Annotated in this window: 105 protein-coding genes and 2 pseudogenes (2 of these 107 only partly in view); 66 read left to right on the forward strand and 41 right to left on the reverse strand. The window is 64.6% G+C overall.

From position 1 onward, the window contains the following. From AC5QPF_RS05945 to AC5QPF_RS05955, 3 genes are all read left to right on the forward strand, one after another. Positions 1-1,080, forward strand: the 3' portion of a protein-coding gene (locus tag AC5QPF_RS05945) for a phospholipase D-like domain-containing protein (RefSeq protein WP_494962430.1). The gene continues 78 nt to the left of window position 1, outside the view; the window shows 1,080 of its 1,158 coding nt (coding positions 79-1,158); the start codon falls outside the window, past its left edge; it ends in the stop codon at positions 1,078-1,080. A gap of 87 nt (positions 1,081-1,167) precedes the next feature. Continuing rightward, entirely contained in the window at positions 1,168-1,749 is a 582-nt protein-coding gene (locus AC5QPF_RS05950) for a DJ-1/PfpI/YhbO family deglycase/protease (protein WP_494962431.1), read from the forward strand. A 10-nt stretch (positions 1,750-1,759) separates the two neighbouring features. Next, the gene (locus AC5QPF_RS05955) at positions 1,760-2,059 is read left to right on the forward strand and encodes a ribbon-helix-helix domain-containing protein (protein ID WP_042123029.1); all 300 of its coding nucleotides are present in this window, start codon (positions 1,760-1,762) and stop codon (positions 2,057-2,059) included. A 65-nt stretch (positions 2,060-2,124) separates the two neighbouring features. Here the strand turns inward: AC5QPF_RS05955 and AC5QPF_RS05960 are convergent, their stop codons facing one another. Next, the gene (locus tag AC5QPF_RS05960; protein WP_494962432.1) at positions 2,125-3,648 is read right to left on the reverse strand and encodes a FumA C-terminus/TtdB family hydratase beta subunit; all 1,524 of its coding nucleotides are present in this window, start codon (positions 3,646-3,648) and stop codon (positions 2,125-2,127) included. A gap of 269 nt (positions 3,649-3,917) precedes the next feature. Between AC5QPF_RS05960 and AC5QPF_RS05965 the strand changes: the two genes are divergently transcribed. After that, positions 3,918-4,856: an iron-sulfur-binding ferredoxin reductase gene (locus tag AC5QPF_RS05965; protein ID WP_494962433.1), complete on the forward strand. Its 939-nt coding sequence runs from the start codon at positions 3,918-3,920 to the stop codon at positions 4,854-4,856. 91 nt (positions 4,857-4,947) lie between these two features. Here AC5QPF_RS05965 and pyk read toward each other — a convergent pair whose 3' ends face one another. Then, entirely contained in the window at positions 4,948-6,399 is a 1,452-nt protein-coding gene (gene pyk / locus AC5QPF_RS05970; RefSeq protein ID WP_494962434.1) for a pyruvate kinase, read from the reverse strand. Positions 6,400-6,601: 202 nt separating this feature from the next. Here pyk and AC5QPF_RS05975 point away from each other — a divergent pair, with 202 nt between their 5' ends. The 3 genes from AC5QPF_RS05975 to sbcB all read left to right on the forward strand — a co-directional run bounded on the left by AC5QPF_RS05975 (position 6,602) and on the right by sbcB (position 8,976). Beyond that, the gene (locus AC5QPF_RS05975; protein ID WP_494962435.1) at positions 6,602-6,988 is read left to right on the forward strand and encodes a tetratricopeptide repeat protein; all 387 of its coding nucleotides are present in this window, start codon (positions 6,602-6,604) and stop codon (positions 6,986-6,988) included. A gap of 147 nt (positions 6,989-7,135) precedes the next feature. Further along, positions 7,136-7,495: a PilZ domain-containing protein gene (locus AC5QPF_RS05980; RefSeq protein WP_494962436.1), complete on the forward strand. Its 360-nt coding sequence runs from the start codon at positions 7,136-7,138 to the stop codon at positions 7,493-7,495. 41 nt (positions 7,496-7,536) lie between these two features. Continuing rightward, positions 7,537-8,976, forward strand: coding sequence for an exodeoxyribonuclease I (gene sbcB, locus AC5QPF_RS05985; RefSeq protein ID WP_494962437.1), 1,440 nt, complete (start codon positions 7,537-7,539; stop codon positions 8,974-8,976). A gap of 57 nt (positions 8,977-9,033) precedes the next feature. Here sbcB and mvaT read toward each other — a convergent pair whose 3' ends face one another. Beyond that, on the reverse strand, positions 9,034-9,414 hold the full coding sequence (gene mvaT, locus AC5QPF_RS05990) for a histone-like nucleoid-structuring protein MvaT (protein WP_494962438.1): 381 nt from the start codon (positions 9,412-9,414) through the stop codon (positions 9,034-9,036). Between the two features lie 311 nt (positions 9,415-9,725). Here mvaT and purU point away from each other — a divergent pair, with 311 nt between their 5' ends. After that, on the forward strand, positions 9,726-10,577 hold the full coding sequence (purU, locus tag AC5QPF_RS05995) for a formyltetrahydrofolate deformylase (RefSeq protein WP_330073363.1): 852 nt from the start codon (positions 9,726-9,728) through the stop codon (positions 10,575-10,577). Positions 10,578-10,593: 16 nt separating this feature from the next. Then, positions 10,594-10,725 (forward strand): annotated as a pseudogene (locus AC5QPF_RS06000) (hypothetical protein); the annotation flags it as partial. Positions 10,726-10,734: 9 nt separating this feature from the next. Here AC5QPF_RS06000 and gpgF read toward each other — a convergent pair. The 5 genes and pseudogenes from gpgF to AC5QPF_RS06025 all read right to left on the reverse strand — a co-directional run. After that, entirely contained in the window at positions 10,735-11,724 is a 990-nt protein-coding gene (gene gpgF, locus AC5QPF_RS06005) for a glucosaminyl phosphatidylglycerol flippase (protein ID WP_494962439.1), read from the reverse strand. Beyond that, positions 11,721-12,494, reverse strand: a complete 774-nt coding sequence (gene gpgD / locus AC5QPF_RS06010; RefSeq protein WP_494962440.1) for an N-acetylglucosaminyl phosphatidylglycerol deacetylase — start codon at positions 12,492-12,494, stop codon at positions 11,721-11,723. The genes gpgF and gpgD overlap by 4 nt, the downstream gene beginning before the upstream one ends. Continuing rightward, positions 12,487-13,611 (reverse strand): N-acetylglucosaminyl phosphatidylglycerol synthase, encoded by a 1,125-nt coding sequence (gene gpgS, locus AC5QPF_RS06015; protein ID WP_494962441.1) that lies wholly within the window; start codon positions 13,609-13,611, stop codon positions 12,487-12,489. Before gpgS ends, gpgD begins: the two co-directional genes overlap by 8 nt. A gap of 193 nt (positions 13,612-13,804) precedes the next feature. Further along, positions 13,805-14,692 (reverse strand): methyl-accepting chemotaxis protein, encoded by an 888-nt coding sequence (locus AC5QPF_RS06020; RefSeq protein ID WP_494964130.1) that lies wholly within the window; start codon positions 14,690-14,692, stop codon positions 13,805-13,807. A gap of 15 nt (positions 14,693-14,707) precedes the next feature. Beyond that, positions 14,708-15,679: pseudogene (locus tag AC5QPF_RS06025) on the reverse strand (cache domain-containing protein); the annotation flags it as partial. Between the two features lie 171 nt (positions 15,680-15,850). Between AC5QPF_RS06025 and AC5QPF_RS06030 the strand changes: the two are divergent. Continuing rightward, a complete protein-coding gene (locus tag AC5QPF_RS06030) occupies positions 15,851-17,326 on the forward strand; it encodes a helicase HerA-like domain-containing protein (protein ID WP_494962442.1) in 1,476 nt (491 codons plus the stop codon). A gap of 163 nt (positions 17,327-17,489) precedes the next feature. Here the strand turns inward: AC5QPF_RS06030 and AC5QPF_RS06035 are convergent, their stop codons facing one another. Next, positions 17,490-18,962: an inorganic phosphate transporter gene (locus AC5QPF_RS06035; RefSeq protein ID WP_494962443.1), complete on the reverse strand. Its 1,473-nt coding sequence runs from the start codon at positions 18,960-18,962 to the stop codon at positions 17,490-17,492. A gap of 331 nt (positions 18,963-19,293) precedes the next feature. Beyond that, complete coding sequence (locus AC5QPF_RS06040) at positions 19,294-19,494, reverse strand: hypothetical protein (RefSeq protein ID WP_494962444.1); 201 nt, start codon at positions 19,492-19,494, stop codon at positions 19,294-19,296. Positions 19,495-20,033: 539 nt separating this feature from the next. Here AC5QPF_RS06040 and pcaR point away from each other — a divergent pair. The 9 genes from pcaR to pcaC all read left to right on the forward strand — a co-directional run bounded on the left by pcaR (position 20,034) and on the right by pcaC (position 29,663). Then, positions 20,034-20,909: a pca regulon transcriptional regulator PcaR gene (pcaR, locus tag AC5QPF_RS06045; RefSeq protein WP_494962445.1), complete on the forward strand. Its 876-nt coding sequence runs from the start codon at positions 20,034-20,036 to the stop codon at positions 20,907-20,909. 305 nt (positions 20,910-21,214) lie between these two features. Further along, positions 21,215-22,561 carry a 4-hydroxybenzoate transporter PcaK gene (pcaK, locus tag AC5QPF_RS06050; RefSeq protein WP_494962446.1) on the forward strand — a complete coding sequence of 449 codons (1,347 nt, stop codon included), beginning with the start codon at positions 21,215-21,217 and terminating at the stop codon, positions 22,559-22,561. 229 nt (positions 22,562-22,790) lie between these two features. Next, positions 22,791-23,651, forward strand: coding sequence for a CoA-transferase (locus AC5QPF_RS06055; protein WP_494962447.1), 861 nt, complete (start codon positions 22,791-22,793; stop codon positions 23,649-23,651). Further along, entirely contained in the window at positions 23,648-24,427 is a 780-nt protein-coding gene (locus AC5QPF_RS06060) for a CoA-transferase (RefSeq protein WP_494962448.1), read from the forward strand. The genes AC5QPF_RS06055 and AC5QPF_RS06060 overlap by 4 nt, the downstream gene beginning before the upstream one ends. Beyond that, positions 24,424-25,629, forward strand: a complete 1,206-nt coding sequence (pcaF, locus tag AC5QPF_RS06065) for a 3-oxoadipyl-CoA thiolase (protein ID WP_330073374.1) — start codon at positions 24,424-24,426, stop codon at positions 25,627-25,629. Before AC5QPF_RS06060 ends, pcaF begins: the two co-directional genes overlap by 4 nt. Positions 25,630-25,751: 122 nt before the next feature. Further along, complete coding sequence (locus AC5QPF_RS06070; RefSeq protein ID WP_494962449.1) at positions 25,752-27,041, forward strand: MFS family transporter; 1,290 nt, start codon at positions 25,752-25,754, stop codon at positions 27,039-27,041. Positions 27,042-27,088: 47 nt separating this feature from the next. Then, positions 27,089-28,453, forward strand: a complete 1,365-nt coding sequence (locus AC5QPF_RS06075; protein ID WP_494962450.1) for a 3-carboxy-cis,cis-muconate cycloisomerase — start codon at positions 27,089-27,091, stop codon at positions 28,451-28,453. 12 nt (positions 28,454-28,465) lie between these two features. Next, a complete protein-coding gene (pcaD, locus tag AC5QPF_RS06080; protein WP_494962451.1) occupies positions 28,466-29,257 on the forward strand; it encodes a 3-oxoadipate enol-lactonase in 792 nt (263 codons plus the stop codon). 13 nt (positions 29,258-29,270) lie between these two features. Further along, complete coding sequence (pcaC, locus tag AC5QPF_RS06085) at positions 29,271-29,663, forward strand: 4-carboxymuconolactone decarboxylase (protein ID WP_494962452.1); 393 nt, start codon at positions 29,271-29,273, stop codon at positions 29,661-29,663. A gap of 114 nt (positions 29,664-29,777) precedes the next feature. On the opposite strand, the gene AC5QPF_RS06090 is transcribed toward pcaC, so the two are convergent. After that, positions 29,778-30,302, reverse strand: coding sequence for an Mpo1-like protein (locus tag AC5QPF_RS06090; protein WP_494962453.1), 525 nt, complete (start codon positions 30,300-30,302; stop codon positions 29,778-29,780). A gap of 91 nt (positions 30,303-30,393) precedes the next feature. On the opposite strand from AC5QPF_RS06090, the gene AC5QPF_RS06095 reads away from it, so the two are divergent. Then, complete coding sequence (locus tag AC5QPF_RS06095; protein ID WP_494962454.1) at positions 30,394-31,086, forward strand: cyclic nucleotide-binding domain-containing protein; 693 nt, start codon at positions 30,394-30,396, stop codon at positions 31,084-31,086. Here AC5QPF_RS06095 and AC5QPF_RS06100 read toward each other — a convergent pair. From AC5QPF_RS06100 to AC5QPF_RS06120, 5 genes are all read right to left on the reverse strand, one after another. Beyond that, positions 30,989-31,969 carry a LysR substrate-binding domain-containing protein gene (locus AC5QPF_RS06100; protein ID WP_494962455.1) on the reverse strand — a complete coding sequence of 327 codons (981 nt, stop codon included), beginning with the start codon at positions 31,967-31,969 and terminating at the stop codon, positions 30,989-30,991. The genes AC5QPF_RS06095 and AC5QPF_RS06100 overlap by 98 nt on opposite strands. A 165-nt stretch (positions 31,970-32,134) precedes the next feature. Then, positions 32,135-33,388 (reverse strand): OprD family outer membrane porin, encoded by a 1,254-nt coding sequence (locus AC5QPF_RS06105; RefSeq protein ID WP_494962456.1) that lies wholly within the window; start codon positions 33,386-33,388, stop codon positions 32,135-32,137. Between the two features lie 313 nt (positions 33,389-33,701). After that, positions 33,702-35,159: an AdeC/AdeK/OprM family multidrug efflux complex outer membrane factor gene (gene adeC / locus AC5QPF_RS06110; protein WP_494962457.1), complete on the reverse strand. Its 1,458-nt coding sequence runs from the start codon at positions 35,157-35,159 to the stop codon at positions 33,702-33,704. Then, complete coding sequence (ttgB, locus tag AC5QPF_RS06115) at positions 35,156-38,308, reverse strand: multidrug efflux RND transporter permease subunit TtgB (protein WP_494962458.1); 3,153 nt, start codon at positions 38,306-38,308, stop codon at positions 35,156-35,158. The genes adeC and ttgB overlap by 4 nt, the downstream gene beginning before the upstream one ends. Before the next feature lie 3 nt (positions 38,309-38,311). Then, positions 38,312-39,463, reverse strand: coding sequence for an efflux RND transporter periplasmic adaptor subunit (locus tag AC5QPF_RS06120; RefSeq protein WP_494962459.1), 1,152 nt, complete (start codon positions 39,461-39,463; stop codon positions 38,312-38,314). Between the two features lie 256 nt (positions 39,464-39,719). Between AC5QPF_RS06120 and AC5QPF_RS06125 the strand changes: the two genes are divergently transcribed. Both AC5QPF_RS06125 and AC5QPF_RS06130 read left to right on the forward strand, forming a co-directional pair. Further along, a complete protein-coding gene (locus tag AC5QPF_RS06125) occupies positions 39,720-40,352 on the forward strand; it encodes a TetR family transcriptional regulator (RefSeq protein ID WP_494962460.1) in 633 nt (210 codons plus the stop codon). Between the two features lie 155 nt (positions 40,353-40,507). Continuing rightward, complete coding sequence (locus AC5QPF_RS06130) at positions 40,508-41,392, forward strand: EamA family transporter (RefSeq protein WP_494962461.1); 885 nt, start codon at positions 40,508-40,510, stop codon at positions 41,390-41,392. Here the strand turns inward: AC5QPF_RS06130 and AC5QPF_RS06135 are convergent, their stop codons facing one another. The 3 genes from AC5QPF_RS06135 to AC5QPF_RS06145 form a co-directional block, all read right to left on the reverse strand. Next, positions 41,393-42,793, reverse strand: coding sequence for an MFS transporter (locus tag AC5QPF_RS06135; RefSeq protein WP_494964131.1), 1,401 nt, complete (start codon positions 42,791-42,793; stop codon positions 41,393-41,395). It lies immediately after the preceding gene. Between the two features lie 157 nt (positions 42,794-42,950). Beyond that, positions 42,951-43,124 carry a hypothetical protein gene (locus tag AC5QPF_RS06140; protein WP_494962462.1) on the reverse strand — a complete coding sequence of 58 codons (174 nt, stop codon included), beginning with the start codon at positions 43,122-43,124 and terminating at the stop codon, positions 42,951-42,953. Between the two features lie 63 nt (positions 43,125-43,187). Then, the gene (locus AC5QPF_RS06145) at positions 43,188-44,096 is read right to left on the reverse strand and encodes a LysR substrate-binding domain-containing protein (RefSeq protein ID WP_494962463.1); all 909 of its coding nucleotides are present in this window, start codon (positions 44,094-44,096) and stop codon (positions 43,188-43,190) included. 102 nt (positions 44,097-44,198) lie between these two features. Here AC5QPF_RS06145 and AC5QPF_RS06150 point away from each other — a divergent pair, with 102 nt between their 5' ends. Next, on the forward strand, positions 44,199-45,083 hold the full coding sequence (locus AC5QPF_RS06150; RefSeq protein WP_494962464.1) for an MBL fold metallo-hydrolase: 885 nt from the start codon (positions 44,199-44,201) through the stop codon (positions 45,081-45,083). Positions 45,084-45,111: 28 nt separating this feature from the next. Then, positions 45,112-45,726, forward strand: coding sequence for an NAD(P)H-binding protein (locus AC5QPF_RS06155; protein WP_494962465.1), 615 nt, complete (start codon positions 45,112-45,114; stop codon positions 45,724-45,726). Positions 45,727-45,777: 51 nt separating this feature from the next. On the opposite strand, the gene AC5QPF_RS06160 is transcribed toward AC5QPF_RS06155, so the two are convergent. After that, complete coding sequence (locus AC5QPF_RS06160) at positions 45,778-46,653, reverse strand: LysR substrate-binding domain-containing protein (RefSeq protein ID WP_494962466.1); 876 nt, start codon at positions 46,651-46,653, stop codon at positions 45,778-45,780. Between the two features lie 116 nt (positions 46,654-46,769). Between AC5QPF_RS06160 and AC5QPF_RS06165 the strand changes: the two genes are divergently transcribed. Next, complete coding sequence (locus tag AC5QPF_RS06165) at positions 46,770-48,407, forward strand: 5-guanidino-2-oxopentanoate decarboxylase (RefSeq protein ID WP_494962467.1); 1,638 nt, start codon at positions 46,770-46,772, stop codon at positions 48,405-48,407. Here AC5QPF_RS06165 and AC5QPF_RS06170 read toward each other — a convergent pair. Next, positions 48,404-49,318, reverse strand: coding sequence for an AraC family transcriptional regulator N-terminal domain-containing protein (locus AC5QPF_RS06170; protein ID WP_494962468.1), 915 nt, complete (start codon positions 49,316-49,318; stop codon positions 48,404-48,406). The genes AC5QPF_RS06165 and AC5QPF_RS06170 overlap by 4 nt on opposite strands. A 307-nt stretch (positions 49,319-49,625) precedes the next feature. On the opposite strand from AC5QPF_RS06170, the gene AC5QPF_RS06175 reads away from it, so the two are divergent. Both AC5QPF_RS06175 and AC5QPF_RS06180 read left to right on the forward strand, forming a co-directional pair. Further along, positions 49,626-49,919 carry an antibiotic biosynthesis monooxygenase gene (locus tag AC5QPF_RS06175; RefSeq protein ID WP_494962469.1) on the forward strand — a complete coding sequence of 98 codons (294 nt, stop codon included), beginning with the start codon at positions 49,626-49,628 and terminating at the stop codon, positions 49,917-49,919. A 38-nt stretch (positions 49,920-49,957) separates the two neighbouring features. Further along, positions 49,958-50,188: a hypothetical protein gene (locus AC5QPF_RS06180; protein WP_494962470.1), complete on the forward strand. Its 231-nt coding sequence runs from the start codon at positions 49,958-49,960 to the stop codon at positions 50,186-50,188. On the opposite strand, the gene AC5QPF_RS06185 is transcribed toward AC5QPF_RS06180, so the two are convergent. Both AC5QPF_RS06185 and AC5QPF_RS06190 read right to left on the reverse strand, forming a co-directional pair. Beyond that, positions 50,189-50,794, reverse strand: coding sequence for a flavin reductase (locus AC5QPF_RS06185; RefSeq protein WP_494962471.1), 606 nt, complete (start codon positions 50,792-50,794; stop codon positions 50,189-50,191). A 112-nt stretch (positions 50,795-50,906) separates the two neighbouring features. Next, a complete protein-coding gene (locus tag AC5QPF_RS06190; protein ID WP_494962472.1) occupies positions 50,907-51,272 on the reverse strand; it encodes a hypothetical protein in 366 nt (121 codons plus the stop codon). A gap of 336 nt (positions 51,273-51,608) precedes the next feature. Between AC5QPF_RS06190 and AC5QPF_RS06195 the strand changes: the two genes are divergently transcribed. After that, positions 51,609-52,367 (forward strand): COG4705 family protein, encoded by a 759-nt coding sequence (locus AC5QPF_RS06195; protein ID WP_494962473.1) that lies wholly within the window; start codon positions 51,609-51,611, stop codon positions 52,365-52,367. A 102-nt stretch (positions 52,368-52,469) separates the two neighbouring features. On the opposite strand, the gene AC5QPF_RS06200 is transcribed toward AC5QPF_RS06195, so the two are convergent. The 4 genes from AC5QPF_RS06200 to bglX all read right to left on the reverse strand — a co-directional run bounded on the left by AC5QPF_RS06200 (position 52,470) and on the right by bglX (position 59,502). After that, positions 52,470-53,795 carry an MFS family transporter gene (locus AC5QPF_RS06200; protein ID WP_494962474.1) on the reverse strand — a complete coding sequence of 442 codons (1,326 nt, stop codon included), beginning with the start codon at positions 53,793-53,795 and terminating at the stop codon, positions 52,470-52,472. Between the two features lie 263 nt (positions 53,796-54,058). Then, complete coding sequence (locus tag AC5QPF_RS06205) at positions 54,059-55,393, reverse strand: sigma 54-interacting transcriptional regulator (protein WP_494962475.1); 1,335 nt, start codon at positions 55,391-55,393, stop codon at positions 54,059-54,061. Then, positions 55,387-57,144 carry an ATP-binding protein gene (locus AC5QPF_RS06210; protein ID WP_494962476.1) on the reverse strand — a complete coding sequence of 586 codons (1,758 nt, stop codon included), beginning with the start codon at positions 57,142-57,144 and terminating at the stop codon, positions 55,387-55,389. The genes AC5QPF_RS06205 and AC5QPF_RS06210 overlap by 7 nt, the downstream gene beginning before the upstream one ends. Positions 57,145-57,204: 60 nt before the next feature. Continuing rightward, positions 57,205-59,502 carry a beta-glucosidase BglX gene (bglX, locus tag AC5QPF_RS06215; RefSeq protein ID WP_494962477.1) on the reverse strand — a complete coding sequence of 766 codons (2,298 nt, stop codon included), beginning with the start codon at positions 59,500-59,502 and terminating at the stop codon, positions 57,205-57,207. 186 nt (positions 59,503-59,688) lie between these two features. Between bglX and AC5QPF_RS06220 the strand changes: the two genes are divergently transcribed. The 4 genes from AC5QPF_RS06220 to AC5QPF_RS06235 all read left to right on the forward strand — a co-directional run bounded on the left by AC5QPF_RS06220 (position 59,689) and on the right by AC5QPF_RS06235 (position 63,025). Further along, positions 59,689-60,285 (forward strand): LemA family protein, encoded by a 597-nt coding sequence (locus tag AC5QPF_RS06220; protein ID WP_494962478.1) that lies wholly within the window; start codon positions 59,689-59,691, stop codon positions 60,283-60,285. Next, the gene (locus AC5QPF_RS06225; protein WP_494962479.1) at positions 60,285-61,019 is read left to right on the forward strand and encodes a TPM domain-containing protein; all 735 of its coding nucleotides are present in this window, start codon (positions 60,285-60,287) and stop codon (positions 61,017-61,019) included. The genes AC5QPF_RS06220 and AC5QPF_RS06225 overlap by 1 nt, the downstream gene beginning before the upstream one ends. A gap of 116 nt (positions 61,020-61,135) precedes the next feature. Continuing rightward, on the forward strand, positions 61,136-61,753 hold the full coding sequence (locus AC5QPF_RS06230) for a TPM domain-containing protein (protein ID WP_494962480.1): 618 nt from the start codon (positions 61,136-61,138) through the stop codon (positions 61,751-61,753). A gap of 54 nt (positions 61,754-61,807) precedes the next feature. Then, on the forward strand, positions 61,808-63,025 hold the full coding sequence (locus AC5QPF_RS06235) for a methyltransferase (protein ID WP_494962481.1): 1,218 nt from the start codon (positions 61,808-61,810) through the stop codon (positions 63,023-63,025). A 37-nt stretch (positions 63,026-63,062) separates the two neighbouring features. Here the strand turns inward: AC5QPF_RS06235 and AC5QPF_RS06240 are convergent, their stop codons facing one another. The 5 genes from AC5QPF_RS06240 to AC5QPF_RS06260 all read right to left on the reverse strand — a co-directional run bounded on the left by AC5QPF_RS06240 (position 63,063) and on the right by AC5QPF_RS06260 (position 69,727). Beyond that, positions 63,063-63,893: a hypothetical protein gene (locus AC5QPF_RS06240; RefSeq protein WP_494962482.1), complete on the reverse strand. Its 831-nt coding sequence runs from the start codon at positions 63,891-63,893 to the stop codon at positions 63,063-63,065. A 517-nt stretch (positions 63,894-64,410) separates the two neighbouring features. Beyond that, the gene (locus AC5QPF_RS06245; RefSeq protein ID WP_494962483.1) at positions 64,411-66,966 is read right to left on the reverse strand and encodes a TonB-dependent hemoglobin/transferrin/lactoferrin family receptor; all 2,556 of its coding nucleotides are present in this window, start codon (positions 66,964-66,966) and stop codon (positions 64,411-64,413) included. Positions 66,967-67,115: 149 nt separating this feature from the next. Next, positions 67,116-68,069: a FecR domain-containing protein gene (locus AC5QPF_RS06250; protein WP_494962484.1), complete on the reverse strand. Its 954-nt coding sequence runs from the start codon at positions 68,067-68,069 to the stop codon at positions 67,116-67,118. Further along, positions 68,066-68,611 (reverse strand): sigma-70 family RNA polymerase sigma factor, encoded by a 546-nt coding sequence (locus AC5QPF_RS06255; protein ID WP_494962485.1) that lies wholly within the window; start codon positions 68,609-68,611, stop codon positions 68,066-68,068. Before AC5QPF_RS06255 ends, AC5QPF_RS06250 begins: the two co-directional genes overlap by 4 nt. Positions 68,612-68,704: 93 nt before the next feature. Next, a complete protein-coding gene (locus tag AC5QPF_RS06260; protein ID WP_494962486.1) occupies positions 68,705-69,727 on the reverse strand; it encodes a DUF4917 family protein in 1,023 nt (340 codons plus the stop codon). Between the two features lie 115 nt (positions 69,728-69,842). On the opposite strand from AC5QPF_RS06260, the gene AC5QPF_RS06265 reads away from it, so the two are divergent. Then, a complete protein-coding gene (locus AC5QPF_RS06265) occupies positions 69,843-70,910 on the forward strand; it encodes a glycerophosphodiester phosphodiesterase family protein (RefSeq protein WP_494962487.1) in 1,068 nt (355 codons plus the stop codon). A gap of 111 nt (positions 70,911-71,021) precedes the next feature. On the opposite strand, the gene AC5QPF_RS06270 is transcribed toward AC5QPF_RS06265, so the two are convergent. From AC5QPF_RS06270 to AC5QPF_RS06290, 5 genes are all read right to left on the reverse strand, one after another. Continuing rightward, complete coding sequence (locus tag AC5QPF_RS06270) at positions 71,022-72,752, reverse strand: sulfate permease (RefSeq protein WP_494962488.1); 1,731 nt, start codon at positions 72,750-72,752, stop codon at positions 71,022-71,024. A gap of 175 nt (positions 72,753-72,927) precedes the next feature. Further along, positions 72,928-73,872 (reverse strand): cation efflux transmembrane domain-containing protein, encoded by a 945-nt coding sequence (locus AC5QPF_RS06275; protein WP_494962489.1) that lies wholly within the window; start codon positions 73,870-73,872, stop codon positions 72,928-72,930. Between the two features lie 30 nt (positions 73,873-73,902). Beyond that, entirely contained in the window at positions 73,903-75,969 is a 2,067-nt protein-coding gene (locus tag AC5QPF_RS06280) for a methyl-accepting chemotaxis protein (protein WP_494962490.1), read from the reverse strand. Between the two features lie 65 nt (positions 75,970-76,034). Further along, a complete protein-coding gene (locus AC5QPF_RS06285) occupies positions 76,035-77,387 on the reverse strand; it encodes an amino acid permease (RefSeq protein ID WP_494962491.1) in 1,353 nt (450 codons plus the stop codon). Between the two features lie 389 nt (positions 77,388-77,776). Continuing rightward, positions 77,777-79,498 (reverse strand): amidohydrolase family protein, encoded by a 1,722-nt coding sequence (locus AC5QPF_RS06290; protein WP_494962492.1) that lies wholly within the window; start codon positions 79,496-79,498, stop codon positions 77,777-77,779. A gap of 212 nt (positions 79,499-79,710) precedes the next feature. Here AC5QPF_RS06290 and AC5QPF_RS06295 point away from each other — a divergent pair, with 212 nt between their 5' ends. The 3 genes from AC5QPF_RS06295 (at position 79,711) to AC5QPF_RS06305 (ending at position 83,283) form a co-directional block, all read left to right on the forward strand. Then, positions 79,711-80,625 carry a LysR substrate-binding domain-containing protein gene (locus AC5QPF_RS06295; RefSeq protein ID WP_494962493.1) on the forward strand — a complete coding sequence of 305 codons (915 nt, stop codon included), beginning with the start codon at positions 79,711-79,713 and terminating at the stop codon, positions 80,623-80,625. Positions 80,626-80,880: 255 nt separating this feature from the next. Then, on the forward strand, positions 80,881-81,951 hold the full coding sequence (locus tag AC5QPF_RS06300) for a C45 family autoproteolytic acyltransferase/hydrolase (protein WP_494962494.1): 1,071 nt from the start codon (positions 80,881-80,883) through the stop codon (positions 81,949-81,951). Between the two features lie 27 nt (positions 81,952-81,978). Beyond that, complete coding sequence (locus tag AC5QPF_RS06305) at positions 81,979-83,283, forward strand: MFS transporter (protein WP_494962495.1); 1,305 nt, start codon at positions 81,979-81,981, stop codon at positions 83,281-83,283. Positions 83,284-83,495: 212 nt separating this feature from the next. Here AC5QPF_RS06305 and AC5QPF_RS06310 read toward each other — a convergent pair whose 3' ends face one another. Continuing rightward, positions 83,496-84,200 (reverse strand): hypothetical protein, encoded by a 705-nt coding sequence (locus tag AC5QPF_RS06310; RefSeq protein WP_081770071.1) that lies wholly within the window; start codon positions 84,198-84,200, stop codon positions 83,496-83,498. Continuing rightward, positions 84,197-84,853, reverse strand: coding sequence for a DUF1889 family protein (locus AC5QPF_RS06315; RefSeq protein WP_024889638.1), 657 nt, complete (start codon positions 84,851-84,853; stop codon positions 84,197-84,199). The genes AC5QPF_RS06310 and AC5QPF_RS06315 overlap by 4 nt, the downstream gene beginning before the upstream one ends. A gap of 515 nt (positions 84,854-85,368) precedes the next feature. Between AC5QPF_RS06315 and AC5QPF_RS06320 the strand changes: the two genes are divergently transcribed. The 7 genes from AC5QPF_RS06320 to AC5QPF_RS06350 all read left to right on the forward strand — a co-directional run bounded on the left by AC5QPF_RS06320 (position 85,369) and on the right by AC5QPF_RS06350 (position 91,005). Continuing rightward, positions 85,369-86,130: a hypothetical protein gene (locus AC5QPF_RS06320; RefSeq protein ID WP_024889637.1), complete on the forward strand. Its 762-nt coding sequence runs from the start codon at positions 85,369-85,371 to the stop codon at positions 86,128-86,130. A gap of 110 nt (positions 86,131-86,240) precedes the next feature. Then, a complete protein-coding gene (locus tag AC5QPF_RS06325) occupies positions 86,241-86,459 on the forward strand; it encodes an AlpA family transcriptional regulator (RefSeq protein WP_024889636.1) in 219 nt (72 codons plus the stop codon). 40 nt (positions 86,460-86,499) lie between these two features. Further along, on the forward strand, positions 86,500-87,366 hold the full coding sequence (locus AC5QPF_RS06330) for a ParA family protein (RefSeq protein WP_024889635.1): 867 nt from the start codon (positions 86,500-86,502) through the stop codon (positions 87,364-87,366). Beyond that, positions 87,350-87,598 (forward strand): hypothetical protein, encoded by a 249-nt coding sequence (locus AC5QPF_RS06335; protein WP_024889634.1) that lies wholly within the window; start codon positions 87,350-87,352, stop codon positions 87,596-87,598. The genes AC5QPF_RS06330 and AC5QPF_RS06335 overlap by 17 nt, the downstream gene beginning before the upstream one ends. Beyond that, entirely contained in the window at positions 87,591-89,228 is a 1,638-nt protein-coding gene (locus AC5QPF_RS06340; RefSeq protein WP_032963678.1) for a ParB family protein, read from the forward strand. The genes AC5QPF_RS06335 and AC5QPF_RS06340 overlap by 8 nt, the downstream gene beginning before the upstream one ends. A gap of 19 nt (positions 89,229-89,247) precedes the next feature. After that, the gene (locus tag AC5QPF_RS06345; RefSeq protein ID WP_029578160.1) at positions 89,248-89,808 is read left to right on the forward strand and encodes a DUF2857 domain-containing protein; all 561 of its coding nucleotides are present in this window, start codon (positions 89,248-89,250) and stop codon (positions 89,806-89,808) included. Positions 89,809-89,811: 3 nt separating this feature from the next. Continuing rightward, positions 89,812-91,005: an STY4528 family pathogenicity island replication protein gene (locus AC5QPF_RS06350; RefSeq protein WP_134552249.1), complete on the forward strand. Its 1,194-nt coding sequence runs from the start codon at positions 89,812-89,814 to the stop codon at positions 91,003-91,005. A 51-nt stretch (positions 91,006-91,056) separates the two neighbouring features. Here the strand turns inward: AC5QPF_RS06350 and AC5QPF_RS06355 are convergent, their stop codons facing one another. Continuing rightward, positions 91,057-92,274, reverse strand: a complete 1,218-nt coding sequence (locus AC5QPF_RS06355; RefSeq protein ID WP_494962496.1) for a phospholipase D-like domain-containing protein — start codon at positions 92,272-92,274, stop codon at positions 91,057-91,059. A 237-nt stretch (positions 92,275-92,511) separates the two neighbouring features. Here AC5QPF_RS06355 and AC5QPF_RS06360 point away from each other — a divergent pair, with 237 nt between their 5' ends. The 16 genes from AC5QPF_RS06360 (at position 92,512) to AC5QPF_RS06435 (ending at position 107,160) form a co-directional block, all read left to right on the forward strand. Further along, positions 92,512-93,300: a PFL_4669 family integrating conjugative element protein gene (locus AC5QPF_RS06360; RefSeq protein WP_108080538.1), complete on the forward strand. Its 789-nt coding sequence runs from the start codon at positions 92,512-92,514 to the stop codon at positions 93,298-93,300. Then, a complete protein-coding gene (locus AC5QPF_RS06365) occupies positions 93,297-93,845 on the forward strand; it encodes a DUF3158 family protein (RefSeq protein ID WP_124136598.1) in 549 nt (182 codons plus the stop codon). The genes AC5QPF_RS06360 and AC5QPF_RS06365 overlap by 4 nt, the downstream gene beginning before the upstream one ends. Then, entirely contained in the window at positions 93,842-94,222 is a 381-nt protein-coding gene (locus AC5QPF_RS06370; protein WP_134553408.1) for a single-stranded DNA-binding protein, read from the forward strand. The genes AC5QPF_RS06365 and AC5QPF_RS06370 overlap by 4 nt, the downstream gene beginning before the upstream one ends. Positions 94,223-94,516: 294 nt before the next feature. Beyond that, positions 94,517-96,532 carry a DNA topoisomerase III gene (locus AC5QPF_RS06375; RefSeq protein WP_033874957.1) on the forward strand — a complete coding sequence of 672 codons (2,016 nt, stop codon included), beginning with the start codon at positions 94,517-94,519 and terminating at the stop codon, positions 96,530-96,532. Positions 96,533-97,313: 781 nt separating this feature from the next. Then, positions 97,314-97,550: a hypothetical protein gene (locus tag AC5QPF_RS06380; RefSeq protein ID WP_033872247.1), complete on the forward strand. Its 237-nt coding sequence runs from the start codon at positions 97,314-97,316 to the stop codon at positions 97,548-97,550. Between the two features lie 25 nt (positions 97,551-97,575). Further along, complete coding sequence (locus tag AC5QPF_RS06385; RefSeq protein WP_003141051.1) at positions 97,576-97,968, forward strand: hypothetical protein; 393 nt, start codon at positions 97,576-97,578, stop codon at positions 97,966-97,968. Positions 97,969-98,218: 250 nt separating this feature from the next. Continuing rightward, positions 98,219-98,935, forward strand: a complete 717-nt coding sequence (locus tag AC5QPF_RS06390; protein ID WP_494962497.1) for a DUF5983 family protein — start codon at positions 98,219-98,221, stop codon at positions 98,933-98,935. Positions 98,936-99,225: 290 nt separating this feature from the next. Beyond that, positions 99,226-100,023: a hypothetical protein gene (locus AC5QPF_RS06395; protein WP_024889626.1), complete on the forward strand. Its 798-nt coding sequence runs from the start codon at positions 99,226-99,228 to the stop codon at positions 100,021-100,023. Positions 100,024-100,089: 66 nt separating this feature from the next. Further along, a complete protein-coding gene (locus tag AC5QPF_RS06400) occupies positions 100,090-100,455 on the forward strand; it encodes a DUF3085 domain-containing protein (protein ID WP_024889625.1) in 366 nt (121 codons plus the stop codon). 344 nt (positions 100,456-100,799) lie between these two features. After that, complete coding sequence (locus tag AC5QPF_RS06405) at positions 100,800-101,351, forward strand: STY4534 family ICE replication protein (protein ID WP_003141036.1); 552 nt, start codon at positions 100,800-100,802, stop codon at positions 101,349-101,351. A 55-nt stretch (positions 101,352-101,406) separates the two neighbouring features. Next, a complete protein-coding gene (locus AC5QPF_RS06410) occupies positions 101,407-102,018 on the forward strand; it encodes a DUF3275 family protein (RefSeq protein WP_003141033.1) in 612 nt (203 codons plus the stop codon). 89 nt (positions 102,019-102,107) lie between these two features. Next, positions 102,108-102,473 carry a hypothetical protein gene (locus AC5QPF_RS06415; protein WP_494962498.1) on the forward strand — a complete coding sequence of 122 codons (366 nt, stop codon included), beginning with the start codon at positions 102,108-102,110 and terminating at the stop codon, positions 102,471-102,473. 84 nt (positions 102,474-102,557) lie between these two features. Beyond that, positions 102,558-103,208, forward strand: coding sequence for a hypothetical protein (locus tag AC5QPF_RS06420; protein ID WP_024889624.1), 651 nt, complete (start codon positions 102,558-102,560; stop codon positions 103,206-103,208). A 65-nt stretch (positions 103,209-103,273) separates the two neighbouring features. Beyond that, positions 103,274-104,383 carry a DUF6094 domain-containing protein gene (locus AC5QPF_RS06425; RefSeq protein WP_024889623.1) on the forward strand — a complete coding sequence of 370 codons (1,110 nt, stop codon included), beginning with the start codon at positions 103,274-103,276 and terminating at the stop codon, positions 104,381-104,383. Between the two features lie 101 nt (positions 104,384-104,484). Beyond that, positions 104,485-104,790 carry a hypothetical protein gene (locus AC5QPF_RS06430; protein WP_024889622.1) on the forward strand — a complete coding sequence of 102 codons (306 nt, stop codon included), beginning with the start codon at positions 104,485-104,487 and terminating at the stop codon, positions 104,788-104,790. Between the two features lie 99 nt (positions 104,791-104,889). Then, positions 104,890-107,160 carry a helicase-related protein gene (locus AC5QPF_RS06435; RefSeq protein ID WP_024889621.1) on the forward strand — a complete coding sequence of 757 codons (2,271 nt, stop codon included), beginning with the start codon at positions 104,890-104,892 and terminating at the stop codon, positions 107,158-107,160. Between the two features lie 93 nt (positions 107,161-107,253). On the opposite strand, the gene panE is transcribed toward AC5QPF_RS06435, so the two are convergent. Then, entirely contained in the window at positions 107,254-108,180 is a 927-nt protein-coding gene (gene panE, locus AC5QPF_RS06440; protein ID WP_024889620.1) for a 2-dehydropantoate 2-reductase, read from the reverse strand. A gap of 111 nt (positions 108,181-108,291) precedes the next feature. Here panE and AC5QPF_RS06445 point away from each other — a divergent pair, with 111 nt between their 5' ends. The 7 genes from AC5QPF_RS06445 to traD all read left to right on the forward strand — a co-directional run. Further along, the gene (locus AC5QPF_RS06445; protein WP_024889619.1) at positions 108,292-108,888 is read left to right on the forward strand and encodes a helix-turn-helix domain-containing protein; all 597 of its coding nucleotides are present in this window, start codon (positions 108,292-108,294) and stop codon (positions 108,886-108,888) included. A gap of 179 nt (positions 108,889-109,067) precedes the next feature. Further along, complete coding sequence (gene pilL2 / locus AC5QPF_RS06450) at positions 109,068-109,652, forward strand: PFGI-1 class ICE element type IV pilus protein PilL2 (RefSeq protein WP_494962499.1); 585 nt, start codon at positions 109,068-109,070, stop codon at positions 109,650-109,652. Further along, on the forward strand, positions 109,649-110,296 hold the full coding sequence (locus tag AC5QPF_RS06455; protein WP_227364586.1) for a hypothetical protein: 648 nt from the start codon (positions 109,649-109,651) through the stop codon (positions 110,294-110,296). Before pilL2 ends, AC5QPF_RS06455 begins: the two co-directional genes overlap by 4 nt. Positions 110,297-110,367: 71 nt before the next feature. Beyond that, positions 110,368-111,057, forward strand: coding sequence for a TIGR03759 family integrating conjugative element protein (locus AC5QPF_RS06460; RefSeq protein ID WP_408004949.1), 690 nt, complete (start codon positions 110,368-110,370; stop codon positions 111,055-111,057). Beyond that, the gene (locus AC5QPF_RS06465) at positions 111,042-111,620 is read left to right on the forward strand and encodes a lysozyme family protein (RefSeq protein WP_024889615.1); all 579 of its coding nucleotides are present in this window, start codon (positions 111,042-111,044) and stop codon (positions 111,618-111,620) included. Before AC5QPF_RS06460 ends, AC5QPF_RS06465 begins: the two co-directional genes overlap by 16 nt. Further along, complete coding sequence (locus tag AC5QPF_RS06470) at positions 111,617-112,168, forward strand: integrating conjugative element protein (protein WP_024889614.1); 552 nt, start codon at positions 111,617-111,619, stop codon at positions 112,166-112,168. The genes AC5QPF_RS06465 and AC5QPF_RS06470 overlap by 4 nt, the downstream gene beginning before the upstream one ends. A gap of 10 nt (positions 112,169-112,178) precedes the next feature. Beyond that, a protein-coding gene (gene traD / locus AC5QPF_RS06475) for a type IV conjugative transfer system coupling protein TraD (RefSeq protein WP_494962500.1) crosses the window boundary here: on the forward strand, positions 112,179-112,342 show its beginning. Its footprint extends 1,993 nt past the window's final position; the window shows 164 of its 2,157 coding nt (coding positions 1-164); the start codon lies at positions 112,179-112,181; the stop codon falls past the right edge of the window.

The raw sequence follows: 112,342 nt of genomic DNA on the forward strand, positions 1-112,342 counted from the left end.
ATGCTCACGGCCATTGCCCGCGCCGAGTTCCAGGTCGATTTGGAGCTTTACCTGGTGGAGGCGGGCGCTTGTGCCGAAGCGATGGTCCAGGCCCTGGTCAGCGCCGCCGAACGCGGCGTGCAGGTGCGCTGCCTGTTCGATGACTACGGTTCCCTGGCCTTCACCCTGAGCCTGCGCCAGCGCCTGCAGGCCGCCGGCGTGGAACTGCGTTGGTACAACCGCCTGCGCTGGCGTCGTGGTGTGCGCAATCTGTACCGTGACCATCGCAAAATCCTCCTGGTGGATCAGGTCGCAGCCTGGGTCGGCGGGACCGGGGTCACCGACGAGTTCTGGCACCCCGGCGAGAACGCCAGCGAATGGCACGAAATCATGGTGCAGATCCAGGGGCCGCTGGTGGCGGACTGGCAGATGCTCTTCGACCGGCAGTGGCGGGCCAACCCCCGCCGGGTGGCCTGGCGTCCGCCGACCCACTTCGGCCTGCCGCGCCTGCCACGTCTGCCGGTCAGCGGCGAGGGCCTGGGCCGGGTGGCCTACGCCGATGCCCGCCAGCACCGCGATATCCTGCAATCCCTGGTCCGTGCCCTGAACAGCGGCCAGCGCCGCATCTGGCTGGCGACCCCATACTTCCTGCCCACCTGGAAAGTTCGCCGCTCCCTGCGCCGCGCAGCCGCCCGGGGTGTCGATGTACGCCTGCTGCTCACTGGCCCGCGTACCGACCATCCTTCGGTGCGCTATGCCGGTCATCGCTATTACCCGCGCTTGCTGCGTGCCGGGGTGAAAATCTTCGAATTCCAGCCGTGTTTCCTGCACCTGAAGATGGTGCTGGTGGATGACTGGGTGAGCATCGGATCGTGCAACTTCGACCACTGGAACCTGCGTTTCAATCTCGAAGCCAATGTCGAAGCCATCGACCCGGGGCTGACCCTGGCGGTGAGCGAAAGCTTTGCCCGTGACTTCGCCGTGAGTACCGAGGTCAATCTCGACCATTGGCGCGCTCGCCCGTTGTGGCGACGGGTGCAGCAGCGGATCTGGGGCTGGCTCGACCGGTTGGTGGTGAACCTGCTGGACCGCCGTGACTGACGTAGTAGTGGCCTATTACCCTGGAGTGGTCGGCAAGGTCTAACGTGTCTGGGTAGCTTTTCCACTGCACACGAAGGAGATCGTGAAATGGCGGCCAAGAAGATTCTCATGCTGGTAGGTGACTACGTCGAAGACTACGAAGTGATGGTGCCGTTCCAGGCCCTGCAGATGGTCGGGCATGTGGTGCACGCGGTCTGTCCGGGCAAGCAGGCGGGGCAGTCGGTGCGCACCGCGATCCATGATTTCGAGGGTGACCAGACCTACAGCGAAAAGCCGGGGCACAACTTTGCCCTTAACTTCGATTTCGCCAAGGTCAAGGCCGAGGATTACGACGCGCTGGTGATTCCTGGCGGTCGCGCACCGGAGTACCTGCGCCTGAACGAGGAGGTCCTGGCTCTGGTGAAAGCCATCGACAAGGCCGGCAAGCCGATCGCTGCGGTCTGCCACGGTGCGCAACTGCTGGCGGCGGCGGGTGTGCTGGAAGGTCGCGAGTGCAGCGCCTATCCGGCCTGCGCGCCGGAAGTAAAGCTGGCCGGTGGTCGCTATGTCGACATCGAGGTGACCCAGGCCCATGTCCAGGGCAATCTCGCCAGCGCCCCGGCCTGGCCGGCCCATCCCGCCTGGCTGGCGGGGTTCCTTGGGTTGCTGGGTACCCGTATCACTTTGTGAAGGAGCCGCCATGTGCGAGTTGTATGTCAAGGCCGACCCGATCCTCTATGAATCGCGCAGCCGCTCGTTGCGCATTCGCGGGGTGGTGACCACGCTGCGCCTGGAAAACCAGTTCTGGGATGTGCTGCGGGAAATCGCCGAGGTCGATGGCATGACCACCAACCAGCTGATCACCAAGCTCTACGACGAGGTGATGGAATACCGCGGCGAGGTGGTGAACTTCGCTTCCTTCCTGCGCGTCAGTTGCATTCGCTACCTGAGTCAGCGCCGGGTGGCCGAGGCGGTGCCGTTGAAAGCCGTGGCGCGCTGAACAGGCAATAAAAAAGCGGCGGGGCAGGGCCCACGCCGCTTTTTCACCTCAGCAAGCCGGACGGCTTACTTCACTTCGACCGCCAGGCTCTCGGCAATCTTGCTCTGCCAGATCGCAGGACCGGTGATGTGTACCGACTCACCCTTGCTGTCCACCGCGACGGTGACCGGCATGTCCTTGACCTCGAACTCGTAGATCGCTTCCATGCCCAGTTCGGCGAAGGCCAGTACCTGGGATTTCTTGATCGCCTGGGCGACCAGGTAGGCAGCGCCACCCACGGCCATCAGGTACACGGCCTTGTTGTCCTTGATCGCGTCGATCGCGGTCGGGCCACGCTCGGACTTGCCGATCATGCCCAGCAGACCGGTCTGTTCGAGGATCTGACGGGTGAACTTGTCCATACGGGTGGCAGTGGTCGGACCGGCCGGGCCGACGACTTCCTCGCGCACCGGATCCACCGGGCCGACGTAGTAGATGAAGCGGCCTTTCAGGTCCACCGGCAGCTCTTCGCCACGGTTGAGCATCTCGACCATGCGCTTGTGCGCAGCGTCGCGGCCGGTGAGCATCTTGCCGTTGAGCAGGATGGTCTCGCCCGGTTTCCAGCTCTGCACGTCTTCCGGGGTCAGGGTGTCGAGGTCGACACGGCGGGCCGACGGACCGGCTTCCCAGACGATTTCCGGGTAGGCGTCCAGCGACGGCGCTTCCAGTTCGGCCGGGCCGGAGCCGTCCAGGACGAAGTGGGCGTGACGGGTGGCGGCGCAGTTCGGGATCATGCACACCGGCAGCGAGGCGGCGTGGGTCGGGTAGTCCATGATCTTCACGTCGAGCACGGTGGTCAGGCCGCCCAGGCCCTGGGCGCCGATGCCCAGCTGGTTGACCTTGTCGAACAGCTCCAGGCGCAGTTCCTCGATGCGGTTCTGCGGACCACGGGCTTTCAGTTCGTGGATGTCGATGGATTCCATCAACACTTCCTTGGCCATTACCGCCGCCTTCTCGGCGGTACCGCCGATGCCGATGCCGAGCATGCCTGGCGGGCACCAGCCGGCGCCCATGGTCGGGACAGTCTTCAGCACCCAGTCGACGATCGAGTCGGACGGGTTGAGCATGGCCATCTTCGACTTGTTCTCGGAGCCGCCGCCCTTGGCCGCCACGTCCACTTCCACGGTGTTGCCCGGGACGATGGAGTAGTGGATGACTGCCGGGGTGTTGTCCTTGGTGTTCTTGCGGGCACCGGCCGGGTCGGCCAGGATCGAGGCGCGCAGGACGTTGTCCGGCAGGTTGTAGGCGCGACGCACGCCTTCGTTGATCATGTCGTCGACGCTCATGGTGGCGCCGGCCCAGCTCACGTCCATGCCGACGCGGACGAACACGGTGACGATACCGGTGTCCTGGCAGATCGGGCGGTGGCCGGTAGCGCACATGCGCGAGTTGATCAGGATCTGGGCGATGGAGTCGCGCGCGGCGGGCGACTCTTCACGCAGGTAGGCCTCGTGCATCGCCTGGATGAAATCGACGGGGTGGTAGTACGAAATGAATTGCAGGGCATCGGCGACGCTCTGAATCAGGTCGTCTTGCTTGATCACGGTCATGCAGCGCGCTCCTCTTAAACACGGGAACATTCAATAAGGTATTCCGACGCGGACAGGCCGAGTTGTCGAAACGACCTTTCAGAAGCGCCGCGACAAAATGTCCGACGCAAAAAAGGCGCGGCAGTATAGCGCGCCTCGGCCATTGGTACACGCGCCAGTGGTCCAACCATGGTCGGTGATCGCCCGGCATCGTTTTTGCTGTTTGCCCTTGGCCTGTCCGACAGAACAGGCCTAGATTGGCGTACGAATGTTTTCTGGAGATGACCTCGATGCCCGAACTGCGTGTCGGCGACCAGCAGTGGTCGATCGCCCCCGGCAGCAACCTGCTCGATGCCCTGAATGCCGCTGGTTGTGGCGTGCCCTACAGCTGCAGGGCAGGGAGTTGCCATGCCTGCCTGGTGCGCTGTCTGGAAGGCGAGCCTTGCGATGAGCGCCCCGAGGCGTTGAGTGTTACGCAGCGTGAGCGTGGCTGGCGCCTGGCCTGTCAGTGTCGGGTCGAGGGGGACCTGCGCGTGGCGCTGTTCGATCCGCGTGCCGATGGCCAGCCGGCGCGGGTGGTGGCGGCGGACTGGTTGGGTGGCGAAGTGTTGCGTCTGCGCCTGCAGGCGTTGGACGGCTTGCGTTACCAGGTGGGGCAGCACCTGTTGCTGTGGAATGCGGAGGGCGTGGCGCGCCCGTATTCGCTGGCGAGCGTCCCGGGCGAGGATCCTTGGCTGGAGTTCCATATCGATTGCCGGCAGCCGGGCGCGTTCTGCACCCCGGTGCGGCAACTTGCCGTAGGCGCGGAGTTGCGCCTTGGCGAGCTGCGCGCCGGCGCCTTGCAGTACGATCCGGAGTGGCAGGACCGGCCACTCTGGTTGCTGGCGGCGGGCACCGGGCTGGCGCCGTTGTGGGGCATTTTGCGGGAGGCGTTGCGACAGGGGCATCGCGGGCCGATCAGGCTGCTGCATCTGGCGCGGGACGGTGCGGGGCATTATCTGGCGGATGAGTTGAGGGAGAGGGCGGTGCGCTATCCGCAGTTGCAGGTGGAGCTGGTGACGCCGGGTGAGCTGCCGGCAGCGCTGGCGGCGTTGCGGGTGCAGTCGCGGCAGACGGTGGCGCTGGTGTGCGGGGCGCCGGGGAGTGTCGAGGAGTTTTCGCGAAGGTTGTTTCTGGCGGGGGTGCCGCGCAACCAGGTGTATTCCGATCTTTTTGTGGGGCATGCCTGATTGGGAGCGCTTTGCGGCCCCGAGAACAGGCACCTCGATTCCACATGAAAACGCCCGGCTCATGGCCGGGCGTTTTTACTTGCAGCAGCAATCAGACCAGCGGATCACCGACATGCAGGATCTTCATGCCATTGGTGCCACCGATGGTGTGGTAGCTGTCGCCCTTGGTCAGGATGACCCAGTCGCCTTGCTCGACCACGCCGCGTTTGAGCAGCTCGTCGACCGCCGCCTGGCTGACCTGCTCCGGTGGCAGCGCCGCCGGATCGAACGGCACGGTGTAGACGCCGCGGAACAGGGCCACGCGAGCCTGGGTCTCGCGGTGCGGAGAGAAGGCGAAGATCGGGATCGAGGAACGGATCCGCGACATGATCAGCGGGGTGTAGCCACTTTCGGTCAGGGCGATGATCGCCTTCACGCCCGGGAAGTGGTTGGCCGTGTACATGGCGGCCAGCGCGATGCTCTCGTCGCAACGGCTGAACTGGGTGCCCATGCGGTGGCTGGAGGTCTTGCTGGTCGGGTGCTTTTCCGCGCCGAGACAGATCCGCGCCATGGCCTGCACCGCTTCCAGCGGGTAGGCACCGGCAGCACTTTCCGCCGACAGCATGACGGCGTCGGTGTAGTCCAGTACGGCGTTGGACACGTCGGATACTTCCGCGCGGGTCGGCATCGGGTTCTGGATCATCGACTCCATCATCTGGGTCGCGACGATCACCGCCTTGTTGTGGCGGCGGGCGTGCAGAATGATCTTCTTCTGGATGCCCACCAACTCGGCATCGCCGATTTCCACGCCGAGGTCGCCACGGGCAACCATCACCGCGTCACTGGCGCGGATCAGGCCGTCGAGGGTCTCGTCGTCGGCCACGGCTTCGGCACGCTCGATCTTGGACACCAGCCAGGCGGTGCCGCCGGCTTCGTCGCGCAGGCGACGGGCGTATTCCATGTCGGATGCGTCACGCGGGAAGGACACGGCCAGGTAGTCCAGGTCCATTTCCGCAGCCAGCTTGATGTCGGCCTTGTCTTTCTCGGTCAGGGCTGGAGCGGTCAGGCCGCCACCCTTGCGGTTGATGCCTTTGTGGTCGGACAGCGGGCCACCGATCAGCACCACGCAGTGCAGCGAATCATCGGTGGCGGTCTCGACGCGCATGACCACGCGGCCGTCGTCGAGCAGCAGTTCGTCACCGACGCCGCAGTCTTTGACCAGGTCGGGGTAGTCGATGCCGACGATTTCCTGGGTGCCAGCGGTCAGCGGGTGGGCGGTGGAGAAGGTGAAGCGGTCACCGACCTTGAGTTCGATACGCTTGTTGGTGAACTTGGCGATGCGGATCTTCGGACCCTGCAGGTCGCCCAGCAGTGCCACGTGGCGACCGTGGCGCGCGGCAATGTCACGGATCAGGCGGGCACGAGCCTTGTGCTCGTCCGGGGTGCCGTGGGAGAAGTTCAGGCGGGCGACATCCAGACCGGCGAGGATCAGTTGTTCGATCACTTCCGGTGAATTGCTGGCGGGGCCGAGGGTGGCAACGATTTTGGTACGGCGGATGGTCATGCACAGACTCCTGTAGTGAAGCGCTGCGAAAGGCTACCCCGGAAACAGGCTGTAGTCATTGTTCCTTTGCACTACCTTGGGAGGGGTGTGGCTGGCGGTTGAACGGTTTGGCGGAGTTTGTGAAGTGCTCGTGGTCAAACCCGGTATCGGCTATAGATTTGTCGGAAAACGCCGATATAGTGCTCAGCAAAGGAGAACCCCCATGCGAGCCCTGATTGTCTTGGCCCTGGCGACCAGTGTCGTCGGCTGCACCCGCTGGTCCATGGACCACCACCTGAACAATGCCTACCGCGCCTACGATCGCGGCGATTGCGAGCGGGTCACTCTGGAGCTGTCGCAGGTCGATCGCACCAGTCGCGCGCGTCCATTCATCTGGCCGGAAACGGCGATGCTACGCGGGCAGTGCCTGGAGCGGCAGAAGCTGTTCGTCGATGCGGCGCAGACCTATCAATACATCATTCAGCAATACCCGCGGAACGAATATGCCTACCGTGCTCGTGCCCGCCTGCAAACCCTTGAACAGCTTGGGCATTATCGCGAAGGCGAGGCGGCGGTCGCTCGCCCCGCGCCACTGGCACCGCTGCGCTGATTGACCGCCGGGGCAATTTTCCGCTGGAAGCATTGCCCTGGTGTGCGCTACTCTGGATCAAACAGACTGTGTACAAAGAGCGTGCACCTGTACAAGACGGCACTAGCGCGACCCTGCTCCAAGGGTTATCCATTGCGATCCATTGCCATGTATAACGAGCGCCGCATCGAGCGTCACCTGCTCCCTTATTTCCTCAAGGTCTACAACCGTTTCACCGATCGGCCCATCGGTTACCTGGGCAACGCTTCGGAAGACGGTCTTATGTTGATCAGCACCCTGCCTTTGCTGGTTGGACCCGACTTCGAACTGCAGTTGCGCATCCCTGCCGAGGGCGGCACCTGGGAACGCATCAGCCTGACTGCCAGTTGCCTGTGGTGCCACGAGGACGAAAGTCCTGGCTTCTACGACTCCGGCTTCATGTTGTTGCAGGCGCCGCGAGAGTACGACCAACTGGTAGGCGCCTTGCGCACCTACTTCAGTTTCCGGCCGTTGCCGACATCGGCATGAGGTAGACTCCGGCGATTTCACCGTTCAGGACGAAGCCCGCCGTGAGCACCAGCATTTTCTGGCACGACTACGAAACCACCGGCATCAATCCGCGCTGCGACCGGCCCTTGCAGGTCGCTGGCGTGCGCACCGATCTGGACCTCAACGAGATCGACGCGCCGGTCAATCTGTTCTGCCAGCCCAGCGACGATATCCTGCCGCATCCCGCTGCTTGCCTGATTACCGGGATCAGCCCGGCACAGTTGGCCCGGGATGGACTGGCCGAAGCCGACTTCATGACCCGGGTGCATGCCGAACTGTCGCGCCCCGGCACCTGCGGCGCGGGCTACAACACCCTGCGTTTCGACGACGAAGTGACCCGCTACAGCCTGTACCGCAACTTCTTCGACCCCTACGCCCGCGAGTGGCAGGGGGGCAACAGCCGTTGGGACCTGATCGACACGGTGCGCACTGCCTATGCGCTGCGCCCCGAGGGTATCCAGTGGCCACGAGTGGAAGGCCAGGTCAGCCTGCGCTTGGAGTTGCTCAGTGCGGCCAACGGTATCCACCATGGCCAGGCCCACGAGGCCCTGTCCGATGTCCGTGCCACCATCGCTCTGGCGCGCCTGATCCGCGAGAAACAACCGCGCCTGTACGAATGGTTGTTCGAACTGCGCAGCAAACAGAAAGTCCTCGACCAGGTTCGCCTGTTGCAGCCCATGGTGCATATTTCCGGGCGATTCTCGGCGGCGCGTAATTATTTGGGCGTAGTGCTGCCACTGGGCTGGCATCCGAGCAACCGCAATGGCCTGATCGTGTGTGACCTGCACCAGGATATTGTGCCGTTGCTTACAGAAGATTCTGAAGTATTGCGCCAGCGGTTATACACGCGTCGCGAGGAAATGCCTGAAGGACAATTGCCGGTTCCCTTGAAGTTGCTACACATCAATCGTTGCCCGGTAGTGGCGCCATTGGCGGTATTGCGCAAGGAAGATCAACAGCGCCTGGGGCTCGACATGTCCGAATTGCTGCGCCGGAGCGAACAGCTGATCGCTGCTCGCGAGCAATGGGAAAATAAATTGGCGTCAATTTATTCGGGGTCCGATTTCGCCGCGAGTGACGACCCGGAACAACAACTGTATGACGGCTTTTTCGGTGATCGCGACCGGCGTTTGTGCGAGCAGGTGAGAATGGCCGATCCGCAGCAATTGGCGACGGGGCGCTGGATGTTCGATGACTCGCGTCTGACGGATCTGTTGTTCCGATATAGGGCTCGGAACTTTCCGGCGAGCCTTAGTGAGTCGGAGCAAGTGCAGTGGAGAACATTCTGTCAGCAGCGCCTGACTGATGAGGCGATGGGTGCGCCACATACCCTTGCGGCATTCGAGAATGCTCTGACGCAAGCGATGGTGGGTGTCGAGGGCGCGCAGCGGGGGTTGCTGGAAGAATGGCGCCTGTATGCCGTGCACTTACGTCAACGTCTCGGGATGGCGCAATTGTAAAGATTGTTTAATAAAAAACGCCGGCGAGTGCCGGCGTTCTTTTGATATGGGCGCAAATTAATCCAGCAGGGTAGCCCAGCCTTCAACCACGTCGCCGCCCCACTTGGCTTTCCACTCTTTCAGCGTCTTGTGGTTGCCGCCTTTGGTTTCGATGACTTCACCGTTGTGCGGGTTCTTGTATTGCTTGACCTTGCGTGCGCGCTTGGTGCCGGTGGTCTTGACCGCTGCGCCACGTTGAACCTTGTTCAGTTTGGCATCCGGATCCAGCAGGGCAATGATGTCCTTCAGCGATTTGCTGTAGGTCCCCATCAGCTCGCGCAGTTTCTTTTCGAACTCCAGTTCTTTCTGCAGCTTGTCGTCGGCGGACAGACTCTGCAGGCGGGCTTGCAGTTCTTTGATAGCTTCTTCGGTAGCGCGATATTCGTTGATCAGGGACATGAGACGTTCCTTGCAAATTGGGAGTTCGGGATAACAGTGCCGCAATAATAGTCAGACAATTTGCCCAAGTAAACATTCAAGTGCCGTAGTCTTTCAATGTTTATTCCCGGTCTGGATTGTGGGGCGGGTACTTTACAAATGCTCATGGGCAAAATCCGCAACTAATCTAATTGGCTGCTTGGCACGTCATCCCGCGTCGCCGCTCGTGGCCTCAACGGGGCGGGCGTGGTTCCCGGACGTCACATGGATACTGTAGTTTTGCCGGGCAATCGTTAGAATGTGCGCCTTTGCGAAGTTCTGGAGCCCCCTGCATGCGTACCTATCGGCTGGTGATCGCCTGTCCCGACCGTGTCGGCATTGTCGCCAAGGTCAGTAATTTCCTGGCCTCCCACAACGGCTGGATCACCGAAGCGAGCCACCACTCCGATGACCTGAGCGGTTGGTTCTTCATGCGTCACGAAATCCGTGCCGATACCCTGCCGTTCGGCATCGAGGCGTTCCGCGAAGCGTTCGCGCCGATCGCCGAAGAGTTTTCCATGACCTGGCGGATCACCGATACCGACCAGAAGAAGCGCGTCGTGTTGATGGCCAGCCGTGAATCGCACTGCCTGGCCGACCTGCTGCACCGCTGGCACAGCAACGAGCTGGACTGTGACATCCCGTGCGTGATCTCCAACCATGACGACCTGCGCAGCATGGTTGAGTGGCACGGCATCCCGTTCTTCCATGTTCCGGTCGATCCGAAGGACAAGCAGCCGGCCTTCGCCGAGGTCTCGCGCCTGGTCAAAGAACACGGTGCCGACGTGGTGGTGCTGGCGCGCTACATGCAGATCCTGCCGCCGCAGCTGTGCGAGGAATACGCCCAACAGGTGATCAACATCCACCACAGCTTCCTGCCGTCCTTCGTCGGCGCCAAGCCGTATCACCAGGCTTCGTTGCGTGGTGTGAAGCTGATCGGCGCAACCTGTCACTACGTCACCGAGGAACTGGACGCCGGTCCCATCATCGAGCAGGACGTGGTGCGTGTCAGCCACAGCGACAGCATCGAGGACATGGTGCGTTTCGGGCGTGATGTCGAGAAGATGGTCCTGGCCCGCGGCCTGCGCTATCACCTCGAAGACCGTGTGCTGGTGCACGGCAACAAGACCGTGGTCTTCAACTGACCCGAGGGGCGGTGGGATGAGCGATCCACTCGACAAAGCCACCGCCAGCCCGCCGCCGACTTTGGGCGAGGGCTGCCTCAGTCGTTATGACCCGGATGCGCTGGACAGCGAGGATGGCACCGATTTCCCCGGTGCCGCCGAGCTGTGGCAGGCACAGCTAGCGGCGAGCGGCGATGCGCTCCAGCAAGGGCTTGCCGAGCAGGCAGAGAAAGACCGGTCCGCCAGCGATGAGGTAGAAGTAATAGGTCACCACCCGCCAGACAAGGACCGCGGCCGCCGCGGTTGACTTGCCCACCATGGGCGTGAGCAGCGCCGCCGAGGTCAGCTCCGCCGCCCCCGCGCCACCCGGCAACAGGCTGAACTGCCCGGCACTCAACGACAGCACTTGCACCAGGAAACTGGAAATCCACTGCAGGTTGCCGCCCAATCCCAGCAACACCAGGTACAGCACGCTGTAGCGCAGCGCCCAGTGCAGGCAGGTCAGGCCGAACACCAGGGCGAGGATCCGCCGTGGCAGACCCAGAGTTGTCTGGAACGCGCGGAAGAAATGCAGCAGCCTTCGCGCCCAGCGCCGCCGTTTCGTCCCGCCCACACCCAGACGTTTCAGCAACCGGCCATTCCAGCGCATCAGCCCGCGACGCCAGCGCAGCAGCGCCACGGCCAGGCCGAGCACACCGAGCAACAACAGCGCGCTGCCGAGCAGCAAGCCTTCCAGGCTGCGCCCGAGGCGGTGGAACAGGGTATAGATGACGATGCCCAGCACCGCGCAAAGAAAGAACAGCAGGTCGTTCAGCTGGTCCATGGCATACACCGCGCCGCTGTGGGCGGGTCGTACGCGGTCGCGGGACAGCAGGGCCATCAGGGTCAGCGGGCCACCGCTGCCGCCGGGGGTGGTGCAGATGGCGAACTCGGTAGCCATGATCACCCCGAGGCTGCGCAGGCGACCGATTCTCTCGCCCTGGCTGCCCAGCAGCAGGCGCAGGCGCAGGGCGTTGATGGCCCAGCAGCAGATGATCATGGCGAACAGTGCCAGCAACAGGCCGGCTGGGAAGTTGCGCAGGCGTGGCAGCAGGTCGCTACCGCCGAGCACGACCGGGACCAGCGCCGCCATCAGTAGCGCGGCAAGCAACCAGCCGAGACGGTTCATGGGCCAGGCCGGCTGGCCAGCCAAGCCAGCTTGGTCATGGGAATGCGCCCGTCTGCCAGCAGGCGCTGGAGCGTCTGCAGCCAATAGCGGCGGGAGAAACCGTGGCGCATGTCCACCGGGTGCAGGCCCAGGCGAATGGTGCTGGCGTCGTCCATGCGCCGCTCCTGCACCGCGCTGACCACCCGCGAGAGGCCACGCCGCCAGGCGCTGCGGGCGCTCCAGACCAGGCCGGGAGCGTCGATTCGGGTGAAGTCCGGCAGGCGATAGAGATGCTGCGGATCGCTGGTGTAGCGCAAAGGCAACTGACGCAAGGCCTGACGGGTGCCTTCACTCATCAGCCAGGCCGGGGCGACGAAGCCGCTCAGCGGCCAGCCCATGCGCTGAAACAGGTCGATGCCATCTCCCAGGCGTTGCAACGCCTGTTGCTGGCTCAGGCCATAGAACTCGCCTTCCCAAGTGTAGATGCGGCGCATGAAATAGTCGCCGGGGCTGCGAGGCGCGGGACCGTCGTCGGCGTGGTAATAGCCGTGCAACGCCAATTCGTCTCCGCGCACCAGGCGCTGCTCCATGGTCCGGCGGAAGGCGGTGTCCTGTGACACGGCATTGCGATGGTGGAAGTCTGGAACCACCAGCATCGTCATGGGGATATGCCCAAGGGCGTCCACCGCTTCGACGAAAGGCTGGTAGTCCGGCCAGGTTTGCGGGGCGACGTCATGCAGTACCAGCAGCACGCTGCGCCCGGCGCTCGGGTGGGCGTATGGCTCAGGCATGGGCGCGCACCGGCAGGTCGTTGTAGCCGAGCACTGCGTGATAGTGCTCGAGCAGGCCGCTGACCACACTGTCCCAGCTGTAGTGCTGCTCGACATGCTGTCGGGCCTGCTGGCCGAGGCTTTCGGTACCGCGTTCGAACATCTCCCGTACCGCCGTGGCCATTGCCTGGCTATCACCCGCCCGGCACAACTGGCCGCAGGCCGGATCGACGATCTCGCTGAAAGCCCCGGCCGCCACTGCCACGACCGGGGTGGCGCTGGCCATGGCTTCGAGGATCACCAGGCCGAAGGTCTCCTGGTCGCCGGCGTGCACCAGCAGGTCGGCGCTGGCTAGCAGGCGCGCGACTTCGTGGGCCGGTCGGAACTCGCCGAACACCGTGACGTTGCCCGGCACGCTAGCTGGCATGTGCGAGCCCACCAGCAGCAGGTGGTACGGCTTGCCCAGGCGCTGGATGCAGTCCAGCAGCACGGGCAGGTTTTTCTCTCGCGAGCCGCGGCCGGCGAAGACCAGCAGGCGGGTGTCGTCGGCCAGGCCTAGCTCGGCGCGCAGGTTCGCGTCGCAGCGATCCGGGTGGAAGGTGTTGAGGTCGACGCCGAGGCGCTGCACATGGACATTGCTCACGCCAAGGCTGCGCAACTTGTGGGCCATGACCTGGCTTGGCGCCAGGACCCGGTCGAAATTGCCGTACAGCTTGCTGACATAGGCTTCCACGTTCGGCGTGAACCAGTTGCCCATACGGTTGCTGACCAGCAGCGGCAGGTCGGAGTGATAGAAGCCGATCACCGGCACGTCGAGACGGCGCCGCGCACCGAGCGCGGCCCAGGCGGTGAGGTAGGGATCGCCGACCTCGATCAGGTCGGGTTGCAACTCATGCAGCACATTGCACCAGGGTGCCAGGCGCAGCGGGAAACGGTAGCCGTTGCCGAAGGGCAGGGGTGGGGCCGGCACTTCGTGGATTCCATTCTCGTGACGGGCGGTAGCGCCGGGGATCAGCAGGCTATGGCGGACGTTGGGCGCGAGGCCGAGGCGGCGATGTTTGGCATCAAGATAGGTACGCACACCGCCACTGGCGGGGGCGTAGAACATGGTGATGTCGGCGATATGCACGATCAGCATCCCTCCGGGATCGTCTTTTGGACAGTCACGCGGCGTTCTGCGGCCGCGGTGACGCGCCTTAAGGTTGACCTACGGAAAGAATGGTTTGTTCGATTTGTAACCGGGTGACCGGCACAAGGTCCGCGCCAATCAATGAGTCATGGTTGTTCTGAGAGAGCGAGCTTGCTCGCTCTCTCAGGTGGAGAAGGATGAATCAGATACGGAAGCTGCCGACCAGATGCTTCAGGCGGCCGGCCTGCTCTTCCAGGTCCGCGCAGGCGCGCAGGGTCGATTGCAGGTTCTCGACGCCTTCCTGGTTGAGCATGTTGATTTCGTTGATGTCCATGTTGATCGAGTCGACCACGGCGGTCTGTTCCTCGGTGGCGGTGGCCACCGACTGGTTCATGCCGTCGATCTCGCCGATACGCTGGGTCACGCTGTTCAGGCGTTCGCCCGCCTGGTTGGCGATGTTCACGCTGTCATGACTGTGGCGCTGGCTCTGGCCCATGGTTTCTACCGATTCGCGGGCGCCGACCTGCAACTCCTCGATCATGTTCTGCACCTGCTGCGCGGACTCCTGAGTCCGGTGCGCCAGGTTGCGTACCTCGTCGGCGACCACGGCGAAGCCGCGCCCGGCTTCACCGGCACGGGCGGCCTCAATGGCGGCGTTCAGCGCCAGCAGGTTGGTCTGCTGGGAAATGCTGGTGATCACTTCGAGAATCTGACCGATGTTCACGGTTTTGCTGTTCAGCGTCTCGATATGGGTGCTGGAGGTGGAAATCATGTCCGACAGGCGATTCATCGCCTGGATGCTGCGGTCCACCACCTGCTGGCCTTCCTCCGCCAGGTGCCGTGCCGAGCTTGCCTGTTGCGAGGCCTGGGCGGCGTTATGGGCGATTTCCTGGGCGGCGGCGCCGAGCTGGTTGATCGCCGCTGCGACGCTGTTGGTGCGGTTGCTCTGCTCGTCGGAGTTGACCATCGACGAGTTGGAAGCGCTGACCACCCGCAGGGCCACTTCGTTGACGTGTTCGGTGGCCGAGGCCACTTCACGGATCGACTCGTGGATACGGCCGACGAAGTGGTTGAAGGCCTTGCCGAGCATGCCGAATTCGTCGTGGTTGTGGATGTTCAGGCGGCGGGTCAGGTCGCCTTCGCCCTGGGCGATGCCTTCCATCGCGCGGATCATGGTGTGCAGTGGGCGTAGCAACACGTTGATCAGCAAGCCCAGCAAACCAATGATGAAGCCCACGGCAATGACGGTGGCGACCACCGCAGAAGTGCGGAACTTGCTCAGCATTGAGTAGGCTTTGTCTTTATCTACCGCCAGACCGATGTACCAGTTCGCCGATGGCAGGCCTTTGACCGGGGTGAAGCTGAGGATGGTCGGTTTGCCATCCATTTCCACTTCGACCGGTTTCTTGTCCAGGCGCGGCGTGTTGTTCGGGAACAACTCACTCATGGCCTTCATGGTCAGGTCCTTGTTCGGGTGCACGAGGATCTTGCCTTGGTCGTTGACCAGGAAGGCGTAGCCCATGCCGCCGAAGTTCAGCGAGTTGATGATTTCAACCAGGCCGTCCAGGGACAGGTCGCCCCCCACCACACCGACTTGCTGGGATACCGGGGTCACGATGGAAATCACCATCTTGCCGGTGCTCATGTCGATATAGGGTTCGGTCAGGATGGTCTTGCCAGCGGCCAGGCCGTCCTTGTACCAGGGGCGGACGCGCGGGTCGTAGCCGTCGGGCATTTTCATCTGTGGGCGAATGGTGAAATCACCATTGGGATGGCCCATATAAATAGTGAGGAAACTCGAAGTCAGCGCCTTCTGAGCGAGAAGGTTGCCAACGTTCTGAGGATCGGCGGCAATGTTCTGCACCGCGTTCTCCACCAGCAGGATGCGGCCGTCGAACAGGTTCTTGATATTGGTCGAGGTGGTGTCGCCCATCTCGCCGAGATAGTTTTCCAGGTTTTCCCGGATGGCATTGCGCTGCAAGTAGTCGTTGTACAAAGTGAACAGGCTGAACGCGAGCATCACGATCAGTGAGGCGGCCAACAAGATCTTGTGGCTGAAACGGAGATTTTTATTCATGGCGTGTTGGGTCCGCTAAGGTCTTGAATATCCGGGTAGTGCGCACGGAGTCGCTGATGAGAGCAAAGTGAGTCCCATGTCCTTGTCGGGGATGTCCTGCTTTTTGAGCGATCAATCACACTTTGATATCGGCTGGTTCATACAAAAGCTTTAAATGGAGGATGAAAAAACATGGTGAATTCCTCGCAATTCATTCTCGGTGCTGACCTGGATGGACAGCCGGTCTCCCAGGCCCTGCGCCTGGCCAATCGCCATGGCCTGGTGGCCGGCGCCACCGGTACCGGCAAAACAGTGACCCTGCAACATCTTGCCGAGGCATTTAGCGACGCCGGGGTGGCGGTGTTCGCCGCTGACGTCAAGGGCGACCTGTGCGGCCTGGGCGCGGTGGGCAACCCGCAGGGCAAGGTGGCCGAGCGCATCGCCGGCATGCCCTGGCTGAACCATCAGCCCCAGGCCTACCCGGTGACGCTGTGGGATATCCACGGGCTATCCGGTCATCCGTTGCGCACCACCCTGAGCGAAATGGGCCCGCTGTTGCTGGGCAACCTGCTGGAACTCAACGATAGCCAGCAGGCCGCGCTGTATGCGGCGTTCAAGGTGGCCGATCGTGAAGGTCTGTTGCTGCTGGATATCAAGGACCTCAAAGCGTTGCTCGGGCACCTCAAGGACAACCCGCAGCTACTTGGCGATGACAGCGCGCTGATGACCAGCGGCTCGACACAAGCCTTGCTGCGGCGTCTGGCGACTCTGGAACAGCAGGGCGCCGAGGCGCTGTTCGGCGAGCCGGCGCTGCAACTGCAGGACCTGCTGCAACCGGTGACCGATGGGCGCGGGCGTATCCACCTGCTGGACGCCAGCCGACTGATCCATGAGTCGCCGAAGGTCTATGCCACCTTCCTTCTATGGCTGCTGGCCGAGCTGTTCGAGCAGTTGCCGGAGCGTGGCGATGCCGACAAACCGCTGCTGGCGCTGTTCTTCGACGAGGCGCACCTGCTGTTCAACGGGACGCCCAAGGCTTTGCAGGATCGCCTGGAGCAGGTGGTACGGCTGATTCGTTCGAAGGGCGTCGGGGTGTATTTCGTCACGCAATCGCCGGGGGACCTGCCGGATGATGTCCTGGCCCAGCTTGGGTTACGCATCCAGCACGGGCTTCGGGCGTTCACCGCCAAGGAGCAGAAGTCCCTGCGGGCAGTGGCCGATGGCTTCCGTCCCAACCCGGCGTTCGACACCCTGGCGGTGCTGACCGAACTGGGGATCGGCGAGGCGCTGGTGGGTACCTTGCAAGACAAGGGCACGCCGGGGATGGTCGAGCGGGTGCTGATCGCGCCACCGCAGTCGCGGATCGGGCCGTTGAGTGATGCCGAGCGGGCGGCGTTGGTGGCGGCGTCGCCATTGGCCGGGCGCTATGACAAGCCGATCGACCGCGAGTCGGCGTATGAAATGCTGACTGCGCGCAAAGGCGAGGTGGCCGAGGCGCCGGTTGCAGCGCAGAAGGATGAGGGGAGCCTGGCGGACAAGGCCGGGGAGTTCCTGCAGAGCGCGGCGGGGCAGGCGATCAAGTCGGCGGTGCGGCAGGCGGCCAACCAGTTGGGACGGCAACTGGTGCGGGGGTTGATGGGGTCGTTGCTGGGGGGCAAGCGTAAATGATGGGGTGTCAGTGATGGCCTATCGCGGGCAACGCCCGCTCCCACAGGGATCGCGTGCACCGCAGAATCTGGTGGGAGCGGGCGTTGCCCGCGATGAGGCCCGAAAGACCACCACTCCAGAAACAGAAAGGCGCCCGAAGGCGCCTTTCTCATTACTGCATCACTCAGTTGACGAACCGCGTGGAAATCCAGAACAGCCCTGCCGCCAGGCCCATTGACGCCGGCAGGGTCAGCACCCAGGCCAGCAGGATGGTGCGTACGGTGCCGCCTTGCAGGCCGCTCTTGTTCGCGACCATGGTGCCCGCCACGCCGGACGACAGCACGTGAGTGGTGGAGACCGGCAGGCTGAAGATGTTGGCCATACCGATGGCGCACGCCGCGGTGATCTGGGCCGACATGCCCTGGGCATAGGTCATGCCCTGCTTGCCGATCTTCTCGCCGATGGTCAGCACCACGCGTTTCCAGCCGACCATGGTCCCCAGGCCAAGGGCCAGGGCGACAGCGAGGATGACCCAGAACGGCGCGTACTCGGTGGTCGCGGTCAGGTCCTTGCGCAGCTTGTCGAGGTCGGCCTTTTCGCGGGCCTGCAGGCCAGGCAGTTTGCCGACCTTCTTCGCGGTGTCATCCAGGCAGAGGAGGTAGCGGCGCACTTCGACACGGGTTTCCGGACTCAGCGAGCGGTAGTCGGTGACACCGGCCAGCGACTGCTGCAGTGCGGCGATGGTCGGCTCGGTCTGCTCCGGCTTGCAACTGAATTGCTCCGGCAGGTCACCTTTGGCCGCCTTGCCCAAGGCCAGGAACTCACCCAGGGTCTCGTGGTTGCGCTGGTAGAACTGGCTCAGGTGCAGGGTTGCGTCGCGGGTCCGCTCGATCTGGTAGGTGGTGCTGTTCAGGTCGAGGACGAACTGCTGCGGCACGATACCGATCAGCACCAGCATGATCAGGCCGATGCCTTTCTGGCCATCGTTGGAGCCGTGCACGAAGCTCACGCCCATGGCCGACATGATCAGCACCAGGCGGTTCCAGAAGGGCGGGTGCTTTTTGTCGTCGAGCATGCGGCGCTGTTCAGGCGTCTTGTGCATCTTCGACAGCGGGCGCCACCATTTCAGGGCGAGCAGCACCAGCGCAGCCACCAGGAAGCCGGCCATCGGCGACAGTACCAGGGACATGCCGATATCGATCGCTTTCTGCCAGTTGACCCCGTCACCCAAGGGAATGTCGTTGATCAGTGCGTTGGCCAGGCCGACACCGAGGATCGAGCCGATCAGGGTGTGCGAACTGGATGCCGGGATACCGAAGTACCAGGTGCCGAGGTTCCAGGCGATGGCCGCGGCCAGCAGCGAGAAGACCATGGCCAGGCCGTGCCCGGTGTTGACGTTGATCAGCAGTTCCACCGGCAGCAGGTGGACGATGGCGTAGGCGACTCCGACGCCGCCGAGCAGCACACCGAGGAAGTTGAAGACACCAGACGCGAAAACCGCCAGTTGTGGCGGCATGGCTTTGGTGTAGATGACTGTCGCGACCGCGTTTGCGGTGTCATGAAAGCCATTGATGAACTCGAAGGCGAGTACGAAGGTCAAGGCGAGGATGAGACTCACCAGTACCCACGCATCAAGTCCGCTGAATAATTCGATCATGAAGGTTTTCTGGCCCGGTCATAAGGGGGCGCGATTATGCCAGAAATCCCCCGTAATCAATGCACTGGCTGCTGACCAGTGGAGGGCTCGAAAACCCGGCTCGCTCACCTGTAAGGATGAGAGGTTGTGAGAAATATGCGGCTAAAAATCACGATTTTGTGGATTTATGAAGACAAAATCATGAATAGTTGATGTCGGAAAAATTTCAAACAGTCGTATTAAATTTGTGAAAATACGTTTCGACTTCATCTTCGCGCCGTAAAGAAGGACCGGGTACCCGCGTGCACAGGTACCCTGGCGATCCTGAAGGCGGTCAGCAGGGGAGCCGCCGTCACGGCTCCTCGACCTTGAGGTCCTTTTCCATCTTGCGTATTTCGTCTGCGAAGACCTGGTCCATCACCGTGGCTCGTTTGCGCCAGGGTTTGCGTTCCGGGTCGGGTTGGGCGGCATAGGTGGTGACTTCACCGCCGTAGACTTCCTTGTAGCGTTGTTCCTGGCGCTCAAGTTCCGCGCGCAGTTCGTCTTTCGTCACAGGGCTACCTGTCGATCAAAGTTACGCTGGCGTTTCGCGAAGGCGTTGTTGCGTGAGTTGCATAACGCGCACGCGGCTACAGTGGCCAGAGTATTAACGGCTGTTGCAGCAACAGACTTTGGGTTGTGCATGGACGCGGGTTGCGTCTGACACTGGGATCCGGGCACTTGCTAACAAAGATCCATCATGATGAGGCCCTGGCGGGCGACATCAGGTTTTGATTATAGCAAGTGATATCAACAAGGATACGCCCAATCAAGCATTGTGAAAAATTGGACATTAAATGTGGGGACTTTGTTTCCCTCTTTCTTCACCGCGAATATATCCGGGCAACTCCACCGGTTGTTATCGCGTGTAAAGAAAAACGGCCTCGCTGTGGGCGAGGCCGTACCCGGGACTTCACGGTGGGTACCTGACCAGTCTCTCCAAGAAGCCACAAGGGCGGAGGAAAGGTATAAGCAATCGTGGTCATTGGTCAATTGCGATTATCGGTCGATGGTTCGATAATCGCACCTGTGAGTGTGTGACTGAGGTGAGTCATGAGTGAAGAAACAACCCCCAAGGGATCAGGATTGAACGACAACGTGCGCAGTTCGTTTGCGTCGTTGGCGCCGCCCATCGTCGCGTCGCCGGCCAAGCGCATCCAGGCGTTCACCGGCGATCCGGACTTCATGACCTCTCTGGCCCGCGGGCTGGCGGTGGTGCAGGCATTTCAGGAGCGCAAGCGGCACCTGACCATCGCGCAGATCAGCCACCGCACCGAGATTCCCCGGGCGGCCGTGCGCCGTTGCCTGCATACCTTGATCAAGCTGGGCTACGCCACCACCGACGGGCGTACCTACTCGCTGCTGCCCAAGGTGCTGACCCTGGGGCATGCCTACCTGTCCTCGACACCGCTGGCGGTTTCTGCCCAGCCGTACCTGGACCGCATGAGCGACCAGCTTCACGAGGCCTGCAACATGGCCACCCTGGAGGGTGACGACATCCTCTATATAGCCCGCTCGGCCACGGTCCAGCGGTTGATCTCGGTCGACCTGTCGGTGGGTGGGCGATTACCGGCCTACTGCACGTCCATGGGGCGCATCCTCCTCGCCGCGCTGGACGACGCCACCCTGCACGAATACCTGGAACATGCCGATCTGCAGGCCAAGACCAGCCGCACCATCCACGACCCGCAGGCGCTGTTGGAATGCCTGCAACTGGTGCGTCAGCAAGGCTGGTGCATCGTCGACCAGGAGCTGGAGCAGGGCCTGCGTTCCATTGCCGTGCCGGTGTACGACGCCTCGGGCCAGGTGCTGGCCGCGCTCAATGTCAGCACCCACGCCGGTCGTGTCAGCCGCAGCGAACTGGAACAACGCTTCCTGCCTATCATGCTCGCCGCCAGTCGTGATCTGAGCACCCAGTTGTTCGCCTGATCGCGCAATCCTGTTCGATAAACGCACACAGATGCGTTTATCGAATTGCGCCGCCGTTGCGGCCTTATTAATGTCGCTCGCAACGGTCGGCCTGCCCCGTCCGTCAATAATAATGAGCGAGAGGCAAAGTCCCATGATCCGCACGTCCTTCCCCCGTCGTCCGTCCCCGCACCGACGACGCAATAGCTAAATCCCCCTTTTAAGCTTTACTGATCGACTTTGCCCTGACGCACGCGCGTCCGCTCGCGTCTGCGCATCTCTTTTTCGCGCTTCCCGCGCCGCGCGCTTCTTTTTGGATAACAATAATGAACAGTCCGCACGCTGCTATCGGAACACCCTTGGATGTCCAGTCGTTCATCAACGCCCAGCCTTTGTCGCGTTATCAATGGCGGGTGGTGATCCTGTGTTTTCTCATTGTTTTTCTCGACGGCCTGGATACCGCGGCCATGGGCTTCATCGCCCCGGCGCTGTCTCAGGACTGGGGCATCGACCGCGCCAGCCTCGGCCCGGTGATGAGTGCCGCGCTGATCGGCATGGTCTTCGGTGCTCTGGGTTCCGGTCCGCTGGCTGATCGTTTCGGGCGTAAGGTGGTGCTGGTCGGGGCGGTGGTGCTGTTCGGTGCCTTCAGCCTGGCCTCGGCCTACAGCACCAACGTCGACCAGTTGCTGGTGCTGCGCTTCCTCACCGGCCTGGGCCTCGGCGCCGGCATGCCGAATGCGACCACGCTGCTGTCCGAATACACTCCCGAGCGTCTGAAGTCGTTGCTGGTGACCAGCATGTTCTGCGGCTTCAACCTGGGCATGGCCGGTGGTGGTTTCATTTCCGCCAAGCTGATCCCGGCCTATGGCTGGCACAGCCTGCTGCTGATAGGTGGTCTGCTGCCGCTGCTGCTGGCAGTAGTGCTGGTGTTCTGGCTGCCGGAGTCGGCGCGTTTCCTGGTGGTGCGCAACCGCGGGGTCGAGAAGATTCGCAAGACACTCGCACCGATCGAGCCCGCCACGGTGGCTCAGGCCAGCAGCTTCAGCGTGCCCGAGCAGAAGATCGTCAAGAGCCGCAACGTGCTGGCGGTGATCTTCTCCGGCACCTACAGCGTCGGCACCTTGTTGCTGTGGCTGACGTACTTCATGGGCCTGGTGATCGTCTACCTGCTGACCAGCTGGCTGCCGACCCTGATGCGTGACAGTGGCGCGAGCATGGAGCAGGCGGCATTCATCGGCGCGCTGTTCCAGTTCGGTGGCGTGCTCAGTGCGGTGGCGGTGGGTTGGGCCATGGACCGCTTCAACCCGCACAAGGTCATCGGCACCTTCTACCTGCTGGCCGGGGTGTTCGCCTACGCGGTAGGGCAGAGCCTGGGCAACATCACTCTGCTGGCGACCCTGGTGCTGGTCGCCGGGATGTGCGTGAACGGTGCGCAGTCGGCGATGCCTTCGCTGGCGGCGCGTTTCTACCCGACCCAAGGGCGGGCGACCGGGGTGTCGTGGATGCTCGGGATTGGTCGCTTTGGCGCGATTCTCGGGGCATGGATGGGGGCGACCCTGCTGGGCCTGGGCTGGAACTTCGAGCAAGTGCTGACGGCACTGGTGATTCCGGCGGGGCTGGCCACCGTGGCGGTGGTGGTCAAGGGCATGGTCAGCCATGCCGATGCGACCTGATTTGAAATACGTAATTCATTGACGCAGCTGGACCTGTGGGAGCGGGTGAACCCGCTCCCACAGGGTCCGCGCCATCCCCAGAATTAGGTTAACAATTCGTTCGATAATCGAACGTTATGCCGATTATCGGATTGAACAGCCCTCATCCCGGTCGTAATCTGGATCGCATACCGGTGCCATTCCAGGCACCCCGAACCGACCCCCGACTCAGCACATCCAGGAGTCTTCCATGGCTGAAATCCTCTCGCTCCACGACGCCGTGAAGCAGTTCGTCCACGACGGTGACAGCGTTGCCCTCGAAGGCTTCACCCACCTGATCCCGACCGCCGCCGGCCATGAAATCATCCGCCAGGGCAAGAAAGACCTGACCTTGGTGCGCATGACCCCCGACCTGATCTACGACCAGTTGATCGGTGCCGGCTGCGCGAAGAAGCTGATCTTCTCCTGGGGCGGCAACCCGGGTGTCGGTTCTCTGCATCGCCTGCGTGATGCCGTGGAAAAACAGTGGCCACACGCGATGGAAATCGAGGAACACAGCCACGCCGACCTGGCCAACGCCTATGTCGCCGGTGCCTCCGGCCTGCCGTTCGCCGTCCTGCGTGCCTACGCCGGCTCCGACCTGCCCAAGGTCAACCCGCTGATCAAGAGCGTCACCTGCCCGTTCACTGGCGAAGTCCTCGCCGCCGTGCCTTCGGTCCGCCCGGACGTCACCGTGATCCACGCGCAGAAAGCCGACCGCAAGGGCAACGTGCTGCTCTGGGGCATCCTCGGCGTGCAGAAGGAAGCGGCCCTGGCGGCCAAGCGCTGCATCGTCACCGTCGAAGAAATCGTCGACGACCTCAACGCCCCGATGAACGCCTGCGTCCTGCCGACCTGGGCGCTGTCCGCGGTGTGCCTGGTGCCGGGCGGTTCCCATCCGTCCTACGCCCACGGCTACTCCGAGCGTGACAACCGCTTCTACCAGGCTTGGGACCCGATTGCCCGCAGCCGCGAAACCTTCACCGCCTGGATCGACGAATACATCCGTGGCACCGCCGACTTCAACGCCTTCAAGGCAAAACTGGCCAGCACCGCGGAGGTTGCACAATGAGCTACTCCACCAATGAAATGATGACCGTCGCCGCCGCCCGCCGCCTGCAGAACGGTGCTGTGTGCTTCGTCGGCATCGGCCTGCCGTCCAAGGCCGCCAACCTGGCCCGCCTGACGTCCTCGCCAGACGTGGTGCTGATCTACGAATCCGGTCCGATCGGCGCCAAGCCGAGCGTGCTGCCGCTGTCCATCGGTGACGGCGAGCTGGCCGAGACCGCCGATACCGTGGTCCCCACCGGTGAGATCTTCCGCTACTGGCTGCAGGGCGGTCGCATCGACGTCGGCTTCCTCGGCGCCGCCCAGGTCGACCGCTTTGGCAACATCAACACCACCGTGGTCGGCGACTACCATGCGCCGAAAGTACGCCTGCCGGGTGCCGGTGGCGCGCCGGAGATCGCCGGTTCCGCGAAGAAGGTGCTGATCATCCTCAAGCAGTCCAACCGTGCCTTCGTCGACAAGCTCGACTTCATCACCTCGGTCGGCCACGGCGAAGGCGGCGACTCGCGCAAACGCCTGGGCCTGCCCGGCGAAGGCCCGGTCGGCATCATCACCGACCTGTGCATCATGGAGCCGGAAGCCGGCACCAACGAATTCGTGGTCACCGCGATCCACCCGGGTGTGACCCGCGAGCAGATCGTCGCCGCCACCGGCTGGGCGATCCGCTTCGCTGACAAGGTCGAGACCACCGCCGAACCGACCGAAACCGAGCTCAGCGCCCTGCGCGACCTCGAAGCCCGTACCGCCATCGCCCACGGCCAGGCCCCAGGAGAAGCGTGATGCGTGACGTATTCATCTGCGACGCCATTCGTACCCCCATCGGCCGCTTCGGCGGTGGCCTCGCCGCCGTCCGTGCCGACGACCTGGCCGCGGTGCCGCTGAAGGCGCTGATCGAACGCAACCCGAGCGTGCAATGGGACCAGATTGACGAAGTCTTCCTCGGCTGCGCCAACCAGGCCGGTGAAGACAACCGCAACGTGGCGCGCATGGCCCTGCTGCTGGCGGGCCTGCCAGAGAGTGTGCCGGGCGTGACCCTCAACCGCCTGTGCGCCTCGGGCATGGATGCGGTGGGCACGGCCTTCCGCGCCATTGCCAGTGGCGAGATGGAGCTGGCGATTGCCGGCGGCGTCGAGTCGATGTCCCGCGCCCCGTTCGTTATGGGCAAGGCCGATAGCGCCTACTCGCGCAACATGAAGCTGGAGGACACCACCATCGGCTGGCGCTTCATCAACCCGCTGATGAAGGCCCAGTATGGCGTCGATGCCATGCCGCAGACCGCTGACAATGTCGCCGACGACTACAACGTCTCCCGCGCCGACCAGGACGCCTTCGCCCTGCGCAGCCAGCAGCGTACCGCTGCAGCCCAGGCCGCCGGTTTCTTTGCCGAAGAGATCGTGCCGGTGCGCATCGCCCACAAGAAGGGCGAGACCGTGGTCGAGCAGGACGAGCATCCGCGTGCTGACACCACTCTGGAAGCGCTGACCAGGCTCAAGCCGGTCAACGGCCCGGACAAGACCGTCACCGCCGGCAACGCCTCGGGCGTCAACGACGGCGCGGCGGCGATGATCCTTGCCTCCGCCGAAGCGGTGAAGAAACACGGCCTGACCCCGCGCGCCCGCGTGCTGGGCATGGCCAGCGCCGGTGTGGCGCCACGGGTGATGGGCATCGGCCCGGTACCGGCAGTGCTCAAGCTCACCGAACGCCTGGGTCTGGCGGTCAGCGATTTCGATGTCATCGAACTCAACGAAGCCTTCGCCAGCCAGGGTCTGGCCGTGCTGCGCGGTCTTGGCCTGGCCGACGACGCGCCGCAGGTCAACCCGAATGGCGGCGCCATCGCCTTGGGCCATCCGCTGGGCATGAGCGGTGCCCGACTGATCCTCACCGCCCTGCACCAGCTGGAGAAATCCGGCGGCCGCAAGGGCCTGGCGACCATGTGCGTCGGCGTCGGCCAGGGCTTGGCCCTGGCTATCGAGCGCGTGTAAAACCAATGACCCCGGATGGGCGGCCTCCACGCAAGGCCGACCGTCCGGGGTGATTGTCATGTGGAACGAGGGTGTTACCAAGTGTGTCTAGACTCACTGATACCCTCCAGGAGTTTTCAGCCATGACCTCAAGCTATTACACCGGCGAAGAACGCAGCAAACGCATCTTCGCCATCGTCGGCGCGTCCTCGGGCAATCTCGTCGAATGGTTCGACTTCTACGTCTATGCCTTCTGCGCGATCTATTTCGCTCCCGCGTTCTTCCCCTCCGACGACCCTACGGTGCAATTGCTCAATACCGCCGGTGTGTTCGCTGCGGGCTTCCTTATGCGCCCGATCGGTGGCTGGCTGTTCGGCCGTATCGCCGACCGTCATGGCCGCAAGAATTCGATGATGATCTCGGTGCTGATGATGTGCGCAGGCTCGCTGGTGATCGCCTGCCTGCCGACCTACGCCAGCATCGGCGTGATGGCCCCGGCACTGCTGCTGGTGGCACGGCTGTTCCAGGGCCTGTCGGTGGGCGGTGAGTACGGCACCACCGCGACCTACATGAGCGAAGTGGCCCTGCGCGGACAACGCGGCTTCTTCGCCTCGTTCCAGTACGTGACGCTGATCGGCGGCCAGTTGCTGGCGGTGCTGGTGGTGGTGATCCTTCAGCAATTGCTCACGGAAGACGAACTGCGTGCCTACGGCTGGCGCATCCCCTTCGTGATCGGTGCAATCGCGGCGGTGATCTCGCTCCTGCTGCGCCGCTCGCTGGAAGAAACCAGCAGCGCCGAGACCCGCAACGACAAGGAAGCCGGCAGCATCGCCGGGCTGTTCCGCAACCACACCGCGGCCTTCATCACTGTGCTCGGCTACACCGCCGGCGGCTCGCTGATCTTCTATACCTTCACCACCTACATGCAGAAGTACTTGGTGAACACCGCCGGGATGAGTGCCAAGACCGCCAGCTTCATCATGACCGGCGCGCTGTTCCTGTACATGTGCATGCAGCCGCTGTTCGGCATGCTCTCCGACCGCATCGGCCGGCGTAACTCGATGCTACTGTTCGGCGCCCTGGGCACGATCTTCACGGTGCCGATCCTCATGGCGCTGAAGACGGTGACCAGTCCGTTCCTGGCGTTCGTGCTGATTACCCTGGCCCTGTGCATCGTCAGCTTCTACACCTCCATCAGTGGCCTGGTGAAAGCCGAGATGTTCCCGCCACAAGTGCGCGCGCTGGGCGTCGGCCTGGCCTATGCGGTGGCTAACGCGGTCTTTGGCGGCTCGGCGGAATTCGTCGCCCTGAGCCTGAAGGCCGCGCACATCGAGAACGCGTTTTACTGGTACGTTACCGCGATGATGGCAATTGCCTTCCTGTTCAGTCTGCGCTTGCCGAAACAGGCCGCCTACCTGCACCACGACCATTGACCTGCCGGCGCGCCCATGACGGGCGCGCCTCGTTCCAAGGACCTGCCATGACGCCACGACCGGGCAACCAGTTGTTCGACGCCTATTTCACTGCGCCTGCCATGCGCGAGATCTTTTCCGACCGTGGCCGCATCCAGGGCATGCTCGATTTCGAAGCCGCGCTGGCCCGCGCCGAAGCCTCGGTCGGGGTGATCCCGGCGGTGGTGGTGGCGCCGATCGAGATGGCCTGCCAGGCCGAACGCTACGACTTCGCTGCCCTGGCCGAAGCCATCGGCATCGCCGGCAACTCGGCAATTCCGCTGGTCAAGGCGCTGGGCAAGGTGATTGCCAGCGGCGTGGCCGAGGCCGAGCGCTATGTGCATCTGGGAGCCACCAGCCAGGATGCGATGGATACCGGGCTGGTCCTGCAACTGCGCGATGCGCTGGCACTGATCGACGAGGAACTGGCACAGCTCACCGAGGTGCTGGCCAGGCAAGCGACGACCTATGCCGATACGCCGCTGGCCGGACGTACCTGGCTACAGCATGCGACGCCAGTGACTCTGGGCATGAAGATCGCTGGCTGGCTCGGCGCCCTGGAGCGCAGCCGCGAACGCCTGCGCGAACTCAAGCCGCGCCTGCTGACCCTGCAGTTCGGCGGCGCGTCCGGCACCCTGGCGGCGCTGGGCGACAAGGCCCTGCCGGTGGCCCAGGCGCTGGCCGAGCAGCTGAAGTTGAGCTTGCCGGAACAGCCCTGGCACACCCAGCGTGACCGACTGGTGGAATTTGCCTCGGTGCTCGGTCTGGTGGCCGGCAGCCTGGGCAAGCTGGGCCGTGATGTCAGCCTGCTGATGCAGACCGAAGCCGGCGAAGTCTTCGAACCGTCGGCACCGGGCAAGGGCGGTTCCTCGACCATGCCGCACAAGCGCAACCCGGTGGGCGCGGCGGTGCTGATCGGTGCGGCGACCCGTGTGCCGGGCCTGATCGCCACCCTGTATGCCGCCATGCCCCAGGAGCACGAGCGCAGCCTTGGCCTGTGGCATGCCGAATGGGAAACCCTGCCGGAGATCTGCTGCCTGGTCTCCGGCGCGCTGCGCCAGGCGCGGATCATCGCCGAGGGCCTGGAAGTGGATGCCGAGCGCATGCGCCGCAACCTCGACCTGACCCAGGGCCTGGTGCTGGCCGAGGCGGTCAGCATCGTCCTTGCCCAGCGCCTCGGTCGCGATGCCGCGCACCATCTGCTGGAAACCTGCTGCAAACGTGCGGTCGCCGAACAACGTCACCTGCGCGCCGTGCTCGGCGACGATCCGCAGGTGAGCGCCGAACTCTCGGCGCAGGAGCTCGATCGCCTGCTCGACCCGGCTCACTATCTCGGACAGGCCAAGGCCTGGGTCGAGCGCGCGGTGGCCGAACACAACCGGATCAAAGCCTGAAGGAGGGCTGCTGTGGGAAGCGTACAACTCGCCGATGGCGTACTGAATTACCAGCTCGATGGACCTGAAGACGCACCGGTGCTGGTGCTGTCCAACTCGCTGGGCACCGACCTGCACATGTGGGACACCCAGGTGCCGGCGTTCGCCGCGCATTTCCGCGTGCTGCGCTACGACACCCGGGGTCATGGCCAGTCGCTGGTGACCGAGGGGCCGTACAGCATCGAGCAACTGGGCCGCGACGTGCTGTCGCTGCTGGATGCCTTGCAGATCGACAAGGCGCATTTCTGCGGCCTGTCCATGGGCGGCCTGATCGGCCAGTGGCTGGGGATCAATGCGCCCGGGCGACTGAATCGCCTGATCGTGTGCAACACGGCGGCGAAGATCGCCTCGCCGGAGGTGTGGAACCCGCGCATCGAAACCGTGCTGCGTGATCGTGAAGCGGCCATGGTCGGCCTGCGCGATGCCTCGATTGCCCGCTGGTTTACCCCGGCCTATTCCGAATCCAATCCCGCATCGGCCAAGCGCATCACCGACATGCTCGCCGCCACCTCGCCGGACGGCTACGCGGCCAACTGCGCCGCCGTGCGCGATGCCGACTTCCGCGATCAACTGGGTGAAATCAAGGCGCCGCTGCTGGTGATTTCCGGCAGTGCCGATGCGGTCACGCCGCCGTCGGGCGGGCTGTTCATCCAGGAGCATGTGGCCGGCGCCGAGTACGCCGAGTTCCAGGCTGCGCACCTGTCCAACGTCGAAGTGGGCGAGCCGTTCAGCCGCCGCGTTATCGATTTCCTGCTGGCCCGCTGAGGAGCTGATTTCCGTGGATGAAAAACAACGTTACGACGCTGGCATGCAGGTGCGTCGCGCGGTGCTGGGCGATGCCCATGTCGACCGCAGCCTGACCAACCTGACCGAGTTCAACGGCGAGTTCCAGGAAATGATCACCCGGCATGCCTGGGGCGATATCTGGACCCGTCCGGGGTTGCCGCGGCACACCCGCAGCCTGATCACCATCGCCATGCTGATCGGCATGAACCGCAATGAAGAGCTGAAGCTGCACCTGCGGGCTGCGGCCAACAATGGCGTGACTCGGGAGGAGATCAAGGAAGTGCTGATGCAGAGCGCGATCTACTGCGGGATCCCGGCAGCCAATGCCACCTTCCACCTGGCGGAGTCGGTGTGGGATGAGCTGGGCGTAGAGTCCCGCGCCTGATCTTGAGGGCCTCATCGCGGGCAACGCCCGCTCCCACAAGGACCGCGGGCGCCGCAGAACCTTGTGGGAGCGGGCGTTGCCCGCGATGAGGCCCTCAAGCCAGACCCCAATGTCTCAGACGGCGGCTTTCTTCTGCCGAACCATCACCGGCCCTGCATTGCGTTCCACCGCCGCCTTCAGCTCCGGCCGCAGCCCGAGCATGAACGCCATCTCCGCCACCACGAACAACGGCCCGACGATCAACCCGCTGACATCGTCGACGAACGCCGGTTTGCGCCCCTCGTAGTAATGCCCGACGAACTGGATCACCCAGCCCACCACGAACAGCCCCAGTCCGGCACTCAGCCAGACCATGGTCGGCTGCACCGCCAACGCTGCTCCGGCCCACAGGCAGGCACCCAGCAGCGCCGACATGATCACGCCAAGGCGCAGATCAAGGCGGAAATAGAACCACGCCGACAGCAGCGCCACGACGAACGCCGGTGACAGCCACAGCCCGCCAACCGACGTGCCCGGCCGCGACAACAACACGGTCACGGCCACCACGATCATCGGGATCCCCACGAAGTGCGTGGCGATGTTGCGCGGATCACGGTGGTAGCTGGCATATTGACTCAAATGTTCCACGAGGTTTTTCATTGTTATTCCTCCGGTTGGGATGACCCAGCATGCCCCGCCGATCACCCCACGTCTGTCGCCTGCCCGACAGTCTCTGTTTCGAGGTCCATGGATGAACGAGTCGTACGCCTGGCGTGAGCAGCTGTTGCACGGTCACTGGTTTCGGCAGCTGTCGCCAGCCTTGCAGGACAGCCTCCTCGACGCGGCACGCCTGCGCGGGCTGGCCACCGGCACTTGCTTGTTCCAGCGTGGCGATGCGCCGTGCGGGTTGTATGCGGTGCTTTCGGGGGCGATCCGTATCGGTGCCGTGAGCGCGGAAGGCAAGGAGGCGCTGCTGACGCTGGTGGAGCCGCCGCACTGGTTCGGCGAGATCTGCCTGTTCGATGGCCAGCCACGCACCCATGATGCCTTCGCCGAGGGGGCTACCACCTTGCTCTGGGTTCCCCAGTCGGTCCTGCTGGCCCTGCTCGACGCACAGCCGGCGTATTGGCGCGAGTTCGCCCTGTTGATGAGCCACAAGCTGCGTCTGGCCTTCGTCGCCCTGGAGCAGCAGAGCCTCAAGGGCGCCGCGCCAAGGCTGGCGTTCCGCCTGTTGCAGATGGCTGACGGCTACGGCGAGGTGGACGGGGCGCGGCGAGTGCTGCAATTGTCTCAGGAGCAGCTCGCGCTAATGCTGTCGCTGTCGAGGCAGACCACTAACCAGATCCTCAAGGCGCTGCAGCAGGAAGGGGCGTTGCGCCTGAGCTATGGCGAGATCGAGATTCTCGATGTGGCGCGGCTTGAGGCGCTGGCAAGTCGAGGCTGACCAGGGTCTCGATCATCGCCCGCGCCGCTGGCGACAGGCGATAGCCGGCCCGACTGACGATTCCGCAGCGGGCGCTGAAGCTGTCGAGGTTGGGCGGCAGGTTGCGCCAGTGCAGTTGCACCAGCTCGCCGCGGGCCAGTTGTTCGGCATGGGCTTCCTCGCTGCCGATGCCGATGGCGTCGCTGTCCAGCACCACCTTCACCAGGGTTGGCAGGTGTTCGGTCTGCACGTGCGGCGAGAAGTCGGTCTTGCCACTGAGATTGGCCAGCAGCTTTCGCACTCCCGGGGGAATCAGCGAGGTGGCCAGGGGGTAGTTGAACAGGTCGTTGGTCGACAGGCTGTCCTTGGCCAATAGCGGGTGGCCGGGGCGGCAGAAAAAAAGGCCGCGGCGCGGGACGAGGGCGCGGGTGTGGAAGTTCGGGTCGGCTTCGAAATGACGGATATCGGCAACGAAGAATTCGATTTCCTCGCGGTTCAGTGCGCGGCTGAGGCTTTCCCAGTCATTCACCTGGAAGCGCGTGCGCACGCCCGGGTGGGTCTTGACGAAGTGGGCCAGCGCCTGGGGCACCAGGTGCGCCGCCGGCACCGGGCCGCTGCCGAAGTGCAGTTCGCCGGCGTCGAGCTTGGTCATCTGCAGTACTTCACTGCTCAGTTGCGCTGCGCCTTGGACCAGGCGCAGGGCGTGTTGCAGCACCACCTGGCCCTCGGGAGTGGGGCGCAGATCCTTGTTGCCACGGTCCACCAGCACGCAGCCGAATTCCTGCTCCAGGCCCTGGATGCTGCGGCTGAAGGCAGGTTGGGTGATGCCCATGGCCTCGGCGGCGCGGACGAAGCTGCGGTGATCGTTGAGCGCGATGAAATAGCGCAGTTGGCGGAGGTCCATGAGGTACCGGTCTAGGTTAGGGTGCCGCTCTGCGGTCCCAAGGGGAAAACCGGTGTTTTAACGGCAGGCGCTTATTTCGTCAAAGAATCGATTCTTGGATTGTTAGCGCTTGATCGAATAAGTAAAAGGGGCAGCGATGGAGAGGGCACCGCCACCCCGAAAGGCTTACAGCAGGCTGAACGGATAGCTGACGATCACACGGTTCTCGTCGAACGAGTTGGTGCTGAAGTCACGGCGCATATTGGAGTTGCGCCATTTCAGCGACAGGTTCTTGAAGGTGCCGGACTGGATCACGTAAGCCAGTTCCGATTCCCTGGCCCATTCCTTGCCATCGTCCACCGTCGCGGTGTGCACGTTGTCGCCCTTGATGTAGCGGTTCATCAGGGTCAGGCCAGGCACGCCGAGGGCGGCGAAGTTGTAGTCGTGACGGACCTGCCAGGAGCGTTCCTTGGCGTTGTCGAAGCTGGAGTTGTAGCTGTCGTTGGCCAGGGTGCCGCCGCTGGTGCCGTTGACCCGCATCCACAGGTCGTCGCCGCTGACTTTCTGCAGGCCGAGGTAGAAGGTGTTGCCGCCGTACTTGGCCGAGAGCATGGCCGAGGCGGTGCGGTTGTCGAGGTCGCCGGCGCGGGCCGAGCCATCTTCCTTGCCCAGGAAGTAGCCGAGGTTGGCGCCCAGGGTCCAGTCGCCCAAGGGCTGGCTATGCACCAGGTTGATGTACTGCTGTTGGTAGATGTCCTTCAGTTGTGCGTTCCACAGACCGACCATGGTGCGCTTGTCGTTGAAGGTGAATTCGCCGCCAGCGAAGTTGAAACGGTCGGATTTGAACGCCGTTTTGCCGTTCATGAACATGTCTTCCATGCTCGCGTCGTTGCGCGGGCTGTTGCCGCGGAACTGGCCGGCGTACAGGGTCAGGCCGTCAATTTCCTGGGAGGTGATCTGGCCGCCGCGGAAGGTCTGCGGCAGCGAGCGACCGTCGTCGGAACGCAGGATCGGCAGCACCGGCATCCACTCGCCGACCTTCACTTCGGTCTTCGACACCTTGGCCTTCAGGGCCACGCCAAGGCGGCCGAAATCGTCGGCCGGACGGCCGTCGTCATGCACCGGCAGCAGGTGGGTACCGGCGGTGCCCTTGCCGCCATCGAGCTTGATCGAATACAGGCCGAGCACATCGACACCGAAGCCGACCGTGCCTTGGGTGAAGCCCGACTTCGCGTCGAGAATGAAGCTCTGGGTCCATTCCTCGGCTTTGCCCTGGGCGTTGGCCGGATCGACGAAGTTGCGGTTGATGTAGAAGTTGCGCAGGTTCAGCGTGGCCTTGGCGTCCTCGACGAAGCCACCTTCGGCGGCGAGGGCGGGCAGGGCACAGGTCAGTGCGAGGAAGCCGGGAAGCAGTTGTCGTGCGGAGTGCGGAGTGTTCATCGTCGGTGTGTCTCTTGTTTTTATGTAAGGCGAACCCGTCCGCTGCGACTGAAACGAGTCACAGGCGGGAGTGCGTCCTGGGGGGGCCTTGGAAAAAGTGGCAAGAGGATGGTGCGGCGACGAGCGGGGCAGAATCAATTCGTCACAGTCGGTAGTGGGCGATAATCGAACGTTAACTGAACGGTTAGTTTGCTTCGTATCTCTCGCAGGTTGCTCGAAAATCTTTCAGGCGCTGAGAACCCACTCCCACAGGGTCCAGTCGCCAAATAAAAAGCCCACCGCGAAGGTGGGCTTTGCATGCCAGCCAGACGGATCAGCCTTTCGGCGTATCCATCGCAGCCTGTTGCTGCCCGGCATCCCCGGTGCGCTCGTACCAGCCGCCACCCAGTGCCTTGTACAGGTTCACCTCGCTGACCAGCTGCGACAGGCGATCGGTGATCAGCGACTGCTGCGCGCTGAACAGGTTGCGCTGGGCATCGAGGAACACCAGGTTGCTGTCGACGCCGATGCGGTAGCGCCGCTCGGCCAGGCGGTAGTAGTCCTGGTTGGCGGCGACCAGATCACGCTGTGCCTGCAGTTGCTCGCTGTAGGTCTGGCGTGCGGCAAGGCCATCGGAAACCTCCTGGAAGGCGGTCTGAATGGTTTTCTCGTACTTGGCGACGTTGATGTCCTTCTGGATCTTCGAGTAGTCCAGGCTCGCCTTCAGTGCGCCGGCATTGAAGATCGGCAGGCTGATCGACGGCTGGAACAGCCAGGTCCCGGAACCACCCTTGAACAGGCCGCCCATGTCCGGGCTCAGGGTCCCGGCATTGGCCGTCAGGCTGATGCGCGGGAAGAACGCCGCACGGGCCGCGCCGATATTGGCGTTGGCCGCTTTGAGGAGGTGCTCGGCTTCCATGATGTCGGGGCGCCGGGTCAGCAGCTCGGACGGCAGGCCGGCCGGCATTTCCGCCAGCAGGTCGCTGTCCAGCGGCATGGCCGCCGGCAGGCTCACCGGCAGGCCGGCACCGACCAGCAGGGTCAGGCTGTTGAGGTCCTGGGCCACCAGGCGCTGGTACTGCGCGAGCTTGACCCGAGCGCCTTCGACAGCAGTACGGGCCTGGCTCAGGTCGAGGGCCGAGGCCACGCCGACATCGCTGCTGCGCTGGGTCAGCTTGAAGCTTTCCTCATAGGTCTTGAGGGTCTCGCCGGTCAGCTTGAGCAGCGCCTGGTCGGCCTGCCAGGTGAAGTAGGCGTTGGCGACGCTGGCCACCAGGGCAATCTGCGTCGAACGGCGCGCCTGTTCACTGGACAGGTAGGTTTCCAGGGCCTGCTCGCTGAGGCTGCGCACCCGGCCGAACAGGTCCAGCTCGTAGGCGCTGACGCCTACGGTGGCCGAGTACTGGCTGGTGATCGTCGACGATCCGGTGGTCGACATGTCCGCCGGTACCCGCTGGCGCGAACCGCTGGCGCTGGCCGATACGGCCGGGAACAGGTCGGCGCGCTGGATGCGGTACTGCGCGCGGTAGGCATCGATGTTCAGCGCGGCGACACGCAGGTCGCGGTTGTTTTCCAGCGAGCTCTGGATCAGTTGCTGCAGCGCCGGGTCATGGAAGAACTGGCGCCAGCCTTGCTCGGCCGCAGCAACCTGCGCCGACTCGGCCGGCGAGTATGCCGGGCCGGTCGGCCACTGGGCCGCCACTGGCGACTCAGGGGTCTTGTAGTCGGGGATCAGCGAGCATCCGGTCAGGATGAACGCGGTGACCGCCAGGGATAACAGGGACTTGGTCATTGCCCAGCCTCATAGCGTGAAGATTCAGGTGTGACGTCCTTTTCCGGCTGGTTGCTGCCGAACCACGACGACACGCTTACGAAGAACAGCGGTACCCAGAAGATAGCCAGGACGGTCGCGGTGAGCATGCCGCCGATCACCCCGGTACCGATGGCGTGCTGGCTGCCCGAACCTGCGCCGCTGGCGATGGCCAACGGTACCACGCCGAGGATGAACGCCAGCGAGGTCATGATGATCGGGCGCAGACGCATGCGGCACGCCTCGATCGCCGCGTCGATCAGGCTGCGGCCCTGCTCGTGCAGTTCCTTGGCGAATTCGACGATCAGGATCGCGTTCTTCGCCGCCAGCCCGATGGTGGTCAACAGGCCCACCTGGAAGTACACGTCGTTGGACAGCCCGCGCAAGCTGGTGGCCAGCAGTGCACCGATGATCCCCAGCGGCACCACGAGCATGACCGCGATCGGGATCGACCAGCTTTCGTACAGCGCCGCCAGACAGAGGAACACCATCAGCAGCGACAGGGCGTACAGCGCCGGAGCCTGGGAGCCCGACAGGCGCTCCTCGTAGGACAGACCGGTCCAGGAATAACCGACACCCGCCGGCAGTTGACCGGCGATGCGCTCGACTTCGGCCATGGCCTCACCGGTACTGTAGCCGGGGGCTGGCGCACCGAGGATTTCCACCGCCTCGACACCGTTGTAGCGCGACAGCTTGGGCGAGCCGTAGATCCACTCGCCTTTGGCGAAGGCGGAGAACGGCACCATCTCGCCGCTGGCGTTGCGCACGTACCACTTCTGCAGGTCTTCCGGGCTCATCCGCGACGAAGCTTCGCCCTGGATGTAGACCTTCTTGACCCGGCCGCGGTCGATGAAGTCGTTGACGTAGCTGGCACCGAGGGCGATCGACAGGGTGTTGTTGATGTCGGCGATGGTCACGCCCAAGGCGCTGGCGCGCTCGTCGTCGACGGTCAACTGGTACTGCGGCTCGTCGTTCAGGCCGTTCGGACGTACGGCAGAGAGGATCTTGCTCTGGGCGGCCATGCCGAGGAACTGGTTGCGGGCTTCCATCAGCTTGGCGTGACCGACGCCGGCGCGGTCCTGCAGGAACACGTCGAAACCGGTGGCGTTACCCAGCTCCAGTACCGCAGGCGGAGCGAAGGCGAACACCATCGCATCGCGGAAGCTGAAGAAGTGCTGCTGGGCACGGGCCGCCAGGTTGAACACGCTGTTCTCGGCGGAGCGCTCACCCCACGGTTTGAGCATGATGAACGCCATACCCGAGCTCTGCCCGCGACCGGCGAAGTTGAAGCCGTTGACGGTGAACACCGACGCCACGGTATCGGCTTCCTTGTCCAGCAGGTACTCGCGCATCTGGTCGACCACCGCCTGGGTGCGTTCGGCGCTGGAGCCGGCCGGCGTCTGCACCTGGGCGAACAGTACGCCCTGGTCTTCTTCCGGGAGGAACGCGGTCGGGATGCGGGTGAACAGCCAGACCATGCCCACCACGATCAGCAGGTAGGCCAGCAGGTACGGCGCCTTGTGCCGCACGATGTTGCCCACGCCGCGCTCGTAGCTGCGTACGCTGCGGTCGAAGTTGCGGTTGAACCAGCCGAAGAAGCCGCCCTTGGCCGTGTGGTGCTCGCCTTTCTTCAGCGGCTTGAGCATGGTGGCGCACAAAGCCGGGGTGAAGATCAGCGCAACCAGGACCGACAGGGCCATGGCCGAGACGATGGTGATGGAGAACTGCTTGTAGATCACGCCGGTGGAGCCGCCGAAGAACGCCATCGGCAGCAGTACTGCCGACAGAACCAGGGCGATACCGACCAGGGCACCCTGGATCTGGCCCATGGATTTCTTGGTCGCTTCCTTCGGTGACAGCCCCTCTTCGGACATCACCCGCTCGACGTTTTCCACCACGACGATGGCGTCGTCCACCAATAGACCGATGGCCAGGACCATGCCGAACATGGTCAGGGTGTTGATGCTGAAGCCGGCCGCCGCGAGGATGCCGAAGGTCCCCAGCAGTACCACCGGCACCGTCATGGTGGTGATCACCGTGGCGCGGAAGTTCTGCAGGAACAGGTACATCACCAGGAACACCAGGACGATCGCCTCGATCAGGGTGTGGATCACGCCGCTGATGGATTCGGTGACCACCGGGGTGGTGTCGTAGGGGAAGACCGCCTTCATGCCAGGCGGGAAGAACGGTTCCAGGTCGGAAATGGTCTTGCGCAACGCCTTGGCGGTATCCAGGGCGTTGGCGCCGGTGGCCAGCTTCACCGCCAGGCCGGAGGCCGGCTTGCCGTTGAACTGAGCACTGACCGCATAGTTTTCACCACCCAGGCCGACCTTGGCGACATCGCCCAGGCGTACCTGAGAGCCGTCGCGGTTGACCTTGAGCAGGATCTTCTCGAACTGCTCGGCAGTCTGCAGGCGCGTCTTGCCGATGATCGTGGCGTTCAGTTGCTGGCCGGGCAGGGCGGGCAGGCCGCCGAGCTGGCCGGAGGACACCTGGACGTTCTGCGCGGCGACCGCGGTCTTCACGTCGACCGGGGTCAGCTGGTACTTGTTCAGCTTGGCCGGGTCGAGCCAGATACGCATGGCGTACTGGGCACCGAACACCTGGAAGTCACCCACGCCGGCGGTCCGCGAGATCGGGTCCTGCATGTTGGAGACGATGTAGTTGGCCAGGTCGTCCTTGGTCATGCTGCCGTCTTCCGACACAAGGCCGATCACCAGCAGGAAGTTCTTCACCGCCTTGGTCACGCGGATACCCTGTTGCTGCACTTCTTGCGGCAGCAGCGGGGTGGCCAGGTTCAGCTTGTTCTGCACCTGGACCTGCGCGGTGTCGGGGTTGGTCCCCTGCTCGAAGGTGGCGGTGATGGTCATGCTGCCGTCGGAGTTACTTTCCGACGACACATAACGCAGGTTGTCGATACCGTTGAGCTGTTGCTCGATCACCTGGACCACGGTGTCCTGCACGGTCTGCGCCGAGGCGCCCGGGTAGGTCACGGCGATGGCGATCGCCGGCGGGGCGATGCTCGGGTACTGGTTGATCGGTAACTTGAGGATCGACAGCGCCCCGACCAGCATGATCACCAGGGCGATCACCCAGGCGAAGATCGGGCGATCGATAAAGAATCTCGACATGGTTTACTCCCCTTTGGCCCCTGCGCTCGCGGCACTGGCCTGGGTTGGCTGGGCAGGCTTGACGTTGGTCGCTTCACTGACCTTCACCTCGACGCCTGGCTTGACGTACTGCAGGCCTTCAGTGATCAGGCGGTCACCGGCATTCAGGCCTTCCTCGATCAGCCAATCGCTGCCAACGGTGCGGCTGGCCTTGAGTTGCCGCAGTTCGACCTTGTTGTCCTTGTTGACCACCATGGCGGTCGCCTGGCCCTTGAGGTCGCGGGTCACGCCTTGTTGCGGGGCGAGGATCGCGGTCTCGTTGACGCCGTTGTTCAGGCGGGCGTGAACGAACATGCCAGGCAGCAGGTTGTGCTCAGGGTTGGGGAACACGGCGCGCAGGGTGACCGAGCCGGTGGTCTCGTCGACCGACACTTCGGAGAACTCCAGGCGACCTTTCTGCGCGTAGGTGCTGCCGTCTTCCAGCTTCAGGCTGACTTCGGCGGCGTTGTCGCCGACCTTCTTCAGCGTGCCGCTTTCCAGCTCGCGACGCAGTTTCAGCAGTTCGGCGGAAGACTGCGTGACGTCGACGTAGATCGGGTCCAGTTGCTGGATGGTAGCCATCGCGGTGGCCTGGCCGTTGCTGACCAGTGCGCCTTCGGTGACGTTGGAGCGACCGATGCGCCCGCTCAGCGGGGCGAGGACCTTGGTGTAGCGCAGGTCGATCTGCGCGCTCTTCAGCGAGGCTTCGGCCTGCAAACGTTTGGCCTGCGCGTCGTCGTATTCCTGGCGGCTGACGGCTTGTTCGTTCACCAGTTGCTTGTAACGATCGGACAGCGACTTGGTCGACTGCAGGTTGGCCTGGGCGCTGGCCAGGGTCGCCTCGTACACCGACGGGTCGATCTGGTACAGCTGCTGGCCTTCTTTCACTTCGCTGCCTTCCTTGAACAGGCGCTTGAGAATGATGCCGTTGACCTGCGGGCGTACTTCCGCCACCCGGTACGCGATGGTGCGACCCGGTAGATCGGAGACGAGGGTATAGGGTTGGGCCTGGAGGGTAACGACGCCGACCTGAGGAGCCTGCGCCACGGGCGCCGCTTCTTCCTTTTTACAGCCGCTGAGCAGTGTTGCCAGGGCGACGGCGGATACCAGAGCGGTAACAGCTGGCTTGAATTGCATGAAGATCCTCGGGTCGAAAGAGCTGAAGACGCTCAAGAGTAATGGAAAACGGGTTGTAGGAAATATGCGCTAGATAAGTAGGATGCTAAGGAATATACTTACATTCATGCTTGTTTGTAAACACCCGCTACCTTGTCCTCCCGATGCAGCAAGGCGCGAAACCAGAACTCCCGGAATGCGGCCAGACCCCGCCGCACCGGCTCAGATACCGGCCGCTCGATGCAGGCGCCCGGCCCCTTGATGAGGTTGTACTGCCATGGTCCGTCGAACCAAAGAGGAAGCACAGGAAACCCGTAACCAGATTCTCGAAGCTGCGGAAAAAGCCTTCTACAAGCGTGGGATAGCGCGAACCACCCTGGCGGACATCGCCGAACTGGCCGGTGTGACCCGTGGCGCCATCTACTGGCATTTCGACAATAAGGCCGAGTTGGTCCAGGCCCTGCTCGACAGCCTGCAGGAGCCGCTGGACGCCTTGGCCCAGGCCAGTGAGAGTGAGGACGAACCCGACCCGCTGGGCTGCATGCGTCAGTTGCTGGTGCATCTGATGCATCAGATGGCCAGTGACCCGAAGACGCGGCGTATCAATGAAATCCTGCATCACAAATGTGAATTCACCGATGAGATGTGCGAGATCCGCGTCCAGCGCCAGAACGCGGTGATCGATTGCCACGAGCGCATCACCCGCTCGCTGAGTAACGCCATCAAGCGAGGGCAGTTGCCGGCAGAGCTGAATCCGGACCATGCGGCGCTGGCGCTGTTCGCCTACATCGATGGGCTGATTCGCCGCTGGCTGCTGCTGCCGGAAAGCTTCGACCTGTTCGGCGATGCCGAGCGCTGGGTCGATACCGGGTTGGATATGCTGCGCTTGAGCCCCCCCTTGCGCAATTGAGCTTTTGTGAGCATTTGTGAATCTTTGTATTAGCAGATTCCCGACGTTGTGTCAGACGCCGGCCTGAGCAAGAATCAGACCGGCGTCTTCATTATGTAGGCTAAGTCTTTTTAAATACTTAGCTGGCTAATTAAATTTTCTTCATCGAGTCCTCCATGCCCGCGCAGACACCGACCCTGAAAGGCGCCGATCAACCCTTGTGGGGGATTGCCCTGATCTGTCTGGCGGTGCTGCTGTTCGCCAGCCACGACGCACTGTCCAAATACCTTTCCGGGTTCTATGCCATCGTCATGGTGGTGTGGGCGCGCTACGTGGTGCACACCCTGCTGATGCTGGTGGTGTTCGTGCCGCGCACCGGGCTTTCGGCGGTCGTGCGCACACGAAGGCCGCTGCTGCAACTGGCCCGGGCGCTATGCCTGATCGGCACCAGCCTGCTGTTCACCACCGGCCTGCGCTATATCCCGCTGGCCGAAGCCACGGCGGTGAACTTCCTTGCACCATTGATGGTGACTGCCTTGTCGGTGCCGCTGCTGGGCGAGCGGGTTACCCGCGGGCAATGGATGGCGGTGTCGGCAGGGTTCATTGGCGTATTGATCGTGATCCGCCCGGGCGGGGCGCTCTTCACTCCAGCGATCCTGTTGCCGCTGGGCTCGGCGTTCTGTTTCGGCTGCTACCAGTTGCTGACGCGCAAGCTCAGCGCCACCGACAGCCCGACCACCAGCAACTTCCTCACCGGCATCTTCAACAGCCTGATCATGACCGCGCTGGTGCCGTTCTTCTGGAGCGTGCCGACCTTCACCCACGCCTTGTTCATGATTGGCCTGGGCACCTGCGGCATGCTTGGCCACATGCTCCTGACCTCGGCCTTCAAGCACGCCGCCCCGGCGATGCTGGCCCCGTTCAGCTATGGGCAGATCCTCTTCGCCGGGATGTTCGGCTACCTGGTTTTCGACCACAGCCCGGATGCCTACGGCGTGGTCGGCATCGCCATTATCTGCCTCAGCGGCCTGGCCGTGGCTTGGGTGCAGCGCCGCCGCTGATCAATGCCCGCGCAGCTCGCGGTTGGGCAGCGCCAAGGCGGCGGCGAGGCCCAGCAACGAGATCGCCGCGCTGCTCAACAACAGGTTGCGGAAGGTCACCGACAGCTCGGCCTGAACCTGCAGACTCGCCTCGCCGGCGCGCAGGCTGCCGAGCAGGGCCTCGCCGGCGAGGGCGTAGCCGCCGTCCTGGAGCATCGCCAGCAACAACGCCGACATCAGCGCCACGCCCACCGCACCGCCCAGGGAGCGGAACAGGTTGGTGGTGCTGGTGGCCACACCGATGTCCTTGGGCTGCACCGCGCTCTGTGCTGCCACCAGCGAAGTGGGGAACTGTGCGCCGCCAGCGATGCCGGTGAGCAGCATGAACAGGCCGCTAAGCAGGGTCGAGTCGGGCGGGCTCAGGGCCATGCCGACGATGGCCAGGGGCATCAAGGTGCTGCCGAAGAGGATCTGCGGTTTGTAGCGTCCGGTGAGGTTGGTCAGGCGTCCGGCGCAATAGGCGCCGATCGGCAGGCCCATGGCCAGGGGTAGCAGGTGCAGGGCGGCGCTGTCGGCCCCGGAGCCGGTGATGCTCTGGTAGCGCAGGGGCATGAGCATGCTCAGGGAAATTGCCTGGAAGCTGGTGAAGAAGATCGCGCACCAACACAGCACGGCGACACGGTTGCCGAACAGCTGGAGCGGCAGCAGTGGTTCCGGTGCACGGCGCTCGTAGAGGACGAACAAGGTCAGGCCGACTGCGGCGGCCACCAGCAGCGCTAGCACTGCCTCGCTATGCCAGGCATGGCCCTGGCCGATCAGGGTGATGGCCAGGAGCAGGGCAGTAAGGCCGAGGATCAGCAGCAGGGCGCCGGGGTAGTCGACCTTTGCCGCGCGCTGCGGCGTGGCCAGGCCGCGCAGGCTGTTGCGGGTGACCCACCAGGCGGTCAGGCCCAGGGGCAGGTTGAGCCAGAACACCCAGCGCCATGACAGGTATTCGGTCATCAGCCCCCCCAGCACCGGCCCGACCACGCTGGCGGCGGCGTACATGCTGCTGAAATAGCCCTGGTAGCGCCCGCGTTCCCGCGGTGGCACCAGGTCGCCGAGGATCGCCTGGCTGACCGAGACCATGCCGCCGGCACCGATACCCTGTATCACCCGCGCCAGCACCAGTTGCTCCATGTTCTGGGCCAGGGCGCAGAACACCGAGGCCAGGGTGAAGATTGCCGTGCCGCTGAGGATCATGCGGCGGCGGCCGTAGAGGTCGCCGAGCTTGCCGTAGATCGGCGTGGCCACGGTCATCGCCACCATGTAGCCGGAAATCACCCAGGCCAGCAGGCCGACATCGTTGAATTGCGCAGAGATCGCCGGCATCGACACGGCGATGATGGTCTGGTCGAGGGCACCGAGGAAGATCGCCAGCATCAGTGCGACAAGCACCGTGCGGATGGCGGGTTGTGGCGGGGTGTTGGGTAGGGTCACGGCAAGACTCGGAGTGTTTTTTTGCCGAGTTTAACTGATAGCTTGCTAAGGATCAGGTGAAGATTTTCGGTGCCTTTGACGCCCTCTTCAAAGGCGTCCTCTACCTCAAGGCACTCAAGGTCGCCGTATGCGGCACGCAATGCGCCAGCGAACAACTGGCCGCCGACCACGGCTGGTTACGCGTCTGTTCCACCCGCCAGGCGGCGGTGGCATAAAGCCCCATGACAGCGGCAATGGCGAAGACGATTGCGCACTTTCTGGATTTGACGCTCATGATGCCGACCTCCCGCAACCCTCACGTACTGTTACCAGACTAGTCCAGTACCTGCGGACCCGCTCAGGTCAGGTCGCGATCCCACTCCGGCGGGTCGCTGAAACGCTCGGCGAGAAAGTCCAGCATGCTGCGCAAGGTTGCCGGCATGTGCTTGCGCGAGGTGTATACCGCATTGAGGTTCAGCGTCCGTGGTCTCGCCTGTGGCAGCAAGCGCACCAACTCGCCCGCGCGAATCGGCCCATGGGCCAGGTAGGTCGGCAGCATGGCGATGCCGACCCCGGCCAGGGTCGCCTGCTGCAGGGTCAGCGCTTCGTTGGCGCTGATATTGCCGTGGATCGGTACCGACACGCTTTCGCCGTCCACCTCGAAGTGCCAGAGGCTGTGGCCGAAGTAGGAATGGGTCAGGCAGTTGTGCTCGGCGAGGTCCTGCACCACCTGCGGCGCCGGATGCTCGCGCAGGTAGGCGGGCGATGCGCAGATCACCGAGTGACAGGTGCTCAGGCGTCGGGCGATCAGGTTCGGGTCGATGTCGTTGCTGGTGCGGATTGCCAGGTCGATGCGCTCGTCCACCAGGTTGACGGTGCGGTCGAGCATCTGCAGGTCGACCTTCACCTGCGGATAGCGCCGCACGTACTCGGCGATGGCGTCCACCAGCTGCGCCTGGCCAAACGAGGTGCTCACGCTGATGCGCAACTCGCCCCGCGGGGCCTGGTCCGGGGCTGTGACCGCGGCTTGCAGGTCGCCGGCCAGCTCCAGCAGTTGCCGGCAGCGCGGCAGGGTTTCCTTGCCGGCGGCGGTCAGGCTCAGCTTGCGCGTGGTGCGCTGCATCAGGCGCGCGCCGACCCAGTTCTCAAGGTCCGCCAGGTAGCGGGAAATCACCGGACGCGACAGGTCCAGGTGGTCGGCGGCGGCCGACTGGCTGCCCAGGTCGACGACGGTGACGAAGACCCGCATGGCGGTAAGTCGATCCATGGATATGTCCGGTTTCAGAAACAAACTATGTCGAAGCATCGCATTTTTTGCCGTGAATCGTGCAACTAAGCTGTGGGACATCAACTCGCACAGGATTCCCCGATGCTTCGTCTCTTCTCTCTGCGCCGTTTGCTGCTGGCCTTCGTCGCCTTGCTCTGGGTCGCTCGCGCCACGGCTGCCGAGGCGCCGTTGCAGTTGACCGTCTACAACCCTGGTATCGATGCGTTGTTCCCGGTCACTTCAGTGATCGTCAGCGGGGCCCACGATGCCATCCTCGTCGATGCCCAGTTCGGCAAGGCCCAGGCCGAGCAGGTGGTGGCCAAGCTCAAGGCCAGCGGCAAGAAACTGACCACCATCTATATCAGCCATGGCGACCCGGACTACTACTTCGCCCTCGACACCGTGCTGCGCGCCTTCCCTGGCGTGAAGGTGGTGGCTTCGAAGCCGACCGTCGAACACATCAAGCAGACCATGGATGCCAAGCTAGCCTACTGGGGCCCGCAGATGGGTGCCGACAAGCCGCAACGCCTGGTCCTGCCTGAAGTGCTGGACGGCGATCGGCTGATGCTGGAAGGCCAGGTGCTGCAGGTCGTCGGTCTCGAAGGTCCGCAGCCTGACCGCAGCTTCGTGTGGATCCCGTCGATCAAGGCGGTGGTGGGCGGCATCCTGGTCGCGGAACACCAGCACGTGTGGATGGCCGACACCCAGACCGCGCAATCCCATGCCGACTGGCTCACCGGCCTGGCGAGCATCGAGCGCCTGGAGCCGACGGTGGTGATCCCGGGGCATTATCTGGGCCAGAGCAGCCGTTCGCTGGAGGCCGTGCGCTTCACTGGCAACTACATCCGCGCCTTCGATGAGGAAACCGCTCGTGCCGCCAACGCCGACGCCCTTGTCGCAGCGATGAAGAAACGTTACCCGGGCCTGGGCGAGGAAAGCTCTCTGGAGCTGAGCGCCAAGGTCGCCAAGGGCGAAATGCAGTGGTAAGTCGTTCCTATCCGATTGGAGGTTTTTCATGAGCAAGATCGCAATCATCGGTGCCACCGGCCGTGCTGGCAGCCAGTTGCTGGAAGAGGCCGTGCGTCGTGGCCACAGCGTGACCGCCATCGCGCGCAATCCGGCGGCGCTGGAAGGGCGTGCCGGGGTGACCCCGGTTGCGCTGGACATCAAGGATGGTGCGGCGCTGCAACAGGCGCTGAGCGGGCATGACGTGGTGCTGAGCGCCGCGCGTTTCTCCGGCATCCCGGCGGAAACGCTGCTGGGTCCGGCGAAGAAGGCCGGGGTCAAGCGCGTGCTGGTGGTGGGAGGGGCGGGCAGCTTGCTGCTGCCGGACGACTCGCGGGTGATCGACAGCCCGGACTTCCCCGAGGCGTACAAGGCCGAGGCCAGCGCTGGAGCGGTGTACCTGGAGACCCTGCGTCAGGAAAAGGACCTGGACTGGACCTTCCTCTCGCCGTCGGCGGAGTTCGTCGAAGGGGAGCGTAGCGGCAAGTACAAGCTGGGCAAGGATCATCTGCTGATCGGTGCGGACGGCAAGAGCTGGATCACCTTCGCCGACTATGCCATCGCGATGCTGGATGAAGTGGAGAAGCCGGCGCATTCGCGGCAGCGGTTCACTGTTGGCTATTGAGTTGATCTGAAGGCCCTCATCGCTGGCTTGCCAGCGATAGGGCCCTCAAATTCACCGCCGACCGGCCTGTCCCTCCAACCATTCCAGCAACTCCACCAACCCCGGCGCCGAGCCTTTACCCGGCACTACCAGGTAATACGCCTTCCCCGTCGTCACTCTGAGCCCGAACGGCATCACCAGCCGCCCACTGGCCAGATCCTCGCCAATCAACGCCCAATCCCCGATCGCCACCCCGGTCCCCTGCGACGCCATCGCCATGGCCATGTCCAGCGTCTCGAAGTGCTGGCGCTTGCCCTGGATCTCCAGCCCGCTCCCTGCCGCTTCCAGCCAGGTCTGCCAATCCCGCTCGTCCCGCGACGGATGCAGCAGCATCTGCCGGCTCAGGTCCGCCACCTCGCGCAACGCCGCCTTGCCCGCCAACAACTGCGGCGAGCACACCGGGGTCAATTCCTCATCGAACAGCTTCAGCACCTGCCCGGCCTCCGGCTCGGCCCCATAGACCACCGCCGCATCGAACCCCTCGCGACGAAAATCCACGCCATGCTGGAGGGTGGTGGTCAATTCCACCGGCACATCCGGGCGCAGCGCCTGCCATTCCATCAGGCGCGGCAGCAGCCAGCGCATCACGCAGGTCGGCGCCTTGAGCTGCAAGGTGCCGTGGGGCGCGCCGATCTGCTGCACGCCGTCCTCGATCAGGCCGAACACCTGCTGCACCCGCGGCAGCCATTCCTGGCCTTCGCGGGTCAGGCTCAAGCCACGGGCCTGGCGGATGAACAACGGGTAGCCCAGGTGCTCTTCCAGCCCGGCGATCTGCCGGCTGACCGCCCCCTGGGTCAGGTGCAACTGCTGCGCGGCGCGGGTGAAATTGCAGCATTGGGCTGTGACGAGAAAGGTGTGCAGGGCGGGGAGGGGCGGGAGTCGTTTCATTGTCGTAAGCCATGACCTGGGCGCATGGCTAGTATGAGGAAGTTTGCATTGTGCCGGTAGCCACCGGGCGGTCCAATGAAGCCCTTGTTCCAACTAAAGACAACAGGCGAACGAACATGGCGACGTGCGGCGAAGTACTGGTAAAACTCCTCGAAGACTACGGTGTGGACCATGTGTTCGGCATCCCCGGCGTGCACACCGTGGAGCTCTATCGCGGCCTGGCGTCGTCGAGCATCCGCCACGTCACTCCGCGCCACGAACAGGGCGCCGGCTTCATGGCCGACGGTTATTCGCGTACCCGCGGCAAGCCGGGGGTGTGCTTCATCATCACTGGCCCGGGCATGACCAACATCACCACCGCCATGGGCCAGGCCTACGCCGACTCGATCCCGATGCTGGTGATTTCCAGCGTGCAGTCGCGCAACGCCTTGGGTGGTGGTCGCGGCAAGCTGCACGAACTGCCGAACCAGAGCGGGCTGGTGGCCGGCGTCGCCGCCTTCTCCCACACCCTGATGAGCGCCGACGACCTGCCGGAGGTGCTGGCCCGGGCCTTCGCCGTGTTCGACGGCGCGCGCCCGCGCCCGGTGCATATCGAGATTCCGCTGGATGTGATCGTCGAAGACGCCGATCACCTGCTGAACCGAGAGCCGGTACGGGTCGACCGTGCCGGCGCCGCTCCAGCGCCGGTGGCGAAGATGGCCGCGATGTTGGCCGGTGCCCGCCGTCCGCTGATCCTCGCCGGTGGCGGGGCGATCGCCGCCAGTGCCTCGCTGACCCGCCTCGCCGAATACCTGCAGGCACCGGTCGCGCTGACCATCAATGCCAAGGGCATGCTGCCGTCCAGCCACCCGCTGCTGATCGGCTCGACCCAGTCGCTGGTCGCCACCCGCGATCTGGTGCGCGAGGCCGATGTGATCCTGGCCATCGGCACCGAGCTGGCCGAGACCGACTACGACGTAACCTTCAAAGGCGGTTTCGAGATTCCCGGCAGCTTGCTGCGCATCGATATCGACCCGGACCAGACCGTGCGCAACTACCCGCCGAAACTGGCCCTGGTGGCTGATGCCACGGCAGCCAGCGACGCGCTGCTGCAGGCCCTGGCCGAGCTGCCGGCACCGGTGCGCGCTGGCGAATGGGGTCCGGCCCGTGCCGCGCGCCTGCGGGAAACCCTGGCCGGGCTGTGGGATGACGCCGCCCAGGCGCAAACCCTGTTCCTTCAGAGCATCCTCGCGGCCCTGCCGGACGCGGTGCTGGTGGGCGACTCCACCCAGCCGGTGTACACCGGCAACCTGACCCTGGACCTCGACCACCCGCGCCGCTGGTTCAACGCCTCCACCGGATACGGCACCCTCGGCTACGCCCTGCCGGCGGCCATGGGCGCCTGGCTGGGCAGCGCGGAAGATCCGGCAAAGCGCCTGCCGGCGGTGTGCCTGATCGGTGACGGCGGTATCCAGTTCACCCTGCCGGAGTTGGCCAGTGCCGTGGAAGCGCGGGTGCCGCTGATCGTCCTGCTGTGGAACAACCAGGGTTATGAAGAGATCAAGCGCTACATGGTCAACCGCGCCATCGAGCCGGTGGGCGTGGATATCCACACGCCGGACTTCGTCACCATCGCCAAAGGCTTTGGCTGTGTGGCCGAGGCGGTGCATGAAGTGGAGGCGTTGAAGGCGGCGCTGGTCGCCGCCGCCGGTCGCCAGGGCCCGACGCTGATCGAGATCGACCAGCGCCGCTGGACGGAGAGTGTGCTCGCTTAAATCGCGTTGCGCAGGCGCGCCATGTCCCGCAACGGGGGCGCGCCGTACAGCCGGCTGTATTCGCGGCTGAACTGCGAAGGGCTTTCATAACCCACCCGATACCCCGCCACTGCCGCCTCCAGGCCGTCGTTGAGCATCAGACGACGGGCCTCCTGGAGGCGCAGCTGTTTCTGATATTGCAGCGGACTCATCGAGGTCACCGATTTGAAACGGTGATGCAACGCGGAGACGCTCAGGTTCACTTCCCTGGCCAGGTCCTCGATGCGCAGCGGCTTGTCGTAGTGATCGTTGAGCCACTGGATCGCCTGGCAGACCCGATGGGTCTGGCTGTTGGACATGGCAATTTCGTACAGGCGATGCCCCTGCTTGCCACGCAGCAGCCGATAGAGGATTTCCCGGCGGATCAGCGGGGCCAGAATGGGGATGTCCTTGGGCGTGTCCAGCAGGCGGATCAAGCGGATCAGAGCATCCAGCAAGGACGTGTCGAGGCGTTCGACGAACAGCCCGCGCCCTGAGGCGGAGGGCACGCCTATCGGCCCGGCGTCGGCGATCAGGTTGTTGATTTCCGCCGGATCGATGTCCAGGCGAATGCCGAGGCTCGGGTTTTGCGGGCTGGCGTCGAGGTAGACGCCGCTGATCGGCATCGCCACCGACACCACCATGTAGTGCAGCGGGTCGTAGACATAGCGCTCGTCGCCCAGGTGCACGGCCTTGCTGCCCTGGGCCAGGATGCACAGGGCAGGGTGGGCCAGGGTCGGCATCGAGCGGATGTTTTCTTCGTGGCGGACCAGGAACAGGTCCCTGATCGCCGAGGGCTCGCAGGCCGAAGGCTGGGCATGGCGGCGGACCAGGTCGGCCAGGGTTTCGCGCAGGGATTCGAGCGCGGGATCGAGCGGTTCGACGACTGACATGGGGGCGGTTTCCTCGGCGGATTTTCGCAGCATAGGTTTGTGCAAGTCCTGGCGCTAGCCGAAAGCTGTCGGGTTCTTGCACGATCCTGCTGGCGCGGGCGGATTGTCACCAAATTGAAGCGATTGCACTTGCCTGATGTGAGAGCAAGGGTGAGTGCTCCACTTCCTGGGCCTGTACGAGGCGCAAGAGGCCTCATGCAGGATCAGGCAATTGTCCGACAGCATTCGCCTAACGCAGGTGGCGCCGTGCTGGCTAGCCTTGGCAGCCTGGCAGTTTCCCTCTGGCCGCTTCAAAGGAGCACCGCACATGACGACATCTCGACCGGTCAGCCATCTTTCCTTCGTGCGCGCCAGCGCGGGCCGTTCCGCCGAGCTGGGCGAGCGTCTGCAACAACTGCGCGAGCCTGCCCGTCTGACCCCGGGTTGTCTCGGCTTCAGCCTGCAACGCTCGACGTCTGACAGCGACCTCTGGCTGCTCAGCAGCCAGTGGCAGGACCAGTCGGCGATGAACGACTATTTCAGCTCGCCGAGCCTGCAACTGTTCGGGGAGCTGGTGCAGGCGCGGGTGCTGGACAGCCTCGACCTGCACACCTTCAGCTAGAATGGCGGCCTTTTCCGCAATCATCGGGTTTGACGACAATGGCGCGCAGGGTATTCGTAGGGTTTGAAGCAGTCGCGGCGATGGTGCCGACCGAAGGCGGTTACCATGCCGCGATCGCGGTAAAGGGCCTCGGCGCCGTGGGGGCACCGACCTTCCACAAGGTGCTGGACGGCCAGGTTTTCAAGACCGCCATGGCCGCCGATGAAGCGGCCAGTGCCGAGCTCGAGCGCCTGCAAGGCGTCACGGCCGACGCCGAACTGGTCTGGTGATCAGGCCTGCGGGCGGGCCATCTTGAACAGCTCGCCCAGCTCGAAGTAATCCGCCGGTCCGCCGCCCCGCAGGATCGGCCGGGCGGCAGCGGTATCGTAGATACCGTCCTTGAGCAGATGCTCAGCGATATGCACCGCCACCACCTCACCCAGGATCAGCCAGCTCGGCACCAACTGCTGGTCGGCGCGCTGTAGCTGGATGATCTGGCTCACCTTGCACTCGAACGACACGGGGCTTTCCTGCACCCGCGGCACCGCGATCACCCGCGAGGGGGCCGGGGTCAGTTGGCTCAGGGCGAACTCGTCGACTTCAGGTGGCACGGCCGCGCAACTCTGGTTCATCGCCTCGGCCAAGGGCCGGGTCGCCAGATTCCAGGCGAATTCGCCGGTCTGCTCGATATTGTTCAGGCTGTCTTTGCGCCCGACGCTGCAGAAGCCGACGATCGGCGGGATGTAGTTGAAGGCATTGAAGAAACTGTAGGGCGCGAGGTTCAGGCGGCCTTCGGCGTCCTGGGAGGAGATCCAGCCGATCGGGCGCGGACCGACGATGGCGTTGAACGGATCATGGGGCAGGCCGTGGCCTTTTGCGGGTTCGTAGTAGTACATCGAGCGGGCCTTGAGACGGGAATACTGAGCGTCCTAGTGTGCCAAGAGTGACGGCCCCTGAAAATGATTAAGCCCGGCCGGAGCCGGGCTGTGGACGGTGAGGCTTCAGGTCTTAGCTGAAGCGGTGGGCCTGGGTGCGGTCGAAACCGTCGGCGGCAAATTTGGCACCGTGGGTGTGATCGAAACCGTCTTCGGCGAATTTGGCGCCGTGGGTGCGATCGAAGCCGTCTTCGGCGAATTTGGCGCCGTGGGTGCGATCGAAGCCGTCTTCGGCGAATTTGGCGCCGTGGGTGCGATCGAAGCCGTCTTCAGCGAATTTGGCAGCGCCGGTGTGATCGAAGCCATCCTCCGCGACAGCGGCTGCCTGGGCTTGCGGGTGGCTGAAGTTGTGGCTGCCAGTGCGGTCGAAACCGTCGGCGGCGAAGGCGTTGGCGGTCAGGATCGAGAAGGCCAGGGTCAGGATCAGTTTGCTTTTCATGGTCGTTGCTCCGGGGTAGTGAGTAGGGGTTGCTTGTTTCTATGGGTTTGATGCTACGCCGATTAAATTGATTAAAAAGCGCAAAAAATCGCCTATAAAAATCAGTTAAATCGATATATTTGCCCGCAAGCGACCCATTTGCAGTGCTACCAGTTGGTCTGGGACAGGAGTTGGCGAACGAATCCGCCTACGAAAAGCAAGCGTACGCGGGGAGGGTTATCTGGCGATTAATTACAAAATATTTCCATTCAACGCTTTTTTCATTTGTCGCTTACCCATTTTTCATCGGCGCTTGAGCAGTCTTCGCGGCATTTCCAACCCGGAGCAAAGCGCACAATGAATAAACTCCCGCAAATCACCCTGGCGTTCTGGATCATGAAGATCTGCGCCACCACCCTTGGCGAGACCGCCGGCGACCTGTTGTCGATGACCCTCGACGTGGGTTACGCGCTAAGTTCGATCATTCTCATCAGCCTTTTTCTGGTCACCCTCGTGGCGCAGCTGATGTCGCGCAGACACCATCCGGCGCTGTACTGGCTGGTGATCCTGTCCACCAGCACCGCAGGTACCACCATGTCCGATTTCATGGACCGCACCCTGGGCCTGGGCTATGCCACTGGTTCAGCGATCCTCATCGGTATCCTGCTGCTGACCTTCGCCATCTGGCGCCTGAGCGGCGACCCGCTCAACGTCAACAACATCAGCAGCCGGCGTGGCGAGTTGTTCTACTGGGTGGCGATCCTGTTCTCCAACACCCTGGGCACGGCGCTGGGCGACTACCTGGCCGACGATTCCGGACTGGGCTTCGCGGGCGGTGCGTTGCTGATCGGCTCGGCCATTTGCGTGGTGGTGCTGGCGCGCTACCTGACGCGGATCTCGCCGGTGGTGTTGTTCTGGGTAGCCTTCGTCCTGACCCGGCCGTTTGGCGCGACCCTGGGGGACTTCCTGACCAAGCCGTATGCGAAAGGCGGGCTGGATTTCGGCACCGTGGGTTCTTCGGCGGTGCTGGGCGGGGTGTTGCTGGTGATGGTGGGAATGGCGTACTACTTCAATACCCGGCGGACCCAACAGGCTGAGTTGGTGCGGGTGTCCTGATTTCTCCCGAGCTTTAAGCTGCAAGCTTCAAGCGGCAAGAAAAAAAGCGGTCCGTGTTGGCACCGCTTTTTCTTGTAGCTTGAAGCTTGGGGCTTGCAGCTGTCAGTCAGTCACAATCCGCGAATGCTTCTGCGTGTCCTTCATGAACACATACACCAGCAGCGAGATGGCGATACAGCCGGTGACGTACCAGTAGTAGCCGGTCTCCATGCCGTTGCTCTTGAACCACAGCGCCACGTATTCGGCGGTGCCGCCGAAGATCGACACGGTCAGCGCGTACGGCAGGCCCACGCCCAGGGCGCGGATCTCGGTGGGGAACAGCTCGGCCTTCACCACGGCGTTGATCGAGGTGTAGCCGCTGACGATGATCAGTGCCGCCATGATCAGGAAGAACGCGCCCCACCAGGTCTGCACGGTGTGCAGGGTGGACAGGATCGGTACGGTGAAGATCGTTCCCAGCACGCCGAAGGCGATCAGGATCGGACGCCGGCCGATCTTGTCGGACAGCCCGCCGATCACCGGCTGCAGGCACATGAACAGGAACAGGGTGGCCGCAGAGATCATGGTCGAGTCGCTGATGCTCATGCCCACGGTGTTGACCAGGTACTTCTGCATGTAGGTGGTGTAGGTGTAGAAGGCCAGGGTACCGCCCATGGTCAGGCCGACCACGGTAGCGAGCTCCTTCGGATGGCGCAGCAGGGTGCGCATCAGGCTTTCCTTGGCTTTCGGTTTTTCCTTCTTGGTGAAGGACTCGGTTTCTTCCATGCCGCGACGCAGGTACAGGGCGACCACCGCGCACAGCGCGCCGATCACGAAGGGTACGCGCCAGCCCCAGGCGTACAGCTGCTCTGTGGTCAGGGTCTGCTGCAGGATGATCAGCACCGCCAACGCGATGAGCTGGCCGGAAATCAGGGTGACGTACTGGAAGCTGGAGAAGAAGCCACGACGCTCCTTGGTCGCCATCTCGCTGAGGTAGGTGGCCGAGGTGCCGTATTCACCGCCCACCGACAGGCCCTGCATGAGGCGGGCGATGACCAGCAGGACCGGCGCGGCGACGCCGATGGTCTCGTAGCCCGGGGTCAGGGCGATGACCAGGGAGCCGAAGCACATCAGCAGGACCGAGGCCATCAGCGCGGCCTTGCGTCCCTTGCGATCGGCGTAGAGGCCCATCAGCCAGCCGCCGATCGGGCGCATGAGGAAGCCTACGGCAAAGATCGCGGCGGTGTTGAGCAGTTGTGCGGTGGTGTCGCCGGCCGGGAAGAAGGCCTTGGCGAAGTACAGGGAAAACGCGGCGTAGACGTACCAGTCGTACCACTCGACCATGTTGCCGACCGATCCGCTGAAGATCGATTTGAGACGGCTACGGGTGGTTTTTTCCGGTGCGGACGTGGCGGCCGCCCCGGCAGGCAGGGTGGAAGAGTTATCCATTGGACGGGACCTTCATCGTTGTTTTTGTGGAGCGCGTTGGGAACGCAGCCTGCGGGGGCTATAGCAGGAGGTGTGCCAGGGGAACCGCAGTGCTCCGATCGCGGGTGAACCCGCTCCCACAGGATCCCGGAAAGCCCCGGATCAAAGGCTCGACGCGAACAGTGTGGGAGCGGGTTCACCCGCGATGAGGCCGGGACAGGCGAAGGTGGGTAAGCGGATTCTTGCTGATTTTTCAGACGACATAAGCGGAATTCCGCTCATGCTCAGGGGCGTTCGAGAAAGTCCTCCCGTACCAGCCCATGCCGTTGCATCTTCTCGTTCAGGGTTCGTCGCGGCAGTTGCAGCTCTTCCATCACCGCCTTGATCTCGCCCTTGTGCCGGCGCAGCGAGGTGCGCAGGCAATTGGCCTCGAAGGCCTCGCTCTGCGCGGCCAGCGAAGGATCACTGGCCACCTGCGGCGCCGCTGGATCGCTCAGTCCCATGGCATGTCGCTCGGCGGCATTGGCCAGTTCGCGAACATTGCCCGGCCAGTCCTGCCCGAGCAGTTGCCCCAGGTGCGCGACGCTCAGCGGCGGTGCCTGGCGGCCGACCCGTTCGGCGGCATGCCGGGCGAAGTGTTCGAACAGCAACGGGATGTCCTCGCGCCGCTCGCGCAGGGGCGGCAAGCGCAGTTCGGCGATATTCAGCCGATACACCAGGTCTTCGCGAAAGCGTCCGGCGCGGGCTTCTTCCAGCAGGTCAGGCTTGGTCGCGGCGACGATGCGCAGGTCCACGGCAATGCTCTGGTTGGCGCCAAGGCGCTCCAGCTTCTGCTCCTGAATCACCCGCAGCAGCTTGGCCTGCTGGGCCAGGGGCAGGCTTTCGATCTCATCGAGGAACACCGTGCCGCCATTGGCGTATTCCAGTTTGCCGATGCGCTTGCCCTGGGCACCGGTGAAGGCGCCACTTTCGTGCCCGAACAGCTCGGCCTCGAACAGGTGCTCGGGAATCGCTGCGCAGTTGAGCGCGACGAACGGCTTGGCCGCGCGCGGGCCGAAGTCGTGCAGGCAGCGGGCGACCTGCTCCTTGCCACTGCCGGTCTCGCCACGGATCAGCACGTTGACCGGCAAGGCGGCCAGCTCCAGTACCTGGCGACGCAGTTGCTGCATGCCCTGGGTCATGCCCAGCAGGGTGGTTTCAAGACGGCTCTTGAGGTCGGCCTGCTCGTGCAGGCGACGGTTTTCCAGGACCAGCCGGCGTTTCTCCAGGGCGCGGCACAGGCTGCCCATCAGGTCGTCCGGGCTGAACGGCTTTTCCAGAAAGTCGTAGGCGCCGTTGCGCATCGCCTCCACCGCCATCGGCACGTCGCCGTGGCCGGTGAGCAGGATCACCGGCAGGTCGGCATCGCGGGCTTGCAGCTCGGCCAGAAAGTGCAGGCCGTCCATGCCCGGCATGCGCACGTCACTGAGGATGACGCCGGCAAAGTGCTCCGGCAGCACCGCCAGGCATTCCTCGGCACGGCTGAACAGCTGCACCTGGAAGCCCGACAGACTGAGCCACTGCTCGACCGCCGTGCGGATGCTGGCTTCATCGTCGACGACTATCACCGAATTCAACATACAGGCTCCGGATCGCGGGGAAGGGTGAAGCTGAAGCGGGCGCCGCCGGGTTGGTTGTCCACCACCAGGCGGCTGCCGGCCTCGTGGATGATGCCATAGGAAATCGCCAGGCCCAGGCCCAGGCCTTCGCCCACCGGCTTGGTGGTGAAGAACGGGTCGAAGACATTGCCCAGGTGCTCGGCGGCGATACCGCCGCCGCTGTCCAGCACGCTGAGGCGCCAGCCGCTTTCTTCGGCGTCGATGCGGATCTCCAGGCGGCGGAAGCCCTTGTCGGCCATGGCGTCGAGGGCGTTGCGCAACAGGTTGATCAGCACTTGCTCCAGACGGATCGCGTCGCCCCGCACCCAGGCCGGGCGGGCCAGGTACAGCGCGGTGCTGACGTTCTCGGCGCGGATCCGCGCATCCAGCAGTTGCAGGGCATGATCGACCACGGTGGCCAGATCCAGGCGTTCGCGCAGACCGCTGGGGCTGTTGCGGGCGAAGGTCTTCAAATGCCCGGTGAGCGAGGCCATGCGCGTCAGCATCTGCTCCAGCGGCACCAAGGCCTGGCGCGCTTCGTCAATGCGGTCGTTGTCCAGCAGCAGGCGCAGGGTCGCCAGTTGCATGCGCTGGGTGGTCAGAGGCTGGTTGAGCTCGTGGGCGAGGGCGGCGGACATCTGCCCCAGCGCCGCCAGCTTGGTCGATTGCACCAGGCCTTCCTGGGCGGTGCGCAGGTCGCGGGTACGCTCCTCGACCAGCTGTTTCAGCTCTTCGCGACTGCGTTGACGCAGACGCGCGAGGCGCATGCGCTGGCTGACGAACAGTGCAGCGAACACCAGGCTCAGCCAGATCGCCGCGGCCGCGAGGGCGGCGTTGCGTCCGTCATTGCCGGTTTGCGGCTGGCGCAGCAGGTGCAGGGTCCAGCCTTCGCTCTCCAGCGGCAGGCTTTCCCACAGGTAATCGACCGTGCCTTGTGGCCCCTGTACCCGAACCAGGTTGCTGTTGTCGTCGAAGCGCTCCAGTACCTGACGCTGCAGCGGGACCAGCGCCTGCTTGTCGTACTGGCGGGTCTGTTCCAGTTCGTTGAAGTCGTGGGCCGACAGGGTGTTCAGCTTGCGGTAGCGCCAGCCGTCCTGGTTGGCGATGAAGAGGATGCCGCGACCGTCGCTGACCAGCACGATGTCGTTGCCTTGGCGCCATTCCCGCTCAAGCTCGGGAAACTCCAGTTTGACCACCATGGCGCCCAGGAAGCCTTGCTGCTCGTCGGTGACCGCGCTGGACAGGAAGTAGCCGGGAATCCCGCTGGTCACGCCGACCGCATAGAAGCGCCCGGTGCCCTGGCTGCGGGTCTGCTTGAAGTAGGGGCGGAAACCGTAGTTGTGCCCGACATAGGTACTGGGCAGGCGCCAGTTGCTGGCGGCAACGGCCAGGCCGGTGCGGTCGAGCAGTTCAAGGGTCGAGGAGTTGGCCGCGCCGTTGATGCGCTCCAGCTTGCGGTTGAGCAGGTCCTGGGTTTGCGGGCCGACCGTGCCGCGCAGGGCACCGATGAACTCGGGATCGAGGGCGAGCACCGCGGGCAGGGCGCGGTAGCGTTCGATCAGGGTGTGCAGCGAATTGGCGTACAGGCCCAGCTGCTGGCTGGCCCGGTCCGCATCCTCGACCATGGCCTGACGCTGGGCATGATGCATGGCCAGCGCAGCGGCGATCAGGGTGCCGGCGCTGATCGACAGCAGGATCAGCCCCAGGCGCAACGTGCGAAAGGAAAGAGACATGGGCAGCCATCCGGGCGATGGGGAAGGCCGGATGGCGCTTCCCCTTGAGCGTGGCGGCGCTTACAGCAGCTCGAAGCTCTGCTGCTGCACCGACTCGGAATCCAGGCCAACCTGCACGTTGAATTCACCGGCTTCTGCGGCGTATTTCAACTGGCTGTTGTAGAACTTCAAGTCGTCCTCGCTGATGCGGAAGGTCACCACCCGTTCTTCACCCGCCTTGAGCATGATCTTCTGGAAGTTTTTCAGTTCCTTGACCGGACGGCTCATCGATGCGGCGACGTCCTGAACGTACAGCTGCACCACGGTTTCGCCATCGCGCTTGCCGGTGTTCTTCACGGTGACGCTGGCTTCCAGGCTGGCGCCTTTGTTCAGGGTCTTGCTCGACAGGGTCAGCGGCGACACCGAGAACTCGGTGTAGCTCAGGCCGTAGCCGAATGGATACAGCGGGCCGTTGGGCTCCTCGAAATACTGCGAGGTGTAGTTGCCTGGCTTGCCCGGGGTGAACGGCCGGCCGATGCGCATGTGGTTGTAGTACATCGGGATCTGCCCCACCGAGCGCGGGAAGGTGATCGGCAGCTTGCCCGACGGGTTGTAGTCGCCGAACAGCACATCGGCGATGGCGTTGCCGCCCTCGGTCCCGGAGAACCAGGTTTCCAGTACCGCGTCGGCCTGTTCGCGCTCCCAGCCGATGGACAACGGACGGCCGTTCATCAGCACCAGTACCAGCGGCTTGCCGGTGGCCTTCAGGGCCTTGATCAGCTCGCGCTGTACTTCGGGGATTTCCAGGGTGGTGCGGCTGGACGACTCGTGGGACATGCCACGGGACTCGCCGACCACGGCGACCACCACGTCGGACTGCTTGGCGGCCTTGACCGCTTCGTCGATCAGCACGGCGGCCGGACGCGGGTCGTCGACGATTTCCGGGGCGTCGAAGTTGAGGAAGTTCAGGTAGTCGAACATCGCCTTGTTGCCGGTGACGTTGGAACCCTTGGCGTAGACCAGCTTGGCCTTGTCGCCGACGGCGCGGCGCAGGCCCTCGCGGACGGTCACCGAATGCACCGGCTTACCGTCGGCGGCCCAACTGCCCATCATGTCGATCGGTGCATCGGCCAGCGGGCCGACCAGGGCGATGGTCCCGGATTTCTTCAGCGGCAGGGTCTGCTCGCGGTTCTCCAGCAGGACCAGGCCACGGCGGGCCACGTCGCGGGCGGCGTCGCGGTGCAGGCGGGCGTCGGCGTAGTAGTCCGGCACGTCGCTCTCGGGCTTGCCGATGCGCACGTAAGGGTCCTTGAACAGGCCCATGTCGTACTTGGCACCGAGCACTTCGCGGACGGCCTGGTCCAGCTCGGCCTGGCTCACTTCGCCGGACTTGAGCAGCCCCGGCAGCTCTTCGCCGTACAGCGTGTCGTTCATGCTCATGTCGATACCGGCCTTGATCGCCAGCTTGGCCGCCTCACGGCCGTCGCGGGCTACACCATGCCGGATCAGTTCCTGGATCGCGCCGTGGTCACTGATGGTCACGCCGTTGAAGCCCCACTCCTTGCGCAGCAGGTCGTTCATCAGCCAGGTGTTGGAGGTGGCCGGCACGCCGTTGATCGAGTTCAGCGCCACCATCACCCCGCCGGCACCGGCGTCGATGGCCGCGCGGTAGGGCGGCAGGTAGTCGTTGTACATCTTCGGCAGGCTCATATCGACCGTGTTGTAGTCGCGCCCGCCTTCAACCGCACCGTACAGGGCGAAGTGCTTGACGATGGCCATGATGCTGTCGGGTTCGGCCGGGCTCTTGCCCTGGAACGACTCGACCATCACCTTGCCGATCTTCGAGGTCAGGTAGGTGTCTTCGCCGAAGCCCTCACTGGTACGGCCCCAGCGCGGGTCGCGGGCGATGTCGACCATCGGTGCGAAGGTCATGTCCAGGGAGTCGGCGGCGGCCTCGACGGCCGAGGTGCGACCGACCGTGGCGATGGCGCCCATGTCCCAGGACGAAGCCATGCCCAGGCCGATCGGGAAGATGGTGCGGTTGCCGTGGATGGTGTCGTAGGCGAAGAACATCGGGATCTTCAGCCGGCTGCGCATGGCGGCGTCCTGCATCGGCCGGTTTTCCGGGGCGGTGCGCGAGTTGAAGGTGCCGCCGATGCGGCCCGCGGCGATTTCCTCGCGGATCTTCTCCCGTGGCATTTCCGGGCCGATGGAGATCAGGCGCAACTGGCCGATCTTCTCGTCCTGGGTCATCTGGCCCAGCAGATGGTCGACGAAGGCTTTCTTTTCCTTCAGGTGCGCGGCGGCGGCGGAGGTGTCGGCCAGGGCCGTCTGACTGGCCAGGCTGACGAGCAGGCCCAGCAAACACAGGTTCTTCATGAATTCTGTTCTCGTGGCTCGCGCCGGCAGTCACGGGAGCTACCGGCCAGCCGAAATTGGGGGAGCGGCTATTGTTATGGTTTGCTGGGGCACGTTTGTAGCCGATTGGGCCCGCACTATCCAGCGGCGGTCACGGATTATGCCTCAAGTCAGGTAGTTGAACAGTCATCCAAGGAGCGTTACCCGATGCATGTGATCTCCCGAGCCAGACCCTGGTTGTTGATCCTCCTCGCCAGCCTGCTGGCCGGCTGCGGGATCAACAACATTCCCAGCTACGACGAACAGGTCAAGGCCGCCTGGGGCCAGGTGCAGAACCAGTACCAGCGCCGCGCCGACCTGATTCCCAACCTGGTGGCGACGGTCAAGGGCTACGCCGCGCATGAGCAGGCCACCCTCACGGCGGTGATCGAGGCGCGGGCCAAGGCCACCTCGATCCAGGTCGACGCCAATACCCTGAACGATCCGGAGAAGATCAAGCAGTTCCAGGCCGCCCAGGCCCAACTGACCGGGGCCCTGAGCCGGCTGATGGTGGTTGCCGAGCAATACCCCAACCTCAAGGCCGACCAGAACTTCCTGGCCTTGCAGTCCCAGCTTGAAGGCACGGAAAACCGCATTGCCGTGGCGCGCAAGGACTTCATTGCCGCGGTGCAGAAGTACAACACCGAGATCCGCACCTTCCCCGGACGGATCTGGCACACCTTGATGTACAGCGACCTGCCGCTGCGCGAGAGCTTCGAGGCCACCAGCGCCGATGCCGACAAAGCGCCTGAAGTGAAGTTCTGATGCGTCCGCTCAAGGCCGTTATGCTCCTGGCACTGCTTTGCGTGGCGCTGGCGGTGCGCGCCGAGGTGGTGTTTCCGGCGTTGAGCGGGCGGGTGGTGGATGACGCCGGCCTGCTCGACGGGCACACCCGCAGCCAGCTCACGCAGATGCTCCAGGCCCATGAGCAGGCCAGCGGCGAGCAGGTGGTGGTGGTCACCGTGCCCGGCCTGCAAGGGCTGGCCATCGAGGACTACGGCTACCAACTGGGCCGGCACTGGGGCATCGGGCAGAAAGGCAAGGACAACGGCGCATTGCTGATCGTCGCGCCGCAGGAGCGCAAGGTTCGCATCGAGGTGGGCTATGGGCTGGAGGAACGGCTGACCGATGCGCAGTCGTCGGTGATCATCAACCGCATCATCCTGCCGGCGTTCAAGCGGGGTGAGTTCAGCCAGGGGATCGTGCAGGGGACGGCGGCGATTCTCCAGGTGTTGGGCGGGAATCCGCTGGCGCAGCCTTCGTCACTGAGTGCGGCGCAAGAGGAGGGTGAGCCGCCGTCGTTGTGGATGATCGGGTTGTTCATCCTGCTGGTGGTGGTTGTGCTTTATCTCCAGGGGCTGGGTGGTGGCCGGCGTGGCGGGCCTGGCGGTGGGTTCGGTGGCGGGTTTGGTGGATTGGGTGGCGGTCGTGGTGGCGGCGGTGGTTTTGGCGGTGGAGGTGGCAGCTTCGGCGGCGGTGGATCGTCCGGGAGCTGGTAGTCAAGGCTGCTGGCCCGCTCCCACAATGTCCAAGACGCATACGATCCTTGTGGGAGCGGGCGTTGCCCGCGATCAGGCCATCAGCAGCAACATCAATGCATCGATAAGGAACAACCATGGCACTGCTGAACGAATTCCAACAACGCCAGGTCGCCGAAGCGATCACCGGCGTCGAACGCTACACCGACGCCGAGCTGGTCACCGTCCTGGCCCGCAGCGCCGACGACTATGCCTATGTCCCGCTGGTCTGGGCCAGTCTGCTGGCGCTGTTGCTGCCGGGCCTGGTGCATTACCTCACCGGCTTGTTCAGCACCCACGGCCTGCTGCTCACCCAGTGGCTGACCTTCATCGTCCTCTGCCTGGTCCTGCGCCTGCCGGTCTTCACCAGCCGCCTGGTGCCCCGCGCGGTGCGTCACTGGCGCGCCTCGAACCTGGCCCGCCGCCAGTTCCTCGAGCAGAACCTGCACCACACCGCCCACCGCACCGGCGTGCTGATCTTCGTCTGCGAAGCCGAGCGCTACGTGGAAATCCTCGTCGACGACGGCATTGCGGCGAAACTCGACGACCAGGTCTGGGACGCCATCGTCACCAACTTCACCGCCCAGGTCCGCGCCGGGCAGACCCTGGAAGGCTTCCTCACCTGCATCCAGGCCTGCGGCGAACTGCTCAAGGCCCACGTCCCGGCCACCAGTGATCGCAACGAACTGCCCAACCGCCTGGTGATCCTCGACTGAGCGCCGGCCCTCCCCGTAAAATGCCCGGCATCAACCCCGAGGCACCCATTCCCCATGTCCGCTACCCCCAACGTCCAGGCCGCGCCGGATGCATGTGCGCAGTTTCTCGCCGTGCTCGCCGAGAGCCTGCAACAGCAAAGCTTCGTCAAGCTGGTGCTGGCCCGCCATGTCGGTGCCGAAGCCGACCTGCAGCGCATCACCGCCAAGCCGCTGATGGTCAAGGGCACGCCGAGCCTGCAGTTCGTCTATCGCTACAAGACCCGTGACATCACTCGCAACCTGCCACTGGACGAAGCCCAGGCTCAGGTCGCCGAGTGGCTGCCGGGCGCCTTCCGCAATGCCCACCTGCTGACCCTGGCCGACGAAGTGCAACTGGAGTTCACCAAGAAGGGCAAGCCGATGCTGCACCGCAACGCCGCGCAGCAGGTGCGCCAGGCCGCGGGCGGCGAGCATGACCGGGAGAAGAAGCGCTACCTGGAACTGAGCCGACCGTTTCTGCAGGACCTCGGCGTGACCGACAAGCAGCAGGCGCTGATCCCGGCCATGTCGCGCAAGTGGAAGCAGATCAACAAGTTCATCGAAGTGTTTTCCCACGCCTTCAGCAGCGTCGCGCTGCCGGCGCAGCAGCCGGTGCGGGTGGCGGACTTTGGCTCGGGCAAGGGCTACCTGACCTTCGCCATCCACGACTACCTGTGCAACACCCAGCAGCGCACGGCCCAGGTGACCGGCGTCGAACTGCGCCCGGACATGGTCGAGCTGTGCAACGCCGCTGCCGGGCGCCTGGAGCACCCGGGGCTGGTGTTCGAGCAGGGCGACGTGCGCAGCGTGGTGCCGGCCGAGATCGACGTGATGATTGCCCTGCACGCCTGCGACATCGCCACCGACTACGCGATCCATACCGGCATCCGCACGGGTGCAGCGATCATCATGTGCTCGCCGTGCTGCCACAAGCAGATCCGCCCGCAACTGAGCAGTCCCGGCTTGCTCAAGCCCATGCTGCAATACGGCCTGCACCTCGGCCAGCAGGCCGAGATGCTGACCGACAGCCTGCGCGCCCTGTATCTGGAAGCCTGCGGTTATGACGTCAAGGTGTTCGAGTTCATCTCGCTGGAGCACACCAGCAAGAATAAGATGATCCTCGCGACCAAGCGCAAGGAGGCGGGGGATCGTTCGGCGTTGCTGGCGAAGATTGCCGAACTGAAGGCGTTCTATGGGGTGTCCGAGCACTGCCTGGAGACGTTGCTGCGAGCGGATGGGCTGATCGCGGGGTAGAAGGCCCGGGGCGGACCCGGGCGCAATGGCGTTCGCTCTATTTGCCGGGACCGAACAGATAGAATTTCTGCGCGCCATAGCTGTAGTAGAACCAGCGATTGGGCTCCGGCGCGAGTTTCACATCGACGACTGCCTGTATATAGACCAGGTCCCAGGCCGGGTCGTACAGGTCTTTATAGCCTGCTGGCGGTATCTCGAAGCTGTAGCTCTCGCCGGGGGCGCCAGGCAGTCGCAGGTGGCTGAGGTAGAGGGGCGATGTTTGATTGCCCCTGATACCCAGCACTTCCCAGCCCAGTGCCACCGTGTGGTAGCCGGCGATATTGACGATGGGCGTGTAGTTCACCGTGATGCCATCCGGAAAGCGATCCGGATGCAGGACATCGCCATCCTTCAGACCCTCGACGATCATGCTGTCGAACAGCACCCGCTTGCCGACCTGCACGGTCAGGGGCGCGCCGACCCGCACCGTGCCATCTGGCAGCACCAGTTCGTGTTCGATCAGCACCTGCTGGCCTTCCGATTCCAGCAGCCAGGCATCTTCGATGGACACTTGCGCGTTGATGGTACTGCTGCCACTCAGGCGTAGCGTGACGGTGTGAACGGGCCTGCCACCGGCGGGTGTCCAGCGCACGCCAAGCATGGTGCCCTCAGGCAGCCCGGCAGTGACGAACTCCGCTGTGAAGACGACCTGTGGGCTCTCGCTGATTTCTACGGGCAGGATCAGGCCCCACGGTGGGACGTCCACCAGATAGTTGGGTTCTCCGAACCAGTGGTAACGGATACGCGGTGCGATTTGCGCCAGCGACAGTCGCACGCCGGGCTGGATGGCTCCGCTGAACGTGCCGGCTGGCAAGGTTGGGTTTTTCATTCAAGGCTCCCAAGGGCGTCGATTCGCCCGTATGAGAAGGCCAGCGACACGGGCGCCGTACCCGTGAAAGGGAAGGGGGATGCGAAGTCGGCCCCGGTGATCGGCGTGATAGCGACGACGGGACGACTCTGCCAGGACGCGGATGGGAAGGCCCGGTGGGTGCCGGGCCTTGTCTGCAGTGTAGGCCAGGCGGCCTTACTCGATAGGGACGGTCATCGGGGTTCTGGCCTGGGCCAGGGTGAGCATGGCCAGGCCGATCTTCAGGTCGAGGATGGCGTCCTGCACACAGGACGCAACCACCAGACGGGGTCGGGGAGTATGCTTGGGAAATTGCCTACAAGAAAGTCGGAGATGGGTGAATTTTCGTGCCTGAATACGACAGCTTTCTGCTGTTCTCACGGGCCTCATCGCTGGCAAGCGCCACCTGTACAGCACCGTTCTCAGGAACAGTGGGGACCCTGTGGGAGCTGGCTTGCCAGCGATGAGGCCAGCACAGTCAATCAAATTGCCGATCTGATCAGAAGAACCGCGTCACACTGATCTTCGCGTTGCGCCCCACGCTGTACACGTTGTCATCGCTGAGCATCGGCGCGTAGTCGCGGTTGAACATGTTATCCAGGGTGAAATTGACCTCGGTGCCCTTCAGGTACTGCTGCTGCGGTTTCCAGCTGGCGAACAGGCCTTGTACGTTGTAGGCCTCGTTGGCGCGGTGGTCCCAGGCAGTGTCGCCCAAGGCGCTGCCGGTGGAGCCCGCAGGATACTTGTCGCTCGGCAGACGGTCGGTCTGGCGCACCCACAAGCCTTTCCAGCCCACCACGGCATCCCATTCGGGGATCTTCACGCCCAGTCGCGCTACCCATTTCGGCGCCGGTACGTCACGCGCCCAGACATCCGGGCCCCAAGGGTTGGTGTAGGCACCTTCGTGCTTTCCGGTCATCCAGGTGTAGGACAGGGTGCCGAACAGGTAGGTCGAGTCGTAGAAGCTCTCCACCTCGAAGCCCTTGTAGGTCACGCCGTCCAGGTTGCGGTAGTTGCCGATCAGGTAGCTGCCGCAGTTGCTGCTGATGTTGCCACCGGTGACCGTCTGCTTCTGGCACTCGATGCCCAGGTTCTTGAAGATCTCGTCCTTGACCTTGTTGTGGAACAGGGTGGTGCGCACCTGCAGGTTGTCGTCGCTGGTGAACAGCCCGGAGAAGTCGGTGACGTTACCCACGCGCACGGCGGTGATGCGTTCCGGGTCGAGGTCGCGGCTGGTGGCGCTGCGGGTACTGGCCGCGCTCTGCACTTCGTACTGCTCGTCGATCACCGGGGCACGCCAGGTCTTGGAGTAGTCGGCGAAGAAGGCGACATCGTCTGTGGCATGCCAGAACAGCGACAGGCGCGGCGACCAGCCCGTGTAGGTCTTGGCACTGTAGTCATGCCCGGCGGAGGCGACGTTGTAGAACGGTGCATCGTTCTGCTCGCCACGGTTGCGCACGTGGTCGTAGCGCAGCGACGGGGTGATGGTCACCTGGCCGATCGTGATTGCGTCCTGCACGTAGGCGCTGTTGGTGTCCACTTTGCCGTGGGGCATGAAGTTCGGCTGGAAGTGGCCGTAGTTGTATTTCTCGACGTTGTAGGTCGCACCCGGCATCCACATTTCGGTTTCGCGGGCATGGCGGTGCAGCTCGACGCCGGTGGTCAGCGCGTGCTCCAGCACGCCGGTGCTGAACTGCGCGGTGTTGCGCACTTCGAAGTTGCGGTCTTTGTACTCGGTGTCCATTTTCCGCCCGCCGGTGGCGAGCTGGAAGAAGGCGTTGGCGCCGCGTTCGTCGGTCTGGTCGACGTCAGACTCCGAATAGCTCACCTCCAGGTTGACCAGCGGATTGTCCACCGGCTGGTAGCGGTACTTGGCCGACCAGGTGGTGTCGATGGTTTCGCGATGGGCGAGGTAGCGGCGGATGGCGTCCTTGTAGCCGTAGCGATCGATATTCGCCTTGGTCGGCGGCGTCGAGTAGTTGGTGGACGAGTAGCGGGTCATGCGCTCGTTCTTCGAGCGCGAGTAGGACAGGCCGAGGGACTGCTCCTCATCGAGCTGGAAGTTCAGCTTGAACAGGCCGCCCTCCAGGTCCTGGGCGCTGTCGGGCAGGCGCTTGGGATTGATCGGGTACTGGTTGCCCGGGTCGGGCAGGGACGAGGCCAGCTTGAAGTCATCGCCATCGCGCTTGGTCAGGTAGACCAGGGCGTCGATGCGGCGGTCCTCGGTGCGGCCGAACAGCGCTGAGCTGTAGACCTGCTGGTGGTCGTTGCTGGAGTAGCCGTACTTGAGCATGGCACCGCTGTCGCGGCCTTCCTGCAGCAGGTCCGGGGCATCCTTGGTGGTCATGTGCACGCTGCCGGCCAGGCCGCCGTTGCCGACGAAGGGCGAGTGCGGGCCTTTCTCGACTTCGATGCTCTTGATCAGCTCGGGCTCGATGAACATGGTGCCTTGCTGGTAGCGCTCGAAGCCGGTCTTGGTGGCGCCGTCGACGGTCAGTTGCACGTCCTCGGCTTCGCCCATGCCCCAGATATTGATCTTCTGGCCGCCGGGCATCATCGAGCCGGTCATCTCCACGCCGGGCAAGGTGCTCAGGAGGCTGGGGACGTTGTTCGCCTGCTCGCGGTCGATGTCGCGCTGGGTCAGGGTCGAGCGGCCGACGGTGGCCGGGGTGACCTGCTGGCCGTCGCCGACGATGCTCATGGCGCCGAGCTGGATGCCGGTACTGGCGGTGCCGGGCGGTGTAGTTTCGCTTTCCTTGGCTCGCACGACGTAGGTGTTGCCGACCTTGACCAGGGTGAACTGGCTGCTGGCCAAAAGGCGGGTGATCGCCTCCTCGGCGCTGAACTGGCCGTTCAGGGCTGGGGCGGAGACGTTGCGCAGCAGCGCCTCGTCGAACAGCAGTTGCACCTTGGCCTGCTGCGCCACCTGGCTCAGCGAGGTGGCCAGCGGCTGCGCCGGCAAGTGCAGGGCTACCTCTGTGGCCTGGGCCTGCAGGCTCAGGGTCAGGCACACGGCAAGCAGTGTTGGCTTGGACGCACGAAACGCACGAAACATGAAAATCCCCCAAACGGCCAAAGGCCAAAAAAAGACGGTGTCGACGGCGCAGTCGGGGAGGAAGACGCGGGGGGCGGGAAAACCCTCACATGCGAATGAAAAATATTCTCATGGTTGTTGGGGCTTGGGGTGTTGCTGATGGCCGCGAGCTATTTGCTGCTGCGCTCGATCCGCAGCCGCCCGTCCGCCAGTGCCACGGTCTTCACCGGCAGCAATGCCGGCAAGGCATTGAGCAGCGCATCAGGATCATGCACATCAAGATTGCCGGACACCTTGAACCCCGCCAGCGCCGGATCAGCCAGCACCACCGCGGCAGGACGATACAGCGACAGCTCATCCACCAGACTGGCCAGCTCACGATTGCGGAACGACACATGCCCGCTGCGCCAGTCCGCCACTTCCGCATCGCTCAGGCTCTGCCGGACCAGATCGCCGCGAGCGAGGTTGTATACCGCCCGCTCGCTGGCCCCCAGCAGCATCGGCTCACGCCGCTCCCCCGGCGTCTCGAACGCTACCAGGCCGTGGGCAACACTGAGCACGAGCTCGCGCTGGCCCCGCCGCAGGTCGAACCCGGTGCCCACCACCCGCACCTGTGCAGTACCGGCATCGACGAACAGCGGGCGCTCCTTGTCCGGGGCGACCTCCAGGAACACCTGGCCTTGCTCCAGGTAGACCATGCGCCGCTCGGCATTGAAATCGATACGCAGGCGGGTATTGGCGTTGAGTTCCAGGCGGCTGCCATCGGGCAGGGTGAAGCGGCTTGGCTGCCCGTCCTGGCTCGCCAGCTGGCGCTGCAGCGGCGCCACGGTGCTGCCCAGGTTGCCCGCCAGCAGGGCGCAGACCAGCGCCGCCGCCGTGGCCAGCGCAGGGCGCCAATAGGCACTCTTGCGCGGCTGCAGGACCACCGGCTTGTTCAGTTCCTTGAGCGCGGCAAGGTCATCCCACAGCTGTTCGAACTGCTGGTAGGCCTGGGCATGCCCGGGCTGTTCCAGCCACTGGGCGAAGGCCTTGCGCGTGGCCCGGGAATGGTCGTTGCGATTGCGCGTGAACCAGCTCGCCGCCTGGGCGTCGACCGCTCGGCTGTCCATGTCAGGTAGGGTCATTCCGGTTGCTCCGCAACGTTGTCACTGTCCAGGCGCTGCTTGCAGTACAGGAGTGCGGCGGCGATATGTTTCTCCACCATGCTGATGGAGATGCCCATGCGTTCACTGATCTGCGCCTGACTCAAACCTTCGAAGCGGTGCAGCATAAGGGCTTCGCGGCGTCGCGGCGAGAGTTCGGCGAGGACAATTTTCAGATGCTCCAGGCGTTGCAGGCGCTGCGCACCGGCCAGCGGGTCGGATCCGGGGGCATCGCTGGGACGCTCGTCTTCTCGCGCCTCGACCTGCTCATCGAGCACATCGCCGCGTACTTTCTGCCGCCGCCAGTGATCGCGCAGCAGGTTGCGCGCCATCTGGAACAGGAACGCCCGGGGCTGTTCAACCCGGGCCTTGTCGCGGTAGCCAAGCCATTGAGTGAAGACGTCCTGGGTCATGTCTGCGGCATCGCTGGCGTTGTCCGTGCGCTTGCGCAGGAAATGCAGGATATCGGCGTAGAAGCCGTGGCAGGTGTCCTGCGCGAAGCGGTCGGGTTTGGGGCGCTGCATGCGAACTTTCCAGGGAGGGTGCCGGAGAGAAAGGTCGCAAATGTTATCGAGAATTATTGTTATTTGCTATGGGGTTTCACTATCGCTTTGCCATCAACGCCGACGCCGGGTGATGGCGGCGGGTGCCGGGACGTTGAGTTCGGCACGACCCAACGGATGGGTCGAGGCATCGAAGAAATACAGCGTGATCTCCGGCGTTTCCTCGAAAATCCGCGCGTAATGCTGCTTCTGGCTGACGATGGCGGCGTCGCCCAAGGGCATGATCGACAGCGCCACATGGGCCGGTTTCGCCTGTTGGATGGCCCGCAGCAAATGGCGGTCGGCGCGGTCCAGGTGGTGGCCGAAAATGCACAGGCCCTCGCCGTGGCTGGCCAGGGCGGCATAGCTCCAGGTCAGGTAGTCGGAGCTACGGATGGCGCGCAGCTTGTGGTCGCTGGTGCACTCGTTGACGAACAGCGGTACGTCGCCCGGCGTATTGATGGCGAAGCCGTCGAGCAACTGGCTGCCGCTGGCGGCGCGCAGGCGCGTGCCACCGTCTTCGGTACGCAGCAGGTGCAGGCCGCCGTGCAGGTAGTGCAGGCGGGTACCGGCGCCGTGGGTACGGCTGACATCGAAGTGGCCTTCCTCGTCGAACAGTTGCTGGAAGCCCTCCGGCGCCTGGCTCACCGCCCAGTGGCAGAGCAGGTCGTAGTTGCCGGTGAACACGCTGCGGTAGTTGCGCAGCTCGGCGTTGATCGCCGCCAGGGTGTCCGCGGGCAGCAGCTTCCACGGGATATGCACGCTGCGCACGGCATGGATCAGCGCTTCCTTGATCGCGTAGTAGCGGTTCAACGGCGCCGACGCGCCGATGGCCAGTGCCGCGTTGACCCGCACTGTGGTGTTGAGGGCGCTGAGCACCGGTTCGAACAGCTCGCTGCCCAGCGACTTGAACAGCGCCTGGTCGCTGACACCCAACGGCTTGTTGCGTACCCGCTGGGCCAGTTCGAAGAGCGAGAAGTAGCTGAACGGCCGCCAGATCCCCCGGCTGGCGCCATTGCCCAGAAGCAGGCCGGTACAGGGATGGCGAGCGGCGAGGTCCGTCCAGGAGGCGAGGGAGGCGTCTAGTTCGGCGGGCATGGCGGGTCTCGTAGGAATCTGTTGCAAATCGGCAGGGCGGGACTTTAGCACGTCACGGGTTGTCATCCGTGTCGGCGACTATGCTCTGGGCCGGTTTTCCAAGGAGACATTTCCAATGCGACTGAAGGACCTCTGCCTGGGCCTCGGCCTGTGCGCGCTGATGACCCCGGCGCTTGCCGAACGTGGCGCGGCACTGGCGAAAGCCCAGGGCATCCCGTACCCGGCGGTGATCGCCCATCGTGGCGCTTCCCATGATGCCCCCGAATCTACCGCCCCTGCCTACCAGTTGGCCCGCGATCTTGGCGCCGATTACCTGGAGCTTGACCTGCAGCGCAGCCGCGACGGCGTGCTGGTGGTGGTGCATGACGACGACCTGCGCCGTACCAGCGATGTCGCCGAGCGCTTTCCGGAGCGCAAGGACAGCCCGGTCAGCGCCTTCACCCTCGCCGAGCTGAAGTCCCTGGATGCCGGCAGCTGGTTCAATCGCGCCTATCCGGAGCGGGCACGGGCGGCGTTTGCCGGGCTCAAGTTGCTGACCCTGGACGAGGTGCTGGATATCGCCGAGGCCAACCCGGCGCGCACGCCCGGGCTGTATATCGAGACCAAGGTGCCGACGCAGTTTCCCGGTATCGAGCAAGACCTGCACAAGGCTCTGGACCGGCGCGGCTGGCTCGACCGGCCAGGGCGCGTGGTGTTGCAGAGTTTCGATCGCGACAGCCTCGCCTTGCTGCACAAGGCCATGCCGCAGGTGCCGAAGGTGTTGCTGCTGTGGCTGGGCAAGGATCATGTCGAGCCGGCGCCGGGGCCGTCCTTCGCTGACTCCGGGGCGCGGGACAAGGCGGCGTTCTATGCGAGCCAGAAGCCGAAGGATCGTGCGGAGTTCGAGCGCTGGCTGGATCATGCCAAGGCGGCGGGGGCCGTCGGTACCGGGCCGTCTGCAGCGCTCGCCGGGGGGGGCGAGCAGAGTTATGCCGATCTGGTGCAGCCGTGGATGAACCAGATGACCCATGACAAGGGGCTGCTGGTACATGTGTACACGGTCGATGAGCCGGTGGATTTCAAGCGGGTGAGCGAGGCGGGGGTGGATGGGATCTTTACCAATCGCACTGGCGCATTGCTGCGCTTCCATGGTCGCTCGGTGGTAAAGGACGAGGCCGCGCTGCTCAGTGAGAATGGCTGGTAAATCTTCTGTGGGGCTGCTGGCCTCATCGCGGGCAACGCCCGCTCCCACAAGGATCGCGTGCGCCACGGACCTTGTGGGAGCGGGCGTTGCCCGCGATGAGGCCATCAAGCCTTAAGGAAGAGTAGGCACCGGCGGCGCCTTCCCGGCATCCGCCTGCTCCCGGCGGATCTTGTTCCGCCACAAACGATACGCGCGGATCCCCGCCCTAACCGAGCCATACAGCAGGTGGTTGTCCATCTCCCGTGCCAGCCCCGAGCGCACCAGCATGCGCAGGAACGCCCCGCGTGCCCGGGCGATGCCCAGCTCGATGCCTTGCGCTTTCAAGGTATCGCGCACCTCGCGCAGCGCTGCGATGCCGCTGACATCGATGCTGCTCACCGCTTCGGCATCGAACAGCACCGCCTTGGGATCAGCCTCGCGCTGCACCGCGTCGAGCAGGCGCATCTTGAAGTAGTCAGCATTGAAGAACAGGATCGCGTCGTCGAAGCGGTACACCACCAGCCCCGGCACGGTGCGCGCGTCCTTGTGCCGGCTGATGTCGACCTGCCCCTCGATTCCCGGCGCCCAGCCGAGCACTGCGTCGGTGGGCTGGTAGATGCTGTAGAGCAAGCGCAGGATCGCCAGGGTCACGGCGATGATGATCCCCGGCAGCACGCCGACGCCGAGCACGCCGAAGGTGGTGAATACGCAGAGGAAGAATTCGAAGCGGCTCAGCGCCCAGATCTTCTTCAGCGACTGCACATCGATCAGGCCCCAGCCGGCCATCAGCAGCACGGCGCCCAGCGCCGCCTGGGGAATCCAGGCCATGGGCGCGGTGAAGAACATCAGGATCACGGCAATCACCAGGGCGGCGACGATGCCTACCAGCTGGCTCTTGCCGCCGACCATGTCGTTGACCGCGGTGCGCGAGTCGGCGCCGCTGATGGCGAAGCCCTGGGACACCCCGGCGGCCAGGTTGGACACGCCGAGGGCGACGAACTCGTGGTTGGCGTTGATCGCGTAGCCGTGCCGCGCGGCGAAGCTGCGGGCGGTGAGCATGGCGCTACAGAAACTCACGGTGGCGATACCCAGGGCGTCGCGCAGCAGGCTCTTCATTTCTTCCAGCGAGGTCTGTGGCCAGGCCAGTTCCGGCATGCCGCCGGGGACGTGGCCGAGCACCGCTACACCGTGGTTGTCGAGGCCAAAGACCCCGGCGATCAGGGTGAACACCGCTACCGTTACCAGCGCCGAAGGCAGTTTCGGGTAGCGGCGCGGCAGCCAGATCAACATGGCCAGGCCAGCGAGGCCGATGGCCAGGGTCAGCCAGTGGATTTCGCCGACCCTTTCGAAGAAGTTGATCATGCTGAGGATGAAGCCGTTGCCCTCGATCTTGAAGCCGACCACCTTGCCCAGCTGCCCGGCCAGCAGGCTCAGGCCGATGCCGTTGAGGTAGCCGATGAGGATCGGCCGCGAGAAGAAGCTGGCGATGAAGCCGGCGCGGGCCACCCCGGCGCAGATCAGCATAAGGCCCACCAGTACCGTGACCACTACCGAGAGTTGCAGCAGCCGGTCCGGATCGCCCATGGCCAGGGGCGCGATGGCTCCGGCGACCATGGCGCAGGTTGCGGCGTCGGGGCCAACCATCAGTTGTCGCGAGCTGCCTACCAGGGCATAGACGATCATCGGCAGGATGCACGCGTACAGGCCCACCTGCGGCGGCAGGCCGGCGATCTGGGCGTAGGCGATGGCGATCGGGATCTGGATGGCGGCTACCGACAGGCCCGCCTGCACGTCCGGGCGGAACCACTCGCGACGGTAATGCAGCAGGTTGGCCAGGCCCGGAAGCCAGCGGGAAAGAAACATGTTCAGGTCCTTTTGATGTATCTGACAGACGCTAGCGCAAAAGCCCGGCGCCCGGCACTCCGGATAGGAGGTCGGGGTGGTTTGGGGGCATTTGGCCAGCATCGTACCCCACGTCGAGTCAGATAGGCCAATCAGGAACCGACGCGGTCAGTGTGGGAGCGGCATTGTCTTCCGATTATTCAGCCCACTCCGGATCCCCGGTGAACACCACGGTCAGCCAGCGATCCGGCCCTTCACCGCCAATCGCTTCGCCGATCTCGTCCCGCCAGGCATCCCACTCGGCGATGTTCCGCGCCGCCATGGTCCGGGGCACGATGAAATACAGCTCGATCTCCCGCGAGCGTCCGACCTTGGCCACATAGGCCCGATAAGACAGCATGCTGTGCCGCTCGACGAACGCCTGCGCCACCTCGTCCACATGCTGCTTCAGGTCCCCCGGGGTCACCAGGAACATGTCCGCCAGCGCCTGGCGGATCACCGACAATGGCAACGGAATGATCACCAGGCACACCAGCCCCAGCACCGCCGGGTCGATGTACGGCGAGATCCATTCCCACTCCGTGCCCTGCACCGCGATGCCCACGCAGAAGGCGATCAACAGCGCCGCGGTGATGCTCGCGGACATCACCCAGCCCTTGACGTCCATGCGCACGAAGTCGGAATTGATCTTCTTGTTTGCCCGCGCCTCGAACACGGCGATGGCCAGGCAGGCAGTCACGGTCAGCACCGCGTACACCAGGGCCACGCCGAACTCCAGCTCGCGCCCGCCTTCGAGCAGGCTGAGCACGGCGTTGATCAGCGCGTAGATCGCTACCCCGGTGAGCAGGATGCCGTTCAACGCCAAAACCATCGGTTCCAGGTGCCAGAAACCCATGGTGAAACGCTCGCGCAGCTTGCGCGACATATGGGTGCGGGTGTGGGCGGTGATCAGTCGCACCACCACCAGCGACAGGCCGCTCATGCTGGCGTCGACCATGGAGTAGACGCCGTCGAAGACGATCGAGAACGACCCCGAGGCGATGCCGAAGCCGATACCGATGGCTGCGATGAACAGGGTGACGGCGATGGAGGTACGCAGTACCCCCTGCTCGTCGGACAGATCGAAAAACCGCGTTGCCACTCAGGGCCTCCTCAATAAAACGCCGGGCCGTCAGACCCGGAATTGCTCCATCAGCGCCTGCTGCTGGTTGGCCAGGCGGTTCAATGCCTGGCTGATACGCGCCGACTCGTCGGCCTGGCCGGACAAGGATTCGGTGACGTCGCGAATGCCGGCGACATTGCGGTTGACCTCCTCGGCCACGGCACTCTGTTCTTCGGCGGCGGAGGCGATCTGCAGGTTCATGTCGCTGATCACCGCGACCGCCTCGCCGACCCGTTGCAGGGCCGGTACCGCCTGTTGCATGCGCTCGACGCTGTCCTTGGCCTGGCGCTGGCCGTCCTGCATGGCCTCGACCACGCCTTGGGTGCCGCCCTGCAAAGCTTCGATCACCTGGCGGATTTCTTCCACCGACACCTGTGTCCGTTGGGCCAGGTTGCGCACTTCGTCGGCGACCACGGCGAAACCGCGGCCCGCCTCGCCGGCACGGGCGGCCTCGATGGCAGCGTTGAGGGCCAGCAGGTTGGTCTGCTCGGCGATGGCGCGGATCACTTCCAGCACCGAGCCGATCTGGTTGCTGCGTCCGGCCAGGGCTTGCACCCGCTCCATGGCCTGGTCCATGTCGGCCGCCAGTTGGTCGATGGCCCTGCGGGTAATGCCCACCAGTTCCAGGCCTTCGCGGCTGGCCTGGTCGGCACCGCGGGCGGCCTGGGCAGCTTGCGCTGCATTGTTGGCCACGTCGTGGGCAGTGGCGCTCATCTCGTTGGCGGCGGTGGCCACTTGCTCGATCTCGCGCTGCTGGAACTGCATGCCGCCGCTGGTCTGGCTGGCGATGGCTGCCGACTGGTCGGCAGTGCCGCGGGCTTCCTGCAGCGAGTCTTTGACCTGGACGATCACCGGCTGGAGCTTGTCGAGGAAACGGTTGAACCAGCCGCTGAGCTGGCCCAGTTCGTCATCGCGGGAATAGTCCAGGCGTTGGGTCAGGTCGCCGTCGCCGCTGGCGATCTCGCGCAGGCGCTCGGCCACGACGAGGATCGGCCGGGTCACGCCGCGGGCGGTCAGCCATATCAGCACCAGGCCGGCCAGGGCGGTGACGAGGGCGATCAGCAGGTTGAGCAGGTTGGCGCTCTGGTTGCTGGCGTCGAGGCGCTGATTGAGCTGGATGGCCGGGGCTTGCAGGACGGCCTGCGGGACTTCCAGCAGCACCTGCCAGGGCGCGGCATCGGGAATCGGTGCGAAGGGCCGGCTGATGCGCATCACGCCTTCTTCCGCCGCAGCGGGCAGGCGTTTGCTCAGTAGCGTGGCATCGGCGCTGTATCCGGCCAGCAGGCCGACAGGGCTGACGATGCTGACCTGGCCCTGGCCGTCGAACAGCTCCTGGCGACCGGCCAGTGCCAGTTGCTGCAGGTTGTCGAGACCGATGTCGAGGCCGACCACGCCGACCACCTTGCCGTTGTCCAGTAGCGGCAGGGCGATGCTGGTCATCAGCACCTGCTTGCCGTTGACCTCGTCGAAGTACGGGTCGAGTACACAGGCCTTCGCCGTCTCCAGCGGGCAGGTCAGCCAGCGATTGTAGGGCGAACCGTTGGCGCCGATGCTGGCGTCGGCGAGCATGGATTCGGGCATGGCTTCGGATTGCAGTTCGCCGGCGGCATCTCGCGACCAGTACAGGGAAAAACGTCCGCTGTCGTTGCTGCCCAGTTCGGCCTGGCCACTGAAGCGGGCGTCCTGCTGGTCGAGCGTGTTCGGCTGGAACACCAGGTACAGACCGATCAGGTCACGGTTGCCGGCCAGCGCTGTGCGGGCCTGCGTCACCAGGGCCTGGCGCAGGTCGCCGTCGCCACGCTGGCGCAGCACCGAGGCCAGGCGGGCGAAGCCGTTGCCGTACTGCCAGGCATCCATGAAGTAGCGCTGGATGCGCAGCGCCTGGGTCTCGCCGTGGGCCTGCAGGCGCAGGCGGGCGTTGTGGTCGAGCAGTTCGGTGTTGGCGGCGAAGACTTCGGCCGCGCTGCGGCGCGACTGGGTCAGCGAAGTGACGGCAAGGACAACGACGATCGCCAGCAGGCACAGGCCGGCGAGCAGGATGATCTTCCACTGGATGGACAGGCGGCGCGGCAGCATGAGGTTTTTCCTTCTCGGTCATGAACGACGCCCGCGGTCCTCGCAGGCGTCGTCGACAGGCGGTCTCACTCGGCGAGGTAACTCGGTGGCGCAACCCGGAAGGCCTTGGTCAGGCGCGCCAGGTAGAGCACGCCGCAGAGGGCCCAGATGCCGCCGAACACCAGCGAATGCTCGTTCAGGTCAAGCCACAGCACGGCAATGATGCAGAAGCCGATGGTAGGCAGCACCAAGTGCTTGAGCTTGTTCGCCAATCCCTGCTTCAGGCCCTGTCGAACGTAGCAGTGATTGATGACCGACAGGTTCACGAAGCTGAATGCCACCAGCGCGCCGAAGTTGATGATCGAGGTGGCGGTGACCAGGTCGAAGAAGATCGCTGACAGTGCAATGAAGCCGACGATGACGATGTTCAGCACCGGGGTCTTGTAGCGCGAATGCAGGCGAGCGAACAGGAAGTGCGGGATCACCTTGTCGCGGCCCATCACGTACAGCAGGCGCGAGACGCTGGTCTGCGAGGCCAGGCCCGAGGCAATTGTGTTGATCACGGTGCAGGCGATGAAGATCGACTGGAACAGCTTGCCGCCGACGTACAGGGCGATTTCCGGCAGGGCCGCTTCGTGGTCCTGGAAGCGGTCCATGGTCGGGAAATAGGCCTGGATGAAGAACGAGGTGAGGATGAACACGCCACCGCCGATCAGCGCAGTGAGGAAGATCGCCCGTGGGATGATCTTTTCCGGCTGATGGGTTTCTTCCGACAGGGTGGTCACCGCGTCGAAACCCAGGAAGGAGAAGCAGAGGATGGTCGCGCCGGCCATCAGCGCGCTGAACTGCGCCTTGTCGTCGACGAAGGGGGTCAGGCTCCACGCTGTACCCAGGCCTTCGCCCTGGTGCAAGCCGCGCAGGCACAGGTAGATGAACACCGACATGATCGCGATCTGCACGCCGACGAACAGCACGTTGAAGCTGGCCACCAGGTTGATGCTGCGAATATTGATCAGGGTGATGAGGGCGACGAAGCCGACCACCCAGGTCCACTCGGGGACTTCGGGGAACATCGCCGACAGGTACATCTTCGCCAGCAGGGCGTTGACCATCGGCAGCAGCAGATAGTCCAGCAGCGACGACCAGCCCACCAGGAAGCCGACGTGGGGACTGATGGCTTTCTGCGTGTAGGTGTACGCCGAGCCGGACTGCGGGAAGTGCCGCACCAGCACGCCGTAGCTCACGGCGGTGAACAGGATGCCGAGCAGGGCCAGGATATAGGCGCTGGGCACATGGCCGGCGGTGAGGCCGGAGACGATGCCGAAGGTGTCGAACACGGTCATTGGCGTGAGGTAGGCCAGACCGATGATCACCACCTGCCACAGGCGCAGGGACTTGCGAAGCTGATGGTTGCCGTGGGTGCTGTGCTCAGGCTGCATGCGGGCGATGCTCCTGGGACGGGACCACGGACGGGGGTTGCAGCGGGCACGGCAAGGTCGAGCGGGTGGGCTCCATGTTGTTCACCTTTTATGTTGGAGCTGGGGTTGGCGCGGGCGAGGCACCGATGTCACTGGCAGGTCCGAAAGGGAAAACACGACGCGCAGGCGCGCGGACGCCGAAGCGTCAAGCAGCGGCGTGTTGTTTTTCCTTATCGGGCGCTGGGCAAGGTGGGAAAAATAAGAAACGAAATGCAGGGTGTGCGTCAAGTAAATCGTTACATTATTTTTCCTTCATGACTATTTCGCGACATTTTTTGTGGTTTTTATCGCCGTGGCGACATTTTTGCCGGGTGGGTGGTTTTTTCTGTGCGTAAAAATTTACATGGCACTCAGCGAGCGTGGATCAGCTTGCCGGCGAACCAGGTCTGCTCCACCTGGGTGTCGCGCAGGGCTTCGTCATCGACGCTGAACACGTCGCGGTCGAGAACGATCATGTCGGCCTGCTTGCCGGGCTTGAGTGAGCCGATGTGTTGTTCGAGGCGCATGGCCCTTGCCGCATTCAGGGTGTAGGCCTGGAGCATGGTTGCCCGGTCGATGGTTTCGTCGGCATTGAGCACGCCCTTGGGGCCGCGGCGGGTGGTGGCCTGGTAGATGGCCTTCCACGGTTGCGGGGTGCTGATCGGCCAGTCGCTGGCGCCGGCGATGGTCGCACCATGCTTGAGCAGCGAGCGGGCGGGGTAGGTGTGCAGGAAGGCCATGGCGCTGACGTAGGGTTTGACCAGGTCGAGGTTGGCCTCGTCGGCGGCGGCCCAGTACAGCTGCATCGAGGCGATCACGTCGAGTTGCTTGAAGCGCGGGTATTCCCGCGGGCTGACCATCTGCAGGTGCGTGATGGAATGGGGAATGCCGCTGTGGCGGTCACGCCGCGCCTGCTCGATGCCGTCCAGGGCGGTGCGCACCGCGCGGTCGCCGATGGCATGCACGTGCACCAGCCAGCCACGGGCGTCGGCGGCGCTGACCAGTTCGCCGAAGTGCGCCGGGTCCAGCAGCAGTTCGCCGCGCTGGCCGGAGTTGCGGTAGGGCTCGAGCATCGCCGCGCTCTGCGCCGGGATTTCCGCGACGCCATCGGCGAACACCTTGATCCCCGGCAGGGTCAGGTTGGGCAGGCCGAGGAACTGTTGGCGAACCTTGTCCAGTTCGTCCAGGTCGGCGGGGCCGGCCTTGGAATCGGCCATCAGCAGGGCGGCGACATGGGCGGTCAGTTCGCCGTTCTGCGCCAGTTCCTTGTACACCGGCAGCACGCCCAGCGAGTCGTTCTTCACGTCGGCGCCGGGCAGTTCGTTGGCCAGTGGGTCCATCCAGCCGGTGATCCCCAGTTCCCGGGCGTAGGCCAGGGCCAGGCGCCCGGCGTTGAGCAGGGTGTCGTGGGACAGCGGCGGCAGCAGGTCGGTGACCGGGTACAACGCGGCATCGACGAGGAAGCCGTTGGGCGTGCCGTCGGCGTGCTGGCCGAGGGTGTTGCGGGCTTCGGCGGGCAGGGCGGCGATGGTCGCGGCGTCGATGCCTGCGCGTTGCAGCATGGCCCGGTTGGCCCAGCCGGTGTGCATGTCGTTGGCGGCGAAGAGGATCGGTTGGTTGGCCCATTCACCGTGGTTGAAACGCTGTTCGAGGGCGTCGATGCCATCCCAGTAGCTCACCGGCAGGCCGGCGACGCTGAGGAATTCACCGCGACGCGCCTTGCCGTCGTCACGCCATTGGCGCAGGCGGTGTTCCAGCTTGTCGAGGGGCAGCTGTTCGCCAGCAAGGTCGGCCAGTTCGCGTTGCAGGCCGCCCTTGATCGAATGGGAGTGGGAATCGAGCATGCCCGGCATCAGCACCTTGCCGCCGAGGTCGAACAGGCGGGTGGCGTCGGTCTTCAGTGCCAGGACCGTCTGCTCGGAACCCACCGCGACAATGGTGTCGCCGTCCACCGCTACGGCCTCTTGCAGCGCCTGGCCCGGCTCGGCGGTATAGACCTTGGCGTTGTGCAGGATCAGGTCCACGGCGGCGACGCCGGGGAGCGCGGTGCAGGCCAGACTGGCGCCCAGTGCGATGCTCAGGAACTGCTTCATGGGAGGCTCTCGTTGTTGTTGTGGTGGCCGCAGCCTAGCCAAGGCGAGAGGGCGGTTAAACGCGCGGGCGGGCACAACTTTCTTCGCCATCTGGAAAAAATCAAGTGCACCGGCGCAAGGGCTCGGCGCACGAATGCCATTTGCCGCTTGGGTGGCTGCGGCCAATACTCGGCATTCTTCATTCGTTCTTTTGTGCCGATCGGGAAGCAACCATGGACAAGATGACCGCCCTGACCATCTTCGTTGCCGCCGCCGAACACGGCAGTTTCAGCCGTGCCGCGGAGCAGTTGGGCAAGACCCCGTCGGCCGTGACCAAGGCCGTCGCCCACCTGGAAAGCGAGCTGGGCGTACGTCTGTTCGAGCGCACCACCCGGCGCATGGCCCTGACCGAGGCCGGCGCGCTGTACCTGGAAGGGGCGCGCCAGGCCTTGATGCACCTGCAGCGGGTGACCGAGGAAGTCGAGCAGTTGCAGCACGAATTGCGCGGCACCTTGCGTATCACCGCGCCGCCGTCGTTCGGCCCGGCTTTTCTCAATCAGGTGTGCTGTCGTTTCCTGCGCGAGCATCCGCAGGTGCGCCTGGAGGTGAACCTGAACGATGCCAACGAGGACCTGATCGATGGCGGCTACGACCTGTCGTTGCGCGACGGTCCCACCGACCAGCCGGAACTGATCGCCCAGCCGCTGATCGAGAACCGCGTGGTGCTGTGTGCCAGTCCCGCCTACCTGGCGCGGTATGGCGAGGCGATCACTCTGGACAACTATGCGCGGCATGACTGGCTGTTGTTGCGTCACCCGCTGGTCAACCGCAGCTATTGGTGGATCGAGCAGGGCGGGCAGACGATCCGGGTACGCCAGCCGACGCCGCGGCTGGTCAGCGACAACTTCGATTTTCTCCTGGCGTGCTTGCTGGACGGGCAGGGCTTGCAGTTCGTGCCGACCTGGGCGGCGGCGTCGTACCTGGCGTCGGGGGCGCTGGTTGAGGTGTTGCCCGATTACTGGCGCTCGGTCAGTGCGTTCGGGCCTTGGGTGCATGTGCTGTACCTGCCGCATCGCCGTAATACGCGCAAGGTGCAGGCGTTCATAGCCCTGCTGCATGAGCAGTTGCGGGGGCAGGGGTTGGAGTAAACAGGGTGCGGTGCATGCAATCCTTGTGGGAGCGGGTTCACCCGCGATTGCGATAGTGAATTCACCGACGCAATCGCGGGTGAACCCGCTCCCACAGGTCCCTGCCAAACCCGAAATATTTTCCAATCCGGCACAAAAGTTGTGCGTCATCTGACGATGATCCCCACCGCCCCGCTGGATAGTCTGCCCCTGTACGTCCGACCGTGACTCTTTCCCGGACGGCACAGATGGCGCTTTCCACAGGAGTTACCCGCAGTGAAGATCCACACCCTTGTCAGCGAGATCCGCGACCCCCTCGAACGTGGCCGCGAGATCGGCGATCGCTTCGCCGAGCAGATCCGCCACACCACCGGCCTCTACCTGGATTTCTTCCCCCAGGTCGGCGTGTCCCTGCGCGACGCCCAGCGTATCGGCGACAACAGCCTGGCCGCGCTGGAAGCCTGGAGCCCGGAACTGGCGGCGGAAGTCATTGGCATGGCCAGGGGCGCCGCGGTGCCGCTTTGGCAACTGGCAAGCCTGAACGCCCGCACCGAAGTCCTCGCCGCGCGTACCCGCCACAACGAATGTTCCACCACGGTCTTCGCTCCGCCCGGCCCCCAGGCACCGCGTACCCTGCAGACTTGGGACTGGCACGACTGTCTGTGTCCCCATGGGCTGATGCTCGGCTTGCACACCGCCCGGGGCATGCAGGTCAAGCTGTTCTGCGAGTTCGGCATGCTCGCCAAGCTGGGGGTGAACAGTGCCGGCCTGGGCCTGCATTTCAATATCCTCCACCATGCCAGCGACCATGACGGCGGCGGCGTGCCGGTGCATGCCATCGCCCGGCGGGTGCTGGAAGAAGCCGGCAGCGTCGACGAGGCGATCGAGCTGGTGCGTTCGGCGCGGGTCAGCGCCTCCACGGTACTGACCGTGTTTTCCCGCGAAGACCGCAGTCCGCGGGCGGTGAGCATCGAGATGAGTCCGCAGCGCACCGCGCTGGTCCTGCCCCGTGAGGACGGCTGGCTGCTGCACACCAACCATTTCCTTGACCCGCAGCTCAGCCTCGGTGAGCAGGTGGCGGATCGCGCCGATACCCAATGCCGTCTCGACCATCTGCACCAGATGATCGCCGGAATGGACAGTGCCGACCTGCGTGTCCGCGCCGAAGCCATGTGCGGTGCCGCCGGCGACAGCGCGCCGATCTGCTTCCACCCGGACCTCTCCCTGCCGGGTACCGAGCGCTGGGAAACCCTGCTCAGCGTGGGCATCGACACGGAGCGTTGCCTGCTGGAGTACGTGGCGGGGACGCCGCTGTACCTGGCCAAGGCCGGCTTCGAAACCTTCTGAGTCAACCCGTCAACGAGAACAACAATAATGACTGAGCAATCTTCCCGCTCTGCAGTGCGAACCTTCTGCGTTTCCGGTCTGGGCACCGCGCTGGAGTTCTATGACTTCATCATCTATGGCACGGCGGCGGCCCTGGTATTTCCCCAGGTGTTCTTCCCCGACCTGGACCATCTCACCGCCACCCTGGTGGCCTTCAGTGCCTTTGGCGCGGGCTTTTTTGCCCGGCCGCTGGGCGGCATGGTGTTCGGTCACTACGGTGACCGCATCGGTCGGCAGAAGGTGCTGATCGCCACCTTGCTGCTCATGGGCCTGAGTACTTTCCTGATCGGTTGCCTGCCGACTCATGCCAGCATCGGGGTGGCGGCGCCGATCCTGCTGGTGCTGCTGCGCCTGATCCAGGGCTTCGCCGCCGGTGGTGAATGGGGCGGGGCGGCGTTGTTCGGCATCGAGTCGGCGCCGCCGGGACGGCGCGGGCTGTGGGGCAGCTTTACCAGCATGGGTATCGGTGTCGGCGGGATTCTCGGCGCGGCGGTGTTCGCCATCGTCAGCGCGGCGGCCAATGACAACCTGGTGGATTTCGCCTGGCGTATCCCGTTCTGGCTGGGCGGCACGCTGGTGCTGATTGGCCTGTATGCCCGCTTGCGCACGCCGGTCGCGGCGCCGCTCATCAAGCCGGTCCGTGCGCCGCTTGCCGAGGCCCTGCGCCAGCGTCCACGGCAGTTGCTGCTGTGTACCGGAATCGCCTTCGGCTACTGCACCATTGCTTATATAGGCAGCACCTTCTTCCTGACCTACGCGACCCAGGTCGGTTATGGCAGCACCGAGGCGCTGATGTTCGACTTCACCTTGTCGGTGGCCATCGTGCTGTCGGCGCCGTTGTTCGGCCATCTGTCCGATCGCTTCGGAAGGCGTCGGGTGATGGTGTTCGGTGCGCTGGTCATGGCGCTGGGGCTGTTCGCCTTCTTCAGCCTGGTCAGCCTGAAGAGCTTCGCCATCGCCCTGTTCGCCTACAGCCTGGCCGGGGCGCTGATGGGCGCGACCCAAGGGCCGATCCCGGCGTTTCTCGGCGAGCAGTTCCCGCGCAGCATGCGTTACTCGGGGATTTCCGCGAGCTACCAGGTCGGTGCGGCGCTGGGCGGGGGAACGGCGTCGAGCATCGCCACGGCGATCCTGATCCTTACCGATCATGATCCGATGGGTGTGGCCTTGTACGGGACCGGGGCGCTGTTGCTGGTGGCGGTGTGTTCGTTGCTGCTGCGCGAGACGGCGGGGTTGAGCATGGCGCAGATCGATGAGGAGGAGGCGTGGGGCGAGGTATGCAGGAAGGGATAGAGAGAGGGGCGTGAAGCAAGGAGGGAGAAACTGGAGCGGGTGAAGGGAACATCACGCCGCACTCAACCCGTTGATTGATAACGGGTTTCTTCCGTGAGCGCCACGGAATTAGACCAGATTATGTACCAGCCCCACCTGCCCGGCAACCCGGGATCGTCTGCCATCGCCCAGCAACGTCCATGCACAGCCACCAGGGTCCTGTCCAGATGCGCCTATAGGCCGAGACTGTGTTTCGCTGCGCCGAAGTTTGGGGCGTACTCCACACCAACGTCCTCTAGATCGGCAGCGATTTCATCTTGAAGACGTCGGGTGTTCGGCGCGAAATACTCCTTCGTATTCGACGAGGCGAACACGATCGGCGCCACCAGCCCTGCGGAGCGAAGCTGGCCAGCCGCCTCGATATAGGCTTCGACGATCACGCAATCCTTCATTGATTCTTTACCCAGTCGGGCGGGAGCACGAGGTTCGTTGACTCGCTTGAACGCACGGCTGGCGACCCCATCGTTGTGCGGCACCACGCTGGCAACGTCCCGCCACCTGTTCAGCACTGTCCTGGCCCGCGCGACGTGTCCCTCAAGGTGGTCCAGCGGCAGCATTCCCTGGGCACCGTAGGCCAAGGCCACTTCATGGATACGTTGAGCTTGTGCCCGGAACCTTGCCAAAGCGTTTCGAGCCTCTACCTCGACGCCAGCGACATGAGCAGCAAGTTCGATGGTCACCTGTTCTGCCATCAGAACAATCAGATCGGAGCCGGCCTCGGCTGCCGCAAGCAAGGCAAGCCCGGCGTTGGCATCGTGTGCTACCGCTGTTTCGCGCGTGATGTCACGGATGACGTCAAGGACGGTGCATGTATCCACGCACAACACAGGCGCGTTTAAAGCAGCCAAGTCGTCAATGACTGAAGTATTCAGGCTCATGTATGCGACTGGTCATACTGTTCAAGCAGTCCGAGTGCGAATTCATAGTCGATGGCCAAGTCCTGCGCCCGCCCTGCGGACCAGGCCTCCACCTCGACAAGCCACCGTGCCAATTGGTCACTATCCAGTCGTTTCGATGCACGGTGCGCGGCAATCAGGAACGCGTACCAGCGCTCCCTGTCCATGGGATGGGCCGCACCTGTGGATTTATTGGCGAGCCGCGAGAAGCGCCGCAGGGCTGCTGCCGGTTCGGCATCCAGCCAATCCTCAAGAGTCTGGTTGGGAGAGGTCAGTTCGACGCCGAAACCGCCGGCCCGGGACGCCGGTTCCGCGACTTGGGCGACGAAGTCGCGAAGAATCGCGTTGTACTTGTCAATACAAAGCTCACCGACGTTTCGCGGCACGATATTGGAAACCTTGTAGCCATCAGGCTCTTGCCACAGCACCAGAGCCGATTCATCGACGTCGTCGAATGCAGATCGTACAAGCACGATCACATCGTCGTCGCCCAAGTGTTGCTTGAGGTCTTCTTCCCGCTCAGCGTCGTGACGCCAAGAGCCACCAACCTGCGCGAGGATGCCACTGCGCATTGCGGTTGCTGTCTTGCCCCTGAGGTGAAGATGCTGGAAGACCGTGATCGGCTTTTCTGTCATGTCGGTTGCCCGCAATAGAACTGTTGATGTTCTGAGACTTGTCGGTGAATCGATGGCATTCGCCTGTCATTCTTTCTTGATCTGAACGAAGACCCGTGCCGTCTGGCTCGAAGCCTCATCGTTGCCCGTCGAGACGGCGTCGCCGCGCCTGGTGCCACCCGAACCGCGTCTGCTGAAAGACCCTCGGCGTCTGACATGCGGGTGATGCCCAGACTTGAAAGCACGTAGACCGAATGCGTCTTTCGCCGCGATGGCATCTGTAGCAAAACCTCACCACCAAGCCTCCCCGCCTCGGGCGAGAAACATCTTGAAGCATACCGCCACGCAGAGGCTCGGTGTTGGTGGACAAGGTGCCACATCGACTGGTTGCTGGGGTGAGCATTGCAGCCATTCGCCGTCACTACAACCTTTCCACAAGCCAAGTCGCCACCGCTCCGCGCCGCGAAGGTGTGGATGGCGTCGACCAGACCACGAGAAAAGCCGATGTCCTGAACCCGTTCACCAGGGAGTAGCCCATGAGAAAGTCATCTTCTTCCGGCGCCCAAGCCAAGGTCTTCTATCGTCCGATCGAGGCGGCCATCCAGTGGGCGGGACTGTCACGCTTCGAGCGCCGTATCCTTGATATTGCCGAAGGGATGAACCGGCTGCCGGAGCACGCTGCGCTGGCGCGCTGGCCACAGCTTCGCCTGAACGCGGAACGGATCTACGACGCACTGGTGCATCTCGACCTTCCCTACGGCAAGGATGGCCTCACGAGCAACGATCCCGCCTTGCTCGATGATCCTGGCCTCACGATCCGCCACGTCGATCTGAAGGCTTGGATGATCCGTTTCTATCCCGACCAGCGACCGGCATTCCTGTTCGATGCCTTCGAGCGTCACCTGCATCCGGCCGTCAGTGTCGATGCCGTGCAGGCACTGGTCATGGATCGCGAGGCGTTGAAGCTCCAGCTTGCCGACAAGGTGCAGGCCTGGGACGCGCTCTATGAGCAGTTCCAGACGCTCAGCCAGGAGCACCAGGCGCGCACGGAGCGCGAGAAGCGATCCGGGATGCCGGGCGCCCGCAGTGAATCCACCTACCTGAACATCGTTGGCGGTCTTCTGACCCTGCTGTTGGGCAAGTCACCCAATGGCGTTCCCTATTCGTCTTTCGAGACGCTGGAATCGGTCATCAATGCGCTGGTTGCCCATTACGGCGACAAATCCGGAATCAGCGAGCGAACGCTGTGGGCGAAGTTTTCGGCAGCCAAGCGTCATCTCGCTACCCAGGACCGCTGACTGCAAGTGCAGACGGCGTGTCTGCACTTGCGGTGACCGCGCGGGAACCGCGCTATTGAATACGGGGCACTTCCATCATCGCCGCTACACAGCGCCAAGGAGTGTCCCTCGTGACTGCCCAGACCATCGCCACCGCGACGCCGAACGAACACCGCATCCTGCGCCGCGCGGAAGTCGAGGCCAAGACCGGCTTCAAACGCGCCCACATCTACAACCTGATCAAGGAGGGCAAGTTTCCTAAGCCCCTGCGCCTCGGGGTACGCGCCATCGGATGGGATTCGGTGGAGATCGATCAGTGGATCACCGATCGACTCAGTGAGCGGGCGTGAGCCCGCGCCCCCCGGAATCCCTTCCACGAGGAGTCGCACCATGCAGGTGGTATCCATCATTTCGACCAAGGGTGGCGTCGGCAAGACGACCACCGCAGCGAACCTGGGCGGCTTCATCGCCGATGCGGGACTGCGCGTGCTGCTGCTGGACCTGGACGTACAGCCCACCTTGTCGAGCTACTTCACGCTCGGCACGCATGCGCCTGCCGGCATCTATGAGATGCTGGCCTTCAATGAGCAGCGTATCGAGCAATTGGCTTCGCAGACCGCTGTGGCGGGTCTCGACCTGGTGGTGTCGAACGACCATCGCGGCGAACTGAACACACTGCTGCTGCACGCACCCGACGGTCGGCTGCGCCTGCGTCACCTGCTCCCCGCGCTGGCGTCGCACTACGACCTGCTGCTGATCGATACCCAGGGAGCGCGCAGTGTGCTGCTGGAAATGGCGGTACTGGCCTCCAGTCTGGCGCTGTCACCGGTGACGCCGGAAATCCTGGCGGCGCGTGAGCTGAGGCGCGGCACGCTGCAACTGATCGAGGACATCGCTCCGTATCGGCACCTCGGCATCGAGCCGCCACCGCTGCGCTTGCTCATCAACCGTGTGCATCCGGTTTCGTCGAACGCCCGACTGATCCAGCAGGCCCTGCGACAAGTGTTCCAGGCGCACGCTGGCATACAGGTCCTGAGCACCGACGTCCCGGCCATTGAAGCCTACCCACGTGCCGCAACACGGGGGCTGCCAGTGCATCGCGTCGAATACCGGCAACCAGTGGGCCGTACTGCGCCTGCGGCGTTGGAGACGATGCGTGCGCTGGCTGGCGAGCTGTTCCCGGCATGGCGGGAGCGCTTTGCATGCGTTACCGGCAGAGGCCGCGCAGGAGGAGCCAGTCATGGCGATCGCGCATGAACTGGCCCGCGGCCATGCGCGGCTACGCGCGCTGATCGAGTTCGCGCTGGGCGAAGGTTGGCACGTGAAACGCACGCGCGGCGGGCACCTGATGTTCACCAAGCCCGGCTGCGCCGCGATCTATACCAGCTCGACTGCGAGCGATCACCGCGCCAGCCGCAACGCACGCGCGCAGCTTCGCCGCGCCGATCGACAGGCACTGACGGCATCTCGGGAGAGCAGCGATGGCTGATCCGACGCCGCAGGACATGGCCACCAAGCTGCTGGCCAAGGGCTTCGAACGCAACGGTCCTTCGGCCGCGGCGTTGACCGACCCCATCGCCGACACACCGATGGTGGTGACGCTGGACGAGCTGCGCCCCTATGAACATGACCCACGCGTGACGCGCAACCCGGCCTACGAGGAAATCAAGACCTCGATCCGCGAGCGCGGGCTGGACGCACCGCCCGCGATCACGCGCCGGCCGGGCGAGGCGCACTACATCATCAGGAACGGTGGCAATACGCGGCTGGCGATCCTGCGCGAATTGTGGAGCGAAACCAAGGAAGAACGCTTCTTCCGCATCGCGTGCCTGTTCCGCCCGTGGCCGGCGCGCGGCGAAATCGTGGCGCTGACCGGGCATCTGGCCGAGAACGAGCTGCGTGGCGGGCTGACCTTCATCGAGCGGGCGTTGGGCATCGAGAAGGCGCGCGAGTTCTACGAGCAGGAAAGCGGCCAGGCACTGTCGCAGAGCGAACTCGCGCGGCGGCTGACTGCCGACGGTTATCCGGTGCCGCAGTCGCACATCAGCCGCATGAACGATGCGGTGCGCTACCTGCTGCCGGCGATCCCGACGCTGTTGTACGGCGGACTGGGCCGGCATCAGGTGGACCGGCTCGCGGTGCTGCGCAAGGCGTGCGAGCGCACCTGGGAGCGGCGTGCGCTGGGCCGCACCGTGGCCGTGGACTTCGCCACCTTGTTTCAGGACGTGCTGACGCAGTTCGACACACAACCGGACGACTTCTCGCCACAGCGGGTGCAGGACGAACTGGTGGGCCAGATGGCCGAGCTGCTGGAGGCGGACTACGACACGCTGGCGCTGGAGATCGACGACAGCGAAAGCCGCCAGCGTGCGCTGACCAGCGAACCGGCGCCTGTCGTGCCTGCTGCTCCTTCCGCACCGGTCTCCGCGCCTCAGCAGCCACCCGTGTCGTCCGGTCCGCGCGACACCACGCCGGTCTCGCCTGCGGCGTCAGCAGCGCCACCGCCTGCATCGCCCGAAGCGCCGCAGGACCAGCACGGACAACGCGACGAGCGCCTGCAAGGGCACATCGTGACACCGGCACCGACCACCGAGCGCCTGCAGTCCATCCAGCGGATGGTCGCCGACCAGCTCGGCGACAAGCTGCCCGACTTCGAGGCCGATGCGCTGCGTGCGATCCCCGTGCAGGCGGGCGGGCTCTATCCCATCTCGGACGTCTGGTACATCGAGCCGAGCTTGGACGTGCCGGATCGCCTGCGTGTGCACATCGCGCAGTTCGCGCGCGAAATCGGCGAGGAAGCGGCGGTCGCCGACCACATCGAGGCCAGCGTCGGCGGCATCGGCTTCGTCTGCGCGGCGCCGGTTGTGGGCCAGGCGAAGGCGCTGCCGGCGTTCGCGCGGGCGGTGCTGACCCTGCTGCATGTGCTGAGTGCGGCGCCGCCCTCCGCGAACGGAGTGGACCGCGCGCGGCTGGCCGACGAGCTGGCTGCGCTGCTGCATGGCCATGGCGGCTCGGCTACACGCCTGAGCGATGCTGCGCTGGTGAAGCTGTTCCGTCTGCTGCGCCTGGCGCGCCGGCTGCTGGATCTGGAAGCCGGCGTAGCGAGCCAGGATTCCTGAGCGCGCAGGAGGCTCCCGCATGTCGGCACCGCACCCACTCAACCAAGCCGTGATCGCCCAGGCCCTGCATGACTTGCGCAACGGCCAGTTGCGCCGCTGCAAGGCCATGGGCTTCGGCGAGGAAGAGCTGGATGCGCTGAAGCACCCCGAACTCGTGAGCATGCTGGTGAATGCCACGGTATCGTGGTGTTCGGTGTCGGTGAACCGGGATGTGTTGAAGCGGCTGCTGAGCCAGATGCACGACGTGGAGCGGGAGATCGCCACGGTGGACCGCATGCTGCGCCTGGGAGCGAGCACGGAGATGGTCAGCAAGTTCTACGGCCTCACGCATCAGGAAGTGGCGCTGCGCCGCGACATCCTTGGGCTGCCCAAGCGCAAGGGCCGGCATCCGGTGCTCGACGAGGCACAGGACGTGACCTTGTGGGAGCGCTGGAAGGCCGGCGTCACCGAGCGCCATATCGCCCTGTCCGACGACATGGCGATGCTGGCGCTGACCATGGACCTGGCCGAGGCGTTGAGCCTGCCGATGTCGGTGGTGTGGGCGGCGATACGGAACTGGATCGACCAGGGGCTGGTGTAGGCCATGACCACGGGCGGCGCACCACGGCGCGAAGGCCCCGTTGCGCTGTCCGCGCTCTTCGACGAGGCCCTGCAGCACCTGCAGCCAGCGCAGGGAACGGCGCCGGCCGCCGACGGTTTCCTCTACAGCGGCAACCGGCACGAGAGCGTGCCGCGCGCGCTGTTCCTCGACCGGCGCCTGACGCCGCTGGAGCGCAATGCCTGGCAGGTGTTCCGCCTGCAGCTCAACGACGACGGCGTGACCGCCTTTCCCACCTACGACCAACTCCGCCCCTATCTGGCGTCCATGCCCTGTGCGGCGCAAGCCTCGCACGAGACCGTGGCGCGCGCCTTGACGCTGCTGCGGCTGACGCGCTGGCTCAGCCTGGTGCGGCGGCGGCGCGATCCCAAGACCGGCCGCATCCAGGGGAACCTCTACGTGCTGCACGACGAACCGCTGTCGCCCTTCGAGGCGATGCAGCTCGACCCCGACTATCTGGGCCTGGTGAGCCAAGCGCTCACGCACGCGGCGAAGGCGGTGCAGGTCGTGGGCATGAACACGCTGCGGGAGATCGCTGAAGACCCGCTGCTCAGCGGGCGCACGCTGCCGACCCGCTTGCAGGTGCTCGCGCAGCGCATGGTGCGGCATGGCTGGACGACGCCAGGTTATCCACAGGAGGGTGCGGACCACGAATCCGAAGAAGGCCAGGAAGCCCTGCTTCGGAATGGCGCACGCCCGTCTTCGGAATCCGAAGCAGGGCCGAAACCCGCGCCGGACGGCTCTCTTCGGATTCCGAAGGAGGACCGTACAGTACGTAATGATCGTATAAATGAAGTACGTACAGTACCGCGCGCGAGGGCCTTGCAGAACCTGCGGCTGCCGGAGCGTTTCCTGCGCTTGAAGGACGAACAGCAGGCCGGCGCGCTGGTGGCGCTGCAGCAGGTGGACGAAGCGCAGCGGCAGGCCGTTCTCGACGAGTGGGCGGCACGCTGCCACAACAGCGCGGTGCGCAACCCGGCCGGCTACCTGTTCGGCATCATCCAGAAGGCGATCCGCGGAGAGTTCAAGGCGTGGGCGGGCACCGACGCAGCAGCGCCGCTCGCGCCGCGAGCTGCGGGGCCCGCGTCATCGTCGTCGCCTTCGGCCTCCCGCCCAGCCGACCCCGAGGTGGCGCGCGCCTACCTCGCACGGCTGCGTTCAGCCTTGCGCGATCCCTGAGCTATCCCCAGGGGATAGACGGAACAGGTCGCCTTCCGTGGGGTGATCCGGTCAGGTCGCGGCTTCGTCTTCTTCCGTTTCCCGCCAATAGGCGTAGTTGAACAGTGCATCCAGCTCCGTGAAGTCGTCCAGGCCCAACGATCGTCTGACCGTATCGGCATGCCCGCAGTACCTTGCGTAGCTTTCCGCACTGACGTTCTGCTTGGTTGGATGCAGTGGGTAGTCCCGGATGCCGGCGAGCGCCAGTCCCGACACCGCGTTCTGGTTCATCACGGCGAACCGCTTGTTGTCCAGCGCGTGCAGAATCTCAGTCAGCAGGTTGATGCCTGCTCCGGTGATGGCGCCGAAATGTCCATGTAGAGCGGTAAACGCTTCGGCAGGCGAGAGGTTGCGCCGGTCAAGGATGTCCGCCACTGCGGCCACGAACTGCCCTGGGTGGTTGGCGATCCGGCTCTTGCTGCGGTGCAGCCCGCCGGAATGGAACAGGCCGATCAGCGCGTCGTAGTTACTCGGAAAGTCCCGCCTGGCATTGCTGCTCAGGGCCGCCAGCTCTGCCAGCCTGCGCCTTGCCTGGCGCAGGTTTCCCTTGCGGCCGTTCTTCTGCGCAGTGAATCCATGCGCTGAATCGTCGCTTTTCATCAGCTCCAGGAGGTCGGCCAGGATCGTGAAGTCCGACCCCTTGGTTCGGCTCGCCTTCTGCGCGCGCTTCTTGGCCACCTTCCGGCAAGTGTCGTGGATGATGTATTCCCGCTCGTAGGCATCAATCCGGGGCTTGGTCGCTGGCACGAGAATCCTGTCCGCGACCAGCGCATCGAGGTGTCGCGTGACAGATGCCATCAGCGCGCCGCTCGCGTCGTCGATGAGGGCCGATGCCTCGTAGTTTCCGTAGAAGCCTCCGTGGGTGAGGTTGGCCGAGCCGACGATCACCGAGCATTGCTTGCCATTCTGGAAGGCGTAGATCTTCGGGTGGAAGGTGTCGCTGGCGTTGCTGAGGTACAGGACGAGCGCGTGCTTCTCGGCGAGCGCAAAGAGCTGTCGGAGTGCTTCGGGTTCGGTCAGGTAGAAGTCCAGACCTATCGCAAACCTGGCCTTCAATCCGCTTTCCAGCGCCTTGCGCAAGGGCTTCAACAAGTCGCCGAGGGCCGAGGTCTTCGCGAACGCCACCAGGCATTCCAGGCGTTCCGCCCGCTTCAGCAGCTTCTCGACCACGTGGCCGTGCCCGTGCTCTTCCTCGTTCAACAGCAACTGAACGGCTTTCCCATCCTGCATGTTTTCCCCTCGTTCTTCTGCGCAGCAACCCCAGGTGCGATGCGCCCCCAGTCATTGTCATGGTTCAAGCCCCGACATCAAGCATTGGTGGCTCAAGACCTATCCCCAGGGGATAGCCGGCACACACAGCCTTCCGTGCGGAACAAACCGGGCGCGCATGGGCTGCGGTTTGTTGACTGACGGCCTTCCGGCCGATGCCGATGCTGGCGACTCGCCCCTTCACCGCGAGTCGCTCCCATGGCCAACGAACGCACAGAACCCCTGCAACTGAATCTCGGATCGCTGCGCAGCGCGATGTCGCTGACGCTGCACACGCACCACGCCTCGCGCATCTGGCACGGCCGCGCGCCGACCGAGGGGCGCCCAGGCATCATCGGTCTCAACGGCTTCATCGGCGCCATGAACAAGATGAAGCGCGGCGCCGAGCAGGACGACCCCTACTCGGACTGGTGGATGCTGCGGATCGAGGACAAGCTCGCCGACACCAAGACCCGTCTGCAGACCCTGCGCGAACAGGTGGATCAGGCCTTGGCCGACGTGCCAGCGGCGCTGTCCCTGGGCGAGAACATGAACATGCAGCCGGTTAAGCTGCCGCTGTTCGTGAACGCCCAGCTCGGCTTCATGGCGGTGTACCTGCTGGCCGACTACGACGACCTGGCACGCAAACTCATCCTGGCGCACCACACGGCGCTGATCGACCGCAGCACCTTGGAGCGCTGGCTCAATGATGGTGCGCACGCGCTGCGCAGCCTGTTCTCACTGGCCCAGCAGTACCGCTACTCGGGCACGACGCGCGACGACTTCGCGGCGAAGAACGCCGCGGCGCGAGCGGCGCTGGAGAAGTTCGGCGAGCTGCCGCAGGACGTGCTGGAAGGCACGCGCCGCTCGCGTTTCGCGCCACCCATCGCGCGGCGGACGACCAAGCCCGGCACGCCGCCTGCTGCGCCCGCCATCAAGCCCGATACGCCGGCTCCCACGGGTGGCGCAGCCGATGGTGCGACGGGCAATGAGGGTGCTGGCGCATGACAGCATCGCCCCCCATCAGCCACTCCACGCGCTTCGTGGCGCTGGAACAGGCGGACTTCCAGCGGCTGGAACACGCAGGCTACCTAAAAGGCCTTTTACAGCCCTTTAAGGGTAAGGGGAGTCTGGAGACCTGGGCCAGCCAGTGCGCAGCGCTGCGCGACGGCGTGATTGGCCTGGCGCAGCGGCGCGTGCTGCCCCAGGCGCGCGCCTATCCCTTCAGCCTGCTCGACGTGCAACTGGCCCAGCAGGCCACTGGCGCAGGGACGACCTTCCTGCGCTGGCGCAACCTCGACCGTTCCTCCATGGGCGTGGCGTTGTGGGAGGCCCTGCTGGCCAACCCCGCGACGCCGGCCTCGCTGATCGACGAGCTGTACGCGATCGAACTGCAGCGCATCGTGCTGAACATGCAGATCAGCCTGACCCACAGCATCGCTCGCCAAGCCCTGGAATGCGCCAACAAGGCCGCGCAGGCCGAAGCGGCTTACCTGCGGCGCGTCCACGGGCATACCGCGTCCGTTCCACCCACCACCAAGGAGTCACCATGAGCACGCACTTCGTCGGCGAGGGCAACATCGGTTCTGCGCCGGACTACCGCGAATTTCCGAACGGCAACGACGAGCCGCGCCGGCTGCTGCGCCTGAACGTCTACTTCGACAATCCAGTGCCGACGAAGGACGGCTACGAAGACCGCGGCGGCTATTGGGCGCCCGTGGAGCTGTGGCACCGCGACGCCGAGCACTGGAAGACGCTGTACCAGAAAGGCATGCGGGTGCTGGTCGAGGGCCGCACCGTGCGCGACGAATGGGAGGACGCCGACGAGAACGAGCGCGTGACTTTCAAGGTCGAGGCGCGGCGCGTGGGCATCCTGCCGTACCGCATCGAGTCGGTGGCGCTCAGCGCCAAGCCGGCCGGCGGACAGTAATTCGCCCATCGCCGTTCCCCCGAGGGCGGCTGTAGCAACCGTCATACGCCCGCGATGCACCAGCGAGCTATCCCCAGGGGATAGTTCCAAGGTCGTCCACAGCGTCCCAGCCGCGCTCCCGAAACGACGCTCTTGCTGTGCCAGCTCCTGCGGTCTATGCGCACCGCTGCGGCAACGGACCGCCTGCCGATCACAAAGCGGTGTCTGCACCAATCAGCTTCCTTGCTGACGGCATCTCCTGGCCCCGCCAAGCTGACGCCCATCCGATGAACCGCACATTTCCAAGGAGGCTTCATGCGCGTGTTCCTGTGCGAGAAGCCGTCCCAGGGCAAGGACATCGCCCGTGTGCTGGGTGCCAGTCAACGCGGTAATGGCTGCTACAGCGGCGCGGGTGTCGTCGTGACCTGGTGCATCGGTCATCTGGTGGAGGCGGTTCCACCCGAAGGCTACGGTGAGCAATACAAGCGCTGGGCCATCGAGCAACTGCCCATTCTTCCTGAGCGTTGGCGTGTCGAGCCCAAGGCGGCGACCGCAGCGCAATTCAAGGTCGTGCAGCAGCTCGTCGCCAAGGCGGGCGAGCTGGTGATTGCGACCGACGCCGACCGCGAGGGCGAGATGATCGCCCGTGAGATCATCGAGCTATGCGGCTACTGCGGGCCGATTCAGCGTCTGTGGCTGTCGGCGCTCAACGATGCGTCCATCCGCAAGGCGCTGGGTGCGCTCAAGCCGTCCGCCGAGACGCTGCCGCTGTACTACTCGGCCCTGGCCCGCTCGCGTGCCGACTGGCTGATCGGCATGAACCTGAGCCGGCTGTTTACGCTTCTAGGTCGGCAGGCCGGCTACACCGGCGTGCTGTCGGTGGGGCGCGTGCAGACGCCGACGCTGAAGTTGGTGGTGGATCGTGATCGCGAGATCGCGCGCTTCGTCTCTGTGCCGTATTGGGCCGTGGACGTGCTGCTATCCCATGCCGGCCGGTCCTTCACCGCGAGCTGGATACCGCCCGAAGGCAGCACGGATGCAGCGGGTCGCTGCCTTCAGCAGCCGGTGGCGCAGCAGGCTGCGGATTGCATTCGCGCCGCACGCGATGCGCAGGTCGTGTCAGTGGACACCGAGCGCGTGCGCGAGGCACCGCCGCTGCCGTTCGACCTGGGCACGCTGCAGGAGGTGTGCTCCAAGCAGTTGGGCCTCGACGTGCAGGAGACGCTGGACATTGCCCAGGCGCTGTACGAGACGCACAAGGCGACAACGTACCCGCGCTCCGATTCGGGCTACCTGCCCGAGAGCATGCTGGCCGAGGTGCCGACCGTACTCGACAGTCTGGTCAAGACCGACCCCAGCCTGCGGCCGCTGATCGAGCGCCTGGATCGCCAACAGCGTTCGCGTGCGTGGAACGACGGCAAGGTATCGGCTCACCACGGCATCATCCCGACGCTGGAGCCCGCCAACCTGTCGGCCATGAACGAGAAGGAGCTGGCCGTCTACCGGCTGATCCGCGCCCATTACCTCGCGCAGTTCCTCCCGCACCATGAGTTCGACCGGACGGTGGCGCAGTTCTCGTGCGGCAGTCAGTCGCTGGTGGCCGTGGGCAAGCAGATCGCCGTCATCGGCTGGCGTGAGGTGCTGGCGACGCCGGGGCCGGACGATGCCGGTGGCGAGGATGCGCAGCGCAGCCAGGTGCTGCCCGCCCTGCATGCGGGCCTGTCCTGCCCGGTCGGAAAGGTGGATCTCAAGGCGCTGAAGACGCTGCCGCCCAAACCCTACACGCAGGGCGAGCTGATCAAGGCCATGAAGACCGTCGCCAAGTTCGTGACCGACCCGCGCCTGAAACAGAAGCTGCGCGATACCACCGGCATCGGCACCGAGGCGACACGCGCCAACATCATCAACGGTCTGATCGGTCGCGGCTACCTGGTCAAGAAAGGCCGCGCCGTCCGCGCTTCCGACGCGGCATTCACGCTCATCGACGCGGTGCCCTCGGCCATCGCCGACCCCGGCACCACGGCGGTGTGGGAGCAGGCGCTCGACATGATCGAGGCCGGCCAGATGGCGCTGGACACCTTCATCGAGAAGCAGTCCGTGTGGGTCGGCCAGCTCGTGCAGCAGTACCGCGGCGCAACGCTCTCGCTCAAGCTGCCGCCGGCGCCGGCCTGCCCGCAGTGCGGCGCACCGATGCAGCAGCGCACGGGCAAGAGCGGCGCGTTCTGGTCCTGCTCGCGCTACCCGGACTGCAAGGGTACGTTGCCGATCGAGTCCCCGACGGGCCGGCGCAGCGCACCGCGCAAGCGGCGCGCTGCCTCCAAGGCGTCCTGATCCTCGCTTTCCCCCTGCCGCGCCGGCCACTTCACTGGCGGCGAGGCAAACGTCCCGCACCGCGCGGGACTCCAAAGCGCGCGTCTCCTTCTGCAACGGTGTGCGCGCCCCGTCTGCCCGCCATCGGGCGACGGGGCGAGAAGGTCATTGCTCCCACGAATCGCGCCCGCCGCCATTCCCTTGATCGGTGTGCCTTGCCTCGGTCACGAGGGGCTTCCTGACGCCTTGCCGCCGCGCGAGCCGTGAGGAGGCCCCTTGGGCCGAGGGTATTCCGTGCCGGTGCCCGCCGGCGGAACAACGGGCTCCCTTTGTGTGTGGATGCACGCCAGAGGTTTCCGGCCCCAGCCACGAAACGGGCCGGGTGCGATTGCTGACGCAGCGAACGGCTTTGACGACGGCCTGCGCTGACGCAGCCCACAGGTGGTTTTCCTTCCTCTCCAGCCGAAGGCCCGCGTGGCCTTCGGCGCCCTGGTCCTTGCCTTGTCCCGTGACGCGGGCCTGCCCTAAAGCGGGCCGTCCGCGATTCGGTTTTCCCTGCGACGGCAGCCATGCCTCGCGCCCATCCTCACGCCATGCGTTGCTGACAGTCGTCAGCGGCATGCCCTGGCAGTCTCGGTCTTCAAGACTGCAACGCGGTTCGCCGCGTTGACCGATCCAGTCCGCTTCGCATCGCCCACCGCGGACGCTCGCCGGCCTGGCGACGATGCACTTTTCTCAACCACCCGAGGGGAACCCCATCCCCTGCGGGATGCGTGCTCCCCGACCCACCAAGGAGCACGGCATGTCTGAACTTTCCGCATCTTCCTCTGCAAACGCAGTGCGCAGTGGTGCGCTGGCGCTGGCCTGGACCGGCAAGCGTTTGCCGCTACAGGTGCTGCGCAGCGCGGCCGGCCACTACATCGGCACGCAAGACGACGAAGGCCCGGTATCGCGGGAGTCCGTCGAGTATTTCCCGACCCACCTCGCAGCACAGCGCGCCCTGGATACCCATGCCTGGACACAGCGCGCTCACCCCTGATTCCCACCCTTCAAGGAGTTCTCTCATGAATCTGTCTTTACCCGAAGACGTGCTCGATCAGATGGCGCTGGAACAGGCGCACTTCGACGCTGCACCGCAGGCCTTCTTCGAGGCCTGGAAGCGCGGCGCGCAGATCGCCGGCCACGAGTGGTTCGGCGACGGCACACGCGAAGGTCTGCAGCGTGCCACCACCAAGTGGGACCTGCGGCCCAACATGCTGATGCTCAACGACGCCCTGGGCGTGCTGAGCAGCGGTCAACGCATGTTCCTGTCCGCGATGGTGAGCTTCTACAACTCCCGCGAGGGCGGCGCGATGCTCAAGCGTTGCGGCTTCGAGGGGCTGTCCGACTTCGGCGGCCTCGATCTGGAACGGCGCCAGGTCATCGCTGACCTCACGCTGCACTACAACGGCTGGTGAGCCGCGCCTGGCAACCCACCGACTTTTCATCCCACCCCACGAGGGACATGCGTCCCAGTTCGGGGCCATGTCCCTCCTTCTTTTCGCAGGAGCGGCCATGTCCCGAATCAGCATCTTCCACTGACCTGCACCGCCCGCCACCAGGGCGGCCCGACGCCGCGGCCGGCTGACCGGCTGCCACTTCATCCACTCGCTGGGGTTCAATCCCCGGCAGGGGATTGCCTCGGCCATCCTCTGCTGGAGGAATCCCATGTCTCATTCCAAAAACCCCTTCGTCCGCGGCTACGATGGCCTGTCCGTGCAGCGGCTGCTGGCGATTTCTTACGACGACGACTGCCCGCTGAGCTATCTGCCGCTGCACGTCTCGCAGTCGCACCTGCCGGACAGCCAGGTCGAGCGCCATGCCTGCGTCTTCTGCGACGACTTCGCGCTGATCACCGAGGGCCAGAACGTGCCGCCCGAGCTGGACGCGCAGTGCCCCAGCCACGGTATCGCCCGAAACCTCGTCTACGCCGTCATGGCCGAAGAAGCCGGCCAGCCGCTGCACGTCGGCGATACCTACTCCGAGGAAGCCGCGCGCGAGGTGGTACGCCGCCTGCGCTTCGAGACCGGGTTCTACAGCCGTGCTTGGGAAATCAGTTCGGCGCATATCACCGAGGAGGCCGGCCGCTTCCTCGCCGAACTGGCGGACATCGCCACGCCGAGCGGTTTTTTGTTTGTGGCCTTCCGCATTCCCTACAGCCCGGCGGTCGGCGTGAAGCTGATCGCCACCCCCTGGACGGATGCGAACCTGCAGCATGTCGAGGGCATCACCGCCGAAGAGCTGCGGCAGGAGCACCGGGCCAAGGGCGTGCCGGAGTCCCTCGTGGAAGTGTTGCACCTGGCTGCGCTCGCCGACGTTCGCATGTTGGTGTTCGATGCCGGCGCGCCCGAGCTGGACGGGCTGACGCTCTACGACGACGAGTAACCCGCAACCCATTCGAGCCCCCACGTCGGGGCTCTTCTTTTTCGCGGAACGCGGTGCCGGCGCATTGCCGATTCCCAACGGACGGTCGCCGCCATGTGCCGCACGCTGGCCGCATGTTCGCTGGCGTTGCCGGCAGCATGCCCAGGCAGTCGAGACCTTCAAGACTGCGGCGCGGTTCGCCGTGCTGGTTGCTTCGTTCTCCGGGCGCACCCGCGTCCATCCACCTCACCCTCAAGGGACAGACCTCCCTTGCGGGCGGGAGTCCCTTGGTTGCCACAAGGAGTCTCCCCATGGATACCCAAGCCATCCGCGCACAGATGCCGACGCTCGTTGTCGGTCATGTGCCTTCCAACGTCCGTTCGTTCAAATTCAACATCTTCGACGGCCAGCCCAAGGTTTCGACGCTGGGCTTTCACATCGACCCGAAGCCTTTCGAGGGCAAGGTCATCGCCACCACCGACGAGGCCATCGTCGTCAAGACGGGACGAGCCGAGTTCGCGGTGCTCGATCGCACGCTCGTGACCGAAGTGCCCGACGAGGGCGCCAAGGTGCAGGTCGAACCCTATGTCAGACGCCGCTTCGACGGTCAGCGGGCGGACACGCCCGAGGAGCAGACCGAGTTCACCGCCGACGGCCAGCCCTACACGGTGAAGCGGTTCGTGCTCGGGTCCGCACCGGCGAAGCTGCCGATCCCCGAGCCGCGCTGCCCCGAGCTGCAGGAACTGATCGTCCAACTGGAGCAGTTGCCCGCTCCCGACGGTTTCCGGCGCATCACCCACATGCTGGTGGATGCCGGTGCGCGGGACATCACCTGGGTCGATCCGCTGCCCGCCGACATCATCCGCACGCCACCGGCCATCGGCTTCACCGTCGCCACGATGAAGTTCCAGGGTCGCGTCACCGTGCTTTATGAGCGTGGCCTCGACCTCTACGCGGTGGAGCTGCACCGCGACGGCGAGCTGGTCGAACGGGTCGATGAGGTGTTCTTCGACACCCTCGGCGAGACGCTGGAACGGCTGATCGACGACGGGAGCTGGAGACGCATCCGCGTGCAGTGCCTGTCGGGTCGCAAGGCTGTCCGGCACTGAGCTCCCAGCAGCTTCCCGCCCTCGCGGCGGGAAGCCTCTCTTCCTGCCCCCCTGGAGATCACACCCATGACTGTTCGATTCAAAGGCACGGAGCTGCGGCCCGTGCTCGCCGAAGCGGTGGCGAATCAATGCCGCGTCATCCTGGTCAAGGATCAGGGCGTGTACTTCCTGGCCGAGTGCGGCGAGCGCCGACCCGATGGTCGCCAGAAGACCATCGCCTATGCCGCCGGTTGCAACCCGGATGTCGATGCCTTCGACGAATGGTGGGAACTGGCGCGTGCCGAGTTCGGTGGCGACGACTTCGGCGAGTTCTTCGATCCGCAGGAGGGCGTGTTTGCGCGCATCCTGCGCAGCGAGGACGACCTCGACGTGTCCGCCACCGCGACACACCTGTCGCTGCAGGCGGTTCCTCCCACGCCCAGCGGTAACTGACCGCCCATCCCTGGCCCCCGCTCCGGGGGCCTCTTTCTTCCCGGCAATGCGGACAGCCGCGAGTGCCGATTGCCGCTCGCCTGCGCGCCGTCCCGGCGCCACGCTTCCGGCCATGTTCCGCTGACGTCCGTCAGCGACATGCCCAGGCAGCCACGATCTTCAAGGCTGCGATGCGGTTCCGACCGCGTTGATCACTCCAGTTCGCACCGGCATCCATGCGCGAACGGCCATCGGTTCTCGATGGCGATGCCACCAAGCTGTTCCATCAACCCACGCGGGGGTTCCACACCTTCCCCGCCTTGGGTCGGGTGTGTCTCCGCCTCATTGTTCCCAGGAGATTCACCATGACCACTTCCACCGAAAAGTCCTACTTCGATCTGCACATCACCGGCCTCGGGTATCTCAATCGCATCCGCGAAGTGAAGCCCAAGAAAGGCGATGCGTTCCTGGCCTGCGACATCGCAGCCCTGAACGGTCCCAGCGATGACGTCTCGTATGTGCGTTTCGACACGCGCGTATCGGGATCGGAAGCGCAGCACCTGGTGCGCCGCTGCATTCAGGCGGTCGACGCCGAGAAGAAGGTGATGATCGGCTTCCGCCTGGGCGACCTGTGGACCGACACCTTCACCTACTCCAAGGGGAAGCGTGCCGGCGAGCAGGGTGTGAGCCTCAAGGCCCGCCTGCTGTTCGTCAGTTGGATCAAGGTCGACGGCAAGCTCGTCTACAAGGCCGAACCCAAGCCGACCGAGACCGACGAGCGCGACCCGGAAGTCCCTGTGACGTCCGACGCGCCCGCCGCGCAGCAAGCCTCGGCACCGGAGCCTTCCAAGCCCGTCGCCGATGCTGCCGACGACGCTGCCGATGCCCCCGCATTGGCCGTTGCCGAGTCGTTCTGATCCGCAAGGCCCCATCCCCGGGGCCTTGTCTTCTCTTCGTCAGCAGGAGACCTTCATGATCACCATCCCCGGCCAACTGGCCATCAAGACCATCCACGGCAGGAACGGCGACTTCAACGTCGGCCGCCTGGCGACCTCGATCGGCGAGTTCGTCGTGAAGAACGCCGAACTCGATCAGTACCGCGAGGGCAAGTACGACGGTGATTTCGTCATCGTCGAGATTCGTCCCTCCACGTACAACGCCAACGGCCGCATGGTCATCGAGATCCGCGCCCATCTGGGCGGGATGACACTGTCCAACATCGACGCCCTGAGCCGCGACGAAGCCCGCCGGCTGAGTCCGCAGGAAGTTGATCCGATCGACGAGGAGGCGCAGGCCCCCGTGCCGGCAACGCCCCCGGCCAAGCCGAAGGCGAAGCCGCGCAGTCCGCGCGATCCCCTGGTCGATACCACGCCGTTCGGCAGCGAACCGGCTCGTGTGTCCGCTGCGGCCTCGGCCGAGGCAGACGACGCGGCGCTGTTCGGTGCCTTGTGGCCCCTGGGTGAGACCGTGAAGCTCGATGCGACCGTGGATCGTCGTGTGCTGCGTCAGCAGCGCGACCGTCTCGACAAGCTCGGCTACGAGTTCGCCCCGTTGTCCCAGGACTGGCACCTCAAAGCTGCCTGATCCATCTGCCGCCTTGCGCGGCATTCCGCCACCCGCCGGGGTTCTTCCCCGACGGGGAGGGCTCCGGCCTTTTCTTCAAGGAGACCCTCATGGGCTGGACCTTCGTTCGTCAGACGCGCGATCAGTTGATCCGCGAGCTGCTCGCTCCGCAGGCGTCCGAGCGCGCTTGCTGCGAAGTCATTGACCACACGCTGGACGGCGACGTTCTGTGGACCGTGGTTCGCGTCACCGCCAGGCAGGCGGGCGTCATGGGCCTCGCGGCCGGTGAGTCCGTCTACTACATCGGCTGCCATCTGCTGGAAAGCTCGGGCCGCGATTGGGGCTACAAGTCCCTCGATGAGTCCGTGCATCCGTACTACTACTCCTGCCCGCTGCGCTATCTCGACATGGCGCCGGTGCAAAGCTCCGAGTGGCGCGAGCGGGTTCACCGCTTCCACGCGGGACGCGCTGTCTAGCGGCACGCATCTTCCTTCACCCAACCGGGGCGAGCATGGCCCCGCGGGCTGTGGTTGCTCCTTCATTTTCAAGAGGACATCACCATGCCTGCACCTTCTTCCGCGAAACCGCTGTACCGCATCGACGAATGCCCCGACCTCATGGCCGACGGTTGCGTCGGTGACGAGCAGGGCAATCTCGTCTTTCTCTCGATCTGGGCGCGTGACACCGCCGTTCAGGAGTTCCTCGCCCGCCTGACCCTCGGCCGGGACGAACAGGGACTCGATCAGTTCCACGTCATCACCGAGCAGGGCGCATCCATCCCCGTCTTCGTCGGCAACGTCGAGAACCTGGAAAAGCGCATCACCCGCGCCTATCGGCGAACGCTGTTCGGTTCGCTGACGAACGTGTGGCTGTTCGATCGTCGCTGCGTGAAGCCAGACAAGGCCAACGCCAGCGCGCTGGCGCTTCTGCCCAGGGATTCCGCTCACCGGCTCGACCGGCTGTGGACGCTGGTGCAGGACACCTGCCCGCTGCCACTGCTCGACCACTGGCGCGACACCGTGCTGGAGCTGTTGCAGTCACGGCGGATGCTGACCGGTCTTCCCTTGGCCCTCGGGCCGCTGGAAGGCCATCGGCTGGCCCTCAATGTCCCGGCGCTGACGAAGGCGTTGGGCGAGCTGATCCGCAACGGCACCCTCGGCGCCACGCAGTACGAACTGGCCGCGAACGCACCGCTTCGGCGTGTGGCGTGAGCCATCCCCACGGGCATGCGCGCCGCGCGTGCCCGCCTTCCCTCATCCATCATCAGGAGAAATCCATGGCTCTCATGTTTCCGCGCCTGGCGCGCAACTTCATTCGTAACGGCTACTTCCCCACCGACGAGCCGACGCTGGAGCGGGCCTTGTCCGCACTGGCGCCGTCTCCCGGCTCGATGTCCATCCTCGATCCCTGCGCCGGCGAAGGCGTGGCGATTGCCGAAGCCGCCCACGCCCTCGGGCGCGAGCAGGTCCAGGCCTTCGCCGTCGAATACGACGCCGAGCGTGCCCGCCACGCACGGCAACTGGTCGATCGCTGCATCCACGGTGACCTGATGGACACGCTGATCTCGCGCCAGTCATTCGGGCTGCTGTGGCTGAACCCGCCGTATGGCGATCTGAGCAAGGACGTGAACGGCAACATCGGCTATCAAGGCCAGGGCCGTGCGCGGCTGGAAAAGCTGTTCTATCAGCGCGCGCTGCCGCTGCTGCAGTACGGTGGCGTGCTGATCTTCATCGTGCCGTCCTACGTGCTCGACGCCGAGCTGGTCGGATGGCTGACGCGCCACTTTGCCGAACTGCGCATCTACCGTGCGGTGGAGACGCAGTTCAAGCAGGTGGTGATCTTTGGCCGCCGGGTTCGCCAGCGCGACCAGGCGTCGGAGTCGGCCAAGGCCCTGCGTGGTCTGCTGCTGCAGATCGGACAAGGCGATGCCGAAGCCGAGGAGCTGCCGCTCGAATGGCCGTTCCTGCCGTACACCGTCCCCGCCAGCCCGGCCGAGCCGGAGCACTTCTATCGCGTCACGATGGAGCCCGAGCAGTTCGCCGATGAAGTCGGCCGGCTGCAAGGACTCTGGCCGGCGCTCGATACCCACCTGGGCGCCGCGCAGCAGTCGCTGCGTCCGCCCGCGCGGGCCTTGTCGCACTGGCATCTCGCCCTGGCCTTGGCCGCAGGCGCGATCTCCGGCGTAGTGAAGTCCAAGAGCGGGCGCGTGCTCGTCGTCAAAGGTGATACCCACAAGGAGAAGACCCTCCAGACGGAATACACCGAACGCGACGACGGCTCCGTGGCCGAGACGCGCATCCTCACCGACAAGTTCGTGCCGGTCATTCGTGCATGGGACTTGACGCTGGGCTCGCCCACGTGGGGCGAAGTGCTGATCATCCGCTGATCGCTGTTCCCTGACAGTTCGCCGTCGCTTTCATCCACCCACCGGGGTCACGTCGCCCCGATGGGGTGCCGTGGCCCCTTCTTCCAGAAGGAGAAATCACCATGGCACTCGCAGTCCTCAACCTCGCGTCACAAGCACGCTTTTCGCCCGGGCAGGTGGTCATGACCGCCGGCGTCGACGAGCTGGTCCGACAGGGCCGGCTCAACCCCACGCCGTACCTGCGCCGCCATCTTCATGGCGATTGGGGCGACCTGGACGACAGCGATCGACGGCAGAACGATGCCGCGCTGAAGTCCGGCGAGGATCGTCTGTTCTCGTCCTACCAGGTCACGCGCGACCTGAAGCTCTGGATCATCACCGAATGGGATCGCAGCGTCACCACACTGCTGCTGCCCAGCGAATACTGATCCGCATCCAGCGGTCTCGCGCCGCTTCTTTCTTCCCACCCAGGGGCATGTCACCGCCCCGTGGGGGAGGTGCATGCCCCATTGCTTTGGAGCATCACCATGTCCCTCGATCTCGAAACCGTTCCCGAAACCGCTGTGCAGGGCGACCTGCTCGAAGCGGCCGCTTCACCCCTCACGCTCAGCCTGCAGGACTTCGTATCGGAGTTCGGCGACGAGCTGCTCGATTCGCTCAACCGCGCCAATCCTCCGGTCTACACCGGCCAGGTGCGGGTGCATCGGCAACTGATCCTCGCCGCGCTCAAGCGCAAGCTGTTCCCGGCGCAAGCCGATGTGGTCCACGCCGTCACCGAGCTGTTGGTCGATCGCGGCGAACGCGCCGCGATCGTCAATGGCGAGATGGGCTGCGGCAAGACGACGGTGGGTATTGCCACCGCCGCCGTGCTCAACGCCGAAGGCTACCGCCGCACCCTGGTGCTCTCGCCACCCCACCTGGTCTACAAGTGGCGGCGCGAAATCCAGGAGACGGTGGCCGGTGCCAAGGTCTGGGTGCTCAATGGCCCGGACACGCTGGTCAAGCTGCTGAAACTGCGCGAGCAGTTAGGCGTGCCGGCCCAGGGCCAGGAGTTCTTCGTCCTGGGCCGCGTGCGGATGCGGATGGGGTTCCACTGGAAACCTGTCTTCGTTCGGCGGCGCACGCCTCACGGCGACGTGGGGGCCTGCCCGGATTGCGGGCATGTCATCACCGACCTCGACGGCGAGCCGATCAACCCGGTCGAACTCGAAGCCGAGGAGTCCCGCCGCAAGTGCAGCCACTGCCGTGCACCGCTGTGGTCGTTGATCCGTCCCAGAGGCCTGTCCGCCAGCGACCAGTCCTCGACCGTGCTCAAGGCCCTGAAGCGCATCCCGACCATCGGGGAAGTCACCGCGCAGAAGCTGATGCAGAAGTTCGGTGACGCCTTCCTCGCGTCGATGCTCGGGGACAACATCCACGAGTTCATCAACCTGATGGATGGCAACGGCGAGCTGGTCTTCTCGGACCGGCAAGCCCACCGGATGGAACGCGCGATGGCCAACATGGAGTTCGGCTTCGGCGAAGGCGGCTACCAGCCGTCCGAGTTCATCAAGAGGCAGCTTCCCCAAGGCACGTTCGACCTGCTCATCGCCGATGAGGCGCACGAGTACAAGAACGGCGGCTCCGCCCAGGGCCAGGCCATGGGGGTGTTGGCGGCCAAGGCGCGCAAGACGTTGCTGCTCACCGGCACACTGATGGGCGGCTACGGCGACGACCTGTTCCACCTGCTGTTCCGAGCCCTTCCGGGGCGAATGATCGAAGACGGGTACCGCCCGACGAAGAGCGGCAGCATGACCTCGGCCGCGATGGCGTTCATGCGCGATCACGGTGTGCTCAAGGACATCTATTCCGAGAGCACCGGCACGGCGCACAAGACGGCCAAGGGCACCAAGGTATCGGTGCGCACGGTCAAGGCGCCGGGCTTCGGCCCGAAGGGCGTGCTGCGTTGCGTTCTGCCGTTCACGGTCTTCCTCAAGTTGAAGGACATCGGCGGCAATGTGCTGCCGCCCTACGACGAGGAGTTCCGCGAAGTCGCGATGGACACGGCGCAAGCCGCGGCCTACCGCGATCTGGCGGGTCGGTTGACCGCAGAGCTGAGGCAGGCCCTGGCGAAGCGGGACACGACGCTGCTCGGTGTGGTGCTCAACGTGCTGCTGGCCTGGCCAGACTGCTGCTTCCGGTCGGAAACGGTGGTGCATCCGCGCACGCGCAATACTTTGGCGTTCGTCCCCGCTCAGTTCAACGAGCTGGAGGTGATGCCCAAGGAACGCGAGCTGATCGAGATCTGCAAGCAGGAGAAGGCAGAAGGTCGCAAGACCCTGGTCTATTCGGTCTACACCGGCACGCGCGACACCACGTCGCGTTTGAAGGTGCTGCTGGAGCAGGAAGGCTTCAAGGTGGCGGTGCTGCGCGCGAGCGTGGATGCTTCCCGCCGCGAGGACTGGATCGCCGAGCAGTTGGACCGTGGCATCGACGTGCTCATCACCAATCCCGAGCTGGTGAAAACCGGCCTGGACCTGCTGGAGTTCCCGACCATCGTATTCCTCCAGTCCGGCTACAACGTGTATTCGCTGCAGCAGGCCGCCCGGCGCTCATGGCGCATCGGCCAGAAGCAGCCGGTGCGCGTGATCTACCTGGGCTACGCCAACTCCTCGCAGATGACCTGCCTGGGGTTGATGGCCCGGAAGATCATGGTGTCGCAAAGCACGTCGGGCGACGTGCCGGAGTCCGGGCTTGATGTCCTGAATCAGGACGGAGACTCGGTGGAAGTCGCGCTGGCACGGCAGTTGGTGTGCTGAACTTCACTGCTTCACTTCAACGGCTCCTCCGGGAGCCGTACTTTTTTGGTCATCCAGACGGTGACATTGATCCGGGAAGCGGAAGACAGGGCCTCATCCACCGCCATGGGCCATGCGGGTCGCCTCGTAGGCCTGCATGTGTGCAAGGCTCACCCTCAGCAGCGGCGCATCCAGTCGAGCTTCATGCGCGCGTCGCAGCATGTCCCCAATGATGTGCTCATGCTCGGTGGGGCCACCACGTTGCAGATCGCGCAGCATCGATGCGGTGCCGGTGGACCCGCGCTCGGACAACGTCGTGAACATGCGGGCATAGGCGTCCTGCGATGGGATGTACCCTGAGGCGGCGGCGGTCGCCACGCATTCGCCGAGCATCTGGCGCACCAGCGCTTCGCCATCTTGTGCCTGCACGATTGCGCCAACTGGCGCGCGCATCAGCGTGGTCATGCCGGCATAGGTCGTGAGGAATACGAACTTCTCCCACATCTCCTGCAGGATGTCCTGGCTCAACACCGGTGCGAAACCGCCGCGCTCCATCAATCCATGCAACGCCTGCGCCGCGTCCTGCTGGCTGTGGGTGCGTGCGCCGAGGGCGAGGCGCTGCAGCGTGTTGAGATGCTGGATTTCACCGGCCGGGCCGAGCGCCACACCGATGTGGCACAGGCCGCCCAGAACGCGCTCGGCGCCGAAGCGCGCATCCAGGTGATCCAGATGCCGCACCCCATTGAGCAGCGGAACGATGCATGTCGAGGGGCCGATGGCGGGCGCGATGGCAGTCATCGCGCCCTCAAGATCGTAGGCCTTGCAGGCCAGCAGCACGGCATCCACGGACGGCGGTGCCTCGACGACTGTTTTCACGGGAAGGGTCAGGTCACCCAAAGGGCTCTTGATGACGAGCCCGGTCTCGGCGAGTTGTGCGGCGCGTCTCGGCCGGACCAGGAAACGCACGTCCACGCCGGCCGCGGCCAGACGCCCGCCGAAATAGCCCCCGATCCCACCTGCACCCAGCACCAGAAGACGCATGGCCATGCTCCTGTTTGAATTTGAGAATTTCTACTATAGTAGAAATTCGTGGCGCGATCGATTTCAGCGCCATTAATACCCCACGCATCCATCCTGACTTGATTGCGGCCCATGCCGAATTCCTCCGCTCCTCAGACCACGCCGAAAGGCGAGCGCGCCGAAGCGCTCCCGAGCAATCTTCGGCGTCTGCGCCTGGAGGCGCAGCTCACCCTCGATCGGCTCGGGGCGTTGTCGGGTGTGAGCCGCGCGATGATCTCCAAGATCGAACGTGGCGCGTCGGTTCCCACTGCCACGGTGCTGGGCAAGCTTGCCGCCGCACTGCAGGTCAGTCTGTCTCAACTCCTGGGGGGATTCCATGCGCGCCAGCCCAGGCTGCATGGCAGGGAGCGCCAGGCGGTCTATCACGACCCCGCTTCCGGCTTTGAACGCCGTTCTCTTTCGCCGCTGTTCGAGGATGGCGCGGTCGATCTGGCCTTCAACGTGTTGCCTCCGGGCAAGTCCGTCGAGTTCCCCCCGCACCATGCGGGCGTGGAGGAGTTTCTCGTCGTGCATGAGGGGGCGCTTACCGTGGTCATCGACGGAAGGCGCTTCGACGTCGCTGCCGGAGATACGTTGTTCTTTCCTTCGGATTGCGTGCATGAGTTCCGCAATGAAGGCGGCGAGCCGGCTGTCTTCTATATCGTGATCAACGATCGGACGCGGCGTTAGGCGGCGAGATCCCCCCGGCACGACCATTCGCCGCGGCATGATCCCGACATGCGTCCTGGCGACCGCGCGGTTGCCGGCATTGCTTTCGGCAAATCGGGAGCCGACGGATTCGCTTTGTTTGCTGTGACAAAGGGCCGGCGCGGCGATGGTGATGGCTCGTTGTTTCAGGACACCGATCCATGCGCCCATCCCGCCAGCCCTTCCGTATTGCCGGACGCAGCCATCCGATCCGTTTGCCCGGCTTGCTCCTGGCCGCCATGGCCAGCGGCTGCGCGATGACGAACGCCGTGCCACCGACGCCCGTATCCAAAGTCACCGACATCGCGCCCGAAGCCGTGATGGAGTTCGTGCCGGTGACGCGGTATGGCCGCTACACCCTGGTCGAACTCGCGCCCACAGCGGCCCAGCACGACCTGTTGCTGCAGGTGGTGGATGTGGAGATCCCCGGCACGCTGGGCGCCACCGTCGGGGATGCCCTCCGGCACCTCGTTCTGCGTTCCGGCTACCGGCTGTGCGATGAGCAGTCCACCGATCTGTTGGCCTTGCCGCTGCCGGCGGCTCACTACCGGCTCGGCCCGCTCCTGCTGCGCGATGCGCTCTTGACACTGGCCGGCCCCGTCTGGGATCTGCAGGTCGACGACGGTGAGCGGAAGGTGTGCTTCATCCGCAGCCTCAGGGAGGCTCATATGCCACACGAGCCCAAGCCACCGGAAATCAACCGTTCGGCGGAGCCCCCTCCGCTGATCCGGGAGGTTTCGCCATGACCATCCGGGACTCGGCGACGGGCCAGCGCACGACGCTGCTGCGGGTCGCGGCCGCAACCTGGTTGTTGCTCGTCAGCGCGGTGGTGCTGGTGGATCACATGGCCTTGTCCGGGCTGGCGGAACAGACCCAGGCCTTCGCGCCCACCGCGCAGGTGTCCCTGCTCGAATCCCGACTGGACGGCCTCTCGCATCGGATCGAACAACGCCATACTCAGCCCGCCGCCTTGCCGCAGGCGCGCTACGAGCAGGACACCGCGGCGTTGGACCAGCGGCTGGCGGCGATCGAGCTGGCGCAGGCCCAATACGCCGCCACCGATGCGCTGCACGCATTGGAAACCCGCGTCACGCGACTGGAAGCCCGCCCGGTCTCGCGCCAGCCCAAGCTGCCCGCACCACGGCCATCCCAACCTGTGGCGGCCCAACCCAAGCCTGTTGAGCCTTCATTCCGCCTGATCGGAGTGGAACTGCGTGCGGGAGAACACTTCGTGTCGGTGATGCCTGCCGATGGCACCGGGCTGGCCGATGTCCGCCTGCTGCGCGCCGGAGAGTCGGAGGGTGGCTGGCGACTGGACGGGATCGAGCGCGATGGCGCCGTCTTCCGGCAGGGAGACGAGATCCGCAGGCTGCCCATCCCGCCCCGATAAGGAGGCCCACACCGATGGTCCCGCGCCACTTGACCCCGCCGTTGCTGGTTGCATTGCTGGCCGCCTCCGCCATGCAGGCGGCGCTCGCGCAGCCCACCGGCGCAACCACCGCGGCCAGGACGGCGCCGAGCCGTGAAGCGCCTGCGGCCATCGCTCGCAGCGACGAACAGCGGGCGCAGGACTGGGGGCTGCGCACGGATGAATGGACGCGCTATCGCGAGTTGATGCAGGGGCCGCTGGGCGTCTACTCGCCCAGCCTCGACCCGCTCACGGCCCTCGGTATCGAAGCACGTTCCGACGAGGAGCGCCGCCGCTACGCGGAATTGCAGGTTCGGGCTGAAGCCCGGCGGGTCGAGAAGACGCTGGCCTACCAGCGTGCCTACGACGCCGCCTGGCAACGGATCGCGCCGGGCATGGCGAGGGTCAACCTACCCGGTGCCAAGCCGACCGGCGCGGGCACCACCATCGCATCAGGCACCGACCGAACCGCCGTCTTCGTGAAGGACGGCTGTACCGCCTGCGACCAGGCCGTGCAGCGGCTGCAAGCGTCGGGCGTCGAGTTCGATGTCTATGTCGTCGGCAGTCGCACCGACGACGCGCGCATTCGTGAATGGGCACGCCGGGCCCGTATTGACCCGGCGAAAGTGCGCGCACGGCACATCACCCTCAACCACGACGGTGGCCGCTGGCTGTCCCTCGGCCTGCAGGGCGAACTGCCCGCCGTCGTGCGCCAGGTCGGCGGTCAATGGCAGCGGCAGTAGGCCTCGCGCGTCTCGCGCTCCTGCTGCTGGCTTGCTGGCCACTCGGCCAGGCGAAGGCCGGGGAGGTTCCGCCGCCGGCCTACCAGTTCGCGGCACAGCGTGCGGGCATTCCGGCGGCGGTGTTGTACGCGGTGGCCTTGCAGGAGAGTGGCACCCGGTACCACGACCGCCTCGTGCCCTGGCCCTGGACGCTCAACGTGGCCGGGGCATCGCGTCGATTCGCCACCCGTACCGAGGCCTGCGCCGGCCTGCACCAGGCATTGCGCGACGTGCCGCGCACCCGCATCGACGCCGGCCTGGGCCAGATCAACCTGGGCTACCAGCGTCACCGCTACGACCACCCCTGCGAACTGCTCGATCCCTATCGGAACCTAGCGCTGGCCGCGCAGATCCTGCGCGAGCAGCACGCGCCGGGCCAGGACTGGCTGATCACGATCGGCCGCTACCACCGTCCCGCTGGTGGCGCACCCGCTGCGCGCTACCGACAGAGTGTTGGCCGCCACTTGGCCCGCGTACTGGGCGAGCCAGCGCGGGGCGCGGATACCCGGAGAACCCTGCCATGAAGCCTCGAATCTTCCGTCCGGCTACGCGGTGGCTGCTCGGCTTGCTGCCGCTCGTGTCCGTGCCAGCCGCTTTCGCACAATCGCCGCCCTTGATCGTCGTCGAGGATCACGGCGGTGCCTCCGCGCTGCCTTACTACCAAGCCCTGGACCTGCAACCGCGCACCGGAAGCAGGCCATCTCCCAGGATCGAGATGCCACGCCTGCCCGAAGGGCCTTCTGGCGAGGCGGCCATGCTGCCGGTGCGTTCTGCCCATTTGGCCCCTGGCGATGTGGCTCCCCGGGCGATCCAGGCGCCGGGGCTCACGCCGATGTTCCTGGTTGGTGATGACCAGCGCTCCCATGCCTGGCTGCGCCAGCGTGCCCCGGCGCTGCGCGAGCTCGGGGCCGTGGGGTTGGTGGTCCAGGTCGAGTCACCGCAGGCACTGGCGTCACTGCGTGCCCTGGCGCCCGGGCTGATGCTGGCACCGGCGTCCGGGGACGAACTGGCCGAGCGCCTGGGGCTGCGCCACTACCCGGTGCTGGTGACCGCCACCGGCATCGAACAGTGAGAACTGCCCGATGGCCCAGCCGCACGCCGTCGAAGTCCTGCTGCGGCCAGCGGTGGAGCTATACACCGTTGCCGTATGCGCAGGCGCCGCGGTGGTGTGCGTGGTGGCACCGTGGTCGCTCGCGTTGAATCCGGTACTCGGCCTCGGCAGCGCGCTGGCCTTCCTGGCCTTCGG

This window comes from Pseudomonas sp. Con_6 (assembly GCF_059379395.1).

Excerpts from the sequence above, each read along its gene's own strand:
- AC5QPF_RS05950 (WP_494962431.1), top strand. The coding sequence starts at position 1,168 with ATGGCGGCCAAGAAGATTCTCATGCTGGTAGGTGACTACGTCGAAGAC.
- AC5QPF_RS05955 (WP_042123029.1), top strand. The coding sequence starts at position 1,760 with ATGTGCGAGTTGTATGTCAAGGCCGACCCGATCCTCTATGAATCGCGC.
- AC5QPF_RS05960 (WP_494962432.1), bottom strand. The coding sequence starts at position 3,648 with ATGACCGTGATCAAGCAAGACGACCTGATTCAGAGCGTCGCCGATGCC.
- AC5QPF_RS05965 (WP_494962433.1), top strand. The coding sequence starts at position 3,918 with ATGCCCGAACTGCGTGTCGGCGACCAGCAGTGGTCGATCGCCCCCGGC.
- pyk (WP_494962434.1), bottom strand. The coding sequence starts at position 6,399 with ATGACCATCCGCCGTACCAAAATCGTTGCCACCCTCGGCCCCGCCAGC.
- AC5QPF_RS05975 (WP_494962435.1), top strand. The coding sequence starts at position 6,602 with ATGCGAGCCCTGATTGTCTTGGCCCTGGCGACCAGTGTCGTCGGCTGC.
- AC5QPF_RS05980 (WP_494962436.1), top strand. The coding sequence starts at position 7,136 with ATGTATAACGAGCGCCGCATCGAGCGTCACCTGCTCCCTTATTTCCTC.
- mvaT (WP_494962438.1), bottom strand. The coding sequence starts at position 9,414 with ATGTCCCTGATCAACGAATATCGCGCTACCGAAGAAGCTATCAAAGAA.
- purU (WP_330073363.1), top strand. The coding sequence starts at position 9,726 with ATGCGTACCTATCGGCTGGTGATCGCCTGTCCCGACCGTGTCGGCATT.
- gpgF (WP_494962439.1), bottom strand. The coding sequence starts at position 11,724 with ATGAACCGTCTCGGCTGGTTGCTTGCCGCGCTACTGATGGCGGCGCTG.
- gpgD (WP_494962440.1), bottom strand. The coding sequence starts at position 12,494 with ATGCCTGAGCCATACGCCCACCCGAGCGCCGGGCGCAGCGTGCTGCTG.
- gpgS (WP_494962441.1), bottom strand. The coding sequence starts at position 13,611 with ATGCTGATCGTGCATATCGCCGACATCACCATGTTCTACGCCCCCGCC.
- AC5QPF_RS06020 (WP_494964130.1), bottom strand. The coding sequence starts at position 14,692 with ATGCTCGGCAAGGCCTTCAACCACTTCGTCGGCCGTATCCACGAGTCG.
- AC5QPF_RS06030 (WP_494962442.1), top strand. The coding sequence starts at position 15,851 with ATGGTGAATTCCTCGCAATTCATTCTCGGTGCTGACCTGGATGGACAG.
- AC5QPF_RS06035 (WP_494962443.1), bottom strand. The coding sequence starts at position 18,962 with ATGATCGAATTATTCAGCGGACTTGATGCGTGGGTACTGGTGAGTCTC.
- pcaR (WP_494962445.1), top strand. The coding sequence starts at position 20,034 with ATGAGTGAAGAAACAACCCCCAAGGGATCAGGATTGAACGACAACGTG.
- pcaK (WP_494962446.1), top strand. The coding sequence starts at position 21,215 with ATGAACAGTCCGCACGCTGCTATCGGAACACCCTTGGATGTCCAGTCG.
- AC5QPF_RS06055 (WP_494962447.1), top strand. The coding sequence starts at position 22,791 with ATGGCTGAAATCCTCTCGCTCCACGACGCCGTGAAGCAGTTCGTCCAC.
- AC5QPF_RS06060 (WP_494962448.1), top strand. The coding sequence starts at position 23,648 with ATGAGCTACTCCACCAATGAAATGATGACCGTCGCCGCCGCCCGCCGC.
- AC5QPF_RS06070 (WP_494962449.1), top strand. The coding sequence starts at position 25,752 with ATGACCTCAAGCTATTACACCGGCGAAGAACGCAGCAAACGCATCTTC.
- AC5QPF_RS06075 (WP_494962450.1), top strand. The coding sequence starts at position 27,089 with ATGACGCCACGACCGGGCAACCAGTTGTTCGACGCCTATTTCACTGCG.
- AC5QPF_RS06090 (WP_494962453.1), bottom strand. The coding sequence starts at position 30,302 with ATGAAAAACCTCGTGGAACATTTGAGTCAATATGCCAGCTACCACCGT.
- AC5QPF_RS06095 (WP_494962454.1), top strand. The coding sequence starts at position 30,394 with ATGAACGAGTCGTACGCCTGGCGTGAGCAGCTGTTGCACGGTCACTGG.
- AC5QPF_RS06100 (WP_494962455.1), bottom strand. The coding sequence starts at position 31,969 with ATGGACCTCCGCCAACTGCGCTATTTCATCGCGCTCAACGATCACCGC.
- AC5QPF_RS06105 (WP_494962456.1), bottom strand. The coding sequence starts at position 33,388 with ATGAACACTCCGCACTCCGCACGACAACTGCTTCCCGGCTTCCTCGCA.
- adeC (WP_494962457.1), bottom strand. The coding sequence starts at position 35,159 with ATGACCAAGTCCCTGTTATCCCTGGCGGTCACCGCGTTCATCCTGACC.
- ttgB (WP_494962458.1), bottom strand. The coding sequence starts at position 38,308 with ATGTCGAGATTCTTTATCGATCGCCCGATCTTCGCCTGGGTGATCGCC.
- AC5QPF_RS06120 (WP_494962459.1), bottom strand. The coding sequence starts at position 39,463 with ATGCAATTCAAGCCAGCTGTTACCGCTCTGGTATCCGCCGTCGCCCTG.
- AC5QPF_RS06125 (WP_494962460.1), top strand. The coding sequence starts at position 39,720 with ATGGTCCGTCGAACCAAAGAGGAAGCACAGGAAACCCGTAACCAGATT.
- AC5QPF_RS06130 (WP_494962461.1), top strand. The coding sequence starts at position 40,508 with ATGCCCGCGCAGACACCGACCCTGAAAGGCGCCGATCAACCCTTGTGG.
- AC5QPF_RS06135 (WP_494964131.1), bottom strand. The coding sequence starts at position 42,793 with ATGCTGGCGATCTTCCTCGGTGCCCTCGACCAGACCATCATCGCCGTG.
- AC5QPF_RS06140 (WP_494962462.1), bottom strand. The coding sequence starts at position 43,124 with ATGAGCGTCAAATCCAGAAAGTGCGCAATCGTCTTCGCCATTGCCGCT.
- AC5QPF_RS06145 (WP_494962463.1), bottom strand. The coding sequence starts at position 44,096 with ATGGATCGACTTACCGCCATGCGGGTCTTCGTCACCGTCGTCGACCTG.
- AC5QPF_RS06150 (WP_494962464.1), top strand. The coding sequence starts at position 44,199 with ATGCTTCGTCTCTTCTCTCTGCGCCGTTTGCTGCTGGCCTTCGTCGCC.
- AC5QPF_RS06155 (WP_494962465.1), top strand. The coding sequence starts at position 45,112 with ATGAGCAAGATCGCAATCATCGGTGCCACCGGCCGTGCTGGCAGCCAG.
- AC5QPF_RS06160 (WP_494962466.1), bottom strand. The coding sequence starts at position 46,653 with ATGAAACGACTCCCGCCCCTCCCCGCCCTGCACACCTTTCTCGTCACA.
- AC5QPF_RS06165 (WP_494962467.1), top strand. The coding sequence starts at position 46,770 with ATGGCGACGTGCGGCGAAGTACTGGTAAAACTCCTCGAAGACTACGGT.
- AC5QPF_RS06170 (WP_494962468.1), bottom strand. The coding sequence starts at position 49,318 with ATGTCAGTCGTCGAACCGCTCGATCCCGCGCTCGAATCCCTGCGCGAA.
- AC5QPF_RS06175 (WP_494962469.1), top strand. The coding sequence starts at position 49,626 with ATGACGACATCTCGACCGGTCAGCCATCTTTCCTTCGTGCGCGCCAGC.
- AC5QPF_RS06180 (WP_494962470.1), top strand. The coding sequence starts at position 49,958 with ATGGCGCGCAGGGTATTCGTAGGGTTTGAAGCAGTCGCGGCGATGGTG.
- AC5QPF_RS06185 (WP_494962471.1), bottom strand. The coding sequence starts at position 50,794 with ATGTACTACTACGAACCCGCAAAAGGCCACGGCCTGCCCCATGATCCG.
- AC5QPF_RS06190 (WP_494962472.1), bottom strand. The coding sequence starts at position 51,272 with ATGAAAAGCAAACTGATCCTGACCCTGGCCTTCTCGATCCTGACCGCC.
- AC5QPF_RS06195 (WP_494962473.1), top strand. The coding sequence starts at position 51,609 with ATGAATAAACTCCCGCAAATCACCCTGGCGTTCTGGATCATGAAGATC.
- AC5QPF_RS06200 (WP_494962474.1), bottom strand. The coding sequence starts at position 53,795 with ATGGATAACTCTTCCACCCTGCCTGCCGGGGCGGCCGCCACGTCCGCA.
- AC5QPF_RS06205 (WP_494962475.1), bottom strand. The coding sequence starts at position 55,393 with ATGTTGAATTCGGTGATAGTCGTCGACGATGAAGCCAGCATCCGCACG.
- AC5QPF_RS06210 (WP_494962476.1), bottom strand. The coding sequence starts at position 57,144 with ATGTCTCTTTCCTTTCGCACGTTGCGCCTGGGGCTGATCCTGCTGTCG.
- bglX (WP_494962477.1), bottom strand. The coding sequence starts at position 59,502 with ATGAAGAACCTGTGTTTGCTGGGCCTGCTCGTCAGCCTGGCCAGTCAG.
- AC5QPF_RS06220 (WP_494962478.1), top strand. The coding sequence starts at position 59,689 with ATGCATGTGATCTCCCGAGCCAGACCCTGGTTGTTGATCCTCCTCGCC.
- AC5QPF_RS06225 (WP_494962479.1), top strand. The coding sequence starts at position 60,285 with ATGCGTCCGCTCAAGGCCGTTATGCTCCTGGCACTGCTTTGCGTGGCG.
- AC5QPF_RS06230 (WP_494962480.1), top strand. The coding sequence starts at position 61,136 with ATGGCACTGCTGAACGAATTCCAACAACGCCAGGTCGCCGAAGCGATC.
- AC5QPF_RS06235 (WP_494962481.1), top strand. The coding sequence starts at position 61,808 with ATGTCCGCTACCCCCAACGTCCAGGCCGCGCCGGATGCATGTGCGCAG.
- AC5QPF_RS06240 (WP_494962482.1), bottom strand. The coding sequence starts at position 63,893 with ATGAAAAACCCAACCTTGCCAGCCGGCACGTTCAGCGGAGCCATCCAG.
- AC5QPF_RS06245 (WP_494962483.1), bottom strand. The coding sequence starts at position 66,966 with ATGTTTCGTGCGTTTCGTGCGTCCAAGCCAACACTGCTTGCCGTGTGC.
- AC5QPF_RS06250 (WP_494962484.1), bottom strand. The coding sequence starts at position 68,069 with ATGACCCTACCTGACATGGACAGCCGAGCGGTCGACGCCCAGGCGGCG.
- AC5QPF_RS06255 (WP_494962485.1), bottom strand. The coding sequence starts at position 68,611 with ATGCAGCGCCCCAAACCCGACCGCTTCGCGCAGGACACCTGCCACGGC.
- AC5QPF_RS06260 (WP_494962486.1), bottom strand. The coding sequence starts at position 69,727 with ATGCCCGCCGAACTAGACGCCTCCCTCGCCTCCTGGACGGACCTCGCC.
- AC5QPF_RS06265 (WP_494962487.1), top strand. The coding sequence starts at position 69,843 with ATGCGACTGAAGGACCTCTGCCTGGGCCTCGGCCTGTGCGCGCTGATG.
- AC5QPF_RS06270 (WP_494962488.1), bottom strand. The coding sequence starts at position 72,752 with ATGTTTCTTTCCCGCTGGCTTCCGGGCCTGGCCAACCTGCTGCATTAC.
- AC5QPF_RS06280 (WP_494962490.1), bottom strand. The coding sequence starts at position 75,969 with ATGCTGCCGCGCCGCCTGTCCATCCAGTGGAAGATCATCCTGCTCGCC.
- AC5QPF_RS06285 (WP_494962491.1), bottom strand. The coding sequence starts at position 77,387 with ATGCAGCCTGAGCACAGCACCCACGGCAACCATCAGCTTCGCAAGTCC.
- AC5QPF_RS06290 (WP_494962492.1), bottom strand. The coding sequence starts at position 79,498 with ATGAAGCAGTTCCTGAGCATCGCACTGGGCGCCAGTCTGGCCTGCACC.
- AC5QPF_RS06295 (WP_494962493.1), top strand. The coding sequence starts at position 79,711 with ATGGACAAGATGACCGCCCTGACCATCTTCGTTGCCGCCGCCGAACAC.
- AC5QPF_RS06305 (WP_494962495.1), top strand. The coding sequence starts at position 81,979 with ATGACTGAGCAATCTTCCCGCTCTGCAGTGCGAACCTTCTGCGTTTCC.
- AC5QPF_RS06310 (WP_081770071.1), bottom strand. The coding sequence starts at position 84,200 with ATGAGCCTGAATACTTCAGTCATTGACGACTTGGCTGCTTTAAACGCG.
- AC5QPF_RS06315 (WP_024889638.1), bottom strand. The coding sequence starts at position 84,853 with ATGACAGAAAAGCCGATCACGGTCTTCCAGCATCTTCACCTCAGGGGC.
- AC5QPF_RS06320 (WP_024889637.1), top strand. The coding sequence starts at position 85,369 with ATGAGAAAGTCATCTTCTTCCGGCGCCCAAGCCAAGGTCTTCTATCGT.
- AC5QPF_RS06330 (WP_024889635.1), top strand. The coding sequence starts at position 86,500 with ATGCAGGTGGTATCCATCATTTCGACCAAGGGTGGCGTCGGCAAGACG.
- AC5QPF_RS06335 (WP_024889634.1), top strand. The coding sequence starts at position 87,350 with ATGGCGATCGCGCATGAACTGGCCCGCGGCCATGCGCGGCTACGCGCG.
- AC5QPF_RS06340 (WP_032963678.1), top strand. The coding sequence starts at position 87,591 with ATGGCTGATCCGACGCCGCAGGACATGGCCACCAAGCTGCTGGCCAAG.
- AC5QPF_RS06345 (WP_029578160.1), top strand. The coding sequence starts at position 89,248 with ATGTCGGCACCGCACCCACTCAACCAAGCCGTGATCGCCCAGGCCCTG.
- AC5QPF_RS06350 (WP_134552249.1), top strand. The coding sequence starts at position 89,812 with ATGACCACGGGCGGCGCACCACGGCGCGAAGGCCCCGTTGCGCTGTCC.
- AC5QPF_RS06355 (WP_494962496.1), bottom strand. The coding sequence starts at position 92,274 with ATGCAGGATGGGAAAGCCGTTCAGTTGCTGTTGAACGAGGAAGAGCAC.
- AC5QPF_RS06360 (WP_108080538.1), top strand. The coding sequence starts at position 92,512 with ATGGCCAACGAACGCACAGAACCCCTGCAACTGAATCTCGGATCGCTG.
- AC5QPF_RS06365 (WP_124136598.1), top strand. The coding sequence starts at position 93,297 with ATGACAGCATCGCCCCCCATCAGCCACTCCACGCGCTTCGTGGCGCTG.
- AC5QPF_RS06370 (WP_134553408.1), top strand. The coding sequence starts at position 93,842 with ATGAGCACGCACTTCGTCGGCGAGGGCAACATCGGTTCTGCGCCGGAC.
- AC5QPF_RS06375 (WP_033874957.1), top strand. The coding sequence starts at position 94,517 with ATGCGCGTGTTCCTGTGCGAGAAGCCGTCCCAGGGCAAGGACATCGCC.
- AC5QPF_RS06380 (WP_033872247.1), top strand. The coding sequence starts at position 97,314 with ATGTCTGAACTTTCCGCATCTTCCTCTGCAAACGCAGTGCGCAGTGGT.
- AC5QPF_RS06385 (WP_003141051.1), top strand. The coding sequence starts at position 97,576 with ATGAATCTGTCTTTACCCGAAGACGTGCTCGATCAGATGGCGCTGGAA.
- AC5QPF_RS06390 (WP_494962497.1), top strand. The coding sequence starts at position 98,219 with ATGTCTCATTCCAAAAACCCCTTCGTCCGCGGCTACGATGGCCTGTCC.
- AC5QPF_RS06395 (WP_024889626.1), top strand. The coding sequence starts at position 99,226 with ATGGATACCCAAGCCATCCGCGCACAGATGCCGACGCTCGTTGTCGGT.
- AC5QPF_RS06400 (WP_024889625.1), top strand. The coding sequence starts at position 100,090 with ATGACTGTTCGATTCAAAGGCACGGAGCTGCGGCCCGTGCTCGCCGAA.
- AC5QPF_RS06405 (WP_003141036.1), top strand. The coding sequence starts at position 100,800 with ATGACCACTTCCACCGAAAAGTCCTACTTCGATCTGCACATCACCGGC.
- AC5QPF_RS06410 (WP_003141033.1), top strand. The coding sequence starts at position 101,407 with ATGATCACCATCCCCGGCCAACTGGCCATCAAGACCATCCACGGCAGG.
- AC5QPF_RS06415 (WP_494962498.1), top strand. The coding sequence starts at position 102,108 with ATGGGCTGGACCTTCGTTCGTCAGACGCGCGATCAGTTGATCCGCGAG.
- AC5QPF_RS06420 (WP_024889624.1), top strand. The coding sequence starts at position 102,558 with ATGCCTGCACCTTCTTCCGCGAAACCGCTGTACCGCATCGACGAATGC.
- AC5QPF_RS06425 (WP_024889623.1), top strand. The coding sequence starts at position 103,274 with ATGGCTCTCATGTTTCCGCGCCTGGCGCGCAACTTCATTCGTAACGGC.
- AC5QPF_RS06430 (WP_024889622.1), top strand. The coding sequence starts at position 104,485 with ATGGCACTCGCAGTCCTCAACCTCGCGTCACAAGCACGCTTTTCGCCC.
- AC5QPF_RS06435 (WP_024889621.1), top strand. The coding sequence starts at position 104,890 with ATGTCCCTCGATCTCGAAACCGTTCCCGAAACCGCTGTGCAGGGCGAC.
- panE (WP_024889620.1), bottom strand. The coding sequence starts at position 108,180 with ATGCGTCTTCTGGTGCTGGGTGCAGGTGGGATCGGGGGCTATTTCGGC.
- AC5QPF_RS06445 (WP_024889619.1), top strand. The coding sequence starts at position 108,292 with ATGCCGAATTCCTCCGCTCCTCAGACCACGCCGAAAGGCGAGCGCGCC.
- pilL2 (WP_494962499.1), top strand. The coding sequence starts at position 109,068 with ATGCGCCCATCCCGCCAGCCCTTCCGTATTGCCGGACGCAGCCATCCG.
- AC5QPF_RS06455 (WP_227364586.1), top strand. The coding sequence starts at position 109,649 with ATGACCATCCGGGACTCGGCGACGGGCCAGCGCACGACGCTGCTGCGG.
- AC5QPF_RS06460 (WP_408004949.1), top strand. The coding sequence starts at position 110,368 with ATGCAGGCGGCGCTCGCGCAGCCCACCGGCGCAACCACCGCGGCCAGG.
- AC5QPF_RS06465 (WP_024889615.1), top strand. The coding sequence starts at position 111,042 with ATGGCAGCGGCAGTAGGCCTCGCGCGTCTCGCGCTCCTGCTGCTGGCT.
- AC5QPF_RS06470 (WP_024889614.1), top strand. The coding sequence starts at position 111,617 with ATGAAGCCTCGAATCTTCCGTCCGGCTACGCGGTGGCTGCTCGGCTTG.